Origin of the sequence: Chryseobacterium ginsenosidimutans, assembly GCF_024807225.1 — a bacterium.
Lineage (GTDB): Bacteria > Bacteroidota > Bacteroidia > Flavobacteriales > Weeksellaceae > Chryseobacterium > Chryseobacterium ginsenosidimutans.
Window position 1 is genome coordinate 3,690,980 of record NZ_JANUCO010000001.1, and the last position, 115,343, is coordinate 3,806,322.

Sequence of the window (115,343 nt, forward strand, 5' to 3'; positions counted from 1 at the left end):
TCATACTGGCTTGTAAAAATTTGTTTTTGATTTTCAGGCAATGTAAATTTCACTACTGTCTCGTTTTATTGGGCACAAAGCAAAATTTTAATAATTGGATTTAGAGCATACCCTCCATTTTGGTTTTTGAAGAGAAACAACTTGCCAATTGTTCAGTCATTAGACATTCCGTAATAGGAGTTCTTCTTCAGCTGCAAATCAGCTCCCTAATAATGAAATAATTAACAAATAAAAAAACGTTTATATTCGATAAGTATTTGCTTTCCTAATAAATCAATTATTTTAGGGCGTTTATTAAGCATATGCAATAGCATGTTAAATAGTATCAATTTTTCTTGATAGTTTTCTATCTTTGTACCGTTCAGGATAAAAACCCGACATGATATGCAAAAAGACATCGAAATTACGTTGCTCCCCCATGAGGTAGAGCAAACCGAGTTAATCAATCAAAAACTAGCTGAAGCCTTAAAATTACCTGAATCTAGGATCAAAGGCTTTGAGATTCTTAAAAGATCTATTGATGCCCGTTCACGAAAAGTCATTTTCCGTCTTCAGGTAAAGGTTTTTGTGGATGAAGAAGCCATTCCTGAAGTGTATACCATCAACTATCCAAATGTAAGTACGGCTAAGCCCGTGATTATTATCGGGGCTGGTCCGGCTGGTTTATTTGCGGCTCTTCAGTGTATCGAAAACGGATTAAAACCCATTATTATCGAACGTGGTAAAGATGTAAAGCAACGCCGTAGAGATCTGGCTGCCATTAATAAACAAGGTTTGGTAAATACCGAATCCAATTATTGTTATGGAGAAGGGGGTGCAGGTACTTATTCCGATGGTAAATTATATACACGGTCTAATAAACGCGGCGACATTAACAAGGTGCTTCAGGTTTTTGTAAACCATGGCGCAAATCCTGATATCGCAATCGATGCCCGTCCACACATTGGTACCAACAAACTTCCACATATTATTACTTCCATAAAAGACACCATCTTAAATGCTGGAGGTGAAGTAATGTTCGATAGTCAAATGACCGATATTTTAATCGAATTTGACAAAGTAAAAGGAATAGAAATTAATTTTCAGGACAAGTTGTTTGCCGATGATATTATCCTGGCAACAGGTCATTCGGCAAGAGACGTTTACGAATTATTAAACAAAAAGAACATTCTGATTGAGGCCAAACCTTTTGCTTTAGGGGTAAGGATAGAACATCCTCAGGAAATTATTGATTCGGCACAATACCATTGCGATATCCGTTCAGAATTTTTACCACCTGCTTATTATAGTTTGGTAGAGCAGGTTGGTCCCCGCGGTGTATTTTCTTTTTGCATGTGTCCTGGAGGTATTATTGCTCCATGTGCTACTGGTGAAAATGAAATTGTGGTTAACGGTTGGTCGCCATCTAAGCGGAACAACCCTTATGCCAACTCCGGAACAGTGGTTCAGGTTACCTTAGATGATGTTCAGGGTTACGATCCGCTAAGGATGTTGAATTTTCAATCAGAAATAGAAAAAAGAGCCTTTGAAGCTGGCGGTGGCAATTTGGTAGCTCCTGCACAACGCATGGTGGATTTTGTGAATAATAAATTATCGATCGATCTGCCAAAGAATTCTTATCTCCCAGGTACCAAAAGTTCGATGCTCGATAACATTCTGCCCGATTTTGTATCTGATAGTTTGCGTGCAGCATTGCCTTTGTTTGGAAAAAAAATTAGAGGTTATTATACCAATGAAGCTATTTTGGTTGGTGTTGAAAGTAGAACATCATCGCCGGTTAGGATTCCAAGGGATAAAGAAACCTATCAGCATCCTCAGGTAAAAGGTTTATATCCCTGTGCAGAAGGTGCCGGTTATGCAGGCGGAATTGTATCTGCCGCAATAGATGGAATTAACTGTGCGAATGCAATAGTAAGCGCATCATAACAAAATTTATATTATACCAATTGTTGTATCCGGGAAATATATATTCTAACGTAAGAGCGCAGTCTAACAGTGAATTTAATATACTTAAAAAGAATTTTATAAAAATATTTCAGCCAGAAGTTGATGCCTGAAATTTAAGCATTGGTTATATTACCATAAAACCTAAAACAAATCACACCTTATAGACCAAAATAATTATTTTTAGGGATTTAGAGGGATTTTAGTTACTATACTATCTTCTAAAACTTTGTAGCCTTTAGATTCCAATTCCATTATATAATTATCACAACCTAAAATTGTTGCATTATATTTATTATGAAAAGATTTAATAATCTCCTCGTATTTATTAGATTTTGTATACCTATAAATTGCCCGATTATTTTTATTGAGACTTATTGCATGATGTATGGTCTGAAATGGTTGTAAAATAATCAAGTCCTCACGGCATAATGCATCGTTTCTCGTATAATATCCATTTTTAAAATATAAATATGGTTCTAATACTTTTCCATTTTCCAACACATAAGATTTTCCGTAAAAGCCAAAAGGATCAATAATATAAGTATTATTAGTATTATTTTTTATAATTTCCTCTGTAACCTTTTCAGTTGATTGGGTATCAATATATTTGGATGGAAATATAATATCAACATCTTTTCCCTTATTCAATTTCATTTGATTTGAACAAAAAATAAATAAAAAACAAAAAGACAATAAAATAATTTTCTTCATAATTTTAATTTAATGTTTAGACATTTTTAAAAAGTATTCAGTAACATTTTTTAAATGCAAAAGTCTTCTTTTCTCCATAAATCCTGTCCAATTAAAAGTTTCTAAGTAAGCAGATAATTTATCTTATTGATTATTAATATAGCTATTGCCTTGATATATTCCGGCTTTAAAATTAAAAAAATGCTTTCGTTCATGTAAAACGGTCGAGGCGGCAGTAGAATTAACTTCTATTTCATCAATAAAACGTGGGGTTAAAATTATTTTCCCATTTATACGATTTGTAACTCCCAAAGCTATATCTTCTTACCATTTACATACAATTCCATTAATTGATTTGTAGAACCAGTGGTATAATTTAAATATCCTTTGGAAAAATCAGCTAAAGTACTTAAAGCACGATAAGGGTATTAAAGCGCGCTTATTTTTAAGAAAAAATCACTGTAATTTTATCGGGGACAAATGAGGAACAAAAACGTCCACAAATCAAGTATAAATCATCAAAATAAAAAAAAAAAAACAAAACATTGATAATCAACAGAATACAAATTAATTGATTTTTAATAACTAAATTGTAAATTATTTATAATCAGTTAATTGAAATTATTATTTCCCGATACAGTATCTAAATATTCCTTTATTTATGGTACTTTAAAGACATAACGGTGTACAAAAGTGGTACATGATTAAGGTGCTGCAACATCTTTTTTTTCTACATTTTCGCACGAATCTCATCATGTTAAACACTTGCAAACCAATACTTTACAATATTTGACAATGAATTTAAAAATACATTTGTACTACTTTTGTCACCTCCAACCTTATAAATTGCTGTAAATTAGACAATTAACATTTCCCGAATGCGACAGTGATAATTGATACATTTCGCCTGTACACCTCAAATTTTATCTAATTTTAAGGACGAAAATAATGTAAAATTCTAGTAAGTATAGCTCAAATTTTATATTAAATGGTTTAATTAATGACGAATTGTCAAACATGCTTGAGGTTAAATTCCATAACCAAAATTCACTCCTATAATTATTTCTCTGCTTCCTATTTTCATTTTATGCTTCCTCGTTTTTTAATGGGTTTTTCCTCTGATTTTAGTACATCATTAATTGATTTAAAACTCTGTTCCTTCGGTTTTAAAATATCAACCATTTCTTCTAAACCACCAACAACTGAAAGCAATTTTAGAAATGAATCCAAAGAGATCAAGCCTTTTTGCTCAAATTTCCTGAGAGTTGGTAAAGGAACACCTGATCTGTCAGCCAAACCTTCCTGTGTTAGATTCATTTGTAATCGTCTTTCACGGATATTATCAACTATTTTCCTTTGAGTTTTTGCTAAAGAAATAAATAACATTATAGTAGTATTTAGAACAGTTATTTAAGAATAAATAACATTATTATATTATAAATATACGGTATTTTTAGGTGATTACATTGTAAGACATTTACTAAAAGCAATCTATAAAATATCTGATTTCTAGTATAAATACTGTTTCCCGTAATTGTGAAAATAGTTTTTTTGATTATATTTGAAGAAAACTGAATATCATTGACTAACCTTAACCAAAATCCAGAGCAAAAAGCCCGCGACCAAATTGATGATATGCTTCGACAAGCTGGCTGGCACGTGCAATCTAAAAATAATATCGATTTCAGTGTAGGATTGGGTGTTGCTATTCGTGAATACCAAACCAGTGTTGGTCCCGCAGATTATTTACTTTTTGTCAATCAAAAACCTTTGGGTTTAATTGAAGCCAAAAAAGAGGATGAAGGACATCGGCTTTCGGTTGTTGAAGAACAGTCAAAAGAGTACGCAACAGCGGCACTTAAATTTTTCAAGAATACAGAAGGATTAAAATATATCTACGAAAGCACGGGCGTTCTTACCCGATTTACCGATTATACCGACCCAAAACCAAGAGGGAGAAATGTTTTTAGTTTCCATAAGCCGGAGACTTTGTTGGAATGGTCAAAAAGAGAAAAAAGTTTACGAGGGCGGTTTTCAGATTATCCTACATTGGATGAAACAGGTTTGCGTCCGGCACAGATTATTGCCATAAATAATTTAGAAAAATCTTTTAAAGGCAACCGACCAAAAGCGCTGATTCAAATGGCGACGGGTGCGGGTAAAACTTTTACTGCAGCTACTTTTATTTACCGCTTATTGAAATTTGCAAAAGCTAAACGCATTTTGTTTTTAGTAGATACCAAAAACTTAGGCGAACAAGCTGAGCAGGAATTTAGGGCGTATCAACCACAGGATGATAACCGAAAGTTTACAGAGCTGTACAATGTGCAACGATTGACCTCGAGTTATATCGCTGATGAAAGTCAGGTGTGTATTTCTACCATTCAGCGGATGTATTCTATTCTGAAGGGCGAGGAAATGGATGAGGATGAAGATGTCGTTAATCCTAATGAAAATTCTTCCTGGATAGAAAAACAGTTGGCAAAAAAAGATGCCATTCCGGTTACTTACAATTCAAAAGTTCCTATTGAGCAATTTGATTTTATTATTATTGATGAATGCCACCGTTCTATTTATAATCTTTGGAAACAGGTGTTGGATTATTACGATGCTTTTTTGGTGGGCTTAACCGCAACGCCTGACAAAAGAACCTTTGGTTTTTTTAATGAAAATGTAGTGAGCCAATATACTTACGAAGAATCTGTTATTGATGGCGTGAACGTTCCTTATGATGTTTACTTAATCGAAACCGATATTTCCACCAAAGGAGCTTTGATAGAAAAAGGCTGGTTTGTAGATAGAAGAGATAAACTGTCGAGAGCTAAACGCTGGCAACAGGAAGATGAAGACACTGCTTATTTGTGCAACGATTTAGATAAAAAAGTAGTCAACATCAGCCAAATCAGAACGATTATTACGACTTACAAAGACGCTTTAAGAAAAGACATTTTCCCTAATCGTTTTGATGAAAATGGCGAGTATGAAGTGCCTAAAACTTTGGTATTTGCCAAAACCGACAGCCACGCAGATGATATCATCAACATCATCAGAGAAGTGTTTGACGAAGGCAATGATTTCTGCAAAAAAGTAACCTATAAAATAGAAGAAGACCCAAAATCGGTATTGAACCGTTTTAGAAACGACTATTATCCGCGTATTGCCGTTACGGTAGATATGATTGCGACCGGAAACCGATGTAAAACCTTTGGAGGTGTTGCTGTTTATGCGTGATGTAAGAAGCATCAATTATTTTGAACAAATGAAAGGACGTGGTACCCGTACCATTTCTGCTGATAAATTAAAACTGGTGACCAAAACTGCCGATGCTAAAACACATTTTGTGATTGTAGACGCAGTGGGTGCCACAAAATCTAAAAAGACCGACAGCCGTCCGCTGGAACGTGCGCCAACCATTCCCTTAAAAGATTTGTTGCAGGCCGTTACAATGGGTGTGCAGGAAGAAGATGTGTATCTTTCTTTGGCTAACCGACTCATCCGTTTGGAAAAACAACTGACCGATGCCGAAAAAGAGAAAATACAAGAACTGGCAAAAGGCAAAAGCTTAAAGCAGATGACCCGCGAACTGATTGAGGCTTTTGATGCTGATGTAATTGCCGATAAAGCAAATGCTATTATTGCACAAATCCCAGTGGATGAACGTACGCCTGCAAAAGAAGAGCAAGCCAGAGCCGAAGCTCAGGAAGCTTTGCTAAAAACAGCTTCACTAACCTTTAATGGAAAATTGAACGACCATATTGATAATGTGCGCAAACAGCACGACCAGATTATTGACCATATCAATCTGGATGAAGTAATTAAAGCAGAATGGGACACTGAATCTGTGGACAAAGCCAAAGCAATGATTAGCGATTTCAGCGAATACCTGAAAGCCAATAAAGATGAGATACAGGCACTGAGTATTTTCTACGACCAACCTTATAACCGCCGCAACATTACTTTTAAAATGATAAAAGAAGTAATGGATAAACTGAAACTGGAAAAACCGCTCTTGGCTCCGGCTCATGTTTGGAGTGCTTATGCCGGTATAGAAGAAGTGAAAAGCGATTGCCCGAAAGATGAACTGACGGCATTGGTTTCTTTGATTAGAAAAGTGTGTGGTATAGATGAAGAACTGAAACCTTTTGATAAAACCATTGACGAGAATTTTAAGCGTTGGATTTTTGCACAAAATGCCGGACAGCACAACCGCTTTAGCACCGAGCAAATGAAATGGTTGCGAATGATAAAAGACCACATTGTAAGTTCGTACCACATTGAGCTCGATGATTTAGATTATAACCCGTTTGACAGCAAAGGCGGAAGAGGAAAGATGTACCAATTATTTGGTAATGAAATGGACAGTATTATTAATGAATTAAATGAAGCGTTAGCTGCATAAAAACTATAAATTATGACAACACAAGAAATTATAAGCGCAATTATTGGAGCAATAGTAGGGGCAGGAATATCTATCCCAATTACATTAAAGATTTCAAAATCAAATTCTAATAACGTAACTCAAAGTAATATTAAAAGTAATGGAGACGTTGTGGGTCGAGATAAAAAATGATTTCTATGGATTTAAGTAGAATAAAGCAGGAACATATAGAAGCAGGAGGAGATGTAGTTGCAGGCAATAAATATGATCATAGTGTTAATTTAAACAATGTGCTAAATCCTGCTACGGATTATATGCTGGAATTAGTTAAAAAATTTAAAGATGAAGCACTTACTAATAATAAGTTTAATGATATAGTAGACAACTTAAATCATTACAGCACTAATTTAGATGAAGATACTGTTTATGACTTAGAGTATAAACTGAAAGCAGGTAAACGTGATTCTGAATATAAAAGAGCAGCATTACTAAAAGAAAGAATAGCAAAGAAAATTAAACTTAATGAAAATAGTGAAGCAGCTCAAGAAATTTATGCCTATCTATTGTCTCAAGTTTGCTCAGATTTCAATATGCACGTGTATCCGTTGATAAAGACGTCTTCTATAATTCAAATCAATTTATTACTTGATGAAAGGGTTATAAAGCCTGCTCAAGCAATTTTAGGAGAGAATGTATTAAGACTTCTTAAAGAAGACGTTAACGGAATGATATATTTTTTAACAGGTAATTGCCACATAAAATGGGAATAATATATGCTAATTTATAATCCAGCCTACGACATTTATCACACAATGTATAGAATACTTTTGTTGAGTTCTCGAATTGTAAACTCAATAGAAATAGACAAGCTAAAAATTCTTGATTTCTATTATGTATATCCTACCGAATTATTAGATATCAAAAAGCCAGTTGGTTTTAAAAAGTATGAAAAATTCTTAAAACCAGAAAAAAACAAGTATGATAGGGTAAATAATCCTAAAAGGATATTTTATAAGATGAATAGCATACAGTATCAGGCAATGAAAATTTTGGTGGCGTATGGATATTTAGATTCAGAAAGTTTTGAAAATGGAATGGTAAAAATTACCAAAAAATCCTTAGAAAAAGAATTTCAGGAGACTTTAGAAAAATCAATCGAATTAAATATAAACTTGATTACTTTGTTAACTGGACCTTTTGCTGTTATTAATTTGTACGGACATCTTGGCTTGAAAGAAAGAACAGGATTAATTGAATTTAGATATGACACAATATAACCCTTTTTTAAAATTAAATAGATTGATAATATTTTCTCACGAAGGAAAAACTGCATATGATCAAAATTTTCATAGCGGGGTAAATATTATAAGAGGGCATAACAGTTTCTGGAAAATCAACTATAGCAAATTTTATTTTTTATATACTGGGAGGAGACTTTAATAAATGGACTTCACAAGCTCTCAAGTGTAAGGATATTATTGCCGAAGTTGAAATAAATGATGCAAAAATCACATTGAAAAGAAATGTCTCCGAAAAAGCTATGCAGCCAATGTCTATTTTTTGGGGAAGCTATGAAGATTCAAAAAAATCTGGTAGTGAGAATTGGGAAATATTTCCATACAAAAGATCAGACAATAAAAAAAGCTTCTCTAATGCTTTGTTTTTAGCCTTAGGATTTCCTGAATTAAGAGGTGATGTTGATAGTAATATTACGATGCATCAAATTCTTAGACTTATATATATAGATCAAAAAAGTTCTACACAAGATTTAATGATGTCTGATAACTTTGATTCTTCTATAACAAGAACAACTGTAGCAGATTTATTATTTGGTGTTTATGATGATACCTTATATACTGATAAATTAGAATTAAGAGAGAGCGAGAAGGAACAAGAAATATTTAAAAAGCAGTTTGAAGGAATAGAATCAATCTACAAATCGACTGGTGCAGAAACAAAAATTGATACTATTGATGCACTCATCAAAGAAAATCTAGAGCAATTAAAAAAAATTGATGAAGTATTATCCAATAGCGATAATGTTGCTAATTCTGATATAGATGATGAAACTCAAGAGATTATCGCAAAGTTAAATGATTTGTTTTTGGGTCACAAAAGAGAATATGCAGATACTCTTAAAGAAATTGAGTATTATGAATATGAGATTTTAGATTCTAATGAATTCATTGCTAGCTTAACTAAACGAAGTTTGTCAATTAACGAATCTTTAGTGACAAAAGAACTTTTCGGAAACATAGATTTTACCCATTGTCCACATTGTTTAAGTGAGTTAACAGCAACACATCCAGAGCATAGTTGTAGTTTATGTAAACAAGTATTACCAGAGGAGCAAATAAAATCTCATCATAAAAAAATGCAACAAGAAATAGACAATCAAATACGAGAGTCGAAAATGTTGCTTAAGGATAAGCAATTAAAATTACAAGAGTTAAAATCACTTATTCCGTCTCTAAACAATGAGATAAGAAATACTCAAAGTGAAATTGAATCTATATTAAATAAATTTAAAACAAACAGGAACACTAACTACGACTCTCTACTAATAAAAAAAGGAGAGTTGACTTCTAAAAATAATTTTTTAATACAGCAACAAAAAGCGATATCTAGAATTGATGCCCTAAGAAAAGAATTGAAAAGATTAGATTTTAAAATTAAAGAACTTAAATCTTCAATAATAGCTAAAGAAACAGATAAAAATTTAAAATTATTTAGTGCTCGTTCTTTTATTCAAACTAAAACTTTAGAAATATTAAAAAGTGATTTAGGAAGACAAAAGGAATTTGCGAATGCGAAGAAAGTAGAATTAGATTTCTCTAAAAATACTTTTTTATTAGATGGACAAAATAATTTTTCTGAAAGCTCGAATGTATATCTTAAAAATAGTATTCGATTTGCAATATTTTTTGCGTCTTTACAATTTGGTTTTTTTAGATTTCCTAGATTTATCTTATGTGATAATATTGAAGATAAAGGGATGCAACCCGATAGAAGTAAAAGTTTTCAGAGAAAAATAGTTGAGCTTTCAAATAGTTCAAATGTTGAACATCAAATTATTTTAACTACGTCAATGGTAGATGAAGATCTAAATGGTACCGAACTTTGCGTTGGGGAATTTTATGATGAAAACAACAAAACTTTGAAGAATATTTAATGAACTGGAAACAAAAAAGACTCAGCGAAGTCTGTGATAAAATTTCTTTAAATAAAATTAAAATAAAGCAAAAGGATTATTTATTTGAGGGAAAATATCCAGTTATTGACCAAGGTCAAGAATTAATTGGAGGATATTATAATAACGAAGATTTACTTGTGCCAAATGACCCACCATATATTATTTTTGGTGATCACACTAAAGTCAAAAAATTTATTCCCTTTCGGTTTATAGCAGGTGCAGATGGTGTTAAAGTTTTAAAAGCAAAAAATAATATTTTACCTAAATTCCTATATTATCTTTTACATACTATAAAAATTGAGAATAAGGGCTATGCTCGTCATTTTCAATTATTGGAGAAAGAGACGTTCTTATTTCCCGAAAATCTTCCCGAACAACGAGCCATTGTTAAAAAATTAGAAAGTTTATTTAGCAGTTTAGATGCTGGCGTTGCCGATTTAAAAAAAGCACAACAGCAATTAAAAATTTATAGGCAAGCGGTTCTGAGAAAATCCTTGGATGCTAAAGAAAGAATTTCAATTTCTGAATTAATACAGAATTTAAGTCAAGGTTGGAGCCCAAAATGTTTGAGTGAAAATGTAGAAAATAATGAAGAGTGGGCTGTAATCAAAACAACGGCAGTTCAACACGGAGAATTTCTTCCTTACGAAAACAAAAAACTACCAACAGATTTAGAGCCAAGAGAACAGCATCAAATAGAAATCGGGGATATATTAATAACTCGAGCTGGACCAAGAATTAGAGTTGGGGTTTGTTGTTTAGTAAGAAAAACTAAGCTTAAGCTTATAAATTGTGATAAAGTTTATAGAATAAAATTGAAAGAAACTTTTGTTTTGCCAGAGTACTTCGAACTTGTATTGAATAGTCCAGATTATCTTAAATTAATAAATGATATTAAAACTGGTAGTAGTGATAGTGGATTAAATTTAACTCAAGATAGATTTTTAAAATTAGAAATTCCTCTGCCTTCAATTAAAGAGCAAATTGAAATAATCAAGCAAATCGAATCACGTTTATCTGTTTGTGATTCCATAGAACAAAACATCAAAGAAAGTTTAGAAAAAGCAGAAGCCTTGCGCCAAAGTATTCTTAAAAAAGCATTTGAAGGTAATTTGTTAACTGCACAGGAATTGGCAGAATGTAAATTGGCGGAGGATTATGAACCTGCGGGTGTGTTGCTGGAGAAAATAAAGGCCAAAAAAATAAAAAAATAGATTATGCTCCAATTTGATCGTATAGAAAGACAGGACATACTGAAAGCAATAAAATGGTATAGTAATAACAAATTTATTGACGATAATTCATCACTTTATAGTTTTGTATATGAAAATGAAATTTATCCTCTTCGGACTATCGCATTGCAAGCTATTAGCAAAGAATATAATGATGTGGATTTTTTATATGATTTAATGGATGTGCTTTCACTTTTCGAAAGGCTTGAGTTTATTGTAGAGCGACGGAACGACATATGGAAATTGTCCTGTACTGTACCATATACTAATAAAAGTTCTTACGATTTATTGAAGAAAAAAAATATTGTTTACGGTTATAAAAAAGATGGTCAATATAAAAAAAATGATTTGATTTTAATTGTTGAAGGTTTTGTTGTACGAGCGATAGTGCAAATAAAGAGTGAACAGCTAATCACTGCCGCAAATGGAGACAATCAAATTAGGGATTTAATGCTTGAGCATGCTTTGTTAAAAACCGACTTTTATATGATGGAAGTTGAGTTTTATGAACTAAATTCTGCACAAACCTTTACTTATGAAGTAGCACAACAAATTATGAAAATACAAAGTTTTCCTATTCAAATAAAATCGGAGAATTTTTGGCATAATCGAAATGTTGTAATAAACGAAATCCACTTTAGCGCTGCCCCAAGAGGATTTGATAGATTAACTTATTCTACAAAATATCCAGTTATAATTTACCGTAAAAGTAATTGGAATGATTACGGCTACTCAACCACATTTAATTTTGATCTCTATTACAGTCCAAATTTTAAAATTGATATTGGTACCATAAAAATTGGAAACGATATAGACAAAAATATTGATCTTCCAGTTAACTTCGAAATGTTAGAAGGTAATCACTTTTCTTTAGGTGCTGACATTGATTATTATGAGAAATTAACTGAGATCTTCCCAGTAATATTTCGAGATATTTTAAAAGCACTTAACGATGTTGCTAATGATAGGTCGATTCTAAATAAATATTATGAGTTAGAAATTTTTCAGAAATCTTTATTAAGAAGCTCGGAGTCAGAATACATTCTTGAAAATTTATCAAAAATTTTAACTGATAGAATTAGAGATATTAGTTATGATTTTACATTTAAATGTAGAGTGGGAAATGCATTTAATGACCACGAAGTCAAATTTATAATCGAAGATTCTAAATCAACCAGCAGCAGATTTTATTGTATCGTTGGAAAAAATGCGACAGGGAAAACAAAATATTTGTCTAATCTAGCAAATAAATTAGCGGACAATAATGAAGTTGGAGAATTTATTCCTAACCGACCAAATTTCGTAAAGGTTATTGCAGCATCATTTAGTTATTTTGATAAATTTAAACTTCCAGGAAAGCAGGATACGAATTACGAATTTATTGGGATTAAAGATGATAATGGTACAATTAATCAAGATTTTAATTCGTCAAAAATTTGGCAATCATATAAGCGAATCGCAAAAGATCCGATTAAAAGTGAATTGTGGTATAAGTGTATTAAAAGTTCTTTAGAAACAGATTATTTAGATTTTTCACTAAGTGAACTGCGAAATGTAAGTCAACGTAAAAAATTTATTGCCCTGACTGAGAATATATTCAGTTCAGGTCAAAATATCATTTTCCAGTTTATTACGAGATTTATTGAGTGTATTGAAGAAAATTCAATTCTAATATTTGATGAACCAGAAACGCATCTACATCCTAATATTACTGGTCGACTGATTCGGACAATTGATTTTATTTTAAAACATTATAAATCCTACTGTATACTTGCTACTCATTCGCCAATAGTTGTCCAAGAAATACAATCTAAATATATTAGAATATTTGATCGTATTGAAAATAGTCCACTAATCTACCAGCCAGTAATAGAATGTTTTGGTGAAAATCTATCTGAAATAAGCAATAGTATTTTCAAAGTTGATGAAGAAAAAGAACTGTATAAAACGCAATTAGATGAATTAGTTAATCAAAATAAATCATTTAATGAGATTAATGATTTATTTGAGCATGGTTTAAGTTTAAACGCTCGAATTTACCTTTTGTCAAAAATCAAAAACTAATTATGCTGAGATGTTACTACATAGGAGGAGATGAATTTTTAGAATTTGAAAATATCATTAGTGAGAAGAACAATCCTGGAAAAAATATCTTGACAAATATTAAATCTCGTGTAAATATATCATATAGGCAATACCTTGATCGATTTGACGAGCTAGAATCTAAAGTGTCATCAGATTTTGAATTAATTGAATCAGAAGAAAGAAGGCATCTGCAAGGATGCTATTCAAGTTTAACTAGTATTTCGAGAAAAAGAAAAGCCTTGATTTACAGCGAGCAACCAGATGTTCTCAAAACTTTTTGCCCTTTTTGTCTGCTTGATAAGCCCAGAACTTTAGATCATTATATAGGCCAGGACGAGTTTCCAGAATATTCCTTTCTCGCAAAAAATTTGATTCCATGTTGTTATGATTGTAATCAAAAAAAAAATACGACGTGGCGAAGAAATGATAAAAGAAGATTTATTCATTTTTATAATGATGATTTTTTTGGTGAACAATTTTTATTTGCTGATTTAATTCTAGTGAGTAATACTCCAGCTCTCCGATTTTCATTGAAACAATCTCCTACTTTAAATGACACTAATTTTCAAATCATTCAATGGCATTTCGAAGATTTAGAATTGTTAGAACAATATGGTCTAAGATGTAATTCTCTTTTATCAACAGAGGTTAAGATTATGACACAACAAATAGCTAGTGGTTTGTCAATCCAACAATTAAGTGAGCAACTTTCAATAAGTGAAAATAATTTCGCAAATGACTTTGGGGTTAATTACTGGCATTCAGTGATGTATCAATGTATGTCTCAAAATGTAAATGAACTACTTAGTATAATGTAATATTCTTAAAAATAAAACAATGACAGAAGCAGCAATCGTATCAAAAATATGGAATCTGGCGAATGTGATGCGCCACGATGGAGTTGGGTATGGAGATTATCTGGAGCAGATAACATATTTACTATTCCTTAAAATGGTGGATGAATTAAACAAACCACCTTATAACAGAAACTTGCAATTGCCAAGACTGAAAGATGTAGAGGGCAAAGAAGTGGAAGGTGCAGAAGTTTGTTCGTGGGAGAATTTAACTTCAAAAAACGGTGCAGAAACTGGAGTCGTTTTACATTCAGGCTTTGCGTTCATTAGGTACAGAAAAAGGGATGCTGGGGCAAATCTACGTGAAGAGCCAAAACAAAATACAAGACCCATCTAACTTGCAACGTATCATCACAATGATTGGCAAAGAAGACTGGAGTATGATGGGAGCCGATGTGAAAGGAACCATCTACGAAGGTTTGCTCGAAAAGAATGCAGAAGATACCAAATCGGGAGCAGGACAATATTTTACACCTCGTGCTTTAATAAGAACTATGGTAGCGTGTGTACAGCCCAAACCAATGAAAACTGTAATAGACCCTGCTTGTGGTTCTGGCGGTTTCTTTTTGGCAGCATACGACTGGCTCACCGAAAACAATAAGCTGGATAAAGATGAAAAGATGTTCTTAAAGAACAATACTTTTCACGGAAATGAGATTGTAGCAAGTACACGCAGAATGTGTCTGATGAATTTGTACTTACACGGTATCGGTGAAATAGATGCAGAACCATTGGTAAAATCAAACGACGCACTAATAGCAGCAGAAAGCCAGACTTATGATTACATTTTAGCCAACCCACCTTTCGGTAAAAAAAGCGGGATGACGGTTACTAATGAAGATGGAGATATTGAGAAAGAAGATATTAGCTACAACCGTCAGGACTTTTGGGAAACGACCAGCAATAAACAGTTGAACTTTTTGCAGCACATCAAATCCTTGATGAAGATTGATGGAGAAGCAGCAGTTGTTTTGCCAGACAATGTTTTGTTTGAAGGTGGAGCCGGAGAGGAGATCAGAAAGCAATTATTAAAAACGACTGAGCTTCATACTATCCTGCGTTTGCCAACTGGTATTTTCTATGCTAATGGTGTAAAGGCGAATGTGTTATTCTTCAATAACAGACCCGCCAACAAAGATGCCTGGACTAAAGAAGTTTGGTTTTATGATTACAGAACCAATGTTCATCACACCCTAAAGAAAAAGCCTTTAGCAGAATCTGACTTATCAGATTTTGTAGAATGCTATAATTCTTCTAACATCAATAAACGTAAAGAAACGTGGAGTGAAGAAAATCCAAACGGTCGCTGGAGAAAGTACAGTTATGATCAAATCATTGCAAGAGATAAAACTAGTCTGGATATCTTTTGGGTGAAAGACCAAAGCTTAACTGATTTGGATAACCTACCAGACCCTGATGTTTTGGCATTGGAGATTATTGATAATATTGAAGCGGGCTTGGCGAGTTTCAGAGAGATTGTGAGTGAGCTGGAGAAGAGTGAGGAAATAAAATAAATAAACAATTATGAAAGCATTTATATCTTACAGTCATAAAGACTCAAATTATTTGGAGCGATTAAAAGTTCATCTAGCTCAGATGAAAAGAGATGGATTAATCACAGAATGGACAGATGAAGAAATACATGCAGGAGGTAGCTTAAATAATACAATAAGTGATGCGCTTAATTCTTCTGAATTATTTTTGGCTTTATTAAGTCCAGACTACATAGCTTCTAATTATTGCTACAACAAAGAGTTTGAAACGGCTCAAAGGATGCAGGAAGTAGGAGAAATTATAATAGTTCCGATAATTATAGAACCATGTGATTGGAAGAGAACACCATTTGGTAATTTAAAAGCGCTCCCAAAAGATGGAAAAGCTGTAAGTGAATGGACAAATGCAAATAACGCTTTTTTAAATGTAATAGACGAATTACGTCGTTTGACAACGTTGTCAAAATCAACTGTCTCTCTTCAAAATCTTCCCAAATCAACAGCTCCTGAGAAGATGGTCAGAAACTATAAAGTGAAAAAGTACTTTAGTGAAGTTGATAATTATAATTTTAAAGAAACAAGTTATCAGGAAATCAAAAATTATTTTCAGTCTTCAATTTCAGAATTGGATTCTGTGGAAAATTTACAAGCACGTTTTACTAATGATGGCAAAGGTTTTTTTACTTGCTTGGTCTCTAACAGAGCAAATAATCAAAGTAGTTTCTTGACAGTTCAAGCTGGAAGTGATGGTCAACGCCATTTTGGTGATTTGAGTTATTCATTTTCAGAACAGGTTAGTACAAATTCGATTCAAATGGGTAAGGTTTTCAAAATTGATAATGATGATTACGAGCAATTCTGGACAAAAAGCTCACAGGGATTTGGCTTCTCAAGTCAATCTAGTAGTCGATTAGCAGCTCATCAAGTTGCAGAAGAAATCTGGAATGAATTTATATCGGAAGTGGGTATTTCTGTTAATTAATATTTACAAAAATTTCCTATCAAAATTAGAAAGGATTTAAGAATATTATAATTATGGAGTTAAAACAATTATCTAATCAAATCTACTATAATTTGAAACTTTCTCAATATGGTAAGGAAAAAGAATTTATAACAAAGTGCTTTCAAAATCATTTAGAAAATCAATTTTACACGGTTAAGCTGCGACTGCATGTAATTGATTCTTTATATTCAACACAAATGAACAAACGATACTACGGTATTGAGGAATTAGCAGAATCAATTGCGCAATATAGTGACGAGATATTGATTGAAGAAGCTCAAAAAGTATTGATTGGTAAATATTCTGAGATTCTAGAGGCTTTGTTTAGTAATAAATATGGATATAATTCCATAGCACAAAAACAAAAGAAAGCAGTTTCTCTTATTTCAAAGTATTTATATTTTCTTACTGATTATCAGTTTCCTATTTATGATAGTCTGGTAAAAATTGCTTATCCAAAAGTAATTTTACAATATAATTTGAAAACAGAATACCTCAAAATTACAGATGCTAATTTTTTGAAAGCACTATCGCACCTTAATGAAGTTTCAGGTATAAATAATTTTGAAAAATTAGACAATTATCTTTGGTATTCTCAAAAAGTTGCGAATAAAAGTTATTCACTGATTTACAGTAAAGAGGATCACTTGAGTATGATAAGAATAAAAAACTAAAAAGTCAAATAAGGAATTTTATAATAATTTTAAAACTATAATACGTGGAGACAAACAGAATATGGATGGTTAGAGCCGGAACCGGAGGTTATCTAATAGATGAATTTTTGCAAAATAACATTATTGCAATTGGGTGGAATTATCTGGAAAATATACCTAGAGATATTTCTTATTCCGAATTGCGAAGGCAGTATGTGGAGACATATCCTCAAGATTCTGATGGCAGGACAAATCAAAGTGCAGGGCAATTATACCGTTTTGTAGTTGACTTTCAAATTGGTGATAAGGTTGTAACTTATGATTCCGGCAGTAGAAATTATTATTTGGGTGAAATTATTTCAGAATATGAATATAATGATAGTTACGAATTTTTTCATACACGTCGTGTTAAATGGATGGAGCATCCAACAAGCCGTGATGTATTATCAACAGATTCTAAAAATAGATTGGGCTCAGTCTTAACTATTTTTGAGATTTCTAGAAATGTTTGGAACGAAGTTCTTAGCCATAATCCTGCTGAAATGAGTGAAGAACAAATAGTAATTGAGGAGAAGAAAGAAAAAGAAGAAGAGCCAAAAGAACTCGAAGAAATTAGGGAGGATGTCGAATCTAAATCTACAGAATTTATAAAAGATATTATTGCAAACTTATCATGGGAAGATACAGAGCGATTAGTGGCAGGAATCTTAAGAGCAATTGGGTATAAGACGAAAATGACAAGGAGGGGATCCGACTTAGGTAGTGATATTTCTGCCTCTCCAGATGAGCTTGGTTTGGAAGAACCGAGAGTTAAAGTGGAGGTTAAGAAAAGGACAAAAGATAGAGTCACATCGCAGGAAATAAGAAGTTTTATTGGTGGATTGAGAGATTTTAATAAAGGTATTTATGTGACAACTTCTGGTTTTTCCAAGGATGCAAGGTACGATGCAGAGAGAGCTAATTTCCCTATTACCTTAGTGGATTTGGACTGGCTAGTAGAATTATTAGTAAATAATTATGAAAAATTAGATGTTGAAACAAAATCGCTTGTTCCATTAAAAAGAATATATTGGCCTCTTTAATAATTTAACATTGGTACATATTTAATGAATATAAAAATCCTGAGAATAATCTCAGGATTTTTATATTATTGCAAAGGTATTAACCTTTCTAGCATTCAATTATTTTACAACTAAAAAAATCCCAACTTTCGTTAGGATTTTCTCTTATTTTGATTTTTGAATTTTTCTTCCAAAAGCATAATCTCGCTTATTATTGTATCAAGTTCGCTCTGATTTAATTTAGAAACAACTTGAATTATATCAATGGCTAAAAAATTACAGATACTGATAATAATTTCAATTGTTGGATTGGTTTTTCCTCTTTCTATTCTACCAATGTAATCTTTAGATAGGTCTACCTCGTTTGCTAGTTGAAATTGTGATAATCCCTTTCTTAATCGGTATAGTTTAAAAATAATTCCGATTTGACTTTTTATTTCTTCAGAGCTCCATTTATACATTTAGTAAATTTTGTGAATAATTATATTTTTCATAGAGACTTATAAGACGTTTTTATTATTTTTTATTATATTTGCTAAATAAGTTACTGTAAAGTAACTTTGCGATAGTTCAAAGAAATAAAGAAGCTATTGCTTAGATTCTCGATTGGAAAACTGGCACTTTTCACAAAGCAACGAGTTGATAAGTAAATGTGCCCACGACTTCGGCGTGGGCTCTCTTATCGTTGCTCGGTATGCCAGTACCTCCAGTCGGTAAGTTGAGTTCCACGCTTTTTCTTTTGTGCTAAACTAAAAGAAATAAGGGTCAAAATTTAAGTAGAATTCTCTTAGCAGATATAAGCAGTTCCTTCTCGCAATAGTTTTGCAAAATACGCTGCTTATGAAAAGAACAAACACTTTGCCCCGGAAGTTGACTGATAATCAGTTATACAAACTGCTGAAAGAAGGTAATCCCACTGCTCTAAATCATATTCATTTACGCTACAAAAGACTTCTTTTCTGGGTTGGATGGCAAGTGCTGAAGGATGATTTTGTAGTAGACACTATTGTCCAGGATACCTTCCTCAAATTGTGGCTGCACCGTGACACCATTGAGACACCTGATCATATTACAGGCTTTTTACGGTTTGTGATGAAAAGGGATTGTATAGCGTATGTCACTGCTCCCCGGAATAAATTCAGCCGCTTAATGGCTTCTCTTGACAGTTTTGAGAATTATCAGGAGTATCTTGCAGGTTACGACCCCTTGAAAGATAAAGAGTATTTGCTTAGCCAGGAATCCGATCAAAACAAATTCGATGAAGTTAAAAAGGTGTTACCCGTTCTGAACCCCAAAAGGAAACACCTGATAGAACTCTGCCTTAAATATGGCTTTCAGTACAAACCCATCGCAGAGGCTATGGGAAGCAGTGTGACAGGCATCAGCACGGAGGTGAGCAAAGCCATAGATGAGCTTCGGAAAATTCTAAAAGTCACTTCTTTTGAGCAGCCGGAGGAAAAAGCTTTTGATAAAGAAGAGCGGTCAGAAAACCTTAGTAGTCAACAGCTCGAGATTATCAAAAGACGGTTTGAGCATAAATCTTCTTTTGCGGTAATTGCAAAAGAACTCATGTTACCTGAAAAGGAAGTCCATCGGGAATTTCTGTATGCCTATCAGCATCTTCAAAATCAAAATATTTCTCAAATACCGCTTTGATATGGAAAAGTCCACGATAACCCTGACCCGAAAAATTCAGCTGGTGATAGATGTCCCATCTGAAGATAAAAGCCAAATGTGGGGAAAGCTCTACCGGTATCAGAACCGATGCTTCCGGGCGGCTAATCTGATCGTTTCCCATCTGTATGTACAGGAAATGATCAAGGATTTCTTTTACCTCACCGAAGACATCAAATATAAGTTAGCTGATACAAGCAAAGATGAAATGGGAATCTTCGACCGTTCAAAAACGAACACCACGGCACGCCTGGTCTTTGACCGTTTCAAGGGAGAAATTCCCACAGACATTCTCGGATGCCTGAACAATACAATTCAATCCACCTTTTCCAAAAACAAAGCCGACTACTGGCAGGGCTCAAAATCCTTAATGAACTTTAAAAAAGACATTCCCATACCGCTTCCGGTCAAGTGTATCAGCAAAATGAAGTATGATTCTGAAAAAAAAGCGTTTAGCTTCAATATGTTTGCGATTCCGGTTAAAACATACTTAGGGAGAGATTTCTCTGATAAACACTTGGTACTGGAACGCCTCTTAAGGGAAGAGATCAAGCTATGCAACTCACAGGTCCAGCTCAAAGACGGTAAAATCTTTTGGCTGGCCGTCTTTGAATTTGAAAAGGAAGACCACCGTTTAAAACCCGAGATCATTGCTGAAGCATCCCTGTCATTAGAACATCCGATCGTGGTAAAAGCCAACAATGTGCGAATGAATATTGGCTCGAAAGAGGAATTCCTCTATCGAAGGTTGGCGATCCAGGCCAGTAACAAAAGGATTCGAGCCGGAGTCGCATATTCCCGTTCCGGAAATGGAACCAAACGGAAACAGAAGGCACTGCACAAAACAGAGGATCTGGAAAACCGTTTTGTCAGTCATCATCTTCATCTGTACAGCCGTAAGCTGATTGATTTCTGCATCCGGCAACAGGCGGGCACACTGATCCTTAAAGATCAAGAAGACAAAATCGGGATTGCAAAAGAACAGGAATTTGTGCTGCGAAACTGGAGCTATTATGAATTGCAGACCAAAATAAAATACAAAGCAGAAAAAGCCGGTATCGAATTGATCATCGGATAGCTAAAAAACGAGGGTGCTTGTAAACCCGTAGGGTGAGGTTTGAACACTCACTAAATACCGAACTAAATACTTTTTCTGGTGTATACAACGGCGTGGGTTTCTTTTTTTTCAAAAATGAAGAAAGCATAACCAAAAAAGCAAAGTATTGCAATAAGAATCCTACACTAAAAGGTATCATCAATCAATCTAGCGAGATTGCTTGCCTGATTGGTTTCTTCCCTGCTTTCTTGGAATCTTGAATTCTTGCTTTCTTGAAATCCTGACTTCTTGCTTCCTTGATTGCTATCAAGCAAAAGAGATTACCCTGCAATACGTGGTGGTGGTCAGAGTTTTTTTCTCTTTCTTTTATTTTGAATTGGAATATCCTCTGCCTCATAATTTGTATTGCTATTACCGAATTGCAACAGAGAGAAAAGCTGATTTGTCATCTCAGTATCTTTAAAAATCTCATTGAAGGCTGAAAATGGAACCGTATTTTCTTGTGAAATTTTCTGTGCTATTTTTTCCATTTCTGATATCAAATTTTGCTTATCTGTTCTCTCTAGGTATGGATTTCTAAATCTTGAAAATTTGATTTCCCTCTCAACAACATTAATAACAGAATCCAAATATTTTTTCTTTTCTGAAGCAAAAACTGTCGGGTTGGACAATAGAACAGCGTTTTTGCTTTTGAATAGATGTACTTGTTTTTGTAAATCAATAACCTTTGTATTAAGCTCAGTAATTTGTTTTGATTTGGATTCTAATTCGGTTTTATTTTTTAGAATTGTGCTTTTGTAAGTTCGAAATGCTTTTTCATAATTCTCAATGGTTTTATCAGTCTTAATTTTTTTAAAACCTAAAAAATCATTTTCCTTTACAACCAGCTCCTCCGATTTCTTCGAACCCATTTCAGATTTCATTATGTCATATCTTTCTTCCAAAACTTTTAGATCCTCTTCTTTCTGCTGAATTTTAAACTCAATAGCTTCTAATCTTCCTTTGGAACCAGAGATCCCTCTTTCCATATTTAGGCATTCAGCTGTCAGATCCTGCATTTTTGAATAATGGAAGGATTGGTGTTTAAGTGTTTTGCCAGTATTCAGATCCTGCCAGTCAGCTACCAGATGAGCGTGGTAATTTGGTTTCCATTCTTTCGTGTTTTTATCAGTGTGTCCTTCATCTTTGTGAATGGCGATCTGAAAAACACGGATATCCAATTCTTCTTCCAGTCTCTTGGCTAAGTTTTGAAGTTCCAGCATCGTTGTATCTTCTTTGATAACAACAACCGCTTCCCGAACAGGCATTGCATTCTTCTGTAATTTCCTCCCGGACTTTTCTTTGCAATACGCTTCGATCTTTTGGATCCTGTCAGCTATTTTCTGTTCCATCCAGTATTCATTTTTTGGTGTAAGGTCTTTCCGGATGTAATCGAAAGTTTTCTTCCTGAAATTATGGGTTTCAGAATCGGACTTAACAACTTTGAAATTAATAGAGGTCTTCATTGCTTTTACATCTTTAAAGTTTTACACTTCTATTGTTTTATCATTTTAAATTTTTGCTGAAGATTGCTGTAGTTATATTACGCAGCATTACTTTTTACCTGTGTTTATTTTACACACCTTCGATAAAAATAGCCTGGTGTTTTTTACACAGGTTCAATAAGCTAACCTGATATTATTTTACCCAGGTTAAAAGCCTCGCAGAGCGTATTAGAAACTTTGTTGGGAGGCACGACCTTCAAAGTTGCGAATGCGCTCCTAACTTCTGCGGGTAGTTGGTAAAAAATACAGCACGCCTTATCAGCGTTTCCTTTTAAAACCATTTGAATTTTTGATTTTCAGCTCCTGATTTCTGAACTGATGTTTATCCTGATCTGGAAATTTTTCAGATTGTTTTTCTGCCTTATTTGATATATTGTTTTTCATTCTTTGGATCAAAAATTCGTTGAAATCTTTATGGTTAGAATATATTCCGGAATGATCTTTTGCTTCCGGAAAGAATTTTATGATCTCAGATCTGCATTTGATTCCTGCATTATCATTGTCTAGAAAAAGATTGATATCACGATAATTTTTCAGATGTTCTAAGGATTTATTTAAAAGAGCAATGGAATTCATCACAAGAATATCTCCTGCAAAAGACTTTTGCAATTCTATAAAAGACAGGGCATCTATAAAACCTTCAAAAACGACTACACCTTGGACAGCTCTATCTTGAATATTTGATTTACCCTGATCATTGCTGCTGAGATCTATTATGGAAACATCCTTTTTAAATAATGAACCTTTGTAAAAAGCATTACGCAATTCAAAACCGCCAGACAAGTTCTCGAAACCAATGGCATATAGTTTCTTATTGCCGATGGTAAATCGTACTTCTTTTATATATTCATAGATTTTAGGACTTAATCCACGTCCCTGCAAATACTGTTTCAGGTTAGGATTCTGGAGATCCAATATCTCATCGATTCTGTAATTTGGTTCCGATTTTTTAATCTGTTGTTGCTGATGAAAAGAAGAAAAATTTTGTTTTTGCGCCCAGCCCAGAACTTCATTGACCGAAGTGTTCAAATATTTTTTCATAAAGTCGGTATTGTTCCCGCCGACACCTTCTGAATGAAGATACCAGGCATTAATTCTTTTATCCAATTTGAAAGAGGCTTGGGATTCGCTGGCAAAGGGGTTGAGATACCAAGCTTCTTTTTCATTTTGTTTCGTGGGAAGGTGTCCGAGAGAAAGGAGGACTTCTTCCAGCGATATGCTGTTAAATTGTTTACAATTCATTTTTGCTATGTTTTTTATTAAAATACTTACCTAGTTACCGATCTGTTGATCATCAAATCAATGATCCTCTTTTTAAAGACTACCTGGATCTACCTACTTACCCAATGTTATTATAGAGGTAACTTAGGTAGGTTTGGATTTATCTACTTACCTAAATAAAACATTCACATTGTGTCACTTAAAGCTCTTAGGTAGGTTGGTAGAATAATTCTGTCTAATTATTTTATGGTCTTCAATCGAATGAGATAACCGTAGATCTGTCTTTGGGGATGTTTAACCCTTGGAAATTTAAAAGAAGATAAAGCTCTTCCGATCTTTAAATGATTTAACCGGACACCGTGAGAATTCAGATCGATCATCACTTCTGTCGCGGTCATAAATTCTTCCAGATGATCGGAAGGTTCGTAGAACTTGTTCACGATCTCCTGTTCCAGGGTCATTTGCGTAAATCTTTCATTGCGTTTTTCATTCTCCAGAATATCTGTTACAGACAGTTCCGGATTATAATTTTTCCTATTAAAAGCATTGTAGTAGGCCTGCGCCCAAACCTTATCAATATTGATCTCTAACGAATAATTGAAGTTGATCTTCTCGGTCACTTCGAAAATGATCCACCTTACACTTCCAGAATCATCGGTTAAAAAATCTGTTTTATTGGTAGAACCCACAAAGCTGCAGATCCGCTCCAGGTATTCTGATTTCCTTGCGTAAGGCAATCTCTCGTTAATATGCGTTTTGGAGATATAGGCCTTCAATGAATTAATGTCTGCTTTGGCCAGAACTGACAATTCATCCAGATTGATGATCAGATTCTTGCACAATTTGATCCTGCTATCCTTATCCAGACCGATATCTTCAGAAATATAATTCATCAGTTTTTCAGGAATAAAAAACCTTAAAAATGTGGATTTCCCGCTATTCTGGATGGCATTTGCTAGAACCAGACAATGTTTGTTTATCTTTTCTTTTTCCAAAGCACATAATACCGCTCTTGTAAACCATTTTTCGGTATGGTAGAAAAATGAACCGTCATCATTGGTCTTCACATAAGAACAAAGCTTTTTGATATAATCTTCACCATCCCAATCTTCCAGACTTTTAAAATATTCTGAAATAGGATTATACTGTTCTATCAAATGACTTCTGACCAGGATCTCCAATTTATTGATCGGAATGTCAATTCCTGACTGAATAAGTTCGATAAATAATGAGTTCAAATTTAGATCTGACCATTTTTTATCTGACCTCAATTTGATCTCAAACTCCAGAGATATGGTATTAAATCGAATGGAATATTTAGAATTGAGATATTTCAATGCCCGGTCAAAGATCGTTTTAGTTTCTGTACCCGTTTGATACAGCGTTTTATTCTCTTCCATAAATATTTGGGATTGTGGAACCGGTACAAATAATTATTATATCTGAACTCTACTTCCAAGTAAACAAACATCTAAAACCTGACTGCTGCCATAGTCAGGTTTTATTTTTTGCGTAAAGAAAATTCTATGGCTTCCTGTTGAATTTCATCATTTGATTTATGGCTGTTTTTCAACAACCATTCATCGACTTTTTTGCGTTCAAAGAATAGAACTTTCCCATTAGGTTTAGAAAAAGGAAGACTGTTGGTATGAACTAATTTATAGATATAGGATTTTTTAAATCCTGTATAATCTGAAAGTTCTTCAACATTAAGAATAGATTTGAGACCTACAATATGCTTTTCAATTCGGTTCAGCTTGTGAAGGATGATTTCGTTTTCCATTGCTTTACTATTTTAAAATTTGTGTGGCAAAGGAAAACAAATGACGATGTCATTAAAATACTCGGATAGTCAAAACACCTATTAATAAAGGGTTTTAAAGTATAAAATTTGAATATGATTGATTTTACAAGATAAAATTGGTGTAAGCACTATTCAGGCTGCCGTATGGAATTTGAGAAATTTCTCCTTTTTCATACTTTACAAAGTTTACTATAATGAAATTCATTAAGCTTTTTCTCTTCGCTCTTTCGAATTTGATGTCGCCTCCCTCTAGAATTGAATGTAACAAGGAAAATAATTCGGTGTAGGTAATTACATTTTTACCAGATGTCCCGATCCATTTAATTTTATTCTCGACTTCTCTTCCTTTCAATAGATCTTCAAGATCACCCAATGAACTCTCCTCAATATTTTTAGTATTTGATCTGATGACCTCGGTAATTTCGGATAATGTCATTTTTCGGATTGAGATGCTTTGATTGACAAAATTCTTGATCTCAGGCAGAAGAGCAGATTCAAATTTTTTGGTCCAAATCAATCTTCCAAGCATAACGGCACCAACCACTAAATAAAACAGGATGGACAGACGATAGAAGAACAGTACATATTGATTCGAGATCGAAATATCTTTCAACATCATCAGTAAAATACCAAAATAAATAATGTAGATGAAAATCCTCGGCCTTTCGATCCGCGCGATCCACCAATCACGATCGAGGCAGAAAAAATAATAAAGGATCCATTTTACATTTACTCTACAAAATGGATAAAGAATAAAAATGATTGAAATAAGAAAGATGCTTTTTAAGAAATAAACTCTGAAGCTTTCAGGTAATAAATAAACTCCCAGCAACATCATCACTGAGATAATAAATGAAACCAGAATTAGTAGGGATGGTCTACTTTCTATATTTTTTTTCATCATAACTCAATATTTAATTCCGGAATAATCTCTGCCACCTTTTCTATTTTGCTATCCACAATTTTTGCATAAATCTGCGTGGTTGTAAATCTATATATCCCAACCTTTGAAACTGTGCAAATGTCTGCACCAATTTCCAACAACATAAATTAACTAATTTCTCTAATAAATCCTTTATTCTTAATCTATAAATGATTAATATATACGTAACTTTTACACTATTCTTTTATTTTTAGCAATATAACCAGATCTAATAAATACTGTTTAGACCAATTATCCGATACTTTTGGATTATGGATGAATCTTTCTACATCTTTCTTAGCGATTTCAAAATTCAGGTTTTCGATTCGCTCTGTTAACAACACTATCAATTCTGCTTAGGAAATAGTCTCTTTTACCCAATTGGAACTAACACTCAAAATAAAAATGTAAAAATAAAAACAGATAATCGGAAATAAATCGATTATCTATCGAATATTTCACATTCCAGGCCTCATTTGTCTCTTACTTACTCTGTAAAAGTAACAAGTATTATTAGAGGTAAAATTTGACAGATTATGCGTATAATTATATGCTTTAACATCGATTATTACCTATATATCTGATATTATACGCATATACATATAAAAAATATGTTGCATTTAAAAAGCATACGGTTGCACTTCCCAGTATCATACTATTGAAAAAGAAATTGACAGTAAATTTGTTTCTTAGCGATTAATTATTTCACAACTCAATATTTAGTTCCGGGATAATCTCAGCGGCTTCTTTCATTTTGCTATCTACTATTTTTGCATAAATCTGCGTAGTTCTCAATTCTCGATGCCCCAATCTTTTGGAAACCGTGTAAATATCTGCACCATTTTCCAGAAGTAGGACAGCATTTGTATGTCGAGCTGAATGAAAAGTAATATGCTTGGGAAACCGCAGCACGATTGCACCAGCGGATAATTTCAGTATTGTAGGTCATTCCATATTTCAAACCTTTGAAAACTCTTTCATGGGGATCTTGTCTTTCGCCCAACAATTCTCTGGCTTGTTTTGAAATATAAAGGTATTCTACACCCTCTGTTTTTTCTTGTCGGAAATTTACTCTAGAAACATCACCTTCATCACGGACTTCTTTCCAAATCAAAGTATTGATATCCGACCAACGTAACCCTGATAAGCAAGAGAAAAGAAAAGCCTTCTTCAAAACCGGATATTTACATTCTGCTTTTGCTAATCGTTGTAGTTCATCAAAAATCAGATATTCTCTTTGGCTTTCGGCTTGCTCAAACGATTTTATCTTTGAAGCATAATTTACTGTCAAATAGCCATTATCGAAAGCATTACGCAGTGCAGCTTTAAACTTGTTGAAATAAGAATACTTTGAGTTTTGAGAAAGAGGTAAATCACTTTTACTAATTGCATCCTTTTCAAAGTATTTCCGAACTTTTTTAATAAAATATTCATCAATTTCCTCAAAAGTTAAGTTCTTTGGAACTACCTTTTTTAGATGCTGGTAGGTAGAGAACCAATTACCATAATTATTTGACGAATCGAGCGTCCGTTTTTCCTCCGCAAGATCAGCGAAGAAGTTTAAAAATACCCGTTTAGCTTTCGCAGTATTTTTTAACTCAAATCTTCCTTGCGCATATTCAGCTTTTCGAATTGAAATTACATTTTCTGCAAATTCCAAAGCTTCTTTATTTTCTTTCTTTTCTTTGGCAGTTTTTGGATCAACAATCAGATAGGTATCTAAATTCTCAAAATTTCTCAGATGCTTTCTTTTTCCTTCATTAGTAATTTCAGAACCACGGTAAAACTCGATTGACAAACTAATCCTTCCGTCCTTTAATTTTCTTTGAATAAGTGATATTTTCATAGATTCGCTTTTGTACTACTTTGTACTACTTTTGACTATTTTCAAGGTCCTAAGTAGTACAAAAGTGGTACAAATATACAAATATAGTCCAATAAGAGAAAATAAACCTTTGCTAAATGTCTGATAATCAACTAAAAGAAAGAAAAAGAAATCAAAGAAAAGCTAATTTATTTCCCGATACAAAACTTAGAAAAAATATTCCCTAGAATCTCATCATTCGTTACTTCTCCGGAAATCTCACCAAGATGTTCTAACGCGTTACGAAGCTCATAAGCTAATAATTCGGTTGAAATTTGAAAACTGATAGCTTCTTTGACCTTATTCACAGCATCTAAAGATTTTCCTAAAGCTTCAAAATGACGCTGATTTGTGATAACGACATTATTTTCTGCAGATTTTAATTGTTCAACATAAGAAGATAGCTCATTTTTAAGATCCTGAATATTCTGATTCTCAACGGCTGAAATTTTAATAAAATCAAACTCTTGAGAAATGGCATTTCTAAAAATATTTTCCGCCTTTTCATATTGAGTAGGTATAACTTCATCAATTTTCGTCGCGCAAATAATCAATTTCAGATCATCTCTCAACAAAGATTTTATCATATCGATATCTTCGGAGAAATCCTCTGTTGCGGCATCTGCAAGATAAACGAGAATATTGGCGTTCTCCACTTTTTCTTTTGCTTTTTTCACGCCAATTGCCTCAATTTCGTCAACCGTTTCACGCAATCCGGCTGTGTCGATCAAACGAAAAGCATGACCTTTAATATGCAGAATTTCTTCAATTGTATCTCTCGTCGTTCCTGCAATATTGCTTACAATGGCTCTTTCTTCTTTCAATAAAGCATTTAATAAAGTCGATTTTCCAGCATTGGGTTTTCCGATGATCGCAACGGCAGTTTCCGTTTTTGATGGCATTTCCGTATTGGAAACTTTCGATAAGCGAATTTAATTTTAATTCAATTTTATCAAGTAATTGATTCAGAGCAGATCTGTCTGCAAATTCCACATCTTCTTCTGCAAAATCAAGTTCTAACTCAATTAATGAAACAAAATTTAATAAGTCGGTTCTCAAAAACGAAATTTCATTGGTAATTCCACCTTTCAGCTGATTGATAGCTACTTTTCTTGAAGCCTCATTTTCAGAAGCAATGACGTCGGCAATTGCTTCAGCCTGAGAAAGATCAATTCTTCCATTAATAAAAGCGCGAAGTGTAAATTCTCCGGCTTTTGCCATTCTCGCTCCATTTTTAATCAGCGTTTCAAGAATACGTTTTCCAATGTGCGGAGAACCGTGAAAAGCAATTTCTACCGAATTTTCGGTAGTGAAACTTTTTGGTGCCAGAAAAATCGAAAGCATTACCTCATCGATCGCCTCTTCTCCATCCACAAAATATCCGTAATGAATCGTATGAGACTTTTGTTTTTCCAGTTTTTTGGCAGGAAAAGATTTCTGAACGACAGATAAAGCTTCGTTACCCGAAACTCTGATAATTCCTAAAGCTCCTATTCCATTGGCTGTAGCCAACGCACAAATGGTATCGTTATTCATGGCGCAAATTTACGATTTTTACTATTAATTTAGTTATATACATTCTCTATTGCTTTCATTCTATTGAGGTCATAAATAAAAATCACCTCAAGAATTGAGGTGATTGCTGCTTTGAATTTACTAAGTGATATGAAGAATGAATGATGTTTCTTTTTGTTGATACAAAGATAGATCGGGTTGTGCTTCCAAAACTCAGGATAAACCCTACAATTATATCCGTGAAAATACGGGTTGCGCAAATAAAAAAGCCTTGTAAGTAAGATTACAAGGCTTTTATTTATTATTTAAAGTTATAAACTTTTAAATTTATTGATTATTTAATGTTTTAAAGCGGACTTACCAATTCCAAAAACCACTCTTTCACCTCTCCTTCCAAAAGCGGAGCGATTTTTTCTTCGCAAGTTTTGTGATAACTGTTCAGCCATGCGATTTCTTTTTCAGAAAGGATTTCTTTAACGATTGTATTTTTAAAAAACGGACAGAACGTTAAGGTTTCAAATTCGTAAAAAGTACCATGAATTGTTGTTTCCGATTCTTTTACGGCAATTAAATTTTCGTGGCGAATCCCGTAATCTCCTTCCAGATAATATCCCGGTTCGTTTGAGCAGACCATTCCTACCAAAAGTTCCTGCGGATTCAGATCTTTTCTGATGTTTTGCGGGCCTTCATGCACATTCATGAAACTTCCTACACCATGACCTGTTCCGTGGTTGTAGTCCTTCCCCTCCATCCACAAAGGAAGTCTCGCAATGGCATCCAACTGCACTCCTTTCGTTCCTTTCGGGAATTTCACCATTGATAAACGAATTAATCCCTGTAAAACCAATGTTGAGTTTCTTTTAAACTCGTCAGAAACCGCTCCCAAAGCCAACGTTCTGGTAATATCCGTAGTTCCTTCAAGATATTGACCTCCTGAATCCACTAAAATACTTGCATCGTTTGTAACGTCCTTACTTCCTTCACTTTTCGCCGAATAATGCATGATGGCGCCATTATCTTTATATCCGACAATACTGCCGAAACTTTCGCCTACAAAATTTTCACCTTCTTCACGGAAACCTCTTAGTTTTTGACCGATAGAATATTCGTTCATGGCTTTTTTTCCTGCGTTGTGAGTCAACCAGTATAAGAATTTCACCATTGCAACACCATCTCTTACCATTACTTTTCGGAAACCTTCCAACTCAGTTTCATTTTTCTGAGCTTTCATTAAATTTCCAGGAACCGGAGCTTTGATGAATTGATTATCTGATTGTAAAGCTTCAAAAATTGACTGATTACTTGTGGAAGAAACTAAAACTTTTTCGTTTTTGAATACTTTTAAATGATTGTAAAACTCTTCGTAAGGCATCATTTTTACGAAAGATTCATCCATCGATCTTCTGGATTCAACTTCTAATTTTTCAAGACCGGTAAACAAAATCGCATCATTTTTTGTAATAATGATATATCCCAAAAATACAGGATTGCTTTCTACATCACTTCCTCTTAAATTCAATGTCCATGCAACATCATCCAAACTTGAAATAATATGAACCGTCGCTTCCTGATCTTCCATTTTCTGGCGGATCGCAGCCACTTTATCCACAACAGATTTCCCTGCTCTCTCAACCGGATGTACAAAAATCGGATTTTCTGATGGCGTTCCTCTGTCTTTCCAGATTTCCTTTAAAAGTGGAGAATCAACCAGTGTTATATTTTTTGAATTTAATTTTTGAGTTAAAAGTTCCCAGTTTGCATGAGAAGTGGCCACAGCATTTACGGCTACTTTTCCGTTTTGGGGAATTTCAGAAATAATCCAGTCGATATAATTGGGAGTTCCTTCCATTCCGTCTTTGAAAAGATCAATTCCTGATCCCGCCAATTCGATAGGAGCTTGAGTAAAATATCTTCCGTCTGTCCAAAGTCCTGCTTTATCTTTTGTAACTACTACAAAACCCGCAGAACCTAAAAATCCGGACAACCAAGACCTTTCCTGCCATTCCTGAGGCAGATATTCGCTCATATGAGGATCTGCAGAATATACTATAAATGCATCAACATTATTTTTCTGCATTTCTTCACGAAGCGCAGCTACTTTTTCCTTTGAAGTCATTTTTTATAATTTTTTAAAGATGGAAAGTTACAAATTTTTTGAAGGTTGGAAGGGAAAATATATTGTCTATTTTTTGAATTTGTAATGTTTTTCTAATGTAAAGACTACGAAGTTTTGTTGATAAGTTTTAATTTTTAAATTCGCAAATACGTTTCACTTAGCAAAGGTTTTTACAATGTATTTGTTGTCCTTAAAGGATCTAACCTCTGTTTTTGAACAAGTTATTAAGATTTCTTCAGAATGACCCTTGTCAAGGTTCAAATCTTGACAAGGCTTTGACTCCTACAAAAAATGATTCATTCTCAAAACAATAAATAATACCGTTATTTAACTAAAACAACTCATTTTATATACCACAAAAACCAATTATTATTAAAAATATACAGTTTTGGAAAGATTCTTGCTTACATACAAATTATGGAAAGCCAGAATTATAAAAATCACAGGAAATTTTATCCACCGCATCATTTTATTTATCTTCCATTATTACTTCTTCTGGAAGTTTTCGGAATCTGGAAAATTTTTAATGATGAGCTTAATCAACTGATTTGGATTTTATTTTCAATTATAATTTTTCTAATTTTCTATTTGGCAATTATGCTGCGACAACATTACGCGTTGGGACTTCAAAACCGATTGGTAAGATTGGAATTCAAACAAAGATATTTTGAGATTTTCAATCTAAGATCCGATGAAGTTGAAGAAAAACTGAAGTTCAGTCAAATGGCAGCCTTGAGATTTGCTTATGATGACGAATTTAAAATTCTTCTGGAAAAAGCTTTGAAAGAAAACATTTCAGGAGAGCAGATCAAAAAATCCATCAAAAAATGGAAAGCTGATCTTCACAGAATTTAAAATAATAAACACCAAAAATAAATTATCATGAAAAAATGGACATTATACAGTATGACATTAATTTGTCTACTGACACTGACGAGTTGTGAAGCGGTAGAAACAATCTTCAAAGCAGGAATGTGGTGGGGAATCATATTAGTAGTTGGCGTAGTAGCCATTATAGCATGGCTATTTTCAAGGGGTAAGAACTCTTAACCAAATCATCTCATGGAAAATTCAGACTTAGACCTCATTTCCCATCTGAAACCCGCGAAGATTGTAAAAATTATGAAGGATCCGGAGGCTTCTGCAAAGGCGGTACATCTTATTTATACCACCGATGCAGAAACGACCGGTATCACTCGCAAAAAGACCGGAAAAAAGTATTCTTACTACAAAGACGGTGAAAAAATCAAAGACAAAGACGAAATTACAAGAATCAACAAGCTGGTTATACCTCCGGCTTGGGAAAACGTGTGGATTTGTGCTTTGGATAACGGTCATCTTCAGGCAACCGGCTTTGATGTTAAAAAGAGAAAGCAATACCGCTATCATCCTTTATGGAGCGCGCTGAGAAACCATACAAAATTTTACAGAATGCTTCAGTTTGGGTATGTTTTACCTGAAATTCGGCTTCATGTAGAAAAAGATTTAGCCTTAAGAAATTTTGAGAAAAGAAAAATCTTAGCTCTGATTGTCAGTTTGATGCAAAGAACAAATATCCGAATTGGAAATAATGCTTATGAAAAACTATACGGTTCTTTTGGTTTAACAACTTTAAAGGATAAACACGTTAAAATTCAGGGGCAGAAAATTACTTTTCATTTTAAAGGTAAAAAAGGAGTCATGCACAATATTGATCTTAAAAGCAGAAAATTAGCTCGTTTGGTGCAAAAATGTAAAGATATTCCAGGGAAGGAACTTTTCCAGTTTTTGGATGATGAAGGACACCGCCATACGATTGATTCCGGAATGGTAAATGATTATATTAAAGAAATCAGCGGTGAAGATTTTACGGCTAAAGATTTCAGAACATGGTCTGGAACGGTAAGTGCTTTGATTGCTTTTAAAGAAATCGGATATGCCGAAAATGATTCTCAATACAAAAAAAAAGTAAAAGAAGCGCTGGAAATCGTTGCCGAACATCTCGGAAATACAAGTACGGTTTGCAGAAAATATTACGTCCATCCTTTAGTTATCAATCTTTACGAAAATAATTCGATTAAAAAATATCTCGATGAATTGGAACAAATTGAAGAAAATGATGGCAAAGCTGATTTAACGCATGAAGAAAAGCTTGTGTTGAAAATTCTTGAAAATGAGAAAATGTAGTTTACAGAAATTGTAAATAATCATTCGTTTTGAGGTTGACATTTTCGTTGATTTAAATAGAATTTCAGGTTTTGGCTAAAGCCAATTTATTATTGTACAAAATAAAGCGGACTAAAGTCCGCTCCTATTGATGCTTACAATTGATTTTAAATTAGAAAATAGTTTGGAAAGATTCGCGCCCTAATTTATTTTGACTACGTTGAACCTAAATATTTCAGGATGACAGATATTGTGGATTTAAACCTTCAAGGTTTTAAAAACCTTGAAGGTTTGGGTTGATTTGATTGTAACAGTCGCAAATTCATAGCCCCAATAGAAACGACATCCTTTTTTGTTGCGGCTGGAGCGAAGCGGAAGCCGTAACAAAAAAGATACAGTGGATAGCGGGAAAAAGCTTCAAATAAAAAGGGTAAACAAGTTTAGATAAATAATAAAATGCAAATAGTCTGTATCGATTTTTAGTCCAAATTAATTGTTGTAAATTTGTATCATTAGCAAATTAAAAAATAATACAACGTAATATGTCTAAAGCAATTTCGCAAGTACCATTTGCAGTAAACGAACCGGTAAATTCTTATGCACCGGGAACTCCAGAAGTAAAAAGCCTTATCGCCCAATACAAAAAAATGTGGGCTGAAAAGATAGAAATCCCAATGGTAATCGATGGTAAAGAAGTAAAAACTGGTGATACAGTTCAGCTTCAGTCGCCTCAGGATCATGCGCATGATTTCGGTTTTTATCACAGAGGAACAATGCAACACGTAGATGACGCCATCAACGCTGCATTGGCTGCAAAAAAAGAATGGAATGAGCTAGGTTGGGAACACCGTGCCGCTATTTTCTTAAAAGCTGCTGATCTTTTGGCAGGACCTTACAGAGATGTAATCAACGCTGCGACGATGATCGGACAGTCTAAAAATGTTCATCAGGCTGAAATTGATGCAGCTTGTGAGTTTATCGATTTCTTGAGATTCAACGTAGAATTCATGACGGAAATGTATTCTGAACAGCCGGTTTCTGATGCAGGAATCTGGAATCGTGTAGAATATAGACCATTAGAAGGGTTTGTTTTTGCAGTAACTCCATTCAACTTTACAGCAATTTCAGGAAACTTGCCGACTTGTATGGCAATGCTTGGAAATGTAGTGGTTTGGAAGCCTTCTGACAAGCAAGTTTATTCTGCAAAAGTAATTATGGATGTTTTAACAGAAGCTGGTCTTCCAAAAGGAGTAATCAACATGATTTTCACGGACGGAAAAGAAACGGCTGAGAAAGTTTTGGCACACAGAGATTTTGCAGGACTTCACTTTACAGGTTCTACGAAAGTTTTCCAGGGAATGTGGAAAATGATCGGTGACAATATTCATAACTACAGAACGTACCCAAGAATCGTTGGAGAAACTGGTGGAAAAGATTTTGTTATCGCTCACCCTTCTGCAAATGTAGAAGCTGTTGCCACTGGTTTGGTAAGAGGTTCATTCGAATATCAAGGGCAGAAATGTTCTGCGGCTTCAAGAGCTTATATTCCTAGATCTCTTTGGGCTGATGTGAAAAAAGTAATGGAAACTCAACTTGCTTCTATTAAAATCGGTTCTCCTGAAGATCCTTCAAACTTTGTAAATGCTGTAATCGATAAAAATTCTTTCGAAAAATGTAAAGGATATATCGACAGAGCAAACGCATCAAGCGAAGCCAACGTAATCATCGGTGGAAATGTAGATGATTCTAAAGGATGGTTTGTACATCCAACCGTAATCGAAACTACAAATCCTCAGTACGAAAGTATGGTGGAAGAAATCTTCGGTCCTATCCTATCTGTTTTCGTTTATGAAGATGAGAATTGGGCAGAAACGTTGAAAATTGTTGATTCTTCCTCTCCATATTCATTAACGGGTTCTGTGTTCGCACAAGATCGTTATGCGGTAAATGAGGCATTCAAAGCATTGGAAAATGCATCAGGAAACTTCTATATCAACGACAAACCGACTGGCGCTGTTGTTGGTCAACAACCTTTCGGTGGAGGTAGAGCTTCAGGAACGAACGATAAAGCTGGTTCTAAAATGAACTTACTAAGATGGACGTCTGTAAGATCTATCAAAGAAACTTTTGTTTCTCCTAAAGATTACAAATATCCTTACCTAGGATAATATGAGTAATAAGTAATGGGCAATGAGTAATTGTTGTTCATTGATAAATATAGCCTCGAAATTTTGGTTTCGGGGCTTTTTTTATTATCTTGTTTTAAGTCGTCACTTTGTGACTCTATATTTCGTTTAATTCTGATAAATTTCTCTAATGTGTTGAATTTTAACATATTTTAAATCACTTTATAAATACTTTAATATTTAATTATTTAATTCGGAATAATTCTTGAAATATGATTAATACACACTAATCCAAAATATTATGAAAAAATTATTGTTAATAGCAACAGTCGGAATATTCGCGGTAAGTTGCGGAACAAAGGAATCCTCGATGTCGACAAGTAGCACAGATTCAGCGGCGGTAGACAATTCAAGAACAATGTCACCTTCCACCACGGATACCATGACTACAAAGACAGCCAATCCTGACAGTATCAAGATGAAGATGGATTCAGCAACTACTGTTAAATAATAAACGTTTAACTTAAAATGGAAAATCCTCAGATGAAAGTTCTGGGGATTTTTTGGTTTGTTGATCGGTTGATAGTTTTTGGTTTATGGTTGATAGGATTTTATCCTATTCTGAATTAAGTCGCCCTTTCAAGGCTCCCTTAAAAATTTAAATTTGCTCAGAAAATCTTATAAATTCTAGCATTCTGTTTCCTACAATTTCTATAGAATTTTAAGTTAACTATTTTAATTAAATCACTATATTTGATATAATACTAAACATTAAAAAAGAAATTACTATGAAAAAATTATGGATAGGTGCTGTTTTAGGCTTATTATTTTTAGGAAGCTGTGCTGATAAAAAAGAAAACAGAGAAGCATTTAAAGAAGATCACAATAAAGATTCTCTAAGAAACAAAATGGGAGATTCTGCTGTTGCCAATTCAGAAACCACTCAGGTAACTCCTACGGATACAGCAAAAGTACCTGCCGATTCTACAAAAATAAAATAGAATAAAAAACAAAACCGCAGAAAATCCTGCGGTTTTGCACTTAAAAAAACTTGACTGAAAAAACCGGGTAATCACATCCCGATCATATTTTTAGAAAATTCTATCTATCAATTATTCTCCCAAATAGATAAATGTATTCAGTGAAAAAATGTTTCCACACTTTTTCCCTCTAAAAAGAATTATAACGTCTCTAGTATTCTTATTAATGTTTAATGTTTAGGTGAGTAATACAGGATTTTGTTTTTTCTAGAAAAATGTAATAAAACTGCAGTATTGGTTTGTCCTGTAAAACTGCCGCAAATATATGAAAGTGCTTATTCCACAGGAAATAAATAGTTATCCGTTTTCCTGAAAATGAAAAGAACAGTGTATAAAAAAGAGTATTAAGCTTAACTGTTTTCCCGAAAACGGCTAATCTTATCTGATTGGTTTTCAGACTCAAGAAGCTTTATATAAGCCGAAGGAGAATAATCTGTTACGATTTTAAAAACGGAAGCAAACTTACTGTGAGAAGAAAACCCGCACTCATCTGCAAGAATACTGATCTTGTATTGGCGGTATTTGTCATCATTAATAAGTTTATCTACAATATAATTTATCCTCAAACGGTTGATATAGGTTTTAAAGTCTGCACTTTTATGCTGATTGATCACGTAAGAAAGATACTTTGTATTCGTGTTTAATTCTCCTGCAAGAAAAGGCAGAGACATATTTTTATTATTGTATAAAACACCTTTTTCAAAATCATTAAGAAATTCCAGTAATTTTGATTCGGTTTCGGAAGTCATCAACGATTCGTTTCGTTTTTTATTGATGTCACTGTTTTTCTCGGAAATTTCTTCTACAGAAATATGAGAAAAATCTGGTTCATCATCTTCTACAGGAATTTCTGTATTCTGAATAATTAATTTCTGCTGATTCCTGATAATATCCCTGAATTTTGCCCGCTGTCTTTTCTGTTTTGCCCTAAAAGAAACAAACAAACCAATTAAAGCAGAACACAAAACCAGAATCGTGACATTTTTAGCTACACTTATCGTGCTTCCTTTTTTATTAATTTCAGGTTCTGTTTCTTCGTTAAAAACTTCATTATTTTTAGCATTAAATTCACTGAAAGCTTTCAGATATTTTCTGGCATACATTTCTGCGTGATCTTCATCGTTAATGCCTTCATAATAATCATTAATAGTGGCATAGACAGATTTTTTCAAACCAAGATGGCTTGATGTATCCGCAATTTCTTCTGCTTTTTTCAGATAAACATCAGCTTCCTTCCAATTTTTCTCTTTAATTCTGATTGCTCCTAAACCGCTGTAAACAAAACCTAAAAGATAAGTCGGCTCAATCAGCATTTTTTCGGAAATCCTATAATTAATTTCCGAATTCTTTAGATCATTAATTTTAAAATAAATCTCACCCAATAATTCATAAGAATTTGCAGTGATGAATGCTACATCGCTGTTTTTAGTTTGTTTAAAATAAATTAAAGAGTGTTCGATAAAACCGATCGCCTTCTTAAAATTGCCATGATCAAGCTCATAATACCCCATTTCCTGATGCAATAATCCCAACGTTTTATTATATTGATTCGAATCCTGAATTTTTTTCGCTGTTTCTAAGCTTTTCGAGGTGTATTTCTTCGATTTTTCATAAAGTCCGACGGTTCTGTATTGCGTGGCAAGAAACCCCGTCACCTGAGACTGCCAATCTGCATTATCTATTGTATTAATAAGAGAATTGGCTTTTTCGGCATAGAAAATTGAATTTTTGAAATTCCCGATCTGCTGATACAAATTGGCAGAAAGCATCAGTGTTTTTACCTTATCTAAAGGATCTTTGGAAGATGTATACAGAGAATCTGCTACCTTCAATGCTTGAGGCATATTTTTCTGTGAAGTTACATCGAAAGTTTTTTGGTAGATTTTTTCGAAATTACTCTTTTCCTGAGCTGATATTTGATTAGCAGTAATCAAAAAAAACACAAGCCTATGAAAATTCTTAGACATAGATGAACAAATTATTATGGTTATTATAATAATTCATCATTTCCGGGGGTGTCTTTTTGTTATTCACAAAAATAAGAATAATTTAGTTTTTAATAAAATTTAATATTACCAATTAATTCTATATTAAAGAATTAAACAACATCTATCTTATGAATGATCAAATTCCTTCACGTAAAATCTGAAAAACTAATCAAAATGTAGTGGTAACTGTTTATATTTTAATAAAGACTCATTCTTAACATAATTATTACATCTGCAATCAATAAAAAGTATTATGAAAATATTAATAATTATAATCATCACTTCATTTTCATTTCAAGAGCTTTTACTTGTTGTCTTAGAAGTTCAATCTCTTTTTGCTGTTCTTGAATTGCTTTGGTAAGAACCACAGTCATTTCTGCATAATTTACTCCTAATGTTTTCATTTCATCATTAGCAGTAGTTACCAGTTCAGGAATTGCGGCTTTTACCTCTTGCGCAATAAATCCTACTTTTCTATCCCTACCTAATTCTTCATTTTTATATTTATAGTTGATGGTGCGAAGCTTTAAAATTTCTTTCAAGCCATAAGGATTATCTGTAATATCTTTTTTAATTCTTATATCAGAAGGTGTTATTGTACCCGAAGCAAGAATATTCCCAATAACATGAAGCTTTTCTGTAGGAGTAGTTGTTCCTATTCCCAGACTTCCTGAGCGTGTAAGAGCCATTATATTTACGTAAGCTGTACCGGCATCATCAGATACCGTTTGAAAATTTAAGAATGGTTCAGTACCATTTAGAGAATAGTTAATCTTTAAGAGTCTGCTTCCAACTGGCGCACTAATATTTTCAAGATAAAAACCAGGTCCGGAAAATCCATTAGATGTACCGGTACCTGTAATGGCTATTCCCGAAATAAAGCTGTTTGCTATCCCGCTTATTGTATTAAATTCACTTACATGCAGCTGTTGTTTGGGTGATAAAGTACCTACTCCCACATAGCCGTTATTAAGTAAAATAAAGTCATTTGACTCCTGGGTTGCATTTGGGATTCCGGTGATAGGATTGTCTTTCGCTCCATCTATATGAAAAGCACCCCGCGGATTTTGGGTATTAATACCCACTTGTGAAAAAGCAAAACCAGAAAATAGCATTGCAGATAAGAAAATTACATTTTTTTTCATCGTTTTTTATTTTTGAGATTAAACATTTGTGTATTTAGAACCATTTCTAAACTCTAGCAAATGTATAAAATTTTCATTAAGTGGTTATTAAGTCACTATTGTCAACTCAAAATTAAAGAATTAAACAGTATCTATCTTACTACTAATCAACCTGATTTAACTTAAATCTGAAAAAATAATCAGGATCTGGTTGTAACTATTTGTATTTTATAAAGACTCATTATTAACATAATTATTACATTTGCAATCAATAAAAAGTATTATGAAAAAAATATCAATATTCTCAGCTCTTTTCATCGGAGCATTTGCTTTTGCACAAGGGATAAAATTTGAGGACACCAACTTCAAAGCTGTTCTTGCCAAAGCAAAAAAAGAAAACAAACTTGTATTTATAGATGCCTATGCTTCTTGGTGTGGACCTTGTAAACTAATGGTAAAAAATGTTTTCCCACAAAAACCTGTCGGAGATTATTACAATGCTCACTTTGTGAATGCAAAAATCGACATGGAAAAAGGTGAAGGCGTTGATCTTGCTAAAAAATATAACGTAAAAGCCTTCCCTACTTATCTTTTCGTAGACGGAAACGGTGAAGTGGTACACAGAAACTTTAGGATATGTGGAAGAAAGCGACTTCATCCAGTTTGCTAAAGATGCGGGAGATCCAAGCAAAAGAATAGGAACATTGAAGCAGAAATTCGAAGATGGCGAAAAAGATCCTGAGTTTTTGAAAAATCTTGCAGAACTTACCCTGTATAATGATACTGAATTTTCCGGAAGAGTAATGGAGCGTTATTTCAACGCAAAAACAGAATTGGACAAAGATGATATTCAAATGTTGTTTACCGGACTTCAAAGCACAGACAGCCCTTTATATAAAACTTTTCTGGCGAAAAAAACAGATATCCTAAAAATAGTTCCTGAGAAAAATTATAATTTCTTTGACAAGAATATTAAGGTTAATACAATCCTTAAAAAATCTTACAATACAGATACAAAAACATGGAATGACAGTTATTTCATGACAGAAGCTCAGAAATTCTTAGCAAAAGATGAGGCTGACAAAATCTTAAAAAGAGCAAAAGCTGCAAAAGCTTTAAAAAACAAAGACATCGCAACGTACGAAAAATTAAGCCTTGAGCTTTACAAAGATACTTCTGCAGTAAAATCGGAAGAACTGAATTCACTGGCTTGGAATTTCTTTGAAAATGTAACGACAAAAGCGTCTTTAGAAAAAGCGGTTGCATGGGCTCAGGAATCTGTAAAGAAAGATGAGAACTACGCCAATACAGATACTTTGGCCAATCTTTACAACAAAGTTGGTGATAAGAAAAATGCTAAACTTTGGGCAGAAAAATCAATCAGTCTGGCAAAAAGCACAGGACAGGATTCCGGTGATACCGAAAAATTACTGAAGAGTTTAAACATTCAATAAAAATAAAAAAGCTGTCTCATTTGAGATAACTTTTTTTGATTTAAAAAAATAAAATCCGCAGAATGTTCTGCGGATTTTATTTTTATTTGTTATTTATTCTTAACTATTAAACACTAAAACCTGCATCTTGGTAAGCATAGCTTCTGTGTCTCCATTATATCCGCCGTAATTTGATGGAACATAATTTAAAGTAGTACTTCCATACCAAGCACTATATTGGACTTTAAAAGTATAGGTTCCTTCCGTAAGAGTAACCGATTTCAAAAAAGTTACTGGAATCGGCATATTGGCCAGCAATATTCCTCCAGTTACCCCAGGGAAACTCCCTGCCTTAGAAACATATGCTGACGATATTTTCGTCCCATTTTGCAATAGATTCAAAGTTCCTTGAGTCGAACTACCATTAGTTAATGTTGTATACCCTAAAATAGTAAATAAAAACGTCTGAGTTTTTGTTGGAGGAACCGTGAGAGTTATCGTAACACCGGGAACATCAATAGTTTGCCCTACGTAAGCCGTAGCTTCAGTTGTTCCCTGCACATAATAGATACTATTAATACTTCCGCCTACCGTATTGAGGGTCTGCCACGAGGGAGCGGCTGCAGCTCCGTTAGAAGTTAAAATCTGTCCTGCGGTTCCCGCCGATCCGGCCGTACTCGCATTTCCGCCAACATTTAATTCATTAACTACCTGTAATGATCCGTTAACATGTAAGCTTTTCTGAGGAGTCGGTGTGTTAATCCCTACCTGTTGTGCATTGTAAATTAAAGGGAAAAGTAAAACCGCTGATAATAAATTAATTTTCATTTTTTTCATTTTTGTGTTAATTTTTTAATTAATAAATTTTATTTTTTCATAAAAAAAATACTTTTTTAGCGACAAAATTATAATAAAAAAAACTTAAATATGTGAACTCATTCTATCACTCCACCCGAATTTAGAACCCGGAAACTGGGTACACAATTCGTCTGCATATTTACCTTCAGAGTGCATATTTACTGCTAAATATCTCCTGCATTTTCATCTTCTGTAGCAGAAAGTACAATTGCTCCTACTCCATAATCACGGAAACCCCTCTTCTTTCATCAGAAAAATCCAGTCCGAAAGAATGGATTTCTGCTCCTACCACCAAAATATTTTTATACGTTCCTGATTTAATAAAAGCATTTGCCACACTCGTCGCATACACAAAACCGGAACACTGATTTCTCACGTCTAAAGCTCCGATCGTATCGCAACCCAACATATCCTGCAATAAAACCCCGCAACCCGGAAAATAAGTCTATCAAACTTGGTTGCAAATGTAGAGTCTAAATACGAGAAATATGTTACTGCAACTCCACCTCAAATCAATAAAATATTAAAAATCAAATCGTTAAAAAATTAAAAAAGTATGATTGAAGTAGAAAAAGTGGTTGCGTGAGCTCAGGAATCTGTAAAGAAAGATGAGAACTACGCCAATACAGATACTTTAGCCAATCTTTATAACAAAAGTTGGTGATAAGAAAAATGCTAAACTTTGGGCAGAAAAATCAATCAGTCTTGCAAAAAGGACAGGACAGGATTCTAGTGATATTGAAAAGTTTAAATATCAATAATAAAAACAAAAAAGACTGTTTCACTTGAGACACGTCTTTTTTTTGATTTGAAAAAATAAAATCCGCAGAACATTCTGCGGATTTGTTATTTTGATTTCTTTATTATCCTTAATTATTATAGACTAAAACCTGCATCTTGGTAAGCATAGCTTCATTATCTCCATTATATCCAGTGTAAGCTGATGGAACAAAATTGACAGTAGCACTTCCAAGCCACGCACTGTACTGAACTTTAAAAGTATAGATCCCCGCTGTAAGAGTAACCGATTTCAAAAAAGTTACCGGAACAGGCATGTTGGTTAACGCCACTGTTCCTCCAGTTGCTGCACTAAATTCTCCTGCCTTAGAAATATATGCTGAAGATATTTTCGTCCCATTTTGCAAGAGATTCAAAGTTCCCTGAGTCGAATTATTACTAATAAATGTTGTATACCCTAAAATAGTAAATAAAAAAGTCTGAGTTTTTCCTGCAGGAACGATGAGAGTTATTGTGACACCGGGAACATCAATAGTTTGTCCTACTGTAGCAGTAGCAGCAGTTGTTCCCTGTACATAATAAGCATTGTTAATCGTTCCGCTTACCGTATTTAAGGTTTGCCATGAAGGAGCGACTGCAGCCCCATTGGAGGTTAAAATCTGTCCTGCGGTTCCTGCGGATCCGGCTGTATTTGCATTTCCGCCAACGTTTAATTCATTAACTACCTGTAATGATCCGTTAACATGTAAGCTTTTCTGAGGAGTCGGAGTATTTATACCTACTTGCGCACTACAAAATAAAGGGAAAAGTAAAACCGCCGATAATAAATTAATTTTCATTTTTTTCATTTTTGTTAATTTTTTAATTAATACATTTTATTTTTTCATTAAAAATACTTTTGCACTACTAAATTACAAAAAAAAACATTCATTTGTATGAAAATAAAAAAACTTAAAAATAAATTTATATATGTGAATAATGTACATATATAGCAAGTTTTCTGATGTTATTATAATTTTAAGTTCAAAAATTAATATTGAAACAAGACACTTCCCCAGGTAAATCCACTCCCAAAAGCGGAAAGAAGAACCAGATCTCCTCTATTAATTTTGCCTAATTCAATCGCTTCACTCAAAGCAATCGGTATAGAAGCTGCTGTTGTATTGCCGTATTTTTGGATGTTATTATGAATCTTTTCATCCGGTAATCCAAATTTTTGCTGTACAAACTGTGCAATTCTCAAATTCGCCTGATGCGGAATAAACATATCCAGATCTTCAATGGTTTTCCCCGCTTTATCCAGTGCTTCCTGCATGGTTTCAGGGAATCTTGTTACCGCATGCTTGAATACGAAATTACCATTCATAATTGGATATACTTCCTTATTTGTCACATTCTCAGGATCTTTCCTCATTCTATCACTCCACCCGAATTTAGAACCCGGAAACTGAGTACACAATTCGTCTGCATATTTACCTTCAGAGTGCATATTTACGGCTAAAATATCTCCTGCATTTTCATCTTCCGTTGCAGAAAGTATGATTGCTCCTGCCCCATCTCCGAAAATCACGGAAACACCTCTTCCTTCATCAGAAAAATCCAGTCCGAAAGAATGAATTTCAGCACCTACCACCAAAATATTTTTATACGTTCCAGATTTAATAAAAGCATTTGCTACGCTCATCGCATACACAAACCCGGAACACTGATTTCTGACATCTAAAGCTCCGATCGTATCGCAACCCAACATATCCTGCAACAAAACCCCGCAACCCGGAAAATAATAATCAGGAGAAAGCGTGGCAAAAACAATATATTCGATATCTTTAGCCGTCATACCCGCTTTTTCCAACGCTTTTTCTGAAGCTTTAAAAGCTAAATAAGCCGTCGTTTCCTGAGAATCGTTTCTGTCTTTTCGGTGTCTTCTTTCTTTTATCCCCGTTCTTTCCGTAATCCATTCGTCATTGGTGGTCATTAATTTAGCTAGATCATCATTCGTAACAATGTTATCCGGAACATGGAATCCGATTCCTTTTATTGTACTTTTAATCATATAGTTTTTTTAATTTTGGTAAAGATAAAACTTATTTAACACATACTTTTTCAAAATATTACTATTTTTACTCTATGCCAATTGATACAATTTACAGAGATTCCCAATGCGAATGGGTAGATGTTGAGGCTCCGACTGCGGAAGACCTGAAATTTTTACACGAAAGATATGAGATCAATAATCTTCTTCTGGAAGACACCTTAGACCCGAATCACTTACCGAAATATGAGGAAGATGGAGATGTGAAATTTTTTCTTCTTCGAGAAAGCACCGAACTGGAGCGTAAAAACCTCAACACCATAAGCGATATCAGTACCAAAATCGGAATTTTTCTTTTGGGGAAAACGATTATCACGATTCACAGGATGAAAACCAAAAGCATCATTGAAACAAAGAAACAGGTTTCCTGTCTTCAAAAGGAGACGACGGCTGAGAAAATTGCCCTGAAAATCGCCTTATTAATTATGAAAAGTTTTGATGATGAGTCCGTAAGTCTATTAGAAACAATGGATAACATTGAAAACGAGATTTTCCTGAAAAACACCAATCAAACCAATCAGATTCAAAGATTATATAAATTAAAACGCAAATCCGGCTTGAATTCCAGGGTTTTGTCGATTTCTACTGATGCCGTTGATAAATTTAAATTATTAGGATTACAGGATTCTGAAGTGGTCGATTTGAAAGATAAACATAAAGATGTTGTTGCCGATTTTGATCATTTGAATATTCAGGTTACCAACTTAATCGGGATGTTTTTGGCACTTTCGGATCAAAAGGCAAATCAGGTGATGAAAGTATTGGCGATTTATTCGGTTTACTTTTTACCCATCACCTTTATTGCAGGACTTTACGGAATGAATTTCGACAATATGCCGGAAACTGCGCACTCCACACGGTTATTTTTATACGTTAGGTTTAATGGGGATTGTTGTGATCTGTACATTTATTTATGCAAGGAGAAAACAATGGTAATTTCACTGGTAAAGTATCGTGAAAATACTGTATGTGAATATTTTAAATAGAATTAATTTTAAATAGTAAAGATCAATACTCAAATCGTTGTATTTTTATGATGTTAAATACATCAAGGCACGACGTTCATTAAATCAATTTTATAAACATTCAGTTTGTTATTCTGTAGGAATCCGGGCGTAATTTTTTAGAATCATTTTTAATTAATTGCTTAGATTCCTACGGAACGACAAACCGGATGGCAAATTGAGATAATTAAGAATGAAAATCTTGTGTCACACTGACCTTGTCGAAGTGTTCTTGCGCCTTAAAAAACAGCAAAAAATAAAAATTGCGCCTTTGCGATTAACCAACTTACAATAACCAAAACCAACCAAACCATGAAACCCGAAATCCTAAACAAAATTCTTGAAGAAGATGTTCTTTCAAAAGATTCTAAAGACAAGCTTGCTGCTTTGCATGACAATATTTCGTCCAAAGAATTTTCTGATCTTTTGGATAAAGAAGGCAATCAATATGTGGAATTTGTGCAGGAAGGAGGCGGCGTTTGGGGAAGTGCATTAGTCGGTTATCTGTATGGTCTGGAAATTTTCGGAATCCGTTTTCTGAAGGTTGCAGGAACAAGCGCAGGTGCGATTAATACCATGCTTATCGCAGCATGCAAAACAAAAGAAGAAGCAAAAAGTGAAGTGATTAAAGACATTTTGTTCAACTGGAATTTTGCAGATTTTATGGATGGAAAAACGTATGTAAAAACCACCATTCACGCGATGCTGAACAATAAAAATTTCCTGAAAATCAATCTTTATATCGCCATCGGAATTCTTCTGTTTTTTGGAATTATGGCGTTTGTTTTTCCGACGAAAGCAATTTGGGAAACCAAAATTCTCTTTTCTATTCCATTATTACTTGTGATTATCGGGGCTTTGTTTATGTGGAAATTATATTCTGATCTAAAGAAAAAAAATTCAGGACTGAATCCCGGAAACACCTTTTTGAATCAAATGACAACCGTTTTGGAAGGTTTCGGGATTAAAACTGTTGCAGGACTTAATGATAAATTTGTGCAGTCGGGAAAAGACCTCAACCTCAATTACCGCTACGGAAACGGCATGGAATATTATGCGATTGCGCTGAACAGTATTGAAGAAATAAAAGTCAATAATAAAGAACATATCGACGAAATCCGTTATAAAATTTTCTACGAAAGTGCGGTAAACAATGATTATTATAAAGCAAATCCTTTTTATTCATTAAAATCAGAATACATCGTCATTACCACTGATATTAATGCTAAAATTAAGGTCGAGCTTCCGACAATGGCGAATCTTTACTGGTCTGAAGAAGAAATGAAACGCATCAGTCCGGCTGAATTTGTGCGTGCATCGATGTCTGTTCCGTTCTTTTTCGAACCGATGCAGAAAAGAATCGACAAAGATGATGACTCGGTAAAATATGCATGGAAATTCTGGATGAACACGAAACAGGAAGACATCAATCCTGTCGGAGTTTTCATTGACGGCGGAAGTATTTCTAATTTCCCGATCGACCTCTTCCACTCTGCCGATATTTTTTATCCAAGAATGCCTTTGTTCGGAGTGCAATTGACCAGCGATTCTGATATACTTTCTGAAAAAGGAAAAACGAGTGAACAGATTTTGAAATCGCCCCTGTCATTTGCCGGAAATATCATCAGTACGCTGAAAGGTTTTAATGATAAAACATTCCTTACAAAACATACTTTCTATCATCTTTTCAGCATTCAGACCGTGAATTGCGGAACCAGCAACTGGCTGAATTTCTTTATGAAAAAAGAGGAAAAAGAAGAACTTTTTAATAGAGGATTTGTAGCTGCCTTAGATTTTCTCAATAATTTCGACTGGGAAAAATATAAGTGCGAGAGAATGATGCTTTCTATGAAGGAAAAAAAGATTTTGAAGGAAGAGGATACGAAGACGGTGGGATAATAATTTCCAATTAATCAACAAAAAGAATGATCAACAAATTAGATTTAAGAGAAACTTTACCAATTCCGGTATTGGAAACAAGCACAGCGGAAGAAACCTTTCAAAACCAAACTCTGCGCCCTATTTTAAAATTACAAAATGAACTGTATTTGTCTTTGTTTATCAACTATGCAATTCGTCAAAATGCAGATTTTAATTCTTTATCTACAGCCAAAAAAAGCAACTTTATAGAACAAAGCTTACAAAAAGATAACGTATTGAAAAGTATTTTTATCGGAATAACCATTGGTATGTTTACTTTGCAGGAATTGGAAGTTTACAATTTTGACAGCAAAGTCTTTAATAAAAGGATTGTTGCGATGCTGACGGAAAGGTTGAAGAAACAGATTAAATAATTTTCGAAATCAAAATAATCAATTTTACAAAAAAATTATAGGGATTTTGAGAAAAACAAATCATCTCAAATCAAACTGAAATACAAAAATAGACTATGTTCATACAAGAAGTTTCAATAGAGATAAATTCAAACTGTAGTAAAGATGAGGTTTATCAGGAATTTAATCTGCTTATGTCATTTTACAGAGACAACGGTCAAACCCAAGGCAGAATAGAAAGCCAATATATTGATAAAAACAAAATTACAGCACTCCCTTACTCACTAGAAAATAACTCTTTAGCGGAAGAAAACAATAATGTTTATGTCAATAAGTGGATAGAAAAAATTCAAACATTGAGCAATGCATTAATTTCAATTAAAACAATTGGGAAAACAATGGAAGATTATAATGGATGCTGCACATGTGAAAAATCCGATTTTTATATTTTAATCACAAATTATGTTTCAATTGAGTCACCTGTTACTTGTGGTAATTGTAATAGTAACGTTGCTCTCTATAATCTGCCAACTTATTATGATTTTGGATATATGCCTATTTTAAATTGGGAAACCAATTATCAATCCTGTGATCGATTACAAATGAATTGTCAAGTGGGCGAAAGATGGGCTCTCAATCAAATGCAGAAAACAGATTCAGCCTTATCAAAACAAGGAATACAGATATGCAAAAGAATAGAAGAGCTGACAAAAGTACCTACGTATTATTTTTTATATAATTATAGAAAACATAAAAGCAGCGACGATAACCGACCATGTCCCATTTGTAACAAAAAATGGAATCTGAAAAATAGAATGCATTTTTACGATTTTAAATGTGATGACTGTAGAATAATTTCAACAATTTCCGCCAATTCGTAATCAATCACTAACCATCCAATATCCGATAATAAAATTCAGAAAACTCTCGTTGATAAAATTTCACAAAAAAAAATAAATTCAATCACATCCATTCTTTTCGTAATTTTATTACATCAAAAAACAATATCCTATGAAAAAATCTTTTTTCTTACTCATACTTTTTTGCATTTTAGGATTTGACAATCACTTAAACGCTCAAAAAATCTCCGACGGACAACCCATTGATCTCAACGGAATGAGTGTAAGTTTCAATATTACAAACAAAGAAAGTATTCAGGTGGGCGGAAAACCGTTTGATCGGTATAAAGTTTCGGCGTCTGTAAAAAACACATCGGATAAATCTTACAATATCAGATTAAGCTCTTCACCGCAGATTGTGACCGATACCGGAATCGTAGAAACTGGACTGCATCAATGCAACAGGCGCAAAACTGACCTCAAAAAAGATCCAGCTGAAAATGAAAACACAGATTATCAATGCAACCTATTCTGCTTATGATAAATCCGGAAAGTTCACCACCAATATACTTCCGGTCATAGGAAGTTATTACTTTGATTCCGGAGATACCATTAAAGATGATGCGATTTTTATTGTTCCGCAGGGTGAAAAGCCGGATGTTTCGGTAAGAAGTTTAAAGTAACTGAATTTTAAAACTGAAGATTTCTGCTTTCGTTTTTGTCATTCAGAATGAAGAATCTATTTTAGACCAATTCGATTCTTATTAATACAGATGCTTCGAGAACCTCCTTTGTCGAAATAACGAATCGGGGAATACACTACCCTTTATTCCACATCGGATCATGCTTCAAAACCTCATCGAATATGGGGCAACTTTCTGTGTGACAACCTTTCAGATAACCGGTACTCATTAGAAATTCATTTACAATTTCGCCGCCTGTGAATTTGAAGGTTTTCTTGAATAATTTCATCCATTCCTCTAAGGTTTTCGGGTGATGATGTTCCAGCCATTTTTCGAAAGAACCGAATTCTTTTTGTAATCCGACAATGGTTTTTGCGTTTTCGATGGCTGCATTTACTTTTAATTTATTTCTGATAATTCCGGGATCGGCTAATAATCTTTCGCGGTCTGTTTCCGAATAAACCGCTACTTTTTGAATATCAAAATTATCATACGCCAATCTGAAACTTTTTTCTTTCTTTAAAATCGTCTCCCAGCTCAATCCCGCCTGATTAATTTCCATCACCAGTCTTCCAAACAATTCATTATCATTATGAATCGGGAAACCGTAATGATGGTCGTGGTAATTTTTATGAAGTTCTCTCCTGCTTTCAGGCTGCATGTTGTCTATGGCTGCACAATAACTCATTTTAGTATATTTTCTGTTTTCGTTAAAAATTTATCTAAAGCTTCTTTAATATCAATTCCTGTACGGTCTGCCAACACAATCAGCCACCATATATTTTCACTTAATTTATGCTCAAGTTCTTCTTCAGAATTGGATTTTGACCATGTTTTCTGGTGCGACATGATATTTCTTCCTGCCAAACCCGCATCCGTCAGAAAAGCCAGCGCATCCTGCTCTATTGTCCATTCTTCACCGTTCTGCTGAATTTCCAAATCATGGTATTTATCTCTGATTTCTAGAGAACGTTCTATGATTTTATCTAAATTGTTCTGATCCATTTAATTTTATTTTTGAAATGATTGTTTGAATTCGTTTGGGGTCAATTCGGTTTTCTTTTTAAATAATTTGCTGAAAGACTGAGGATGCTCAAAACCCAGTTGATAAGCCGTTTCCGAGACAGAAAACTGTTCGTTTGATAAATATTCTTTCGCCTTTTCAATCAATTTGTCGTGAATGTGATGTTGCGCATTTTGTCCAGTATGCTGCCGAAGCATATCGCTTAAATATCTTGCGGTAAGATTCAGTTTGGAAGCCAGATATTCTACTGTAGGAAGACCTTCCACACTTTTTTCTTCATTAAAATAATCATCCAGCAGCTTTTCCATTTTTGATACCAAATCATTATTCACCGCTTTTCTGGTGATAAATTGCCGGTTGTAAAAACGATTGCTGTAAGTAAGTAACAATTCAATCTGCGAAATAATCACATCCTGACTGAACTGGTCGATTCTCTCATTCAATTCACCCTGAATATTGTCGAAAACCGTTGAAACCGTTTTCTTTTCTTTTTCCGAAAGATAAAGCGCTTCCGCCGCCGAATAGGAAAAGAATCCGTTTTTTTTTATTTTCTGAATTAAAGAATAAGGCTGCAGAAAATCTGGGTGAATATGAAGAGACATTCCGCTGTAATCGGCTTCTTCATCATTCATTTTGAGAATCTGACCGGGAGAAACAAAAGACATTCCGCCTTCCTCAAAATCGTAATATCCTTGTCCGTATCTTATTTTTCCGTTGAATTTTGTCTTGAATGAAATTTTATAAAAATCGAGCTTAATTCCGTTTTCAAAATCTTTAGGATCAAAAACCGCTTCACCATAATTAATCACACTAATCAACGGATGCAACGGCGCAGATTGTCCCATCGCATCGTGCAACGCAGACAAAGATCTGAAATGAACCGGAGATTTTACTGTTTTCATACGGCAAATATAAAGTGGTTTTGTGACAACTGTTTGGCAGGAGGAAATTAATTAAGGAGGTATAAGTTATGAATTATGGGCCAGAAAACGGATATTTAATTTCTGTTTCTACAACCCAAAACCGGCTTTCACTTTTTGCACATAATTTTCAACCCCGATTTCATTTCTTTCATCATATAAAGCATGGGCATCTTTTCCCGCAACATATCTTAATTGTGTCTTTCCATCGGTTGCAGCTTCAAAAATAACCTCGGCAATATCTTCCGGTTTTGAGTAATTCGCGATCTGTTCCGGACTGTACCCTTCCTGAACTTTTGAAATTAATTTTCCATAAGATTCATGAAAAGCGCCATCCAGAGAACGTCCCGCAAAATCAGTCTGAATTCCGCCCGGAGCGACGACTTTCACTTTTATTCCGAATTGTGCTAATTCGTATCCCAAACTTTCTGAAAATCCATCAACCGCAAATTTTGTAGCGCTGTAAATCGAGCAAGTCGGGAAACCCATCAATCCGAAAGTGGAAGTAATATTAATCAAAACACCGTCTTTTTTCTCTCTGAAATAAGGCGTAAAAGCTTTGGTAACGCGAATCACTCCCATCAAATTTGTTTCGATCTGTTTCTGGATTTGTTCGTCTGTAAAAGCTTCCAACGGTCCGATCAATCCGTAGCCTGCATTATTTAAAACGACATCAATAGTATGGTTTTCCAACACCTCAGCGATTATTTTCTCTAATTCTTCGTTCTTTGAAACATCCAGTTTTACAACAGTTATATTTTCCAATTGGGTAAGTTTCCGTTTCGTTTTTGGGGTTTCTCATCGTTGCAATGACATTCCAGCCTTTTGACTGAAATAATTTTGCCGTTGTTTTTCCTAAACCTGATGATGCTCCTGTGATAAAAATTGTTTTTTGCATTGTAATTTTGTTTAAAATTGATACTGCAAATGTCTTTAGAAACAGGAATTTCTAAGTAACCATATTGAGTTTGTTTGTAGCTGTTTTGACGGATTCTTTTATTTTAAAATTAAATACAGAAAGATTAGAATACTTAGAGAACATCATCAGGACATTTTTCTAATATTATTTGTTTTTAAGCATTACATTTTCATAGTGATGTCATTCTACGTTTTTAGAAAACAATATCTAAGCTTTTATCAGTTGATGAAAAGTCTCTTTATAACCTTCACCCCAGCTTTTCATGGCATATAAAACCTGTAAAATACTTTCTCCGCCGTCCGTTAATGAATATTCAACTTTTGGAGGTAAGACATTGAAGATTTTTTTGGTGACAATACCGTGAAATTCCAGTTCGGCTAATTGCTGGTTTAGCACTCTTGCAGAAGCCTGCGGAATAGATTTGTGTAATTCTGACGGGCGTTTCATTCCTTTGCTGATGTTGGCTAATAAATTGGCTTTCCATTTTCCGCCGATCACTTCTATGGCGATATTTAAGCCGCAACTTAAGTCTTTGGGTATTTTTTTCTCGTACATTTTTCAATCATTTTAAGATACAAATATAGTTGTAAATACATTTAATTCCATACTGCGAAAATTATCAGTATAGGACAATTTTACCCGTGGTTGTAATTTATCATTTATTAATCAATCTTTATGATCTAAATTTTTTAATCATGAATGAAACTTTCAACCGCTTTACGAAAGCATTGGTCATTTTTGTAGTTATCGATTTCTTTATGTTTTTTATTCTGGAAGCCATCTTCTGGATGCAGCCTTTTGTGTATACTATTTTACTCGAAATGTTTAATAATCCGCCAAAAAGCTTAGATTTTTCTATGCATGCATTGGTTCTGAAAAAACTGTTTATCAATCAGGGATTTTATAATCTGTTTTTTGCTTTGGGAGGTCTTGCAGGATTGTATTACGTGAATAAAAATAAAGCGGTAGGTTATGCTTTGATTTCATTGGTTTGTTTTTCAGCAACAGGAGCAGGAATTGTTCTGGCTGTGACTTCAAAGGCATATATTCTGGCATTTTTTCAGGCGGTTCCGGCTGTAATAGCTCTTTTTAAAGTATATCCTTTGTTTAGGAAAGAATTAAATAGGTAAAATTATTAAACTTGGATTTCTACTATTTAGGAATAATTAAATGTTTCGACTGCTTCGCGCTCAACATGACACCGCTAAAAAATAACAAATATTAATACTGTTAAGCTTACCATGATAAAAAACACAAACAGATTCCTCCTCTCGTCGGAATGACAAAAAATAACGACATTGATTTTAGTCATAAAAAAACCTCCACAATTGCGGAGGTTTTTTCTATTCATTTAAATTTAGTGTACACCACTTAAATCTATTTTTTCTTTGCTTTTTCGTTCTTTTACTAATAAGATAAACGGAATACAAATTAAGAAAGCAATTCCTAAGTAAAGGAAAACATCCATATAAGATAATACCGTCGCCTGTTTTGTTACTGACAGATCAAGCATTTTATAAGCGGCACTCGTAGCGGCATCGGGAGTCATTCCTTTTGCCGTAAAGCTGGCTTTTAAAGCATTCAGTCGTTGCTGAACATTAAAATCTGTTGAATCGAGATGCGAAATCAAACTCAGTCTGTATTTCTGACCTGCATTGGCAATAAATGTAGTAATTGCTGCAATACCGAAAGAACCTCCAAGCTGTCTCATCATCCCTGTAAAAGCTGCTCCCTGTCCGATTTCCTGACCTTTCAATGTACTTAATGATAATGAAGTAATCGGGATAAATAATAATCCCAGACCTGCTCCTCTTACCATTAACATCCAGAAAAAGGCTTCTTTACTCGTATCGGGTGTCAAAATTTTATATCCCCAGAAACTGTATATAAAGAATACTAATAATCCTAAAGATACCAAAATCTGCTGTTTTGCCCCTTTTGAAAGCAATCGTCCGATAATCGGCATCATGAAAGCGGTCGTTAATGCTGCAGGAATCATTAAAGCTCCGGACTGAAAAGCCGTCCATCCCAAAATACTCTGCGTATACAGCGGAACGATAAAGGTAGAACCGTACAACCCGAATCCTAATACAAAGGACATCACCGTACCAACCCTTAAGTTACTGTTTTTCAACACCCTTAATTCTACAATCGGATATTTGAAGGTGAGCTCTCTCCAGAGGAATAATATAAATCCTAAAAGTGCTGATGCTGTAAACAGTACAATCCATCCACTTGCAAACCAGTCTTCTTCATGACCTCTTTCTAAAATATATTGTAATGAACCCACCGTAATTGCCAATAAAGCAATACCGATCCAGTCGACATCCGAAGCTTTACGCTTTTCTGCATATTTCGGACTTTTCACGAACTGAAGCGTCATTAAAGTTGCAGCAATCCCGATAGGAATGTTAATATAGAAAATATACGGCCAGCTGAAATTATCAACAATATAACCTCCAAGAGGCGGACCTAAAGTGGGACCAATAATAACTCCCAACCCATAAATCGCCTGAGCCATACTTCTTTTTTCCACCGGATAAGATTCCGTAATGATCGTTTGCGAAGTTACCAATAGCGCTCCCCCACCAATTCCCTGACATAATCGGAAAAATACCAATTCCCAAATATTATCCGCATTCCCGCATAAGAATGAAAATATGGTAAAAATTACAATGGAGGCAGCAAAATAGTTTCTTCGTCCGAACTGTTGCGACAGCCAGCTCGTCATCGGTACCACAATTACGTTACCGATGGCATACGCTGTAATCACCCAGCCTACTTCAGAAAGTGTAGCTCCAAGGTTCCCCTTCATCTCGTTCAGGGCAACGTTTACAATCGTGGAATCTACAATTTCTAGCAGAGCACAAAGAATTGCCGTAATCGTGATGATTACTCTTCGGGCTCCATATTCTACTAATGAATCTTGCATAGTTTTTAATAGGTATTAAAAAATTAAGAGATTATGAGATTCGGAAATTTTAGAAATAAGAACAAGTTTTTTACGAACTAACTTTATTCTTTATTAATCATTAAATTTCTGTATTAATGATTTAAGCAATTTCCAAATCCCTTAACTCCTTAATATTTTTAATTATTTTTTTAAAAGTGAATTGTCAATGATCAATCAACATTGTTGTCAATTTTACTACTTCATTTTCCAACCTTGTTATTGATTTTCATCTGCACACCGACGCCAACTGCATTCTTAGTTTTACTGCTTCATTTCCCGATCATCATCGACTTTCATCCGCAAAACGGCATCAACTTCATTATCAATTGTACTCCTTCATTTTACATCCACAATTTGACTTGCCTCTGCAAAATTGACAATTCACTTATTTCAATATTATTTCAAAGAAACTTCTGCTTTCACGTTCATCCCTGTTCTTAATCTTTTTGCGATATTCTTATCAAGATTCACAAAATCGATTTTTACAGGAAGTCTCTGAACCACTTTTACGAAGTTTCCACTTGCGTTGTCCGGAGGAAGAATAGAGAAAGTAGCGCCTGTTGCAGGAGAGAATGAGCTTACCACACCTTCAAATTCCTGATCAGGGAAAGCATCGATTTCAATTTTCACTTTTTGTCCTTCAACCATTCTATCAACCTGAGTTTCTTTAAAGTTGGCTACAACCCATTTTTGGTCGTTTTTAACTAAAGCAAATAACTGAGAACCTGCCTGTAAATATTGTCCTGCCTGAATTGGAACTTTCCCAACATATCCGTCTTCAGGAGCAAGAATTACCGTGTATGATAAGTTTAATCTTGCATTTTCAACATCCACTTCTCTTTGTTTAGCCACAGAACCTGCAACACCGATTTGTTGAGAACTAGCCGCTGTTTGAGATGATGCGATACCCGTTTGCTGAGCAATTTGATTTCTTTGGTCAACCAAAACCTGCAACTGTCTGTCAGCCGTTTGTTTTGCTGCTAAAGCCTGCTCATATTGCTGTTCTGTAATCGAATGATCTTTTACCAAAACTGAATATCTTTTTAAATCCTGAGCTGTTTTCCAAACGTTTACTTTTGCCGCTTCGATTTGTGCATTTGCTGTTGTTACTGCTGCTTCAGAAGAACCGATATTTTTTGAAGTTGCTGTTGTAGAAGCTTCTGCATTAGAGATATTGCTTTTTGCTGTCGTTAACGCAGCCTGAGCTTGGTTGAGAGCCATTTTCTGATCTCTGCTATCCAAAATAACCAATGTATCTCCTTTTTTTACGAACTCATTGTCTTTTACTTTCACCTGAGTTACATATCCTGAGATTTTAGAAATCACAGGAGACAGGTTTGAAGCAATTTGAGCATCGTCAGTTTCTTCGTGAATCTGTCCATAAGAATAAGTTCTGTAACCGTAGATTCCTCCACCGATTAAAACAACCGCTAAAATTATCGGGAAAACTAAACTTTTTTTCTTTTTAGGTTCAGTCGTTTGTGTAGTATTATTTTCCATTGTTGGTATAGTTCTTAATTTTATTTAAATGTTAAAGTTCCTGTAGTCTGTAATAGTTTTCTGTAAGCCAACGCTGCGTCTGCTTTTGCATTAATTACTCCAACGTTTGCCGAGATCTGAGCTGCATCTGCATCCAATAATTCTGTCATGGTTGCAAGACCGTTATCATATTTATTTTTTGTGATTCTGTAATTTTCATTAGCCTGTTCTGCAGATTTTTCAAAAACCATGATTCTCTTTTTAGAGTAATCTGTGTTTTGATATTCTCTGTTCACGTCTAATTTAATATTGTCATTTAATAATTCATTCGTTGCCGACAATTGCATTTCTCTTGCTTTAGACTGCTTTAACGCCGAATTTTCTTTCCAAATGTTTGATAAATTGTAAGAAACTCCAATCCCGACATTTACAGCATTGTAAACTGTTAAGAATTTCGGAATATCTGCTGCAACATAACCCCCTGTAAACGCCACTGAAGGAAGGTTTTCTGCTTTCGCAGATCTTGTTCCCAGCTCAGCCGCTTTTCTTTGTTGGTCTAAAGACTGAAGATCTTTACGGTTTTCTCTAGCTTCATTCAGATAAAAATCAACTGTCTTTACTTCTGATGCTTCTTCGATATAGTTTTGATCTACTTCAATTTCTGTAGTTTCAGGAATTCCCAGTAACAAATCCATATTGATGTTGGCAATATTGTAGTTGTTTTTTGCTTCCAATAATTGAAGTTCAAGATCCGAAGTCTGAAGATTTGCCTTCAATCTGTCGTTTCTGGCAATCACTCCATTGTTTTCAAGCTTAAGGAAAGTTTCATCTCTTTTTTGAGAAGCCGTAAGGTTTTCTTCCAATACTTTAATGGATTGATTGGCTTTAAATAAATTATTATAAGCCTGAGCAACGTTGTAAGCAATCGCTACCTTATCATTTTCCGTGTTTAATTTTGATGCTTCCACCAAATATTTTGCCGACTGAATACCATATTTTATTCTCCCACCATTGTAAATCGGAACACTAAGATTCACTGATCCGTAAGCAACCTGATGTACTTCAGGTCCTCCTGCTCCTGAAACACCAGGAAGTTTAATATCTACAGTTGGTTTTATCGGAAGATACATGTAGCTCCCAGAAACTTTAAGCTCCGGAAGTTGTCTGTTTTTAGCTTCTAAAAGATCTGCAGTAGCTTCTTCGATCTTGGCTGCATCGATCTTCAGATTTTTGCTGTTTTGGATACCCAACTGCACAGCTTCATCAAGAGTAAGTGTCTTTTTCTCCTGAGCATTTGTGTTTGCAATCCCTACGAAAAGGGCCAGTGCAAGAACTGAGTTATTAATTTTCTTCATAACCTAAAAGGTCTTTAAGTAAGTATTTTATATGTATATTAAGTTCTGTGTAATATTTTTCGTCAAAAATGTCTTCATCTTCCGTATCGTTCAGGAATTCTTTATACATTTCTTTGGCATTCGATGCGTAGAATAAAGTTCCGCTTACTGTAGAATGAAGCAGGTAAATAGGAGGATTTTTAGTAAAAATACCCTTCTCTAATCCGCTTTCCAATATCTTTGAGTACATGGCGATGAATCCCATTTTTGTTTCCTTCAAAAACTCTACAATCTGAGGATTCTCTGCGTGAAGCTGCTCTCTCTGCATGATTCTGTAAAAACATTTGTTGTGTCTTACTTTATCTGCAAATTCATCTACAATCTTCTGAATCTTTTCCCATTCATTGATGTCTGTTCTTTCTATAATGTCTTTCGAAAAAAACTGTCCTGCACTCATCCTATATTCCACCAACTTCTCGTACAACTTTTCTTTTGAACCAAAATAGTAAGAAATCATAGAAATGTTCACATTTGCCGCTTTGGCGATCTCCCTTGTGGAAGTTCCTTCGAATCCTTTTTCAGCAAAAAGAATTTCGGCAGCAAATAATATATTTTCTTCTTTTGAAATCATTTTAATACTCTCATTTTTTCAAGGAGCAAATTTACAACGGATTTTTCATAAATCAAACGATTGATTGAATTTTTAATTTATTTTTAATATTGATTAAATTAAAACCCTGAAAATGAAACAAATAAAGATATTAAAAAAATCAATAATTAGTAAATATTTTATCTATTTTGAATGATTAAACACAAAAATTAACACCTAATTCATATAGTAAAAGGCTAATTTTTAAAGATTAAAAAAGAAAAAAGAAACTTGGTGGAAAATTATAACGTAAAATAATAATTCTTGGATTAGACCTATTTCAAACGGAATTCATTATTTTTTTTAACGCAAAGATTTTATTTACATCCCACATTATTTTTTAGAAAGAAAATGCAAATAAAATTTGCTTCACGAAGCATAAAAACAATGCTTCATCAAATCAACTTGTTGATTCATCTTTGCTCACTTCATAGTAAGTCGTATTAATTTAAATCTTTGCGTCAAAAAATTAACAGTGATTTTTTAACGCAAAGATTTAAACCAAACTTAAACAGACTCTACTATTCAACAAAAAACTCCGACAAATTGCCGAAGTTTCTTTTATGTATTTTTATGAATGTATCTTGATAATTTTATTCCTAAATCTGTCCATACGATTTTAGGATTTCCGTTTCTGGTTAAATGCAGATCGGCGGTACTTATTTCCTCCAGAATGCTTTCAATATTGGCACCACTGATGAATTTTGAGAAGCCAACCCAGTTGAAACCATTGGCATCGATTTTTTTATACACCAAACTCTCCGACTGATAATTCTGAAGCAAAGCCAACCTGAAAATCTCAGAACAATAGTTTAAAAAATTCTTTTGTTTCTCACGATTCCAGCCTGCAATTTCTCGTGCCCAAAGAATAATATTTTTCAGAAAACCGGGTTTCTTTTTTACCATAAAAGCATCACGAACCCATTGTACAAAAAGTTTTTCAAACTCTTCATTTTTGTTTCCGGATTGTAAAAGCTTAATCGCGTCATTTAAATCTCCCTGCGCTTCATGCACAATTTCTCTTACTTTCTCGTCGGAAACAGTGAAGTTTTTTCTTAAATAATTCTCAACATCAATATCATTAATTCTGGGAATTTCCACAATCTGAGTTCTCGAAAGAATCGTGGGAAGAATATCATTGGAAGATTCTGCGGTCAGCAAAATAATGGTTTTTGCGGGAGGTTCTTCTAAAAACTTCAGGAATTTATTGGAAGCTGCGATATTCATTTTATCGGCTCTCCAGACAATGAGAATCTTTGTTCCCCCTTCAAAACTTTTTAGTGAAAATTTTTGATTCTGGTCATCCACTTCATCGGCAGAAATGAAAAGCTGTTTGTTTTCAGACTCCAAAAAAGCAGTCCAGTCATCATAACTTGCATAAGGAGAAGCCATGATCATCTCCCGGAATTCTTCAAATTTATTTTTACTTAAAGAATTTTTATTATCCGTAAAAACCGGGAAGCTCAAATGCAGATCCAAATGATTCAAATGCTCCACTTTTGAGGCAGCGTGCTCATTTTCCTGGCTCAGAAACTTCTTTTGCGTACGCTAAAACCATTGGCAACGTACCATAACCTTCTTTTCCTACAAAAAGTTGGGCGTGGCTTACTCTGTTTTCGGCGATACTGTCTCTCAGAAGTTTTTTCAGATTTTCCTGTCCGGCAATGTTCTCCCAATTCATGGCTCAAAGATAAAGAATTTTTGGAACGCATGATTTGTCTATTGTGAATTTTGCGTTGCAAATGAACTGTGAATTTCTAGATTATCTTTATACTCAACCTCACTTCCGGATAAGAAACCTCATTTATCTTTATAAACGCTATGATCGCGAAGCTTTTTTAATTAAACTTGAAAACATTTCCGTTCGCAAAGGCGTTTCACTCAGCTAAAATCGCAATCCGCCTTTGCTGAACAGAGTGCCTTTGCTACCGAAAAAATAAAAATTAATGATTAATAGAGCTTTGTGGTCATTGCGTTTAGAATAATATCTGTTAAGAAAATGTTTTCAACCCAACTTATCTTATATTTAATAAGAAGAATAATCGACAATTCATCAATATAAATTTTTATAAAAAATTTTAAAAGATTGACAGCAAAGGTAATTGACTATTGATAAATCGCTATATTTCCCCCTTAACAAACTTTAACCTCTTATAATTTTTACAATTCATTAATATTTAAGATATTTGCGCATTGTTTTAAAAATAAAGAATGAAAAAAATCTTTGTACTATCATTCATATCGGTTGGATATTTCTTAAATGCGCAAAACTTGAGTAACTCACCTTACGCAACTTACGGAATTGGAGATGTAAAATATGATAATACGATTGAAACTGCCTCTATGGGAGGTATATCAACAGCATTTATAAGTGATTTTACCAGTAATTTTAACTTCGCAAACCCTGCGAATAACGCAAATTTCGAGCTTACAAGTATAAAATTGGAAGCTACAAATGAGAACAATTACTTCAAAACTGATTATAATAATACGAAGTCTACCAAGCATTCTACGTATCTATCGAATATTGCATTAGCATTTCCTTTGTCTCCAAAGTTGAAAATGGGAATTTCTTATCAGCCTTACAGCTCAAAAAGTTATGAAATCGTCAATTTAATAAAAGCAGAGGATCAAACAACGGTAATTGGAGCCAATAGATTTAAAGGAAGCGGAACGTTGAACACTGCTCAGATTGCTTTAGGATATAAAGTGAATGATAAATTTGCAGTGGGAGCAAGAGCTAACTACTATTTCGGAAATCTTTACGATCTTAACGAATTAGCGTACAATGATGCAGAATTGATTAACGGTTATGAAACTAAAAACAGTATTCATAATTTCAATTTTACATTAGGCGCAAGTTATCAGAATTTAAATACAAGTACAGACAGAAAGTTAACAATCGGTGCTACCACTACTTTTGGGAACACAAGTAATATGGCAACTGATTATGTAAACAGTACGTATTTCTACTCTGATGCAGGAGCAACTGTAAAAAGTAATGAAAGTATTATCGAGCAGAAAAATACCAGTTCTAAAAACCTTTTACCATTACAGGCATCAGTGGGTGTAGGTTATGGTGAAGAGAACAAATGGTTCTTGTCTGTTCAGGGAGATTATAAAAAAGGCGAAAGTATTGCTTACTTCGGAAATACTTTAGATCTTCAGGATTCTTACAGAATTTCTGCCGGAGGTTGGTATTTGCCGAATTACAATAACTTCAGAAGCTATTTCTCAAGAATTGTTTACCGATACGGAGCTTTCTATGAAAAAGGAAACTTGCAGATTGCAGGACAGGACATCAATAAAATGGGAGTTTCTGCAGGGGTATTACTTCCGTTCAAAACAAGTAGTATCACAAGAATGAGCGGTCTTGAACTTGGTATTGAAGTTGGAAAAAGAGGAACACTTAAAAACAATCTGATCAATCAAAATTTTGTTAACCTGAGAGTTGGTTTCAATTTTGCCGACAGATGGTTCAGAAAGACTTTATATAATTAGAATAATGTTTATCAGAAACATATCATATAAAAAAAATATAGCATACCTTTTTAGTTGTGCTATATTTTTTATAATAACATCCTGTGAAGAAGACCTTACTAAGAACAATGCTAAACAAAGTAAGAATTTCCCTTCAACCATCATTAATAACGCGAATATTATCCAGCGAGATTCAGGGTTTGTAACGATGAGAGCGAAAGCTCCGATCATTGAAAAATATGAGTTGATCGACAGTCCTTATACTGTTGCAAAAAGAGGAATTGATATTCAGTTTTTTGATAAGAAAAAGCCCAAAGTTCCCGGAACGATCAAAGCAAAATATGCAAAGTTCTACGACTACAAGAAATTTTATGAAGCAAAAGGTAACGTAAGAATCACGACCAATGAAGGGGATAAATTTGCCATGCAAAGTGTATATTGGGATCAGATAAAGAAAAATATTTACACCCACGATACCGTTTATGTAACGAGAAAAGATGGCAGTACTTTAATCGGAGCTCACGGAATGCGCGCTAAAGACGATTTTTCAGAATACGTTTTCTTTCAAAATTCCGGAGATTTTGCCACCGGTAATATATCTGAAGCTAAAAAATAATTCTATGATTTTTCATGCAATTGGATTGATGTCCGGAACAAGTCTGGACGGTTTGGATATTTGTTTTGCAAAATTTCAAAAACAGGATTCTTGGAATTTTGAAATTTTAAAAGCAGAAACTATTCCTTATCCTAAAGTTTGGGAAGAACAGCTTAGAAATTCAATTCACCTTTCGGCAGCAGAATTATTAGAATTAAATGCTGAATACGGTTTTTACTTAGGAAAATCAGTTAAAAACTTCATCGAAAAGCACCAACTTGAGAATATAGATTTAATCGCTTCTCATGGTCATACGGTTTTTCATCAACCTCAAAAAAAATTCACGCTTCAAATTGGTGACGGAAGAGCAATTAAGCTTGAAACAAAATTACCTGTAATCTATGATTTCCGAACTCAGGATGTTTTGATGGGCGGAAACGGCGCTCCCCTTGTTCCGATTGGTGATGAATTGTTATTTTCTCAATACGATGCCTGTCTTAATTTAGGTGGATTTTCTAATATTTCTTTGAAAATTAATGATAAAAGAATCGCTTTTGATATTGCTCCGGTGAATATCGTTTTAAATAAACTGGTTCAAAAATTTAATAAAAACTTTGACGAAAACGGTGATTTGGCTAAAAAAGGAGGAATTAATGATGAATTATTATCTCAATTAAATTCACTGGATTTTTACCAGCAATCTCATCCAAAATCATTGGGAATAGAATGGTGCAACGAAAATATTTTTCCGTTGTTTAAAAATATCGAAACTATTGATGTATTGGCAACGTTTACAGAACATGCAGCTCATCAAATTTCAAAAACATTCAATGAAAATCAATTAAAAAATGTTCTTATTACAGGTGGCGGAACTTATAATCAATATTTAATTGAAAAAATTAAAGCCAAAACAACTGCTGAAATCATCATTCCCGAAAAAGAAATTATCGAATATAAAGAAGCATTAATCTTCGCATTCATGGGTGTTTTAAGGCTTAATAACGAAATTAATGTACTTTCTTCCGCAACGGGAAGTTCGCAGGATCATAGTTCCGGAATTATTGCGTAAATAATTATTCTTAATCAACTACTTTTTCATATTAGAAGCAGAAATAATTAAGTCAGCAACTTCTTTAGGATGAGTTATAAATACACAATGGCTTGCTCCTTCCACTTCTATCACAGTACTTTTTGCTCTTTTCGCGTACATTCTTTCAAGATCAGGATTAATAATTCTATCTGATTTTGCGACTACATACCAACTTGGCTTTGTCTTCCATGCAGGATTTTTAATGATCGCATGAAAAGCAACATCTGCTGTCGGAGCCTGAGAAACAGCCATAAATTTAGCTTTTTCCATAGGTACTCCTCCCGCAAAATCATCAGGAAATTTTTCAGGATTGATATAATCCAGTCCGTCGTCCCCTTTTATCAGAGATTTATAAGCTGCAGGATATGTTTTCCCGTTATCTGCTTCAGATTCGCCATCATCCGGTGCATGTGCCGCCACATAAACTAAACCGACAACCTTCGGATTGTTACCCGCGATCGTGATAATTGCGCCGCCATAGCTGTGTCCCACCAAAATACAAGGTCCATCCTGTTGATCTATAATACGGTTTACCGATTTTACATCCTCATCAAAAGACATCAAATTGTGCTGTGTTACAGATACATGATATCCTTTTTTAACCAAAATACTATAAACTCCTTCCCAGCCGGAACCATCCACAAAAGCTCCGTGTACAAGCACAACGTTTTTAATCGGTTTTGCATTTTGCGAATAAAAATTGACGGAAATAAACAGAGCCAAGATCAGCAATATAAAATTCTGTTGCTTACGTATTAATTTCGTTTTCATATTATTAGTTTTAAAGGTGAAAATTCTATAATAAAATTAATGAAATTTTTAATCCTAAAATAAACAATATCAGAAAATTAATTTAATATATCTGCATAAAAAAACCGCTTAAAAAAGCGGCTTTCTTTATCTTATTTATAAGCTTCGATCTTATCTGTCAAAGTATTAATGAAGTTTTGAAGAGGTTTTTCTACCATCATTTTGATAAACGGGTTGAATTTTCCTTCAAATAACATCTGCACTTCTGTCTGATTTTCGTTGAGAGGGCTTAAAGTTGCTGTTAATGAAAAGTCTAAACTTGAACTTGCAGATTTCAAAACAGCTTTTTGGTCGTTCACTTCATCTATTTTTAAAGCAATTTCCGGCATCCCCTGCAACCCGAATTTAAATCCATCTTCTCTTGTTTCAAACTTTTGAAGACCATCCGGCATAAAATCTTTGTAATTTTCCGGAGATTTTAGCACTTCTGCCAACTCTTTAGATGATTTATTGACAATAATCTTTCGTCCTTCTAAATTCATTTTTTATTTTTGTATTTAAATTCTTAATTATTACAAATGTATAAAGTTTTTGTGAACGAAAAAAAATTATTACTGTCTAAGCAATCTGAAAACTTAGAAAAAACGCTTGGATATGAAGGTGCCACATCCTTGGAGATTGCATTGGATCTTCTTGAAAACACATCTGTAACGGAATTGAATGTATTCGGGGAGAATATTGATGAGATCTGGGCAAAGTTTCAAAGCCTTTTCAGGATCATTGAAGCGGCTGGAGGTATTGTAAATAATCCTGATGGAGATGTTCTTTTCATCAAAAGATTAGGAAAATGGGATCTTCCGAAGGGTAAAATGGAGAAAGGAGAATCTCGTGAAGAGTCTGCCGTAAGAGAAATTGAGGAAGAAACCGGACTTCGAGATGTGGAACTGGTACGATTTATCAATACAACTTACCACATTTATGTTGAAAGAAATGGTGATAAGGTATTAAAATGTACGCATTGGTTTGAAATGAATTTTGATGGTGAAGATACTTCGAAACCTCAGATTGAAGAAGGAATAACAGAAGTTGCCTGGAAAAACACCGCCCAAATAGAGAATGAAGTTTTCCCAAGCACGTTCAAAAATATAAAACTGATCGTAAAAGAATTTTGGGATACGAAGACTAAATAAAGTCTAACGATTTTTCCAGCGCAATCCCTCTAGACCCTTTTAATAGAATATTTTCTGACTGAATTTTATTGATTTTTAAATATTCTATTAATTCCGGTGTATTTTCAAAAGCTTTTGCTGAAGAATGTACATTTTTAAAATGTTTCCCAACCGTGATAATTTCATTAAAACCTAATTCCAAAGCCAGTTTCAGGATATTTTGGTGCTCTTTTTCGCTTTCTTCTCCCAATTCAAGCATGTCACCAATAATAATGGTTTTTGAGCCTTCAAAAGTGATAAAATTATGCAATGAAGCGTTCATCGAACTCGGATTTGCATTGTAAGTATCTAAAACCAACGTTCTATTTTCTTTTTTTACCACCTGAGAACGCATATTTGTCGGCGTATAGTTCTCAATGGCATGCTTTATTTTCTCAAAATCGATCCCAAAATGAAGTCCAAGACTTGCCGCGGCGCAAAGATTGGTGAAATTATACTCTCCGGTAAGTTTGGAAACGGCTTTTTTATCATTAAAAATTAAGCCTACAAAATGTTCTTCTGAAAATAATTCAAACTGATAATCTGAATTTTCTTTTCCAAAGGTAATTTTTGGGGAATAATTTTCTGTCTTTTCAACCTGAATAGGATCATTTTCATTCACAACAATCGTCTGATTGTTGTTTTTAAGATAATCATACAACTCAGATTTACCTTTAATCACTCCTTCAAATCCTCCGAAACCTTCTAAATGTGCCTTCCCGAAATTGGTAATATACCCAAAATTCGGTTCGCAAATTGAGCTCAATAATTCGATTTCCTTTTGATGATTGGCTCCCATTTCAATGACTGCCATTTCATGTTCAGGTTTAATGGAAAGAATCGTTAAAGGAACTCCGATATGATTATTAAGATTTCCAAAAGTATACTGCACATTAAATTTCTCGGAAAGTACCGCATGAATGATCTCTTTCGTCGTCGTTTTTCCGTTGCTTCCGGTAAGTCCGATAATAGGAATCTGAAGCTGTTTTCTGTGATAAACCGCCAATTCCTGTAGAAATTCTAATGTTGAGTGAACATAGAAAATGTTTTTAGCTTCATTTTCAAAATCCTGCTGTTCTACAATAACAGCCAAAGCTCCACTGTCAATTGCCTGTTCTGCTAAACTTGCTGCATTGAAATTTTCTCCTGAAAATGCGAAGAAAATATCATTCCTGCCGATTTTCCTGCTGTCGATCGTTACCTTTTCAGATTGTAAAAATAAAGGGTAAAACTGTTCTATATTCATAGTTCAAAAATAAAAAAACCTTCCAAAATTTTGGAAGGTTTTTGAAAATTATTTTGATAAATGTTATCTTCTTGTTCTAGATTTTTCATTAGCTCTAGCATCCTGAACAACACGGAATCCAATCCATCCGTAAGCTCTATCCTCGCTCTTGTATCTTCTTTGTCCCGGATCCAGCCAATACGCTGTATCTTGCCAAGAACCACCTTTAATTACTCTAACATCGTTAGAAATACCAGAAGTTCTTTCTTTTTTATCTTTTTGTAATACTACTTTACCAGCAGCATCTACGATAAATCTTGTTTTAGGAGCATTGTACATATCGTACGAAGCAACCGAATCAGATGCACTTCTATAATCTAAAGACGATTGTCTGTCACCATCTTTATAGTTTCTGTAATCAGCAATAGTTTCTCTTTCAAACTGACCTGGAAGGTTTTTGTAAACCAATCTTCCGTCTGCTAAAGTATCATACTTAATGCTTCCTTCGTCTACCATTTTGTAAGTTCCGTCTCCGTTTCTTACGATAGCTTGAGGCATGTTTCCTCTATAGTAGTTGAAATCACTGAAATCTTCGTCGATAAGAGGTCTGTAAACATCAGCTGTCCATTCTGCAACGTTTCCGTACATTCCATAGATCCCAAGATCATTAGAAGGATACTGTCTTACGTCAGAAGTTCTTGCTGCACCGTCGTTTTTCCAACCTGCGATACCAGAGTAGTCACCAGTTCCCATTTTGAAGTTTTCAAGGAACATCCCTTTGTCTCTACCTTTAGTACCTCTTAGTTTTTCAATTTCAGGTTTTTTACCTTTGTATTGATTGTACTCTCTGTTTTTAGCCATACCTAAAGCTGCATATTCCCATTCAACTTCCGTCGGAAGTCTGAATTTCGAAACCATTGCAGAATTCGGAGCTCTGTTAGCAGATAATAATCTTTGGTTTGTAGTTTTCAAACCCGATTTTTGCTGCATTCTCTTTTCATTGATATACCCTTGCATTTCAGGATCATTCGATTTGAATTTATCCATGTTAAATGCTGTTCCTCCTTGGTTATTGGATTCGTTGATATACAAATCTTTAGCGATGATACCAGCTTGCATTAAAGCTTTTTCGTTTGCTCTGTCAGACAACCACTCGCAGTATCTGTTTGCCTGAGTCCAAGACACACCTACTACAGGATAGTAATCGAATTCAGGAGAACGGAAATACGTCTCGTTGTAATCATTTCTAGAGAGTTTGTTATCCCATAATAAGGTATCCGGCAAAGCGCCACTGTAGATTTCCTTAAAACTAGGATCACTTGGAGGGAATACGTACTTCAACCATGTCAGGTATTCGCGGTATTCGTAGTTAGTAATTTCAGTTTCCCCGATAAAGAACGAACTTACCTGCATTCTGCGCGGCGAGTTATTCCAATCGTGCATAACATCATCTTTCACTAATCCCATTGTAAAAGTTCCACCTTCTACATATACCATTCCCGGCCAACCTTTCTGCTTTTGTTGCTTTCCTGCAAAAAACCAACCTTGTTTCTCGTTTGGTTTCCAACCTGTTTTGCTGACAAATTTTTTAGTACCGCCGCCATTATTAGATCCTCCGCAACTGGTTAATGCAAGTGTAGAACTTAATGCTATTAATGAAAACAACTTTAGTTTTTTCATAGTCGATATAAATATTTTCAAGAGTACAAAGAAAAAATAAATTATTCAATAAATCAAGTAAAGAGTTGATTTTTTTGAAAAACGTTAACAAATTAATTTTATTGTATCACAATTTAATTATAAAATTTTCATTTATTTTGTAATTCAGAAATTTCAAAAATAAACATGAAACAAAAAATCTTACTTTTATTTTTACTAAGCTTTGCATCATCGCTCTGGTCTCAAAGAATAGCCATCGAATGGGACGGCTCTGTAATTAAAGACTTCGGTGAAACAAAACTAAATCTTCCTAATTTTAAAAATCAGGGATTTTCGTTCAGCCAAAATAACATTTTTATAACAACGAAACAAAAAGTTGGCGAAAAACAGCTGAAAGTTTCTAATCCTGTCTGGGAAAATGTTTCAAGTAGAGATTTATTTTCGTTGAGTAAAGAGCTTCTTCCGGACTATGAAGTAAAAGACATTGTCTATTACGATTCTGAAGGAGAAAGGTATGCCAGTTCTACTGTGTCACTTTTTAAAAAAGTAAAAGGACAGGTGCAAAGATTGTCTTCATTTGAAATTTCGGAGACCAATCTTTCTAATAGTATCGGTAATACTTTAAAGGTGGGAACGACAAACAATCCTCTATCAACAGGAAATTTTTATAAAATAAAAGTTGATAAATCCGGTATTTTTAAAGTAACAAAACAGTTTTTACAAGACAATGGTATTAATCCTTCGTCTGTAAATCCCAAAAATTTCAGAATTTACGGAAACGGAGGAATTCTTCTTCCGGAATATAACCAAGATGTAAAATACAGTGCCCTTCAGGAAAATGCAATTCAGGTGGTAGGGGAAGATGACGGCGTTTGGAATGACAATGATTATGCATTGTTTTATGCCCAAGGTCCAAATGGCTATAATCTTTATAACACAGCAAACGGAAATGGTTTTAAGAGAGTAGACACAAGAAGTGACCCATCTGAAGGTGTAAAAAATATTTATGAAGATTTTTCTTATTATTATATAAATTTTGACAAAGGTCCGGGCAAAAGAGTTCAGCCTGTGGATCTCAACTTACCTGCTACTCCACTTATTACTCGATTTGATAATTACCAAGTAGTAAATAATGACCAAAAAAACCTAATGAAAGTGGGTAGAACGTGGGTAGAGGATGCGCCTTTTATTACAGATAAAACAGTTACCTTTACAACAGCAACGCCCATTCAGGGAGGTGATGTGATACGATACAGAGCCCAGGTGGTAGCTTATAAATCGCAAAAAAATACAATTGGAATTGATATTAATACTCAAAATCCTTTTTCCCAACTTGTTCCACAGCCAGACCAAGGCTCAACATATGAATTTTATCCAGTAAACTATTCCGGCACCATTACAGGATTGAGCGGAACTCAGATTACGTTTAATCTTAAACCTGATATTACCGTAAACCCTAATGGAACATTTTATCCTGATTATTTTGAAGTACAATATAAAGATAATTTAAGCTTTAATGGGACTCAAATGAGTTTTCGAGATTATTCATTAGTAAGCGGAAGCAATACTGCTTATGGTTTCAGTTTATCTAATGCCTCTGCGGCAGAACAAATCTGGGATGTTACAGACATTACGAACGCTAACAGAAGAGTGAATAAGGCAGCAGGAAATACTACTTTCAACTTTGGGTATGCAGCTGCCGATCAAAATTTTAATAATGAATTTGTGGCTTTTAGAGCTGATGCAGCCTTCAGTCCTCAGTTTGTAGGAAGAATTAACAATCAAAACCTTTCGGGATTACAAAATGTAGATTATCTGATCATTACAGTTCCTGAAATGATGGGACAGGCTCAAAGATTAGCAAGTTATCATCAGACAAAAAACAATTACAACGTACAGATTATAGATACAGATAAGATCTATAATGAATTCGGAAGTGGAAGCAGAGATCTTACGGCAATCCGTGATTTTGTGACTAAACTAAATACACCTTTGGGTACTTTGAAGTATGTATTTATTTTGGGAGATACTTCTTATGATTTCAAAAACAGACTTCCTAATAATTCGAACGTCGTTACGAGTTACCAAAGTGCAAATTCTCTGGATGTAGTAAGATCTTTTGTTACTGATGATTATATTGTCATGACAAAACCGCAAACTACTCAGTATATCGAGTCTAATTTGCCAGATCTTCCCGTTGGCAGACTTCCGGCAGGAAATGTAACTGAAGCGGCAAATATGATCGATAAAACATTGGCATATTACAACAGCTTATCAGGACAATCTACTCCTTTCGGGGAATGGAAAATGAAACTGGATTTCGTAGCAGATGATGATAATGACGGAGGTACTCCTTTCCACACGGTAATGAACAACGCTTTAGTTACAGTTTTCGAACAACCTGCTTCTACAAATCTTAGAGAATATAACGTAAGAAAGCTTTATCTAGACGCTTTTCAGGGACAAAGTACAGCAGGTGGACAAAGATATCCTCAGGTAAATCAAGCCATTTCCAATGATATTGGTAACAGCTTATATCTTTTCTATTTCGGACATGGAGGTATTAACGGATGGGCTCAGGAAAGAGTTTTAACATTAACTGAAGTTCAAAATGCCAATAATTTCTCCAATGTTTATAGCAGATTCCCATTTGTATCAACCATTACTTGTGAATTTACCCTTTGGGACGACCCGGATACGTCTTCTGCAGGAGAGCAGTTCCTTAAGCTTAAACAAGGAGGTCCTGCTACAATGATTACATCAAGCCGTGCCATCGATGTAGGGTATGGTGTTGCTTTTACAAATACATTTACTCAGAACATTTTTAAGCTTACAAGCGATGATTTTGACACTTTAGGATATGCCCATTTAAATGCAAAAAAAGCACATGGTCCTTCAAGCGAACATTTAAAAGTGAATCTTTTGGGTGATCCTGCCATGAAACTGAGCAGACCTAAAAGATTATTAGTGATAGACGCTATAGACAGTCCTGTTCCTGGATTGATCAGAGGGTTGGATTTTGTTAAAGTTAAAGGTCACATCAACAATCCGAACGGAACGGTAAATACGACTTTCAACGGAAGAGTTGTAATTAACATTTTCGATAAAAGATTAAATAAAACAACTTTAAATAACGACGGCGGACTAACGCCGGTTCTATCTTACACAGAAGAAGGAAGTGCGATCGTAAAAGCTTCCGGAATGGCTGTAAACGGTGTTTTCACAGTAGAATTCTATGTTCCTAAAGATATTAATTATGCAGTGGGCGAAGGAAGAATTTTAGGATATGCGGATAATAAAACGAGTGATGTATTCAACAATCAGGCGGTGCAGGTTGGTGATATTAACCCGAACGGAATCAACGATAATGAACCACCAAAAGTAAAATTATACATGAACAACACCAACTTCGCAGATGGCGGTATTACAGACCAAAATCCGATGTTATTGGCGTGTGTTACAGATGATACAGGAATTAATTCAACAGGTTCTGGTATTGGTCACGATATTACAGTATATTTGGACGGTCAAATTATTAATACCGTTGTATTGAATGATTTCTATGCATCAGGTGAAGGAAACGGATGTTTAAGCCCAAGTTTGGCAGATTATCAAAAAGGAAATGTAACCTATCCTTTTAGAAATCTGGCGATAGGACAACATCAATTAACGTTTAAAGTTTGGGATATAAACAATAATTCGACGACAAGTACGTTAAATTTTGAGGTTAAGGATGAAGCCGATCAACATTTGATTATCAACAGACCGTTGAACTGGCCAAACCCTTTTACCAACAAAACGTACATTCAGTTTGAGCATAATTGTGACGATATTCTGGATGTGAACGTGCAAATTTATACAATTACAGGAAAATTAGTGAGAACTTTATCTACACCTGTGGTTGCAGAACCGTTCCTACAGGGCTTTAGAACGCCACGTCAGGCAATAGAATGGGACGGAAGAGACGATTTTGGGTCTACAGTAGCAAAAGGTACGTATATTTTTAAGATATTTGCAAAAAGCCAAAATCAAGAAAAATGCAAAGGAAGTGCTACAGCTGTAGAAAAAATGGTACTTTTGAAATAATTTTAAAACGATAACAGTAATAATATTAACAAAAAACTGATAATATATAAAAGACAACATATGAATTTAACTACTAAACTGCTTTTAGGAATTGGGTTAAGTGCTGGTTTTTTAGGCTATTCTCAAGATTTAAGTCTTGTAAGACCAGTATTGACGGGAGCTCCTTTTCTAAGAATTGCTCCGGATGCAAGAGCCGGAGGTATGGGAGATCAAGGGGTGGTAACCTCTCCTGATGCATTTTCTCAATTCTGGAATGCTGCGAAATATCCTTTTAGCAGAACAAGTTCTTCCGTAGGGTTAAGCTACACACCTTACATGTCGAAACTTACCAATGATGTGTTTTTATTGTATGGAGCGTTCCATAAATTCTTAGGGCAGGAAGAAAGATCTACCATCTCTGCGAGTATCTATTACTTCAATATGGGTGAAGTAGATTTAACTCAATTAGTAGGAAACGATGTCACTTCATTAGGGACATCAAAGCCAAACGAATTCTCTATTGACGTTGCTTATGGTCTTAAACTTTCAGATTCTTACTCAATGGCTGTTACGGGTAGATTTATCCGTTCAGATTTAGCCGGAGGTTTCAACACCGATACTACCTTGAAGCCTGCAAACTCTTTTGCAGTAGACGTTTCAGGTTACTATACTTCTCCTAAATTCTCTGGTTTCGGAGGTATGGATGGTAAGTTGAACGCTGGTTTTGCTGTTCAGAACTTAGGTCCGAAATTAGATTACACAGGAAACGAAGAATCTAGATCTTATCTTCCGACAATGGCAAGATTAGGACTTGGTTACGACTTATTTCTTGATGATATGAACAAAGTGGGAATCAGCTTTGAAGGTTCTAAAATCTTAGTTCCGGGTTCAGAATATGTAGGAATGGATCCTAATACAAGACAACCGATCTACGAAATACCAAACGTAGGACCAATTGCAGGTATCGGAAAATCTTTTAAAAACAAAAACTCTATCATGATGAGTGGGGCTTTAGAATATTCTTATGACAATGCATTTGCTGTAAGAACAGGATATTTCCACGAAAGTGAAGAGCAGGGAGCAAGACAGTTTGCTACCGCAGGTATCGGATTAAAGTACCGTTCTTTCGGACTTGATATTTCTTATCTGATTAATATGTCTAAAATTAATACGGCATTGGATAACACCCTTCGTTTTGGTCTTACTTGGAACATTGGTGATGAAACATCTAACGTAGATTATTAAAAAACATATCTTTTATAAATACAAAGCTCCATTTTATGGGGCTTTTTTTTGTGTTTACCCATTATTAAATAATTAAAAACAAATCACATCAAAATACTAATAATCAACTCATTAAATTAATAAAGTAGTAATGCAGTAGATTTCTTTTTATCGAGTTTATATAAGTTTGCAAAAAAATTATAGCCTATCAGTTTTTCATTTCTGAATATGTTATAATTGGTTATTCGTGCTTAAATAAGAACTTAAGAACGAACAGCCTTTGTATTAATCTAAACACATAAAATGATAAAAAAACTATTTACTTATCTTACTATATTTTTGTGTACATATAGTAATTTTCTTTCCCAAACGCATCAGCTTGTAGGTAACCCGGTAAACACAACGGGATGGAGTATTGTTCCGTCTGCAACTGTGAATGGTGATTTTATACAACTTACATCAGATAATTATTTACAGGTAGGAGGTATTCAATTAGATGAGCCTATCAATCTTAGATATTGCAAAAAATGGAAAATAGAATTTGATTTTAGAATTGATGGAAGTGGTAAAGCTGACGGCTTAGCATTTTGGTATTTGGAAAATCCCCCATCTTCTTATGTAAATGGAGCAGGATTGGGTATTCCTTATAATGCCGCAGGATTGATGATTGGCTTTGATGTCTTCAACAATTCAACCGAAAATTCTATGAGCAAGGTTCATATTTTATACGGGGTTAATAATGGCAATCCAGCAAATATCGAATTTAATAATACTCCAGGGAGTTCATACCATTCATCTAATCTTAGCGCAACAATACCTTTTGTAGGATCAACTTATAAACATGTAGAAGTAAATGGCCAAGAAGATCCGGCTAATCCGGCTAATTGGATTATAAACATGAAAATAAATGGAAACCTCATTGTAAACCAATCATTTACTCCTTCAGGCAGTGCAATAGGGCTTACTCAGGGATATTTCGGATTCTCTGCTTCCACCGGTGCATTTAGCGCAAGACATTCTATTAAAAATGTTAAAATATATACCGATAAAGTTGCTATTTTAACACAAACGGCATCTCAATCTTTTTGTCAGGGATCATCTACAGTAGATCTTACTTCTTATAATTCTCAATTCGTCAGTAACCCTGGAAATTACACTTTTACTTATTTTGAACAAGGCAGCACTGTTCCCATATCAAATCCCACAAATTATCAATTCACTACAAGTAAAACAATTTCAGTAGTTGTAAAAGATAATTCCGGTCTCATTTGTGATAATGACGAAGCAAAAATACTGCTTACGGTCTCCGCTTGCTTAGACAGTGATAACGACGGTCTTATCGACGATATAGATCTGGATGATGATAATGATGGTATTCCGGATAATGTTGAATGCCCTACCCAATTCTATTGGACGGGACCCATTAGTTTCTCCCCAGATAAAACCCAAGCTCAGGGAGTAATAAACGGAATAGACTATACTTTTACGTCAAGTAAACCTATGATTGCTTCAACATCTGTGTATAATCATTCATTCTTTCCGGCTTCATATGCTGTTCCTAATAATAATCCCACAATAGGTAATACTCAAGCTTCAACCAATACATTAACATTTGCCCAGCCAATGGTGGATCCTATATTAGTATTCTCATCTATTGGAAGTACTTCCATAACGGTTCCTATTATATTTAATAAGCCTGTTCAAGTTTTATGGTCTTATTCTCAGTCTGGATATTTTGTCATTAATTCTCCAACTCAAATTACGGCATTAGAAGGTTATACTATCATTAAAGTACCTGGTACTCATAATTCTATTTCTTTCGATTATACGGTCTCAGAAAATTGGAGTAATTTTACCTTTGGCGCCAATCCAGCACCTCTTTGTGACACAGATAATGATGGTATTCCCAATCATTTAGATCTGGATTCTGATGGAGATGGATGTTTTGATTCTATAGAAGGTGATGAAAACGTCACAACATCTCAAATCAATGCCAATGGATCTATAGCAGGAGCTGTAGATGCTCAAGGAGTTCCGGTTTTAGCTAATACCGGCGGAGCTGCAGATATTGGAGGAGATCAGGGACAAGGTATTGGTTCTTCTCAAGATTCATCTATTAATCCTTGTGATTGTGATCCTCCCGTAATCACAAGCTCTTCTTCAACCATTTGTTTTGGAGGCAGCGTAACGCTTACCTCTGATCATGCAACAGGAAATGTTTGGTCTACTGGTGAAACCACTCAAACCATTACCGTAACTACACCAGGAATCTATACAGTACTCTATTCGGATAATGTGTGTACAAGCGCAGCGGCTTCTGTTACTATCGCAGCCGAGCCGGATCCCAATGTTCAAATCACAGGAAACTTAGTTTTATGTCAAGGAGCAAATCAATTGACAGCATCTTCCACCGGAACTGGGAATACCTATACTTGGTCAACAGGTGACACGGGAAATACAATCTCTGTATCAACAGCAGGATCTTATACCGTAACGGTTACTACACCTTCGGGTTGTGAGTATCAAACATCAGTTACCGTTACACAAGGTGTGGTACCGGTTGTTCAAGATGCAAGTTTAAGCTTATGTTCAAACTCGGCAACGGGAACTTTTGATCTTACTACAGCGACTGCTGATATTAGTACAACTCCTGGTGTCATTTTTACCTATTACATCAATCAGGCAGACGCTATTGCAGGAAACGGAAATACCATCCCAACTCCCACAGCTTTTACTTCTGCCAATACTATAATATATGTAAGAGTTACATCCGCTCAAGGATGTTTCAAGGTTGCCGAACTACAATTAACTGTAAATATAGAAGTTGTGCCGGTAATTACAGCCTCAGCCAATGTTATTTGTAACAATACTCCCATTACCTTAACTTCTAGTTTTGCTACTGGTAATATTTGGTCTACAGGAGAAACTACCCAAACGATTACAGTTTCTAATGGTGGAACTTATACTCTGACCAACAATAACGGAACTTGTGTAAGTAATACTGTTTCTATCACAATTGCTCAGGATATGGATCCTAATGTTCAAATTACAGGAAACCTAATTTTATGTCAGGGAGCAAATCAATTGACAGCATCTTCCACCGGAACTGGGAATACCTATACTTGGTCAACAGGTGACACGGGAAATACAATTTCTGTATCGACAGCAGGATCTTATACCGTAACGGTTACTACGCCTGCGGGTTGTGAGTATCAAGCATCAGCTACCGTTACACAAGGTGTGGTACCGGTTGTTCAAAATGCAAGTTTAAGCTTATGTTCAAACTCGGCAACAGGAACTTTCGATCTTACTACAGCAACGGCTGATATTAGTACAACTCCTGGTGTCATTTTTACCTATTACATCAATCAGGCAGACGCTATTGCAGGAAACGGAAATACCATCCCAACTCCCACAGCTTTTACTTCTGCCAATACTATAATATATGTAAGAGTTACATCCGCTCAAGGATGTTTCAAGGTTGCCGAACTACAATTAACTGTAAATATAGAAGTTGTGCCGGTAATTACAGCCTCAGCCAATGTTATTTGTAACAATACTCCCATTACCTTAACTTCTAGTTTTGCTACTGGTAATATTTGGTCTACAGGAGAAACTACCCAAACGATTACAGTTTCTAATGGTGGAACTTATACTCTGACCAACAATAACGGAACTTGTGTAAGTAATACTGTTTCTATCACAATTGCTCAGGATATGGATCCTAATGTTCAAATTACAGGAAACCTAATTTTATGTCAGGGAGCAAATCAATTGACAGCATCTTCCACCGGAACTGGGAATACCTATACTTGGTCAACAGGTGACACGGGAAATACAATCTCTGTATCAACAGCAGGATCTTATACCGTAACGGTTACTACACCTTCGGGTTGTGAGTATCAAACATCAGTTACCGTTACACAAGGTGTGGTACCGGTTGTTCAAAATGCAAGTTTAAGCTTATGTTCAAACTCGGCAACAGGAACTTTCGATCTTACTACAGCGACTGCTGATATTAGTACAACTCCTGGTGTCATTTTTACCTATTACATCAATCAGGCAGACGCTATTGCAGGAAACGGAAATACCATCCCAACTCCCACAGCTTTTACTTCTGCCAATACTACAATATATGTAAGAGTTACATCCACTCAAGGATGTTTCAAGATTGCCGAACTACAATTAACTGTAAATATAAAACCCGTTCCGGTAATTACAGCCTCAGCCAATGTTATTTGTAATAACACCTCTATTACTTTAACTTCTAGTTTTGCTACCGGTAATATTTGGTCTACAGGAGAAACTACCCAAACGATCACAGTTTCCAATGGTGGAACTTATACTTTGACCAATAATAACGGAACTTGTACAAGCAATCCGGTTTCTATTACAATTGCTCAGGATATGGATCCTAATGTTCAAATCACAGGAAACTTAGTTTTATGTGAAGGAGCAAATCAATTAACTGCATCTTCCACCGGAACTGGGAATACCTATACTTGGTCAACAGGTGACACAGGAAATACAATCTCTGTATCAACAGCAGGATCTTATACCGTAACGGTTACTACACCTTCGGGTTGTGAGTATCAAGCATCAGCTACCGTTACACAAGGTGTGGTACCGGTTGTTCAAAATGCAAGTTTAAGCTTATGTTCAGACTCGGCAACAGGAACTTTCGATCTTACTACAGCGACTGCTGATATTAGTACAACTCCTGGTGTCATTTTTACCTATTACATCAATCAGGCAGACGCTATTGCAGGAAACGGAAATACCATCCCAACTCCCACAGCTTTTACTTCTGCCAATACTACAATATATGTAAGAGTTACATCCACTCAAGGATGTTTCAAGATTGCCGAACTACAATTAACTGTAAATATAAAACCCGTTCCGGTAATTACAGCTTCAGCTAATGTTATTTGTAATAACACCCCCATTACTTTAACTTCTAGTTTTGCTACCGGTAATATTTGGTCTACAGGAGAAACTACCCAAACGATCACAGTTTCCAATGGTGGAACTTATACCCTCACCAATAATAACGGAACTTGTATAAGCAATCCTGTTTCTATCACAATTGCTCAGGGAATCGATCCTGATCTTCAAATTACAGGAAATTTAATATTTTGCGAAGGAGATTCTACTACACTTACAGCCAATACTAACGGAACCGGAAATACCTATATTTGGTCTACAGGAGATACAGGTAATACCATTACTGTAACAACTCCGGGAGTTTATACCGTAACGGTTACTACAGCTTTGGGATGCCAGTATCAAGAATCGGTAACTGTAAATATGGATCCTCTAATTATTGTAGACATAGTCGCTCCTTCACAATCAATTACTTGTATTGTTCAAGAGATTACATTAGATGCGACAGCTTCTGTGTATGGGTCCGGAGCTACTTTTTCATGGGTAGCAACGGCGGGTGGAAATATTGTTTCGGGAGCAAATACATTAAATCCTGTAGTAGATGCCGGAGGAATTTATACTCTTACAATTACCAGTGCAACTCCATCAGGATGTGTAAAACAAAGCTCAGTAACGGTGATACAAGATACTACACCACCCCCTATTTCCCTTACTGCACCTGCTCTTGCAATATGTAAAGGAGAATCTATAATACTTACTGTATCAGGAGCGTTGACTTATACTTGGACAGGACTACCGGGAAATGGAAATACCCAAACAGTTTCCCCAACATCTACAACCAGCTATACCGTATCCGGAGTAGGAGCCAATGGCTGTACTGCTGAGACAACAATTACGATTACTGTTGTTCCGGCGATTATTTCTTCATTATCAGATATCCAGATTTGTGAAGGTAACGAAGGCTTATTAGATGCCGGATCTGGTCCCAATTATACATATAGCTGGAATACCGGAGAAACATCCCAGACAATAAGCCCGACTCAGGAAGGAAACCTATATAGTAACTATAAACAACGGAGTTTGTTCAAAAGAATTTTCGGCGACAGTTTCATATTCCAAGGTTCCGGAAATTCTGGAAATTATATATGAGAATGATGCCTTAACAATTAAAGCAAAGAATAATGAAACTTCACCACTGGAATATTCTATCGACAACGGAATTGTATGGCAAAGTTCCAATATATTCAATAATGTTCATAGAAATACGGAATATACCATCAGAGTAAGAAATGTAAGAACTCTATGTGACACTACTGTAGTATATTACACATTTTTCATTCCCAATACCATTACCCCGAATGGTGACGGTCATAATGATGTCATAGATTTCTCAGGAATTAAAAAATTTAAGAATTTTTCGGCCGTTATATTCGATCGTTATGGGAAACAGATTTTCAAAGCCAACGAACAAAACCCGATATGGGACGGAAAGTATCTAGGAAGAGTGATTCCTACAGCAACCTATTGGTGCATCGTATCATGGGAAGACCGAATAAGCAGAAAACAATTTAAAATTTCTACGTGGATATTGCTCAAAAACAGAAGGAATAATGAGTAAAAACATATAAATCTATAAAAGTCTCATATTTATGAGGCTTTTTTGTTTTCATTAATTATTTTTGTACTATGAACTATTCCGCGGAACTTAAAAAATTCGTTACCAGTCAATATGTATACTCTGCGATCAGAATTACATTGGCTACTGTTTTGCCATGTTTGGTTCTCGCCCACTTTGGGATTTTGAAAGAATATTTTCTTTTTCCGCTCGGCACGAGTTTCGTAGCACTTACTGATCAGCCGGGACCGTTTATCCGAAGAAGAAATGCACTTACTTTTGCCATTATCTGTTTTGTATTGGTTTCGTTGATCGCCAGTTTAGTCATGAATTTTAAAATTCTGGTGTTTGCAGAAATTATCGTCTTTGGAATGTTCTTCTCTTTAATCGGAGTTTACGGACAGAGATTAGCCGCAGTTGGTTCGTTATCATTGGTTGTTCTCGCGATCTTTATTGACGGGCATTTAACAGGAACTAATATTTTTAAAAGTTTATTGATTTTCGCATCGGGTTGTGCTTGGTTTTTATTGATATTTTTAATTGTAACCACCATTCAGCCGTATAAACTGGCAAGTCAGATGATTGGAGAAAATTATCTTCAGCTCGCCGAATTTTTAAAAATTAAAGCCAATTATTACCAAAAAAATCCTGATTTCGATAAACTGACAACACAAGTTATCGCCAAACAAATCGGAATAAAAAACCTTCAGGAAGAAACCAGAGAAACCGTTTTCAAAACAAGAACCATCGTTAATGAATCGACGACAACAAGCCGTTTGCTAATGTTGATGTTTTTGAATTCGATGGATCTTCATGAAAAACTGATGACTTCAGAAAGTGATTATCAGAAATTACAGCAAAGTTTTGATGATACGCCAATTTTAGTCAATATCCACGATTATCTGAATTTGCTTGCCGAAGAAATTACCAACATCGGAATTTCGCTTCAGATCGGAACAAGAGCAAAGCCGATGGTTGACCTTGATACTGAATTAAGAAATTTAAGTCAGAATTATTTCGATCTCAGAAATAAGCAAATTTCTCCTGATAATTTTGAAAATTTCATGGTTTTGCGCCAGATTTTAATGCGTATCAACGAAATCACGAAAGAAATCAACGAGATCTATAAAGTGTTTTCACAAAATGTAAAACTGGCAAAAAGTCTTTCCACAGGATTAGATTTAAAAAAATTCATGCCGAATGAAGAGAAACTTAATTTTAAAGTTTTAAAAAATAATATTTCATTTTCGTCTTCTCATTTTCGTCATGCCTTGAGAATTACGATTGCTTTATTACTGGGATATTTGTTTTCATTATTTCAGTTTTTGGGAATCGGACATACGTATTGGATATTAATTACCATTGTCGCGATTTTAAAACCCGCCTACTCCATCACCAAACAAAGAAATCTCCTGAGATTGTACGGAACGATTGCCGGAGCTTCGATTGCCTACGGAATTCTTCATTTTCTTAAAATTAATGAGCTTTTGTTCGGTATTCTTTTATTAAGCATGATTATGTGTTTCAGCTTTTTGAAGGGACGATATTTTTGGGCGGTTTTGTTTATGACGATTTATGTATTCCTGAGTTTTAATTTTTTAAGTCCGGGAAAAGTAGATATTATTTTCAGAGACAGAATTGTAGATACGATCGTTGCGGGAGTTATCACTTCACTGGTGGCTTATATTGTGCTTCCGGTTTGGGAACATACCCAGAATTTAGATTTAATGAAAAAATCTGCGGAATCTAATTTAATGTATTTTCAAAGTGTGATTTCTAAATTTCTGGAAGAAGATTTTGATGTTGAAGATTATAAAGTAAAGCGTAAAAATGCCATCATTTCTTTAGCCAATCTTTCCGATAACTTTCAGAGAATGATTTCTGATCCTAAAAATCAGCAGAAAAAACTGGAAGTTGTGCATCAGTTTGTGGCGACTTCACATTTGATCACCGCTTATACCGCTTCCCTTTCTCAATACGTAAAAGACGACGAAAAATATCCCGAAATAGATGCAGAAGGCTGGAGCAGAAAAATCGAAGCCGAAATGCAAAAGGTTACCAATCTTTTAAACGGAGATATCATCACGGAAACCTTAAAAAAAGAAAGCCGCATCGAGCCGGAAGATTCTTCTCTTGATGATCTTATTTTGAAAAGAAGAACGGAACTCATTGAAAATGAAGGCTACGATTTAAGAGATCCCGATAAAATATCACATTTAACGGAGCTAAAAAATATTCATGATGTGTTGGAACTGATTTTTGATGTTGCCAAAGAACAGAGAAAAGTAATCGAAAAATACAAAAACGAGTCTAAAGATATAGAAACGATCGAAACGGCTATTCCTCAACAATCGTAAAACAGTAATCGTCGAAAAATTCTACTCTCGCTTTAAATTCATCGGAAATCTGCTCGTCATAAACCCTGCATTTAATAAGATGAAGATGTTTCAGCTCAAAAGGTCTTACTTCGTAATGTTTTTTCAGAGACCAATGCTTGGAATGATGAATTTTGTACATGCTTTCCTTTACGCTCCAAATAATGGTATAATATGTCACTTCATTATCAAAAGGAATGAAACCTCTTTCAGTTTCAAACGTAAACTTATCGATTACCCTTAAAATTTTAGGATTAAACTTCTCAATATCGATCCCGATTTTATTTTTAGAAATAGCAATCGCAGCAAAAGGAAAAGAGTGTGTAATCGAAATTTCTGCATCTTTTGGAGACAAAAAAGGTTCTCTTTCTTTATATAATATTTTCGAATGCGGTTTTAATCCTTTCAATAATTTACGAACCATCAAAACCTCCAGTAATTTCTTGGGATGATAATCCTTTACTTTTTCGGCATTTTCGGGCTCTAAAAGTTGATGAATATCCAAATCTTCGGTTTCATCGTATTTCCATACGAGAATCGTGGCATTGTCATCAGAAAAATCGCGGTAAAGAGGCATGAATTTGTTTATTGGGTAAAAGTAGTAATTTTTTTTTTGGCTGGAAGTGAGATGTGGGATGTTGGAAGTTTTTACTACTAACCGCCTCATTTAAAATTTTTAACGCAAAGTTTTATTTATATTAAGCTAAATTTTAGGGAGCAAAGAGAAATCAATTGTGTTGATTTGATGAAGCAATTGTTTTAACATTGTACGTTAAAGTATTGCTTAGATCCTTCCAGGATGACAAACTAAACGTAAAAATTTAAATTGAAACAAAAAAAACCACTCAAATCCAAGACCTAAGTGATTTTTTATATTATTTTAAAAAGCTAAAAGCAATAAAGCAGTTAGTAGTAAAACTTCCCGCTTCCCTCTTCCAGCTTCCTTCTTAAAAAACTATTTCGATTGGTGGTTCACATCATTTCTATGCTCCATAATTTCAAGATTTGCATCTACGAAATAAGCGCTTCCGAATCCGTTCACATAAGAACCTTTTACAGGATGAAGACCGATTAAGATGAAATCTTTCATTTCAGAAATTACATCTACTACTTTTCCGTGAGTTTCTTTTAATTGAGAAACAACTGTGTTCCAGGTTTCAGAATCTCTTTCAACCTGAGAAGTTGATGCTTCGATTGTTAATCTCTCACGAGCATAGATTTGCTTTGATGCAGATTCGTCCTCAATGAACATTACTGAAGTTTTTCTTCCGTCGGCAAGGTTTTTAGTATGTTTTGCCATGAAAGAAACCAAGATATAAAACGTATTTTCTACCTGTACAAATGGTGCATAGCTCGAATTGGGCGTTCCTTCTGCATCTACAGTTGCCAAGATTACACTTTTCGTTCTTCCGATTAATTCTTTAACTTTTGGTGTAAGTGGTTTCGCTGTTTTCTGAGCGTCCTCCTGAGTAGGTGTATGGTTCATAATTTGATAATATTTTTAATCCTGCAAAAATAGTTTATTTAGACTAAAAAAAAATAATTTTCACAATATATAATTTCATATAATTGATCTGAAAGTTCGGTTTTTATATCTTAATTATTAATCGTAATTTTGCATCTCATTTTAATTCGAATTAAAACTTATTCATACATATGAGTACTACAACACAATACGTTCCTTATAAAGTTAAGGATATTTCTCTAGCAGAATGGGGAAGAAAAGAAATTACTCTTGCAGAAGCAGAAATGCCAGGTTTGATGTCTATCCGTGAAGAATACGGACCGTCTCAACCGCTTAAAGGAGCAAGAATCGCAGGATGTCTTCACATGACAATCCAAACCGCTGTACTTATCGAGACATTGGTAGCTTTAGGAGCTGAAGTTACTTGGTCTTCTTGTAATATTTTCTCTACTCAAGATCATGCTGCTGCTGCAATTGCTGCTGCAGGAATCCCTGTTTACGCTTGGAAAGGCTTAAATGAGGAGGATTTTGACTGGTGTATCGAGCAGACTTTATTCTTCGGTGAAGACAGAAAGCCATTAAACATGATCTTGGATGATGGTGGAGATTTAACAAACATGGTTTTTGATAAATACCCTGAATTCACGAAAGATATCAAAGGACTTTCTGAGGAAACGACTACAGGAGTTCACAGATTGTACGAAAGAATGAAGAACGGAACTTTGGTAATGCCTGCAATCAACGTAAATGATTCGGTTACTAAATCTAAATTCGACAACAAATACGGATGTAAAGAATCTGCAGTAGATGCTGTAAGAAGAGCTACAGACCTTATGCTTGCTGGGAAAAGAGTGGTAGTTTGCGGATACGGAGACGTAGGTAAAGGTACTGCTGCATCTTTCAGAGGAGCGGGTTTCTATCGTTACGGTTACTGAAATCGACCCAATTTGTGCGCTTCAGGCTGCAATGGACGGTTTCGAAGTAAAAAGATTAGATACTGTAGTTGATAACGCAGATATCATCATCACAACTACAGGTAACTTCAACATCGTAAGAGGAGAGCATTTCCTTAAAATGAAAGATAAAGCTGTTGTTTGTAACATCGGTCACTTCGATAACGAAATCGATATGGCTTGGTTGAACACCAACTACGGTTCTACAAAATCTGAAGTAAAACCTCAAGTAGATATCTATACATTAGAAGGTGGTAAAGAAGTTATCATCCTTGCTGAAGGTAGATTGGTAAACCTTGGTTGTGCAACAGGACACCCAAGTTTTGTAATGTCGAACTCTTTCTCTAACCAGACTTTGGCTCAGATCGAGCTTTGGAACAACTCTGCAGCTTACGGAAATGAAGTGTATATGTTGCCTAAACATTTGGATGAGAAAGTAGCAGCTCTTCACCTTAAAAAATTAAGCGTTGAGCTAGAAGTTCTTTCTACTGAACAAGCTGAATATATCGGTGTTGATGTAAAAGGACCTTACAAACCTGAGTATTACAGATACTAAAAAACGTTATCCTTTTATAGTGCGCTTGTCGAACTATCGAAGGATCTCAAAATATACAAACTCTCCAATTTTTTGGGGAGTTTTTTTGTTTTTTAGGAGCTATTTCCAGCTTTCCGCTGTATCTTTTTGGTTACGGGCTCCGCTGCGCTCCGCCCGCAACCAAAAAGGATGTCGCTACAATCTGGGCTAGGAAAGTTGTTTGTCTCAAATGAAGATATTTGTTAGTTAGAAATCTTTCTATCTGTTATCTTTCTTTGTAAACATCTAGGCAAAAATTCTTTCGAATTTTCGCAACTCCTTCAAAGGAGAGGAATTTCTGTGGGTATATTTTGTAAGGATTTTGTATAGATTATTTACACAATAAAATTTTTGTATTTCTGTTGTTGGAGACAATCAAATAAAAATGATATATTTGAAGCCTTAATAAAAACATTAACATGAAAAAGCAAAATGTATCAACTGCATTCATAGCGGCATCTTGGGTTGCCTTAGGAGCTGGAATGATCGGTTTTATCGTAGGTCTTGCAAGAGCTGAAATGCTGCTTAACGAAAAAGGCTATTATTTCACTATTCTATTATACGGTTTATTTGCCGTAGTTTCTTTACAGAAAGCCGTTCGTGACCGATTAGAAAATATTAAAGTAACAGATATTTATTACGGGATCTGTTGGTTTGCTACCCTTTCTTCCATCGTTTTACTGGCTATCGGATTATGGAATGCCACGATCCTGCCAAGTGAAAAAGGATTTTACGGATTCGCATTTTTGCTGGCACTTTTCGGAGCGATAGCCGTTCAGAAAAACACCCGAGACAATATGCTTCAGGAATAAAAAATCAACTCTCCCAATTCGGAGAGTTTTTTTATGTAAAATTGTCTTTTCAATCATCATTTTTGTTATTTTTTTTCATTTATATCTATATTTTAATTAATATTTTAAAGAATTTATTATTTTTACAATAATTAATTCACAGATATGTGCAAAAAACTAATAACCCTATTTCTTTTTATTTCTTTAATTCAAATCACTTACGCCCAAAACGAGTTTATTACTGTTTGGAAACCCGGAACAGCTCAGCAGATAAAATTTCCGGGAAGAGGGACTAATTTTACGGTATCGTGGGAAGAAGTCGGATATCCTGTTCATAATGGAACGATAAACAATATTACATCTGATAAAGAATTTACCATCAACTTCGGATCGCCCACAAATCCTATTCCTGCAAATGCGACTTATCGTGTCAAAATCAGTAACGGAAGTGGAATTTTTAATCAGGTAAAATCTTTTGATAACACACTTCTTCCGGCTTATACTTGTCAGGATCACTCAAAACTTCTGAAAATAGAACAATGGGGAAATATTAACTGGATAACTTTTGACAGCGCTTTCGTTTTCTGCGAAAATATGGATGTTACCGCAACAGATTCTCCTAATCTATCTTCTGTAACCAGTCTTAGACAAATGTTTAATCTGTGTCTGTCAATGGTTGGAAATTCTTCATTCAATAATTGGAATACCTCAACAGTGACTGATATGTATTATATGTTTGGAGACAATTCTAATTTTAATCAGCCTTTAGGAAATTGGAATGTTTCGAATGTTACTGATTTCGGCTATATGTTTGACGCGGCAAACAGTTTCAACCAACCTATCGGAAATTGGAATACATCAAGCGGAAACTTCAATGGAGCATATGTTTCATGAGGCATATGCTTTCAATCAGGATCTGAGAAATTGGATCACTAATAATGTAACCAATATGAATGAAATGTTCCGTGAGACAAGTTTTAACCAAAATTTAGGAACTTGGAATCTGAATTCTCTCACCGCAGCAACGATGATGTTCTTTGATTCACAGATGAGCTGCCAAAATTATGACAGCACACTTTACGGATGGAGTCTGAATCCTGCAACTCCTGATAATATTAATATTTCTAGTGCTGCTCCTCTAAAATACTCGCATCCTTTCGCTGTAAATGCAAGAAATCATTTAATAACCAATAAAGGATGGACGATTATGGGAGATGTATTTAATGGTGGATGTAATTCTCTTCTTGCAACTTCTGAAACTTTTCCTGAAAATAATATGACAATCTATCCGAATCCTGCAACAGATTTTATCTATGTTAAAAATATAAAAGGATCAAACAGTTATAAAATCTCAGATGCAAGCGGAAGAATTATTCTTCAAAACATTTTAAATGAAGAAAAAGTAGATGTAAGTTCTTTAATGAAAGGAAATTATATTTTACAGATTATCGCAAAAGATAAAACACAGAATTTTAAATTTATAAAGAAATAAAACTACAACTTACAAAATATTCGATATGTTAAAAAAACTTTTACTCCTTTTTTTATTTATTTCAATCTACCAGATTACGAAAGCGCAAAACGAATTTATCACCACTTGGAAGCCCAGTAACATTCAAAACCCTGTTCCTCCCAATCCTCCTTTCCCATCATCGGATACTCAGGTGTGGATGCCGGTTCGAGGTACTAATTTCACCATATATTGGGAAGAAAGTGGATATCCTGCTCACAACGCCACTCTGAATAATGTAAATTCTTTCTATCAAGTTCTGTTGGATTTTGGAACTCCTTTCAATCCAAATCCTGCAAACGCTACCTATATCGTAAAAGTAAGTAGCGGAAGCGGTAATTTTCATAGAATTCTCTTCAGAGATCCTGATACGTTACCTTCAACTAGTTATATTACGGGAGACACTTCAAAAATCACAGAAATAAACCAATGGGGAGATACCGCATGGTCTTCTATGAAATACGCCTTTACAGGTTGTGGTAACTTGAATATGACCGCTACCGACCTTCCCAATCTTTCTTTGGTTTCGGATATGTCTTTTATGTTTATGGGCTGTCCTTCTCTGGTCGGAAATCAGTCAATCAATAACTGGAAGACTTCTTCTGTTACTCTGTTTACCGCACTTTTTAACAGCTGTGCCAACTTCAACCAGCCCATCGGAAACTGGGATACCCATAATGTAACAAGCATGGCAATAATGTTCTTAATGGCACAAAACTTTAACCAGCCTATCGGAAACTGGGATACCTCTAACGTGACAGAAATGACTGCCATGTTTCACAACGCAAAAGCATTTAATCAGTCAATAAATAACTGGGATGTTTCTCACGTATTGGATATGGAATTTATGTTTATTGATGCCTGGACTTATAATCAGGAAATGGGAAACTGGAATACATCTGAGGTTATTGAAATGAATAATATGTTCATGAATGCAAAAACTTTCAACCAAAACATCGGCAACTGGAATACTTCGAAAGCGCTATATATGCACGGAATGTTTGGCGGCGCCATCGCATTTAACCAAAATATCGGCAATTGGGATACATCAAAGGTAATTAATATGGGCGGAATGTTTAACGGGGCAACTGCGTTTAACCAGGACATCGGTAATTGGGACACATCAAATGTCGTATCAATGAATAATATGTTTACCAATGCCACCCAATTTAATCAAGATCTGGGTAAGTGGAATCTGAGTGATCTGACTGTTGCCTCGGGAATGCTTCAAAACTCAGGGCTGAATTGCCAGAATTACGACAAAACACTTTACGGATGGAGACTAAACCCCGCAACACCAAATAATATCAATATGACCAGTGCTTTTTCTATGGTCTACTCTCATCCTGCTGCGGTAGCCGCAAGAAATTACCTTGTCAGTACAAAAGGTTGGACAATCTTAGGAGATTCATACAATAGCAATTGCGCTTCTTTCCTTTCTACCAAAGAAGCAGATTTAGAAAATAATCTAAGTATTTATCCGAATCCTGCAACGGATTTCATTTATGTTAAAAATTTAAAAGGATCGAACAGCTATAAAATCTCAGATGCAAGCGGAAGAATTATTCTTCAAAACGTTTTAAATGAAGAAAAAATAGATGTAAGTTCTTTAATGAAAGGAAATTATATTTTACAGATTATCGCAAAAGATAAAACACAGAATTTTAAATTCATTAAAAAATAAACCCTGAAAATAGTAAATATGTTAAAAAAACTTCTCGCTCTTGCTTTATTCTTTGTTTTACAGATAACACAAGCGCAAAACGACTTTATCACCACTTGGCAACCCGGTCTTATCACTACAACTACCGTAGATGCGCCATATGCTGCAACATCAGATCAAATCTGGTTTCCGGGAATTGGTGAGAACTATTCTATTAATTGGGAAGAAGTAGGATTTCCTGCTCATAGCGGTACAATGAATAATGTGACTTCCACCAAACAGGTTCTGATAGATTTCGGAACACCACTGAATCCCGGAGGTTCGGCTTCGGCAACCTACAAAATAAAGGTAGGAAACGGAAGCGGAACTTTTAAACAAATAAGATTCGGGGAAGCGCAATTAGTTAATTTAGGAGAAATGATTCTACCGATTTGGCAGACGTTCGGAAGCTCAGACAAAATCCTGGAAATAGAACAATGGGGAGATATTTCGTGGTTTTCTATGAACGGAGCTTTTGCAACCTGCAGACTTTTAAAACTTACAGCAACAGATATTCCTAACCTGAATAATGTAACAGACGCTTCGTTTATGTTTAGCAATACTCCGAGTTTTAACGGGGCTCCTTCTATGCAGAATTGGGATACATCGCATATCGTAAATTTCGGTTCTATGTTTTCACGTCTCGGCGATACTACATTGCTTACAGATATTTTTAATCCGCCTTATTTCAATTCATGGGATATGTCTTCAGCGCAGGATATCAGTTATATGTTTGCAGGAAGAGGTCTTTTTAATCAGGATTTAAATGCATGGAATACCTCGAATATAAAAAATATGGCATGGACGTTCGGCAATACCCGCTTTAATGAAAGAATAAACAATTGGGACACTTCAAATGTTACCAATATGGAAGGGATGTTTCATTACAATACCTATTTTGATCAGCCTATCGGTACTTGGAATACCTCAAAAGTAACACGTATGGGACACATGCTTCACGGATGCACAAGCTTCAACAAGCCCATCGAATCATGGAATGTGAGTAAAGTTACGAGTATGGGATTAATGCTTTCGGGAGCTCTTACTTTTAATCAATCTCTTGGAAATTGGAATTTAGCAGCTTTAACCAATGGTGGCAATATGTTATTCCAAACCGTATTAAATTGCGAAAATTACAGCAAAACTCTTTCCGGATGGGCAGATAATCCAAACACAGCCAATAATATTGCTCTTGGATCATTAAGTTCTTTACAATATGCTTCAAATGCCGTTATTAAAAGAAATATGTTATTTAGTAAAGGATGGCTTTTCAGTGGTGATATTCAAGGAAGCTGTTTTCTTTCAACATCAGACAATTCGTTGAAAAAAACTGGTGGAATATATCCTAATCCTGCAACAGAAAACATCCACACCGATCTTATTCATGATGCAACAGACTATAAAATCTTAGACGAAAGCGGAAGAATCGTCATGAGCGGAAAACTGAATCAGGATACGATAACGATCAGTTCTCTCTTAAAAGGAAATTATATTTTACAGATTATTTCTAAAGATAAAATCCAAAACTTTAAGTTTATTAAAAAATAGAAAAAGCCTCACGAAATGTGAGGCTTTTTTGTGAATTACAAACGTGAACCGTCATTCATATTATTTATCAAAATGGTTTGGATGCTGAGCTTTAATATCATCAACCGTTCCCAATACTTTATCTTTCAAAGAATCCTGATATTTCTGGATATTTTCGGCAACCTTTTCGTCTGCACTTCCAATAATTTTTGCGGCTAAAATTCCTGCATTCAAAGCACCGTTCAGAGCCATTGTCGCAACCGGAATTCCTCCCGGCATTTGAAGAATAGAAAGAACAGAATCCCAACCGTCAATAGAATTGCTCGACAAAATAGGAACACCAATCACGGGTAGCGTTGTACAACTTGCCACCATTCCGGGAAGATGTGCGGCTCCTCCTGCTCCTGCAACAATTACTTTCAGACCTCTCTCTTTTGCTGTTTTTGCATATTCAAACATTCTTTCAGGAGTTCTGTGTGCAGAAACCACCGTTAATTCATACGGAATATCCAAAGATTTCAAAAAATTTGCTGCCTGTTCCATGATCGGCAAGTCGCTCTGACTTCCCATTATAATTCCTACCATTCTTCAATTTATTAGATCGTCAAAGATAAAAAAATTATGGCGAATATAAATTCCCCTCTTTTAGTGGAATTTACTTCGAGTATGTTTATTTGATTCAAACATACTGTTCATTTTTTAACGCAAAGATTTAATTCAATAGTACTTATTATTAAGTGAGCAAAGATGAATCAACAAGTTGATTTGATGAAGCCCTGTTTCACGCTTCGCAAAGCAAATTTTATTTGCCTTTGCTTTCTAAAGATAATACGGAATGTAATAAAATGTTTGCTTTAAAAAATAATGGAAAATATAAGTAGATTTTTCAAGAATTATCATTCCGAAAAACAGAAGGCGAAACACCATGAATCCTTTTAAAGAAACGATTCAGATGGCTTTTATCGGTGAAACCAAATTCGTCTGCGATTTCATTGATCCTCATTTCGCTGTATTTTAAACGGTTTTCAATCAATTTCGTTTTATATTCTGTACTATATTCGTTCAATGTTTTTCCGGTTTTATTTTTGAAATAACGACCGACATATGTTTTAGAAACGCCAAATAATTCACTTATTTTTTCACCCGTCAGATTTTCAGGATGATAAATATTCCCGTGAACATAATGAATCATATTGGTTGCTTTATCCTCCGTTTTTTCATTGATAATTAATGATATTTTCTGAGTTAAATTTCTCGCAACAAGCGTAAGAATCGACTGTACCAAAAGATAAATCACTTCATGCGAATAGAGTTTGTCTTTGTCCATTTCAAGAAATAAACTTTTCATTAAATATTCAATCGCCGTTTTATCTTCATCATCGTTAATAATACAGCTCTGAAAGCCATTAATACTCGAAAAAGCCTGTTCAAGACGTTTTAAAAAAGCATTTTCAATCGTATTATTCTGGAAAAAAACTCGGTTAAACCTAATGAAAAATAATTGCGTCGTTGTTTCAAAATTAAAGCTGTGAGAATCTTCGGGTTTCAGTAAAAAAACATTTCCTTTTTTATATTCAAATTCATTTCCGTTAATCTCCTGAAAACCACTTCCCGCGACAATATAAACGAGTTCAAAAAAGCTGACACTGTGCTCTCCGCGCGGACAAACATCCATCGGTTCTTTTAAAACCAATTCAAAAGGCTGTTGCAGATAATCTTTTTTCATAACAATTATATACTCTTTTATGGTGTAAAAATACAACTTTCTCAACATTAAAAATATCGAAATTTGTATCATAATTAATTCAATATCAAAATGAAAGCAATCGTATTAGAACAATTCGGAAAACCATTAGAAATAAGAGAAATGGAAAAACCTCAGCCAAAAGCGCATGAAGTTTTAGTAAAAATAAAAGCAAGCGGACTGAATCCTTTAGATATAAAGATAAAAGAAGGACAAGCCGCTCATGCCGAAGTGACACTACCCATGATTTTAGGAATCGATATGGCAGGAATTGTAGAAGAAATCGGGAAAGACGTGAAAAATTTCAAAATAGGAGATGAGGTTTTCGGAATGGTCGGAGGTGTCGGAAATAATCCCGGAACATTGGCTGAATATATTGCCGCAGACGCAGATCTTCTCGCTTTAAAACCTAAAAACGTTACATTTAAAGAAGCTGCAGCTACTCCCTTGATTTTTATTACATCTTGGGAAGGTTTGGTCGGTAAAATGAATATCAAAAAAGATGAAGATGTCTTAATTCATGCCGGAAACGGAGGTGTTGGTCATGTTGCTTTACAAATCGCTTTGGCAAAAGGCGCAAAAGTTTTCACCACTGTAAAATCTGAAAATATGGAAGCCATAAAACAATATCCTGTCGAAATTATCAACACAGACAAATTATCTGTAGAAAAATATGTCCAGCAATTCACCAACGGAAATGGTTTTGATGCGATCCTCGATACAATTGGTCTTTTAGATGATTCTTTTAAAGCCGTGAAACAATATTCAGGTCATGTTGCCAGTATTTTGGGTTGGGGAACGTACAGCATCGCGTCTTTATCTTTCAGAAATGCCACCTATTCCGGAGTTTTCACTTTGTATCCTTTGTTATCGGGGAAAAACAGAAAACGTTTCGGCGAAATTTTAAAAGAAGCAGCCCACTTATTTGAAACCGGAAAATTAAAAATCATGGTTGATGAAAAATCGTATTCACTGGAACAAACCAATGAAGCGTTTGCAGACATGGAAAATAGAATTTCCAAAGGGAAAACCGTTGTAGAAATCGATTAACAGTAAAACACAGAAATTTTCTGTTACCTAAATAACTTTAGAAACTGTACCCCTCAATATTTTATTAAATTAAATACATTTGTTGCTTAATAATTTAAATGAAGGATTACAAACTGACTCTTGCCATTTTCACCGTAGCCATTGTTTGGGGCACTACTTTTTTGTCGATTCGGGTGGCGGTTGAAACCATTCCGGCTTGGTTTGTGGCAGGAATCAGGCAGTTTCTGGCTTCGATTATCATGCTTTGCATTCTTCTTTACCGTGGACAATTTCAGTGGATCGGCTGGAAAAATCTAGGGTATCAACTTATTTTTTCTTCATTAATGCTGATTATCGCCAACGGATTGACAACCGTAGCAGAAGAAACTTTGACGAGCAGTCTGACTTCATTAATGAGCGCCACCTCTCCTATTGTTGTATTTTTGGGAAGTCTCGCTCTTGGTTTACAAAAATTTACTTTCCGAGCGTTGATCGGTCTTTTGATGTGTTTCGGAGGAGTTCTTTTTATTTTCTGGGACGGCATAAAAGATTTCGCCAATCCCGATTATCGATTCGGAATTTTGCTTTTATTATTTGCCATTTCAGGTTGGGCTTCGGGAACGATTTTTACTAAAAAACTCAATATTCAGAGTAAAAATATTTCTTTAAATCTGTTTTATCAATTTGCTTTTGCGGGAATTGTACAGATTATCTTCGCCTTCTCATTTTCAGAAAATTACAATTTCGAAAACTGGACGCTGAAAAGTATTTCCGCCATGATTTATCTATCGGTTTTTGGTTCTGTGGCTGCATTTTTTGCGTATCATTACGCGCTCACAAAAGTTTCTCCGGTTCAGGTTTCTATTTTGGCTTATTTCAATACCATTATTTCTATATTTTTGAGCTGGCTGATTTTGGATGAAGAAATTTCCCTGAAATTTGTCCTTGCCGCAGTTTTGATTATTTTTGGAGTGTTTGTGATTAATTATAATCCGCAGATGTTTAAAAAACAGAGAATTTAATAAAATGAAATGATTTAATGGAGAAAATTAATTTATTCATAATCAAATAAAGGTCATTAATTGCGTGATCAAATATTTCTGCATAATTTTAGTTCTACTAAAAACTAAAATTTTTTAAGCAATAACTATGAAACAAATTTCATTAATTTTTATTTTCATCTCATCATTATTTTTAGCTCAGGAAGTTAAATACACAGATTTCGAAATTCAAAAAAAATTAGATTCTATAAAAACAGAAGGCAACCTCCTCTTCTCTCTCGAAAATTCTTCTTGGCAAGCTACAGATCTTGCAAGGGAAAATAAAAAAATTGGTGAAAATTTAGGCGGTTATCTTACCTACAAAAGTAATGACACTGTAAAAACCGCAATTTTAAACAAAGGTCAAAATCTTATCATTGCAGAATATTCTTTTAAAAATAATTCGAAAAAGCCTGTAAAAGAGAACCTTTCTCAAAGAAATCTAAATCCTGTTGAAAGTGCATTAAAAAACATTCGTGCAAAAGTAATCTCACAATTATCGGATCCAAAATACGAAGTTGGAGTTCCTGAAGGATATAATTTAAATATAATTACGATTCCATTTAATGGAAATTATAAAAACTATATTATCGCTGGATCTTCTGATTCTAATGTAATCCCGTTTGGAAATGATTATCTGTTTGTTTCTGATAAAGAAGGAAATATAATTTCAAATAAGAAATTTCATTCAAGATTAATTCCGACAGCGACATCAATGCAGGACGGAAGTACAGTAACCATGTCTTCACACAGCCATTTGAGAACAAATCCTTTTATTTCTGCCACTGATATTTGCACTTTTAGATTGTATGCGCCATTTTCAAAATTGGAAGAATTTTCTGTTTATTCTCCCGCATTAGGAGGCTATATGATCTATAATTATAAGAAAGACAGTCTTGTGAAAGCTAAAGATCCTAAGTAATGAGAATTTTTTTTGATTAAACCATGAATAAAATCATTTCATTATTTCTCACTATATTTCCTCTATTCTATTTTTCACAAAAAGAAAATGTAACAACTTCACAGGCTTCTTATCCCGTCACAGAAACAAAAGAATATAAAAAAGGATCGAAAAAAAATAATAACACAATTTTTTTTGAAGTTCATCCTGAACAAAAAATTTCCAAGCTTTTTAATGAGCGTTGCTATCTGGAAAAAAATGAAGATTATTTTACGGCTTATATTATTAATGACAATGACTTTTGTTTTGAATTGACCTTACAGGATGGTGATTTATTTATTATTCAAGAAGCTCAAAACCGAAACGGAGAATGGATTCCTATTGAACATTGGATATATAGTGATTGTGGAAATAGCTATGATAACTCGTTAATTTTAGCTCCAAAAACTTCTGCTTCTTTTCCTGTTAAAATCCAAAAAGGTGATTTCAAAACCAAGATTAGACTTAAAATGAAAGATCTAAGATCTAAAAATATCTATTACTCAAAATCATTTGAAGGAATGATTAATCAATCTGCTTTTAAAAATCCGGATTGGAAGAAGCCTGATCACGGATATTCTCATTTGAGTTATTTTGATGAGAAATAAAAACTAGATTCTCTATATTTGCACCTCAAAATTAATACCTCTTCAATTTAAAATGAAAAAATTATTTGCAATATTTTCAATTCTATTTTTACTTTCATGTAATAACGACGATGATTCAGCTCAGGAGCAGAAATGTTACATAACAAAATTTAACAAGGTAACAATATCTGTTACTGGGCAACAGTTATATACTTCCGAATACGTATACGACGGGAATAAAATCATAAAAAAATTGGATTATTCGCTGATACAAAATAATACATCCGGACCTCCAACTTATGAACCTCAGTTAAAAAGCACTATCAATGTTGAGTATAATTCTATTGGTCAACCTATAAAAATCATTGAACCTATAGATTCTTCTAATAATCAATACATCGAATATCTTTCTTATGATAATCAAGGAAAATTATCTGAAAAGAATAGAGTTTTAAGTAATTATAATGACGGCAGCAGCTACACCAAAAATTTTAAGTATTCTTATGATTCTAATAACAAAATAATTTTTATTTCTGAAAAATCGACCAACAGTTGGGGAGATATTTATGATGAAAATACTAAAACACTTACTTACGATGCAGATGGAAATCTTAGAGTAATTGAACAAATAAACACTAACACATCCGGATATAAAATTGTCACCAAATATGATAATTATGACACTTATAAAAATCCATATGCGAATGTAAATGTTCCTTTTGAAGATATTTTCTTCTTGAGACTTTCTAAAAACAATTACAGGAAATATAGTAAAACAACTTACATAAATGGTAATCCGACTTCTCCGTATGAAAGCAGCGAAATAAGTGGCTACGAATATAACGAAAATGGATATCCTCGATTCGCAGAATATAAATGTAACTAAAAATAAAAAAGACTGCCCTCAAAAGCAGTCTTTTTCAATATAATAAAAGTTCAATTATTCCGCAATCACTCTCACCATTTCCTTCACCATTACCAATTTCTCCATCAATTCTTCTTTAGAATCTGCCAGAACATTGATGTGTCCCATCTTTCTTCCCGGCTTGGTTTCTGTTTTTCCGTACAGGTGAATGTAGGTTTCCGGTAGTCTCAAAACGTCTTCCATTCCTTCATAAATTACTTTTCCTGAATAACCTTCTGCCCCTACCAAATTCAACATTCCGCTGTAAATGATGGCATCCGTATCAGCCAAAGGTAGATTTTTCACCACACGATACATTTGCTCAAATTGTGAATTGGCATTTCCTTCTTGACTTTGATGTCCTGAATTATGCAATCTCGGAGCCGTTTCGTTGACCCACACTTTCCCTTCTTTATCTAAAAATAATTCGATGGCAAAAAGTCCCGGAGAATTGATGGCATTTAAGAATTTTTCTGTAATAACATTAATTTGTTCTTCAATATTTTCTTCTAAGAAAACCGGACAAATATTAAAATCCAGTAAATTCAGTTTCGGATCGGCAACCATTTCTGTCACTGGGAAAATTTTCGTTTCTCCGCTTTCATTTCTAGCAACGATAACAGAAAGTTCTTTGTCGATATCAACCAGCTTTTCGATGACAGAAGCTTCTGTCCAAAAATCCTGTAATTCCAGTTCATTTTTAATGACCTGAACCCCTTTTCCGTCGTATCCTCCTGTATTCATTTTTTGAACAAAAGGCAAAGGCATCGTAATTTCTTCATCACTGTTCCAAATCACCTGAAATTCCGGACTTGGAATATCGTGAGCTTTATAAAATTCTTTCTGAAGGATTTTTTGCTGAATCGTTTTAATAATATTAGAATTCGGAACGACTTTTATTCCCTGATTTTCCAGTTCAGCGAGAGCATCTGCATTTACATGTTCGATCTCGATCGTTACCACATCTTTATCTTTACCGAAATTGAGAACGGTTTCATAATCATTAAAACTTCCTTGCGTAAAGTAAGAAATATTGTGACAAGGCGCATCAGAAGCCGGATCTAATGTATAAAATTCATCATCGTATTTCAAAGCTTCCTGAATCAGCATTCTTCCAAGCTGTCCTCCTCCTAAAATTCCTATTTTCATTTTTTTACTTTTATTTTTTCTGTTAGATTTAAAATTTACTTTAAAAATGATTAAAACTTTTAAACGCAAAGTCCGCTACTATTTTTTGAAAAATTTACTGCTAATTTTTCGTTCGCAAAGGCGTTTCACTCAGCAAAGAACAATTTGGTTTTATTAAATTTTATCAATTTTTAAATATCCAAGTCCCATCGGATTTTTCTGATTTTCTGCATCAGATTTTTTTAGGACAATTGAATATTTTTCCTTCATTTTTTCAGGCAGAATATCACTTACATTAAAAATATCATCGATGTCGACGCCATGTTTATCGTCAATATGACTTATCGCGCCTTCAAATCCCATCGTTTTATAAAATTCGGTTGCTTTTGCTTTTTTCACAATATCTCCCATCGAATTTCCTACCATCAAATGCTGCTCGTGAAATTCTTCAAAAAAACCTTTTTTATACCCTCCAAGATTGATAAAATACAGTTGCTCTTCGGAAGTTTTTTCTCCTTTTTCAACAATTTCCACTTCATATCCATCAGCAAATTTTACTTCCTGATAACAATCCACATGAATCTTTCCGTCTGCTTCTTTCCAGAATTCTTTTATCTCAGGAACAAGATCTTTCAGATTTTCTGCAATTCCGAAAAATACATCATGCTGCTCAATATTCCTTCCCTTCGGTGTTGCACCAAGGATGATATAAAATAATTTCATTTAAAATTCCGTTTGTGCAAAAATACGTCAAATTTATCTTTTTCAAACGTTTGGCAGACTACGACAATAGTTTTATATTTGTAGCATGTCAGAAATTATCATTCTCTTCCTTGGAGCAATTTCGGCGGGACTTCTGGGTTCACTGACCGGTTTAGGAGGAGGAGTTATCATTATTCCTTTATTAACGCTGGGTTTCGGCGTTCCTATGCATTACGCGATTGGCGCTTCTCTTATTTCCGTGATCGGGACTTCTTCCGGTGCGGCGGTAGCTTTTGTAAAAGAAGGTTTTACCAATATGAGGATCGGAATGTTTTTGGAGATCGGCACTACAGCCGGAGCAATTATGGGGGCTTTGGTCTCGGGAATGCTTAATCCAAATACCATCGGAATTATTTTCGCCAGCATTCTTCTTTTGACGGTTGTTTTAAATTTAAAAGGAAAACCAGACCATCAAGCTCCTCTTATTAAAGGAAGTTTGGAGGAAAAACTCAAGCTATACGGAACTTTTCCTGATAAAGGAGTCCTGAAAAGTTATTCTGCAAGAAATACGGTTCCCGGATTTTTAATGATGATGTTTGCAGGTGCGATGTCTGGATTATTGGGAATCGGTTCAGGTGCTTTGAAAGTTTTGGCGATGGATAATATGATGAGATTGCCTTTCAAAGTTTCTACTACAACGAGTAACTTTATGATCGGTGTAACGGCTGTTGCAAGTGCTTTGATCTATTTCCAGAGAGGTGAAATTATTCCTGTAATTGTAGCTCCCGTTTTAATCGGAGTTGTGGTCGGAAGTTTCATCGGATCGAAAACTTTAATGGTTTCTAAAACAAAAAAATTAAAAATATTCTTTGCTGTTGTCATCACGATTTTATCGGTTTATATGATGTATAACGGTATCAATAAAAGTTTCAGATAATGAAAAAGAACTTCACAGACGTAGATCTGAACCGTTCCGTAGGAAATCTTCTGAGATTGGGAGTTATTCTTTCTGTTATAACTTCGCTGATTGGTTTTGTAAAACTTTTCATCGAAGGCTTCAAAATGCCAAAAAAATACGCTTCTCTAGATCTGGGAACTTCTTCCGAAAAAGTTTGGGGACATTTCTGGCATTCTCTGTGCGCAGGAGAAGGAATGGCAATTATTCAACTGGGAATCCTTATTCTGATCGTTACTCCTTTAATGAGAATTGTATTTGCTTTGATAGGGTACCTAAAAGAAAAAGACTACGTTTATGTAGTCATTTCTTCGATTGTTTTAGTAATTATGGCCATCAGTTTCTTTACGGGATATGCCCATTAATTAGCCTATTTTTGTTCGCTTAATTTTTTATTATAATCTTTTTCTAAGGAATCAATTTCGTCGGTATATTCTTTTTTGTTCATGAAAACATCAGGATTATATTGATCTTTTGGTTTATGTTTTTCGTGCAGATCAAACTGACTTGCGTGTGAAGCCACCCAAATATCAAAATCAAGCTTTTTCATTTCTTTTAACGTATATTCATAATCTTTCTGAATCGTGGGATAAGCGGCAACTTCAGAAAATTTCTTATCAATAATAATCGTAGGCATATTGGCGATTAACACCTTATATTTTCTCTTGCTATCTTTGGTTTCAAACAAAAAGCTGCAAGAAACCTTTCGTATGTCCCGGATGATGCAACATTATTAATTTGGTATCTCCAAGTGTTATAAGATCTTTATCGTTTAAAACATAATCGGGATTAATCGGCTTAAATGTAACCCCGTATTTTCCCAATTCATAATCAGATTTTCCACCAGTTTTCAGCACATCTGCATCAGCTTTATCGACATACAGTTTTGCTCCGGTTTCTTTTTTTATCGCAGCCATTGCTCCTAAATGATCATAATGAGCCTGTGTAAGCAATAATATTTTGGTATCATTATACTTAAAGCCGAGTTTCTTTATATTATTTTTAATCACCGGAAGCGAATCTGCTAAACCCGTATTAATCAAAACATTTCCTTTTTTGGTAACTATTAAATACGAAGCCAGATCATACGTTCCCACGTAATACAAATTTCCGGCAACTCGGAAAGGTTCATAAGGTTGCGACCATTTTTCCGGGTGATCTTTTGGCTCATTTACAGTTTGAGCATGGAATTGAGAACTCATCAACGCAAGAGCGAGAACAACAATATATTTCTTCATCATTACAATTAATTTATCTTTAAAATTAGATTATTTTTTACATTTCATAAAATTCCAACGGCAATTGATCGGGATCTTGGGTGAAGAAAAATTCCTTTCCTGTGAATTCATCTATCCTTATTTCTTCGCAGTTTAATCCTTTCTGAATTAATTCTTCCCGTTTTTTATTCACATTCTCTACCGAAAAAGCCAAATGTCTTAAGCCACAAGATTCGGGACGGGAAGGTCTTTCCGGAGGATTGGGAAAGGAAAACAATTCGATCACATAATGATCTCCAATGGCTAAATCGAGTTTGTAAGACTGTCTTTCTTCACGATAAACTTCACGGATGATATGTAATCCCAATACTTCGGTATAGAATTTTTTGGAAACTTCGTAATTTGAGCAAATGATTGCGATATGATGGATTTTCATTTAATTTTATTTTAAATCTTTACAATTATCTTTTCTTCTTGTATCGATGATATATTGAATTTTCCATTCACCGTTTTGTTGTTTTACCAACTGAAAACTGTTCGCTCCGCAATGAGAAAATTTACCCTTAAAATAAAACGAATACGGCGTAAAAACACTCGCCAGATTTCCGTCTACATGAATGGCTTCCACAGTAATTCTTTCATCAAGATCATCTTTCGCCATTTTCGAAATGGAAGCAATAAATTCTTTAATATCTTCACTTTTCACACCATCTTTGGTAATCGTCTGAAGAATTGCAGTATCTGAAAAAGTGGTTTTTAATAATTCGGGATCAGCGTTTTTCATGGCAAGAAATAAATTGCGGATCGGTTTTTCTACTTCCTGATTATTGGTTTGCTGCCCGAAGCAAAAACTGCCGAAAAATAAGGCAATAACGAATATTTTATTCATAACATTTGTTTTATCGTGTGATGAAATAAAAATAGGAAAAATAAATTTCAAATTCCGTATCAATTCATAAATTTTAAACGTCAATTTGGGCGAAAAGTTATAAAATTGAGTTACATTTATCCGTTTATTTTGATTGATATGTGGATATTTTACCTGGTTCTGACCTTTTTGTTTTTAATTTTAACGATACTTCCGAAAATTCAGCATTCGCACTGGGTTTTCCGTGTTCCTGAATTTGGTAAAATACAGCTTACTTATTTTATATTTTTCACCTTTGTTTTGGGTTTTCTGATTCATTCTTCGGAGAATTTCTGGTATTATCAAAGCCTTTTGATGGTGATGTTTGTTCATCATGGTTTTACGCTCGTAAAATATACGCCGCTTTATCCGATTAAAAAATATTCTCAACAGCAGCAGTCTTCTGAAAAACAGCATTTTATTTCTGCCAATGTGTATCAATTTAATAAAGAATATGACCGATTTATTCAGTTAATAAAAAAACATCAACCCGAAATGTTTCTCACCATGGAAAGCAATGGGGATTGGGAAAAAGCACTTCGACCCCTCGAAAAAGACTATCCTTATCAACATAAAGTGACGCTGGAAAACACCTACGGAATGCATTTTTATTCTAAAATCGAAATCAAAGATTCTAAAACGCATTATTTTGTAGCCGACGATATTCCGAGTATTGAAGCGCATCTGAAAACCAAAGACGGATTTTCATTTGTCTTTTTTGGCGTTCATCCGCCACCGCCAAGTCCGACGGAAGAAGAGACTTCAAAAGAAAGAGACGGTGATTTACTAAGTGCCGCAAAACGGGTAAGAGAAATTAAAGAACCCGTAATTGTTGTTGGTGATTTTAATAATGTTGCATGGTCGAAATCCTCTATTTTATTCAGAAAAACAAGTCATTTGATCGATCCGAGAATCGGCAGATCTTTTGTCTCAACTTTTCACGCTAAATACCGTTTGTTGAGATTCCCGATCGATCTGATGTTTCACAGTGAAGATATTTTTATTAAAGACTTAAAAACACTTGAAAATTTCGGTTCGGATCATCTTCCCGTTTATTGTGAATTTTTCATTGATCATAAAAATGACGGTCAGGAAGAACGAATTGATTATGCCACGCAAGAGGAAAAAGCGCAGGCTGAGGAAATGATTCAGGAAGGAAAAAAAGAGGATGGAAATCGGGAGACTGTGGTGACGGAGGATTGATTTGAGAAACCTTAAGTATATTTTTTATAATTAATTATAGATTTTATCCTCTATTTTTAATCACCAGTTTTGTCATTCCGTAGGAATCTAAGCAGCTATTTTGAATATTATATTTTGCAGTAAAACTGTTGCTATTTTGTTTCGCCAAATACTGATACATACGTTGGTAAAGATTATTTGTCAATATTAAAATTATAAAAGCTGCTTAGATTCCTACGGAATGACAAAGTTTGTGTTATATTTTTCTTATTTTTAAACGTGAGCTTTGTCATTCCTTAGGAATCTAAACAACTATTTTGAATATTATATTTTGCAGTAAAACTGTTGCTATTTTGTTTCGCCAAATACTGATACATACGTTGGTAAAGATTATTTGTGTGTTATGTTTTAATATTAAAATTATAAAGGCTGCTTAGATTCCTACGGAATGACAAAGTTTGTGTTATATTTTTCTTATTTTTAAACGTGAACTTTGTCATTCCGTAGGAATCTAAGCAATCATTTTAAATTATTAATTTTCAAATAGATGATTCCAAAACTCCAAATTAGGATTTACAGATCTTATTAATTCTAATTTTTTATTTCTTGGAAAATCTTTAATCTCTTTTTCTCGTTCAATAGCTTGTTGAATCCATCCAAATTTTTCGTAATAAATTAGAAATTCAACATTATATTTTGCAGTAAAGCTGTTGCTATTTTGTTTCGTCGAATGTTGAAACAATCGCTGATGAAGATTGTTCGTTACACCTGTATATAAAACAGTTTTCCTTTTATTTGTAAGAATATATACGTAAAATTTATAAATTCCTTCTGAGAATTCTATCATTTGTGGGTTGTGTTTTTAATTAATGTTGCCTAGATGACTACGGAATGACAAACTTTATGTTTAAAAAAAATTAATCTATTTTAATAAGAATATTTCACAAAATTTGTCATTCCGTAGGAATCTAAGCTAACAAATTTAAAAATAAAAAAACGGACTAAAAAAGCCCGTTCAATATTTAAATTTATGATAGTTTAAAGCTAAAACCTCATCACATCCTTCACTACTCCATTATTCTGAGTATGTTGAAGTAATTCTGTTTCAATAAAAGATTTTATTTTTTCTTCAGAACCGTCGTTCGGGAATAGAAGATGTACGTTTGCACCGGCATCCAAAGTAAAGAATAAAGGGAGATTGGTCTCTCTTCTGAAATCCCAAACCTTATTGATAACTTCTAACGTTCCGGTTTTCATTAAAATAAATGCAGGATCACTCATCATCATCATGGCGTGAAGCGTTAAAGCTTCATGTTCAACCAATTTGATAAAGCTCTGTAAATCTCCGTCGGCTAAAATTTCTTTCATCGGACCGAAATTTTCTCGCGCTTCCTGAAATCTTCTGTCTGCATAAGGATTGGTGTTCATCAAGCCGTGTCCGACTGTTGAAGAAACCGTTTTCTGACCTTCATGAATCAATAAAACCCAATCGTTAAAGTTCTTGAAAATCTCATGAATCTCATCATTCGGATATTGTACCGCAAAAAGATCTGAACTGTCTTTTATTTGAGACTGTCCCCAAACAACTAAGCCATTGTATAAGCTTCTGCAAGCGCTTCCGCTTCCTAATCTTGCTAAAAATGATGCTTTTCTCAATGATTCTTCCTCCGACATTTTTCCGGAAAAAGTTTCATCCAAATTCATTAAACATTTTGCAATCGCTCCAAAACCTGAAGCCGAACTTGCAATTCCTGAACTGTGAGGAAACGTATTTTCTGTTCTGATTATATATTTTCCATTTAAAATCCATGGAAGATATTGTTCGATATTTCTGAAATATTTTTCAATTTTTTCGGCGAATTTTACTTCTTCATTTCCTGCTAAAAATGTCTGCACAGAAAATGGTTCGTCAGCCAAAAATTCCATTGTGGTATTGGTTTTACAATGGTTTAATGTGTAACTGATGCTCGGATTTGCAGGAATCTGATTGTCATATTTTCCCCAATATTTAATCAGAGCAATATTTGACGGACAGCTTTCTGAAACCGTTTGGTTATTTATCGTAAAATCTTCTTTTCCTAAAAATTCTTGTGTTGTTGTCATAGTGTTAGTTTAAAAATCAATTTTAACCACAAATCGCACAAATATGTTTACGAATAAATCTTCGATTTTCACAATTTGAACGTATGAGTAAAAAATTATATTTAATACATCTTCTCAATAAGATCTGCATATTTCTTAAGAACTACATTTCTTTTCACCTTCAAAGTCGGAGTGATTTCACCTGAATTAATATCAAAATCTGCAGGCATCAAAGTAAATTTTTTCACCTTCTCAAAATCCGATAAATGGCTTTGTAGTTCTTTTAATTTTTCTTTATAATAATCGTTTACCTTTTCGTTTTTCACGATTTCTTCCCAATTGGTAAACGTGATATTATTTTTCTTAAGAAAATCCTGCAAAAACTCAAAATTCGGAACGATCAACGCTGAAACAAACTGTCTTCCTTCCGCAATTAATACAATCTGATTGATAAAATTATTATTGGTTAAAATATTCTCAATTTGTTGCGGAGCGATATATTTTCCGTTGGAAGTTTTTAGTAAATCTTTTATTCTGTCTGTAATAATCAGGTTTCCTTTTTCGTCAAATTTCCCTGCATCACCGGTTTTAAACCAGCCATCTTCCGTGAAAACTTTCTGCGTTTCTTCAGGTTTGTTGTAATATCCTTTCATGATACCGTCTCCTTTTGCCTGAATTTCATCATTTTCACCGATACGAATTTCAACGCTTGGTAAAGGAAGTCCGCAAGTTCCGTGCTCAAAATGAGTCAGAGGAAATGCTGTTAAAGTTGCTGTAGTTTCCGTCAAACCATAACCAACCGTGATATGAAGTCCCATTGCTTCAAACAATTGCGTTACATCGGGGGAAACCGAAGCTCCTCCACAAGGCATAAACCAAAGTCTTCCGCCCATTTTTTCCTTTACTTTATTAAAAACCAAAGCATCGGCAACCGAATGCTTCATCATCAATCCAAAAGGAACTGACTGCTCTTTTCTTTTTAATTCCGAAACCTGTTTTCCTACTTCTATTGCCCAGTCGAATATTTTTTTCTTTACTGATGAACCTTCTTCTGCTTTTTCCAATACTCCGGCGTAGACTTTCTGGAAAAATCTCGGAACAGCACACATCATCGTCGGTTTTACTTCCTCTAATGCTTTTGCGATATTTTTAGGATCTTCAAGGAAATAAACTCTTGCGCCACCGTACAGACAAAGCAAACTCCAGCTTCTTTCAAAAACGTGAGTTAACGGTAAAAACGCTAGTGAAAGCTCTTCCTCAAAATTTTTAAACTTAAAAAATTCAAAGTGCGCATCGAAAGCTTTGATGAAATTTCCGTGAGTTAATATCACTCCTTTCGGTGTTCCTGTTGTTCCGGAAGTATAAATTAATGTGGCGATATCGTCATATTCTTTCTTGCAAAATTCAGACTTAACGGAAGATTTTGCAATGAAATCCTCTAAATAAAAACTACTGAATTCTTTCTTGATCCAGACCGCTTTTTTAGAAATAATAATGGTTTCAAGACTATTTTCTTCCTTTTTTAAAATATCTAAAGAAGCATCATATTGAGCCTGATCTCCGACCAAAATAATTTTTGCCCCGGAATCTTTGACGATATATTCTGCCTGTTCAGCATTGTTCGTTGAATAAATCGGAACCGTAACTGCACCGATTGAAAGTGCCGCCAAATCAAAAATCATCCATTCGGAGGAATTTTCTGCATAAATGGCAACTTTATCATTTTCCTGAATTCCTGCATTGATCAATGCATTGGCTGTTTTAGAAATAATTTCACTGAATTTTTGCCAGCTCAATTCCTTCCAACCTGCATCTTTCTTTTTAAATCCAATTGCAGATTTTATAGCATGTTTTTCTACATTTTTTTTGATAATTGCCTCTGCAAGATTCATTTCTTCAACTTTTTATCGTTAATATAATTATTCAAATGAAAATCAACACTTTCTGAAACAGAAATAAATTGAAAATTCAATTTATCTTTAATTTTTTGATTTGAAATCACATTGAGCCCGGAAATAGCCTCAATATTCGTTTTCGTAATCATTCTCAATTTAGGAATCAGCCATCCGAACAAAATATTTGCCCATCTTCCCAAATTCAACAGAAATTTTGACAATATTTTAGCTTCTTTTAACCCTAATTTTGATCTGATCTGCTTTCCTAATTCTGCATACCCTTTATTTTCAGAAACGATGATAAAACGCTCTCCGAAAATATTCTTCTCCATTAATTCTATTGAAATCTTGGCAACATCTCTTACGTCAACATAACTCGTTCCGCCGGAAAATGTAAAGCCATTCTTTTCAAAAGTCGGACAAATATCTCCGCTGCTGTTTCCCCAGTTTCCGCTTCCGATAATCATTCCGGGATTGATGATAACGACATTCAAACCTTCTGCAGAAGCTCTCCACGCTTCCATTTCAGAAAGATGTTTTGATAAAGAATAGGCTGAATGTTCTAATTTTGGATTAAAATCAGATTCTTCGTCCAATTCTCCTTTTTCATTAAAATTATCAAGCACAGCAATCGAACTTACGTGAAGAAATTTTTTAACACCTGAATTTTCGCAGGTATACAAAAGATTTTCTGTCCCTTTTATGTTGGTGTGATATATTTCTTTTTCATCTTTGGGATGAAAACTCACTTTTGCAGCGCAATGATAGACCTCATCGACATCTTTTAACATGTTTTGCAGCGCATTGACATCATTAAAATCTACATCAACCCATTCAATTTTATTGAAAAAATCGTCGGGATTCTCCGTATAAAATGTATAGGAATGCCTTACTTCGTTTAAATTGCTTGTCGGTCTTTTTGCTGCACGCACGTTTTTTCCCTTTTTTAAAAGTTCCAAAACGATTACTCTGCCCAAAATTCCGGTCGCCCCCGTTACAAAAACCATCAATTATTTTTACTTGGTTGACTAAATTATGATAATATTCTACGTTATGCAAATTTGCGATTTTTAAAGGAGAATTCAATTTTTTAAAATGATAAAAACGGCAAAAGTCACAAAAGTTTTTTAAATATTTAAGTTATTTTAAGTTTTGGCTAAAGCCTTTATTCGCCCTTAAAAAGAAAACGGGCCAAAGCCCGTTCCTATCGATGAAAATATTTCGTTTTAAAGCAATATTTTAATTTAAATTTAAGACAAAACCATGTTATTTCTTCTTGGTGCTTTATCACACAAAAGATCTGCGATGCTTTTAGAAATTTGGTTTTCTTCAGTAAGATTATCCAGCCAGAAAAATTCTCCGGCAGCGTTGATCTCGATGAAATAATATTCATCTTTAGGAGAAACGATAACGTCGATCGCTCCATAATCTACGTGATAGACATCTAAAAGTTCCAGCAATTTTGCCTCAATATCTGTTGGAAGATCTGTTGGAATCCATTTATCGATAAGGTTTACGCCATCTTTTCTCCAGTCGATTTTTGCTTTTTCAGATTGTTGAGAATCGATTTCAAAAGCATACACATCACGACCTACAATGGTTACACGAAGTTCTTTTTTCTTCTCAATTTTCTTTTGAAACTGCATCGGACAATACAAAAGCGTATCTAATTCTTCTAACTTCTCTTCATTGATAACATTAGTGAAAACCACACTTTCAACACCTTCTTCGTAAATAGCAAAACCGGTCTGCATTTTTGCCACAACATCTTTATGCTTTAAAACGAACTGCCTTGCTTCTTCAGGACTGTTGGTAATCGTAGTTTCAGGAATTTTTAACCCTATTTTATCAGCTATTTTTAACTGTTCTTCTTTGCTGTCGAGTCTTCTGTACACACTTGGTTTCCCCAGAGAATACACATCTATCGATTCTAAAAACCCAAAAAGTGTATTGCGGACTTCTCCCATTGCAGCACCGTAAAATTTAGGATCTAATTCTTCTCTCAAACCATTTCCCATATTGTAAGCCCTTCTGTACCAAACTGCTGCAATATCATCTAAACGATGTTTTTTTTCAGGAGTTTCAAGGATGGTGACCCATTCTCCGTCCTGAAAACTGGTTGATAATTTATTTTTAATCGGATAATCATCTACGTCGAAACGAATGACTTCACAGTTGTTTTTATCGATATATTCAGTTACTTTTTCAATTGAAAAATTATCTCCTGTATGGGTAATTATTAAAATTTTATTCATTGGTTTTCATTCTTTTTATAAGGTTATCGGCAATTCTTTCTGCAATTGGGAAATTTAATTCTTTTTGGAGCATTCCCCATTCTCCCTGCGGATTTACTTCAAGGAAATAATAATTTCCGTCTTTTCCTTTGATCATATCGATGGCTCCGATGTACAGTCCCATTTCTTTCATCATTAATGTAAGATTTTCTTTAATCTTTTCAGGCAAATCATAATCTGACCAGAAATAATCTCCGTGAGCAAACCGCCAGTCGACATTTTCGCTGTTATTGATTTTTCCTGTAAAAAATTCTCCATCCATATAGACAATTCTTAGTTCATATTCTTTGTCGATATAAGGCTGGAAAATCATCGGACAATACGCAATATCAGCAATATCTTCTAAAGAGTTTTCATCAATAATATTCGTTGAAAGCATATTCTCTCCACTCATTGATTTTGAAATCGCTCCGTGAAGTTTTGCCACCATTTTTCCGTTACAATTTTCATGGAAAAAAATGGTGATTTTCTCCGAATCATTGGAAAAAATCGTTTTGGGAATCGTTAAATTATTCTTTTGAGCAATCTTCAATTGAAACATTTTATTGCCATCAATTTTATTTTCATTTTCTAAAGGATTGATCCATGGAACATCCTGTAAAATAGTGAAAAGATTGTATCTGAGACTCGAATATTCTTTCAAAAAAATCTTTGTATAGCTTTCATCTAATTCTTCAGGAACACTTATTCCCCACGATTTTCTATGCCAAACTGCTTTTATTTCTTTGGAATTAACGGTATTTCCGGATTCATCTGTCAGTTCAAAAAAATCTTCATTCATACTGATTTTCTGAAGATGATTCAAACGATCAGAATTTAATCTGAAAAACGGAATATTTTTCGTTTTTAAATAGTCAAAAAAGATATCGATGTTGTAAAAATCCCGGGAATGCGTAATACAGAGAATCATTTGCTGATTTTTTATTAAAAAAGGAAACTTAGAGTGTAAGTTTCCTTTAATGTTTTACTATGTAAATTTGTCGTTTTTAATAACAAATTACTTTTTATACAGTTGGAACATCATCGTCACCATCTGAAGGATATTTCATGGTATGTGCCATATCCAAAGTTGGTTTAGTTGGCTGATCTGTGATTTTTGCAGTGATTACACCGTCTTGTGTTGCAATAGTCACATCCGTTCCTCCTTTAATTTTTTCAGGATCCTGAAGTTGTTTTTCTAAAAATGAAGCGAAAAACGGCTTCTTTTTTGAATCTTTGTTTTTCATAATGTCTGTATGTTATTGGGTAGTTTTTAAGGATGATAAGGCTCTAATCCAGGACCTCCAGGATTGAAACCACCTTCATCATTATCAGACGGATACTTCAACGTTACCGGAGTATCAGCTGCAGGAGTCGTTGTAGGGTTGTCTGAAGTTTTAAGCGTAAACACGGTATCCATAGTTGGAAGTGTTACAACGTCACCAGTTGGGCTCGAAGATAAACCTCCTCCTTGAATTTCTTCTGGATTTTGAATTTGCTTCTCTAAAAATGAAGCGAAAAACGGCTTTTTTTTGTCGTTGTTTTTCATAATGTTTTGTAATTTGAATTTGTTAGTATATGGTCAAGTTTTTTTAGATTTCATTTCCACCTTCGTCTCCGTCTGATGGGTATTTCATGGTCTGAGCCGTATCCAAAGTAGGCTTTGTCGGGCTATCCTGAAGAGAAGTAGTTACTGAATCCTTAAGTGGTGCCGTAGAATTATCCTGCAAAGCAGTAGTAATCGTTCCCGATCCACCTTTGATTTTCTCAGGATCTTCAACTTGTCTTTCTAAAAATGAAGCGAAGAACGGCTTTTTCGTTTTTTTGTTTTCCATAGTATTAATATTTAGTTATTTAGAGAAAACTAAAGTATTAAAAAAAATTCACACAAGGAAGAATAAAATCCCACTTTAAGAAAACTTTAACAAATTCAAACCAATAACGACATTATATTAATTAATATTCAAAAACTCTTTAACAACATTAGCAAAATCAACAGGATTCTCTGCCTGAACCCAATGTCCTGCATTTTTCACCGTTACAATTTTAGCTTTTGGAAACTGCTGTTTTATAGCAAATTCGTCTTGTGGAAGAATATAGTTTGATTTTTGTCCTGCAATGAATAAAGTTTCGCCTTCAAAAACGCCAAATTTTATAGCATTTGAAACGAATTGATTGTATTTTTCGGACAACGTTTTAAGATTAAATCTCCACTCAAGTTTCTTATTATCGTCCCAATATAGATTTTTCGTTAAAAACTGAATCGTAGATTTTTCCGGAATGTATTGACTTAAAACCGCTTCCACTTCATTTCTGGAATTAACCGTATCAAAATCAACTGTTTCCAACGCTTTAATAATCCCTTGATGATGTGGAGGATACGCTTTCGGAGAAATATCGACAACAATCAATTTTTCAACTTTTTCGGGATATTTTATGGCAAATTGCATCACTGCTTTTCCGCCCAGAGAATGTCCCAAAATGTGCGCTTTTTCCATTCCGTAATGATCCATATAGCGAAGAATATCGTCCGCAAGATCATCATGTGACATCTCTTCCGAATGAAAACTTCTTCCGTGATTTCGAAGATCAATTAAATGAGTAGGCAAAAATTCTCCAAAATCTTTACCGAAAGTTCCCCAATTATCAAGCATTCCAAACAATCCGTGGAATACCAAAAGCGGTGTCGACGAAAGATTTTCGCCAAATATTTTTGAATTTAAAATTTCCATTTTTTAGATATTAGATGTTAGATTTCAGATCCTAGATTACAAATTGACCGTTACATTTTCAGTCTGATATCTGGAATCTATTATCTGCTGTCTATAATTTACCATTTTGCTAATCTTTTCAAATACGCCTGAACCGTGTTTTCCAATCCCATGTACAGCGCTTCGGAAACCAAAGCATGACCGATGGAAACCTCCAGTAAATTCGGGATATTATCTGCAAAATATTTTAAATTGTCTAAGCTTAAATCGTGACCTGCATTTACTCCTAACCCAAATTCAGCAGCGATAACTGCGGTGTCATAATAAGGTTTTATTGCAGATTCTTTATTTACAGTATAGTTTTTTGCGTAAGCTTCCGTATATAATTCAATTCTGTCTGCACCACTTTTTGCGGCATATTCTACCAATTCCGGAGTCGGATCTAGGAAAATAGAAGAACGGATTCCTGCATTTTTAAACTCAGCAATGATTTCTGTAAGAAAATCCAGGTGCTTTTTCGTATCCCAACCGGCGTTTGAAGTGATCGCATCATCTGCATCGGGAACCAATGTTACCTGCTCCGGCTTTACTTCCAAAACCATGTCAATAAATGAACGGTGAGGATTTCCTTCGATATTAAATTCCGTGGTAACCAACGGTTTCAGGTCATAAACATCTTTTCTTGTAATGTGTCTTTCATCGGGTCTCGGATGGATCGTAATTCCCTGTCCGCCAAACTCCTGAATTTTAATTGCAGCTTCCGTTACACTTGGCGTTTCGCCTCCTCTTGCATTTCTTATCGTTGCAATTTTATTAATGTTTACACTTAGTTTTGTCATTTTTTAGTCTGTTTTTAAGCGGGAAGATGGATGTACGGAGATGGAAGTCTCTCGTAACTCTGCATATTCCTGTTATGCTTACTTTTACCTATTTACAAATGGAAGATCGCGGAATGCAGAAAAACTTCCAGCATCCATCTTCCAACTTTTTTAAACTTTTATATTTATCTGCATCACCTGCAGTTCAAATTCTTTTGAAGCAACCAGCAAATGGTCAAAAATATCTGCCTGAATCCGTTCAAAATGCTCCCATTCCGAATCATTGGCAAAACAGTAGATTTCCAATGGTAAACCTTGCGGAGTAATGTCTAACTGACGAACCATCCTCATTTCCTCATGATCTACATCGGGATCATTTTCGATATATCTCTGAGCATAATGTCTAAAGACACCGATATTGGTAAGTTGCCTTCCATTAACGATTTTATCGTTGTGTTTCAGATTTTCTTTTTCTTTTCTTAATTCATTATTTTTCCCTTCAAGGTACTCTGAAATAAGATTAATTTCTTTTAACCTCTCAATATCTTCTTCCGTTAAAAATTTAAAAGAATTAATATTAAAATAAATTGATTTCTTAATCCTTCTTGTT

The 115,343-nt window shown here is 34.5% G+C and carries 100 protein-coding genes and 7 pseudogenes (1 of these 107 cut by a window edge); 54 read left to right on the plus strand and 53 right to left on the minus strand.

The features are described 5' to 3' along the window. Positions 1–384 precede the first annotated feature (384 nt). Positions 385–1,926, plus strand: a complete 1,542-nt coding sequence (locus J3D55_RS17235; RefSeq protein WP_259132722.1) for an NAD(P)/FAD-dependent oxidoreductase — start codon at positions 385–387, stop codon at positions 1,924–1,926. A gap of 201 nt (positions 1,927–2,127) precedes the next feature. On the opposite strand, the gene J3D55_RS17240 is transcribed toward J3D55_RS17235, so the two are convergent. Both J3D55_RS17240 and J3D55_RS17245 read right to left on the minus strand, forming a co-directional pair. Then, a complete protein-coding gene (locus tag J3D55_RS17240; RefSeq protein WP_259132723.1) occupies positions 2,128–2,658 on the minus strand; it encodes a hypothetical protein in 531 nt (176 codons plus the stop codon). Positions 2,659–3,717: 1,059 nt separating this feature from the next. Further along, complete coding sequence (locus tag J3D55_RS17245; RefSeq protein ID WP_259132724.1) at positions 3,718–4,023, minus strand: helix-turn-helix domain-containing protein; 306 nt, start codon at positions 4,021–4,023, stop codon at positions 3,718–3,720. Positions 4,024–4,218: 195 nt separating this feature from the next. On the opposite strand from J3D55_RS17245, the gene J3D55_RS17250 reads away from it, so the two are divergent. From J3D55_RS17250 to J3D55_RS17315, 14 genes are all read left to right on the plus strand, one after another. Further along, positions 4,219–5,868: a DEAD/DEAH box helicase family protein gene (locus J3D55_RS17250; RefSeq protein WP_259132725.1), complete on the plus strand. Its 1,650-nt coding sequence runs from the start codon at positions 4,219–4,221 to the stop codon at positions 5,866–5,868. Then, positions 5,849–7,036 carry a type I restriction-modification enzyme R subunit C-terminal domain-containing protein gene (locus J3D55_RS17255; protein ID WP_259135128.1) on the plus strand — a complete coding sequence of 396 codons (1,188 nt, stop codon included), beginning with the start codon at positions 5,849–5,851 and terminating at the stop codon, positions 7,034–7,036. Before J3D55_RS17250 ends, J3D55_RS17255 begins: the two co-directional genes overlap by 20 nt. 12 nt (positions 7,037–7,048) lie before the next feature. Further along, positions 7,049–7,207, plus strand: a complete 159-nt coding sequence (locus J3D55_RS17260) for a hypothetical protein (RefSeq protein WP_162989984.1) — start codon at positions 7,049–7,051, stop codon at positions 7,205–7,207. Positions 7,208–7,212: 5 nt separating this feature from the next. Continuing rightward, positions 7,213–7,785 carry an ABC-three component system protein gene (locus J3D55_RS17265; RefSeq protein WP_259132726.1) on the plus strand — a complete coding sequence of 191 codons (573 nt, stop codon included), beginning with the start codon at positions 7,213–7,215 and terminating at the stop codon, positions 7,783–7,785. Between the two features lie 3 nt (positions 7,786–7,788). After that, on the plus strand, positions 7,789–8,292 hold the full coding sequence (locus tag J3D55_RS17270) for an ABC-three component system middle component 5 (RefSeq protein ID WP_310467218.1): 504 nt from the start codon (positions 7,789–7,791) through the stop codon (positions 8,290–8,292). A 236-nt stretch (positions 8,293–8,528) separates the two neighbouring features. Next, a complete protein-coding gene (locus J3D55_RS17275) occupies positions 8,529–10,187 on the plus strand; it encodes a coiled-coil domain-containing protein (protein WP_374759507.1) in 1,659 nt (552 codons plus the stop codon). Then, positions 10,187–11,422 carry a restriction endonuclease subunit S gene (locus J3D55_RS17280; protein ID WP_259132728.1) on the plus strand — a complete coding sequence of 412 codons (1,236 nt, stop codon included), beginning with the start codon at positions 10,187–10,189 and terminating at the stop codon, positions 11,420–11,422. Before J3D55_RS17275 ends, J3D55_RS17280 begins: the two co-directional genes overlap by 1 nt. Before the next feature lie 3 nt (positions 11,423–11,425). Next, positions 11,426–13,504 (plus strand): AAA family ATPase, encoded by a 2,079-nt coding sequence (locus J3D55_RS17285; protein WP_259132729.1) that lies wholly within the window; start codon positions 11,426–11,428, stop codon positions 13,502–13,504. Positions 13,505–13,506: 2 nt separating this feature from the next. Next, a complete protein-coding gene (locus J3D55_RS17290) occupies positions 13,507–14,343 on the plus strand; it encodes an HNH endonuclease (RefSeq protein ID WP_259132730.1) in 837 nt (278 codons plus the stop codon). Positions 14,344–14,362: 19 nt separating this feature from the next. After that, complete coding sequence (locus tag J3D55_RS17295; RefSeq protein WP_259132731.1) at positions 14,363–14,716, plus strand: type I restriction-modification system subunit M N-terminal domain-containing protein; 354 nt, start codon at positions 14,363–14,365, stop codon at positions 14,714–14,716. 19 nt (positions 14,717–14,735) lie between these two features. After that, positions 14,736–15,893: an HsdM family class I SAM-dependent methyltransferase gene (locus tag J3D55_RS17300; RefSeq protein WP_259132732.1), complete on the plus strand. Its 1,158-nt coding sequence runs from the start codon at positions 14,736–14,738 to the stop codon at positions 15,891–15,893. Between the two features lie 10 nt (positions 15,894–15,903). Continuing rightward, the gene (locus J3D55_RS17305; RefSeq protein ID WP_259132733.1) at positions 15,904–16,854 is read left to right on the plus strand and encodes a toll/interleukin-1 receptor domain-containing protein; all 951 of its coding nucleotides are present in this window, start codon (positions 15,904–15,906) and stop codon (positions 16,852–16,854) included. Positions 16,855–16,907: 53 nt separating this feature from the next. Then, positions 16,908–17,549, plus strand: coding sequence for a hypothetical protein (locus J3D55_RS17310; RefSeq protein WP_259132734.1), 642 nt, complete (start codon positions 16,908–16,910; stop codon positions 17,547–17,549). 44 nt (positions 17,550–17,593) lie between these two features. Continuing rightward, positions 17,594–18,610 carry a restriction endonuclease gene (locus J3D55_RS17315; RefSeq protein ID WP_259132735.1) on the plus strand — a complete coding sequence of 339 codons (1,017 nt, stop codon included), beginning with the start codon at positions 17,594–17,596 and terminating at the stop codon, positions 18,608–18,610. 131 nt (positions 18,611–18,741) lie between these two features. Here the strand turns inward: J3D55_RS17315 and J3D55_RS17320 are convergent, their stop codons facing one another. Next, positions 18,742–19,050, minus strand: coding sequence for a helix-turn-helix domain-containing protein (locus tag J3D55_RS17320; protein WP_259132736.1), 309 nt, complete (start codon positions 19,048–19,050; stop codon positions 18,742–18,744). Positions 19,051–19,429: 379 nt separating this feature from the next. Between J3D55_RS17320 and J3D55_RS17325 the strand changes: the two genes are divergently transcribed. Beyond that, positions 19,430–20,245: an RNA polymerase sigma factor gene (locus J3D55_RS17325; protein WP_259132737.1), complete on the plus strand. Its 816-nt coding sequence runs from the start codon at positions 19,430–19,432 to the stop codon at positions 20,243–20,245. 1 nt (position 20,246) lies between these two features. Then, positions 20,247–21,341, plus strand: a complete 1,095-nt coding sequence (locus J3D55_RS17330) for a hypothetical protein (protein ID WP_259132738.1) — start codon at positions 20,247–20,249, stop codon at positions 21,339–21,341. A gap of 323 nt (positions 21,342–21,664) precedes the next feature. Here the strand turns inward: J3D55_RS17330 and J3D55_RS17335 are convergent, their stop codons facing one another. From J3D55_RS17335 to J3D55_RS17370, 9 genes and pseudogenes are all read right to left on the minus strand, one after another. Beyond that, positions 21,665–22,711, minus strand: coding sequence for a hypothetical protein (locus J3D55_RS17335; RefSeq protein WP_259132739.1), 1,047 nt, complete (start codon positions 22,709–22,711; stop codon positions 21,665–21,667). Positions 22,712–23,122: 411 nt separating this feature from the next. Next, positions 23,123–24,106, minus strand: coding sequence for a DUF8464 domain-containing protein (locus tag J3D55_RS17340; RefSeq protein ID WP_259132740.1), 984 nt, complete (start codon positions 24,104–24,106; stop codon positions 23,123–23,125). A gap of 218 nt (positions 24,107–24,324) precedes the next feature. Next, positions 24,325–25,485: a VapE domain-containing protein gene (locus tag J3D55_RS17345; protein WP_259132741.1), complete on the minus strand. Its 1,161-nt coding sequence runs from the start codon at positions 25,483–25,485 to the stop codon at positions 24,325–24,327. 101 nt (positions 25,486–25,586) lie between these two features. Further along, positions 25,587–25,868 carry an excisionase family DNA-binding protein gene (locus tag J3D55_RS17350; protein ID WP_191180910.1) on the minus strand — a complete coding sequence of 94 codons (282 nt, stop codon included), beginning with the start codon at positions 25,866–25,868 and terminating at the stop codon, positions 25,587–25,589. 124 nt (positions 25,869–25,992) lie between these two features. Next, positions 25,993–26,793: a hypothetical protein gene (locus J3D55_RS17355; RefSeq protein ID WP_259132742.1), complete on the minus strand. Its 801-nt coding sequence runs from the start codon at positions 26,791–26,793 to the stop codon at positions 25,993–25,995. A 723-nt stretch (positions 26,794–27,516) separates the two neighbouring features. Next, on the minus strand, positions 27,517–27,723 hold the full coding sequence (locus tag J3D55_RS22390) for a tyrosine-type recombinase/integrase (protein ID WP_310467225.1): 207 nt from the start codon (positions 27,721–27,723) through the stop codon (positions 27,517–27,519). A 415-nt stretch (positions 27,724–28,138) separates the two neighbouring features. After that, a pseudogene (locus J3D55_RS22395) lies at positions 28,139–28,657 on the minus strand (phage integrase SAM-like domain-containing protein); the annotation flags it as partial. A 167-nt stretch (positions 28,658–28,824) separates the two neighbouring features. Further along, positions 28,825–30,211: pseudogene (mnmE, locus tag J3D55_RS17365) on the minus strand (tRNA uridine-5-carboxymethylaminomethyl(34) synthesis GTPase MnmE). Between the two features lie 325 nt (positions 30,212–30,536). Beyond that, positions 30,537–32,306 (minus strand): aminopeptidase P family protein, encoded by a 1,770-nt coding sequence (locus J3D55_RS17370; protein ID WP_259132743.1) that lies wholly within the window; start codon positions 32,304–32,306, stop codon positions 30,537–30,539. A 417-nt stretch (positions 32,307–32,723) separates the two neighbouring features. Here J3D55_RS17370 and J3D55_RS17375 point away from each other — a divergent pair, with 417 nt between their 5' ends. The 5 genes from J3D55_RS17375 (at position 32,724) to J3D55_RS17395 (ending at position 37,578) form a co-directional block, all read left to right on the plus strand. Further along, positions 32,724–33,161, plus strand: coding sequence for a DUF6526 family protein (locus J3D55_RS17375; protein WP_259132744.1), 438 nt, complete (start codon positions 32,724–32,726; stop codon positions 33,159–33,161). 207 nt (positions 33,162–33,368) lie between these two features. Beyond that, entirely contained in the window at positions 33,369–34,472 is a 1,104-nt protein-coding gene (locus J3D55_RS17380) for a DNA topoisomerase IB (protein ID WP_259132745.1), read from the plus strand. Positions 34,473–34,993: 521 nt separating this feature from the next. Next, a complete protein-coding gene (gene pruA / locus J3D55_RS17385) occupies positions 34,994–36,619 on the plus strand; it encodes an L-glutamate gamma-semialdehyde dehydrogenase (RefSeq protein WP_259132746.1) in 1,626 nt (541 codons plus the stop codon). Between the two features lie 328 nt (positions 36,620–36,947). Then, positions 36,948–37,088 carry a hypothetical protein gene (locus J3D55_RS17390; RefSeq protein ID WP_259132747.1) on the plus strand — a complete coding sequence of 47 codons (141 nt, stop codon included), beginning with the start codon at positions 36,948–36,950 and terminating at the stop codon, positions 37,086–37,088. 277 nt (positions 37,089–37,365) lie between these two features. Beyond that, positions 37,366–37,578, plus strand: coding sequence for a hypothetical protein (locus tag J3D55_RS17395; protein WP_259132748.1), 213 nt, complete (start codon positions 37,366–37,368; stop codon positions 37,576–37,578). Positions 37,579–37,967: 389 nt separating this feature from the next. On the opposite strand, the gene J3D55_RS17400 is transcribed toward J3D55_RS17395, so the two are convergent. Continuing rightward, entirely contained in the window at positions 37,968–39,584 is a 1,617-nt protein-coding gene (locus tag J3D55_RS17400; RefSeq protein ID WP_259132749.1) for a helix-turn-helix domain-containing protein, read from the minus strand. A 299-nt stretch (positions 39,585–39,883) separates the two neighbouring features. Then, positions 39,884–40,750, minus strand: coding sequence for a tail fiber domain-containing protein (locus J3D55_RS17405; protein ID WP_259132750.1), 867 nt, complete (start codon positions 40,748–40,750; stop codon positions 39,884–39,886). Positions 40,751–41,012: 262 nt separating this feature from the next. On the opposite strand from J3D55_RS17405, the gene J3D55_RS17410 reads away from it, so the two are divergent. Next, positions 41,013–41,399, plus strand: coding sequence for a thioredoxin family protein (locus J3D55_RS17410; RefSeq protein ID WP_259132751.1), 387 nt, complete (start codon positions 41,013–41,015; stop codon positions 41,397–41,399). After that, positions 41,338–42,183: a thiol:disulfide interchange protein gene (locus J3D55_RS17415; protein WP_259132752.1), complete on the plus strand. Its 846-nt coding sequence runs from the start codon at positions 41,338–41,340 to the stop codon at positions 42,181–42,183. Before J3D55_RS17410 ends, J3D55_RS17415 begins: the two co-directional genes overlap by 62 nt. A gap of 99 nt (positions 42,184–42,282) precedes the next feature. Here J3D55_RS17415 and J3D55_RS17420 read toward each other — a convergent pair whose 3' ends face one another. From J3D55_RS17420 to J3D55_RS17435, 4 genes and pseudogenes are all read right to left on the minus strand, one after another. Further along, complete coding sequence (locus J3D55_RS17420; RefSeq protein ID WP_259132753.1) at positions 42,283–42,990, minus strand: hypothetical protein; 708 nt, start codon at positions 42,988–42,990, stop codon at positions 42,283–42,285. Between the two features lie 108 nt (positions 42,991–43,098). Further along, positions 43,099–43,462 (minus strand): annotated as a pseudogene (locus tag J3D55_RS17425) (3-oxoacyl-ACP synthase); the annotation flags it as partial. A 427-nt stretch (positions 43,463–43,889) separates the two neighbouring features. Next, positions 43,890–44,597, minus strand: coding sequence for a hypothetical protein (locus J3D55_RS17430; RefSeq protein WP_259132754.1), 708 nt, complete (start codon positions 44,595–44,597; stop codon positions 43,890–43,892). 191 nt (positions 44,598–44,788) lie between these two features. Further along, a complete protein-coding gene (locus J3D55_RS17435) occupies positions 44,789–45,811 on the minus strand; it encodes a 3-oxoacyl-ACP synthase III family protein (protein WP_259132755.1) in 1,023 nt (340 codons plus the stop codon). Positions 45,812–45,885: 74 nt separating this feature from the next. Between J3D55_RS17435 and J3D55_RS17440 the strand changes: the two genes are divergently transcribed. From J3D55_RS17440 to J3D55_RS17465, 6 genes are all read left to right on the plus strand, one after another. Then, positions 45,886–46,836: a CorA family divalent cation transporter gene (locus J3D55_RS17440; protein WP_259132756.1), complete on the plus strand. Its 951-nt coding sequence runs from the start codon at positions 45,886–45,888 to the stop codon at positions 46,834–46,836. Positions 46,837–47,166: 330 nt separating this feature from the next. Next, a complete protein-coding gene (locus J3D55_RS17445) occupies positions 47,167–48,753 on the plus strand; it encodes a patatin-like phospholipase family protein (RefSeq protein ID WP_259132757.1) in 1,587 nt (528 codons plus the stop codon). 26 nt (positions 48,754–48,779) lie between these two features. Further along, on the plus strand, positions 48,780–49,148 hold the full coding sequence (locus tag J3D55_RS17450) for a glyoxalase (RefSeq protein ID WP_259132758.1): 369 nt from the start codon (positions 48,780–48,782) through the stop codon (positions 49,146–49,148). Positions 49,149–49,243: 95 nt separating this feature from the next. Further along, positions 49,244–50,008 (plus strand): DUF2310 family Zn-ribbon-containing protein, encoded by a 765-nt coding sequence (locus J3D55_RS17455; RefSeq protein ID WP_259132759.1) that lies wholly within the window; start codon positions 49,244–49,246, stop codon positions 50,006–50,008. A 130-nt stretch (positions 50,009–50,138) separates the two neighbouring features. After that, on the plus strand, positions 50,139–50,507 hold the full coding sequence (locus J3D55_RS17460) for a hypothetical protein (RefSeq protein ID WP_259132760.1): 369 nt from the start codon (positions 50,139–50,141) through the stop codon (positions 50,505–50,507). Beyond that, complete coding sequence (locus J3D55_RS17465; protein WP_259132761.1) at positions 50,467–50,649, plus strand: hypothetical protein; 183 nt, start codon at positions 50,467–50,469, stop codon at positions 50,647–50,649. The genes J3D55_RS17460 and J3D55_RS17465 overlap by 41 nt, the downstream gene beginning before the upstream one ends. 136 nt (positions 50,650–50,785) lie before the next feature. Here the strand turns inward: J3D55_RS17465 and J3D55_RS17470 are convergent, their stop codons facing one another. The 5 genes and pseudogenes from J3D55_RS17470 to J3D55_RS17490 all read right to left on the minus strand — a co-directional run bounded on the left by J3D55_RS17470 (position 50,786) and on the right by J3D55_RS17490 (position 54,067). Next, positions 50,786–51,337 (minus strand): DNA-3-methyladenine glycosylase I, encoded by a 552-nt coding sequence (locus tag J3D55_RS17470; protein WP_259132762.1) that lies wholly within the window; start codon positions 51,335–51,337, stop codon positions 50,786–50,788. Further along, complete coding sequence (locus tag J3D55_RS17475; RefSeq protein WP_259132763.1) at positions 51,334–51,654, minus strand: nucleoside triphosphate pyrophosphohydrolase family protein; 321 nt, start codon at positions 51,652–51,654, stop codon at positions 51,334–51,336. The genes J3D55_RS17470 and J3D55_RS17475 overlap by 4 nt, the downstream gene beginning before the upstream one ends. A 6-nt stretch (positions 51,655–51,660) precedes the next feature. After that, positions 51,661–52,575, minus strand: a complete 915-nt coding sequence (locus J3D55_RS17480; protein ID WP_259132764.1) for a helix-turn-helix domain-containing protein — start codon at positions 52,573–52,575, stop codon at positions 51,661–51,663. A 108-nt stretch (positions 52,576–52,683) separates the two neighbouring features. Beyond that, positions 52,684–53,491 (minus strand): annotated as a pseudogene (locus J3D55_RS17485) (SDR family oxidoreductase). Between the two features lie 228 nt (positions 53,492–53,719). Next, entirely contained in the window at positions 53,720–54,067 is a 348-nt protein-coding gene (locus J3D55_RS17490; RefSeq protein WP_259132765.1) for a winged helix-turn-helix transcriptional regulator, read from the minus strand. A gap of 140 nt (positions 54,068–54,207) precedes the next feature. Between J3D55_RS17490 and J3D55_RS17495 the strand changes: the two genes are divergently transcribed. Beyond that, a complete protein-coding gene (locus J3D55_RS17495; protein ID WP_259132766.1) occupies positions 54,208–54,642 on the plus strand; it encodes a DUF1304 family protein in 435 nt (144 codons plus the stop codon). Between the two features lie 227 nt (positions 54,643–54,869). On the opposite strand, the gene J3D55_RS17500 is transcribed toward J3D55_RS17495, so the two are convergent. The 5 genes and pseudogenes from J3D55_RS17500 to J3D55_RS17520 all read right to left on the minus strand — a co-directional run bounded on the left by J3D55_RS17500 (position 54,870) and on the right by J3D55_RS17520 (position 61,608). Beyond that, a complete protein-coding gene (locus J3D55_RS17500) occupies positions 54,870–56,444 on the minus strand; it encodes a DHA2 family efflux MFS transporter permease subunit (RefSeq protein ID WP_259132767.1) in 1,575 nt (524 codons plus the stop codon). 417 nt (positions 56,445–56,861) lie between these two features. Further along, positions 56,862–57,965 (minus strand): HlyD family secretion protein, encoded by a 1,104-nt coding sequence (locus J3D55_RS17505; RefSeq protein ID WP_259132768.1) that lies wholly within the window; start codon positions 57,963–57,965, stop codon positions 56,862–56,864. A 20-nt stretch (positions 57,966–57,985) separates the two neighbouring features. Continuing rightward, a complete protein-coding gene (locus J3D55_RS17510) occupies positions 57,986–59,299 on the minus strand; it encodes a TolC family protein (RefSeq protein WP_259132769.1) in 1,314 nt (437 codons plus the stop codon). After that, positions 59,286–59,909 (minus strand): TetR/AcrR family transcriptional regulator, encoded by a 624-nt coding sequence (locus J3D55_RS17515; RefSeq protein ID WP_259132770.1) that lies wholly within the window; start codon positions 59,907–59,909, stop codon positions 59,286–59,288. The genes J3D55_RS17510 and J3D55_RS17515 overlap by 14 nt, the downstream gene beginning before the upstream one ends. 579 nt (positions 59,910–60,488) lie before the next feature. After that, positions 60,489–61,608 (minus strand): annotated as a pseudogene (locus J3D55_RS17520) (DNA polymerase III subunit). Between the two features lie 530 nt (positions 61,609–62,138). On the opposite strand from J3D55_RS17520, the gene bamG reads away from it, so the two are divergent. Genes bamG through J3D55_RS17535 form a run of 3 tightly spaced genes read left to right on the plus strand, consistent with a single transcriptional unit; the run spans position 62,139 to position 65,071 of the window. After that, positions 62,139–63,428: a BamG family beta-barrel-assembly machinery protein gene (gene bamG, locus J3D55_RS17525; protein ID WP_259132771.1), complete on the plus strand. Its 1,290-nt coding sequence runs from the start codon at positions 62,139–62,141 to the stop codon at positions 63,426–63,428. 4 nt (positions 63,429–63,432) lie between these two features. Further along, entirely contained in the window at positions 63,433–64,023 is a 591-nt protein-coding gene (gene lptC / locus J3D55_RS17530) for an LPS export ABC transporter periplasmic protein LptC (RefSeq protein ID WP_259132772.1), read from the plus strand. Positions 64,024–64,027: 4 nt separating this feature from the next. Then, the gene (locus tag J3D55_RS17535) at positions 64,028–65,071 is read left to right on the plus strand and encodes an anhydro-N-acetylmuramic acid kinase (protein ID WP_259132773.1); all 1,044 of its coding nucleotides are present in this window, start codon (positions 64,028–64,030) and stop codon (positions 65,069–65,071) included. 18 nt (positions 65,072–65,089) lie between these two features. Here J3D55_RS17535 and J3D55_RS17540 read toward each other — a convergent pair whose 3' ends face one another. Together J3D55_RS17540 and J3D55_RS17545 are read right to left on the minus strand one after the other, a co-directional pair. Next, positions 65,090–65,863, minus strand: a complete 774-nt coding sequence (locus J3D55_RS17540) for an alpha/beta hydrolase (RefSeq protein ID WP_259132774.1) — start codon at positions 65,861–65,863, stop codon at positions 65,090–65,092. 131 nt (positions 65,864–65,994) lie between these two features. After that, positions 65,995–66,384, minus strand: coding sequence for an SRPBCC family protein (locus tag J3D55_RS17545; protein ID WP_259132775.1), 390 nt, complete (start codon positions 66,382–66,384; stop codon positions 65,995–65,997). A 36-nt stretch (positions 66,385–66,420) separates the two neighbouring features. Between J3D55_RS17545 and J3D55_RS17550 the strand changes: the two genes are divergently transcribed. Next, entirely contained in the window at positions 66,421–67,032 is a 612-nt protein-coding gene (locus tag J3D55_RS17550) for an NUDIX hydrolase (RefSeq protein ID WP_259132776.1), read from the plus strand. On the opposite strand, the gene J3D55_RS17555 is transcribed toward J3D55_RS17550, so the two are convergent. Continuing rightward, the gene (locus J3D55_RS17555) at positions 67,025–68,296 is read right to left on the minus strand and encodes a UDP-N-acetylmuramoyl-tripeptide--D-alanyl-D-alanine ligase (RefSeq protein WP_259132777.1); all 1,272 of its coding nucleotides are present in this window, start codon (positions 68,294–68,296) and stop codon (positions 67,025–67,027) included. The genes J3D55_RS17550 and J3D55_RS17555 overlap by 8 nt on opposite strands. 63 nt (positions 68,297–68,359) lie before the next feature. Continuing rightward, complete coding sequence (gene gldJ / locus J3D55_RS17560; protein WP_259132778.1) at positions 68,360–69,955, minus strand: gliding motility lipoprotein GldJ; 1,596 nt, start codon at positions 69,953–69,955, stop codon at positions 68,360–68,362. Between the two features lie 165 nt (positions 69,956–70,120). Between gldJ and porU the strand changes: the two genes are divergently transcribed. The 5 genes from porU to J3D55_RS17580 all read left to right on the plus strand — a co-directional run bounded on the left by porU (position 70,121) and on the right by J3D55_RS17580 (position 84,079). After that, complete coding sequence (gene porU, locus J3D55_RS17565) at positions 70,121–74,020, plus strand: type IX secretion system sortase PorU (RefSeq protein ID WP_259132779.1); 3,900 nt, start codon at positions 70,121–70,123, stop codon at positions 74,018–74,020. Positions 74,021–74,080: 60 nt separating this feature from the next. Continuing rightward, complete coding sequence (gene porV / locus J3D55_RS17570) at positions 74,081–75,244, plus strand: type IX secretion system outer membrane channel protein PorV (RefSeq protein WP_259132780.1); 1,164 nt, start codon at positions 74,081–74,083, stop codon at positions 75,242–75,244. A 282-nt stretch (positions 75,245–75,526) separates the two neighbouring features. Further along, entirely contained in the window at positions 75,527–81,256 is a 5,730-nt protein-coding gene (locus J3D55_RS17575; RefSeq protein WP_259132781.1) for an FIDD domain-containing protein, read from the plus strand. Positions 81,257–81,455: 199 nt separating this feature from the next. Continuing rightward, positions 81,456–81,725, plus strand: coding sequence for a T9SS type B sorting domain-containing protein (locus J3D55_RS22590; RefSeq protein ID WP_374759524.1), 270 nt, complete (start codon positions 81,456–81,458; stop codon positions 81,723–81,725). A gap of 68 nt (positions 81,726–81,793) precedes the next feature. Continuing rightward, a complete protein-coding gene (locus J3D55_RS17580; protein WP_259132782.1) occupies positions 81,794–84,079 on the plus strand; it encodes an FUSC family protein in 2,286 nt (761 codons plus the stop codon). On the opposite strand, the gene J3D55_RS17585 is transcribed toward J3D55_RS17580, so the two are convergent. Both J3D55_RS17585 and J3D55_RS17590 read right to left on the minus strand, forming a co-directional pair. Then, on the minus strand, positions 84,060–84,674 hold the full coding sequence (locus J3D55_RS17585) for a 4'-phosphopantetheinyl transferase family protein (RefSeq protein WP_259132783.1): 615 nt from the start codon (positions 84,672–84,674) through the stop codon (positions 84,060–84,062). The genes J3D55_RS17580 and J3D55_RS17585 overlap by 20 nt on opposite strands. 378 nt (positions 84,675–85,052) lie before the next feature. After that, on the minus strand, positions 85,053–85,583 hold the full coding sequence (locus tag J3D55_RS17590; protein WP_259132784.1) for a HugZ family pyridoxamine 5'-phosphate oxidase: 531 nt from the start codon (positions 85,581–85,583) through the stop codon (positions 85,053–85,055). 170 nt (positions 85,584–85,753) lie between these two features. Here J3D55_RS17590 and ahcY point away from each other — a divergent pair. From ahcY to J3D55_RS17620, 6 genes and pseudogenes are all read left to right on the plus strand, one after another. Continuing rightward, positions 85,754–87,071 (plus strand): annotated as a pseudogene (gene ahcY, locus J3D55_RS17595) (adenosylhomocysteinase). 437 nt (positions 87,072–87,508) lie between these two features. Continuing rightward, complete coding sequence (gene yiaA / locus J3D55_RS17600; protein WP_259132785.1) at positions 87,509–87,901, plus strand: inner membrane protein YiaA; 393 nt, start codon at positions 87,509–87,511, stop codon at positions 87,899–87,901. Between the two features lie 144 nt (positions 87,902–88,045). Beyond that, positions 88,046–88,774 (plus strand): BspA family leucine-rich repeat surface protein, encoded by a 729-nt coding sequence (locus tag J3D55_RS17605; RefSeq protein WP_259132786.1) that lies wholly within the window; start codon positions 88,046–88,048, stop codon positions 88,772–88,774. Further along, positions 88,764–89,372: a BspA family leucine-rich repeat surface protein gene (locus J3D55_RS17610; protein WP_259132787.1), complete on the plus strand. Its 609-nt coding sequence runs from the start codon at positions 88,764–88,766 to the stop codon at positions 89,370–89,372. Before J3D55_RS17605 ends, J3D55_RS17610 begins: the two co-directional genes overlap by 11 nt. Positions 89,373–89,397: 25 nt before the next feature. Next, positions 89,398–91,074 (plus strand): BspA family leucine-rich repeat surface protein, encoded by a 1,677-nt coding sequence (locus J3D55_RS17615; RefSeq protein WP_259132788.1) that lies wholly within the window; start codon positions 89,398–89,400, stop codon positions 91,072–91,074. A gap of 18 nt (positions 91,075–91,092) precedes the next feature. Then, the gene (locus J3D55_RS17620; protein ID WP_259132789.1) at positions 91,093–92,640 is read left to right on the plus strand and encodes a BspA family leucine-rich repeat surface protein; all 1,548 of its coding nucleotides are present in this window, start codon (positions 91,093–91,095) and stop codon (positions 92,638–92,640) included. A gap of 60 nt (positions 92,641–92,700) precedes the next feature. Here the strand turns inward: J3D55_RS17620 and purE are convergent, their stop codons facing one another. Beyond that, on the minus strand, positions 92,701–93,204 hold the full coding sequence (purE, locus tag J3D55_RS17625) for a 5-(carboxyamino)imidazole ribonucleotide mutase (protein WP_259132790.1): 504 nt from the start codon (positions 93,202–93,204) through the stop codon (positions 92,701–92,703). Positions 93,205–93,505: 301 nt separating this feature from the next. Continuing rightward, positions 93,506–94,345, minus strand: coding sequence for an AraC family transcriptional regulator (locus J3D55_RS17630; protein ID WP_259132791.1), 840 nt, complete (start codon positions 94,343–94,345; stop codon positions 93,506–93,508). Between the two features lie 90 nt (positions 94,346–94,435). On the opposite strand from J3D55_RS17630, the gene J3D55_RS17635 reads away from it, so the two are divergent. From J3D55_RS17635 to J3D55_RS17655, 5 genes are all read left to right on the plus strand, one after another. After that, positions 94,436–95,413: a zinc-dependent alcohol dehydrogenase family protein gene (locus tag J3D55_RS17635; RefSeq protein ID WP_259132792.1), complete on the plus strand. Its 978-nt coding sequence runs from the start codon at positions 94,436–94,438 to the stop codon at positions 95,411–95,413. Positions 95,414–95,511: 98 nt separating this feature from the next. After that, positions 95,512–96,414, plus strand: coding sequence for a DMT family transporter (locus tag J3D55_RS17640; RefSeq protein ID WP_259132793.1), 903 nt, complete (start codon positions 95,512–95,514; stop codon positions 96,412–96,414). A 127-nt stretch (positions 96,415–96,541) separates the two neighbouring features. After that, entirely contained in the window at positions 96,542–97,354 is an 813-nt protein-coding gene (locus J3D55_RS17645) for a hypothetical protein (protein WP_259132794.1), read from the plus strand. Positions 97,355–97,377: 23 nt separating this feature from the next. Continuing rightward, positions 97,378–97,980 carry a hypothetical protein gene (locus J3D55_RS17650; RefSeq protein ID WP_259132795.1) on the plus strand — a complete coding sequence of 201 codons (603 nt, stop codon included), beginning with the start codon at positions 97,378–97,380 and terminating at the stop codon, positions 97,978–97,980. Positions 97,981–98,032: 52 nt separating this feature from the next. After that, complete coding sequence (locus tag J3D55_RS17655) at positions 98,033–98,845, plus strand: hypothetical protein (RefSeq protein WP_259132796.1); 813 nt, start codon at positions 98,033–98,035, stop codon at positions 98,843–98,845. A 54-nt stretch (positions 98,846–98,899) separates the two neighbouring features. Here the strand turns inward: J3D55_RS17655 and J3D55_RS17660 are convergent, their stop codons facing one another. Together J3D55_RS17660 and J3D55_RS17665 are read right to left on the minus strand one after the other, a co-directional pair. Further along, the gene (locus J3D55_RS17660; RefSeq protein WP_259132797.1) at positions 98,900–100,012 is read right to left on the minus strand and encodes a 5-(carboxyamino)imidazole ribonucleotide synthase; all 1,113 of its coding nucleotides are present in this window, start codon (positions 100,010–100,012) and stop codon (positions 98,900–98,902) included. A 153-nt stretch (positions 100,013–100,165) separates the two neighbouring features. Then, positions 100,166–100,714: a DUF1543 domain-containing protein gene (locus tag J3D55_RS17665; RefSeq protein WP_259132798.1), complete on the minus strand. Its 549-nt coding sequence runs from the start codon at positions 100,712–100,714 to the stop codon at positions 100,166–100,168. An 85-nt stretch (positions 100,715–100,799) separates the two neighbouring features. Here J3D55_RS17665 and J3D55_RS17670 point away from each other — a divergent pair, with 85 nt between their 5' ends. Further along, on the plus strand, positions 100,800–101,630 hold the full coding sequence (locus J3D55_RS17670; protein ID WP_259132799.1) for a sulfite exporter TauE/SafE family protein: 831 nt from the start codon (positions 100,800–100,802) through the stop codon (positions 101,628–101,630). Continuing rightward, positions 101,630–102,013, plus strand: coding sequence for a DUF1634 domain-containing protein (locus J3D55_RS17675; protein ID WP_259132800.1), 384 nt, complete (start codon positions 101,630–101,632; stop codon positions 102,011–102,013). The genes J3D55_RS17670 and J3D55_RS17675 overlap by 1 nt, the downstream gene beginning before the upstream one ends. A gap of 5 nt (positions 102,014–102,018) precedes the next feature. Here J3D55_RS17675 and bla read toward each other — a convergent pair. The 3 genes and pseudogenes from bla to J3D55_RS17690 all read right to left on the minus strand — a co-directional run bounded on the left by bla (position 102,019) and on the right by J3D55_RS17690 (position 103,754). Beyond that, positions 102,019–102,886, minus strand: a pseudogene (gene bla / locus J3D55_RS17680) (subclass B3 metallo-beta-lactamase). Between the two features lie 37 nt (positions 102,887–102,923). Next, positions 102,924–103,301, minus strand: a complete 378-nt coding sequence (gloA2, locus tag J3D55_RS17685) for an SMU1112c/YaeR family gloxylase I-like metalloprotein (protein WP_259132801.1) — start codon at positions 103,299–103,301, stop codon at positions 102,924–102,926. A 6-nt stretch (positions 103,302–103,307) separates the two neighbouring features. Then, the gene (locus tag J3D55_RS17690; RefSeq protein ID WP_259132802.1) at positions 103,308–103,754 is read right to left on the minus strand and encodes a nuclear transport factor 2 family protein; all 447 of its coding nucleotides are present in this window, start codon (positions 103,752–103,754) and stop codon (positions 103,308–103,310) included. Positions 103,755–103,859: 105 nt separating this feature from the next. Between J3D55_RS17690 and J3D55_RS17695 the strand changes: the two genes are divergently transcribed. Further along, positions 103,860–104,975, plus strand: coding sequence for an endonuclease/exonuclease/phosphatase family protein (locus J3D55_RS17695; RefSeq protein ID WP_259132803.1), 1,116 nt, complete (start codon positions 103,860–103,862; stop codon positions 104,973–104,975). Between the two features lie 511 nt (positions 104,976–105,486). On the opposite strand, the gene J3D55_RS17700 is transcribed toward J3D55_RS17695, so the two are convergent. The 12 genes from J3D55_RS17700 to J3D55_RS17755 form a co-directional block, all read right to left on the minus strand. Next, a complete protein-coding gene (locus tag J3D55_RS17700; protein ID WP_259132804.1) occupies positions 105,487–105,801 on the minus strand; it encodes a GIY-YIG nuclease family protein in 315 nt (104 codons plus the stop codon). Between the two features lie 197 nt (positions 105,802–105,998). After that, positions 105,999–107,057 carry a diphosphomevalonate decarboxylase gene (locus tag J3D55_RS17705; RefSeq protein ID WP_259132805.1) on the minus strand — a complete coding sequence of 353 codons (1,059 nt, stop codon included), beginning with the start codon at positions 107,055–107,057 and terminating at the stop codon, positions 105,999–106,001. Positions 107,058–107,158: 101 nt separating this feature from the next. Beyond that, positions 107,159–108,928: an AMP-dependent synthetase/ligase gene (locus tag J3D55_RS17710; RefSeq protein ID WP_259132806.1), complete on the minus strand. Its 1,770-nt coding sequence runs from the start codon at positions 108,926–108,928 to the stop codon at positions 107,159–107,161. Next, positions 108,925–109,938, minus strand: a complete 1,014-nt coding sequence (locus J3D55_RS17715) for an NAD-dependent epimerase/dehydratase family protein (RefSeq protein ID WP_259132807.1) — start codon at positions 109,936–109,938, stop codon at positions 108,925–108,927. Before J3D55_RS17715 ends, J3D55_RS17710 begins: the two co-directional genes overlap by 4 nt. Before the next feature lie 243 nt (positions 109,939–110,181). Continuing rightward, the gene (locus tag J3D55_RS17720; RefSeq protein ID WP_259132808.1) at positions 110,182–111,186 is read right to left on the minus strand and encodes an MvdC/MvdD family ATP grasp protein; all 1,005 of its coding nucleotides are present in this window, start codon (positions 111,184–111,186) and stop codon (positions 110,182–110,184) included. Further along, positions 111,179–112,135 carry an MvdC/MvdD family ATP grasp protein gene (locus tag J3D55_RS17725; protein WP_259132809.1) on the minus strand — a complete coding sequence of 319 codons (957 nt, stop codon included), beginning with the start codon at positions 112,133–112,135 and terminating at the stop codon, positions 111,179–111,181. Before J3D55_RS17725 ends, J3D55_RS17720 begins: the two co-directional genes overlap by 8 nt. Positions 112,136–112,229: 94 nt before the next feature. Beyond that, positions 112,230–112,451, minus strand: coding sequence for a microviridin/marinostatin family tricyclic proteinase inhibitor (locus J3D55_RS17730; protein ID WP_047397875.1), 222 nt, complete (start codon positions 112,449–112,451; stop codon positions 112,230–112,232). A gap of 26 nt (positions 112,452–112,477) precedes the next feature. Next, positions 112,478–112,753 (minus strand): microviridin/marinostatin family tricyclic proteinase inhibitor, encoded by a 276-nt coding sequence (locus J3D55_RS17735; RefSeq protein WP_259132810.1) that lies wholly within the window; start codon positions 112,751–112,753, stop codon positions 112,478–112,480. A gap of 43 nt (positions 112,754–112,796) precedes the next feature. Continuing rightward, positions 112,797–113,039: a microviridin/marinostatin family tricyclic proteinase inhibitor gene (locus J3D55_RS17740; RefSeq protein WP_259132811.1), complete on the minus strand. Its 243-nt coding sequence runs from the start codon at positions 113,037–113,039 to the stop codon at positions 112,797–112,799. Between the two features lie 117 nt (positions 113,040–113,156). Then, positions 113,157–113,936 carry an alpha/beta fold hydrolase gene (locus J3D55_RS17745; protein ID WP_259132812.1) on the minus strand — a complete coding sequence of 260 codons (780 nt, stop codon included), beginning with the start codon at positions 113,934–113,936 and terminating at the stop codon, positions 113,157–113,159. A 98-nt stretch (positions 113,937–114,034) separates the two neighbouring features. Further along, the gene (locus J3D55_RS17750; RefSeq protein WP_259132813.1) at positions 114,035–114,754 is read right to left on the minus strand and encodes a pyridoxine 5'-phosphate synthase; all 720 of its coding nucleotides are present in this window, start codon (positions 114,752–114,754) and stop codon (positions 114,035–114,037) included. A 150-nt stretch (positions 114,755–114,904) separates the two neighbouring features. Further along, positions 114,905–115,343: the 3' end of a mechanosensitive ion channel family protein gene (locus tag J3D55_RS17755; RefSeq protein ID WP_310467246.1), read on the minus strand. It continues 605 nt past the right edge of the window; the window shows 439 of its 1,044 coding nt (coding positions 606–1,044); its start codon lies off the right edge, out of view; it ends in the stop codon at positions 114,905–114,907.

Coding starts and splice junctions, on each gene's coding strand:
- J3D55_RS17235 (WP_259132722.1), top strand. CDS start 385: ATGCAAAAAGACATCGAAATTACGTTGCTCCCCCATGAGGTAGAGCAA.
- J3D55_RS17240 (WP_259132723.1), bottom strand. CDS start 2,658: ATGAAGAAAATTATTTTATTGTCTTTTTGTTTTTTATTTATTTTTTGT.
- J3D55_RS17245 (WP_259132724.1), bottom strand. CDS start 4,023: ATGTTATTTATTTCTTTAGCAAAAACTCAAAGGAAAATAGTTGATAAT.
- J3D55_RS17260 (WP_162989984.1), top strand. CDS start 7,049: ATGACAACACAAGAAATTATAAGCGCAATTATTGGAGCAATAGTAGGG.
- J3D55_RS17265 (WP_259132726.1), top strand. CDS start 7,213: ATGGATTTAAGTAGAATAAAGCAGGAACATATAGAAGCAGGAGGAGAT.
- J3D55_RS17270 (WP_310467218.1), top strand. CDS start 7,789: ATGCTAATTTATAATCCAGCCTACGACATTTATCACACAATGTATAGA.
- J3D55_RS17280 (WP_259132728.1), top strand. CDS start 10,187: ATGAACTGGAAACAAAAAAGACTCAGCGAAGTCTGTGATAAAATTTCT.
- J3D55_RS17285 (WP_259132729.1), top strand. CDS start 11,426: ATGCTCCAATTTGATCGTATAGAAAGACAGGACATACTGAAAGCAATA.
- J3D55_RS17290 (WP_259132730.1), top strand. CDS start 13,507: ATGCTGAGATGTTACTACATAGGAGGAGATGAATTTTTAGAATTTGAA.
- J3D55_RS17295 (WP_259132731.1), top strand. CDS start 14,363: ATGACAGAAGCAGCAATCGTATCAAAAATATGGAATCTGGCGAATGTG.
- J3D55_RS17300 (WP_259132732.1), top strand. CDS start 14,736: ATGATTGGCAAAGAAGACTGGAGTATGATGGGAGCCGATGTGAAAGGA.
- J3D55_RS17305 (WP_259132733.1), top strand. CDS start 15,904: ATGAAAGCATTTATATCTTACAGTCATAAAGACTCAAATTATTTGGAG.
- J3D55_RS17310 (WP_259132734.1), top strand. CDS start 16,908: ATGGAGTTAAAACAATTATCTAATCAAATCTACTATAATTTGAAACTT.
- J3D55_RS17320 (WP_259132736.1), bottom strand. CDS start 19,050: ATGTATAAATGGAGCTCTGAAGAAATAAAAAGTCAAATCGGAATTATT.
- J3D55_RS17325 (WP_259132737.1), top strand. CDS start 19,430: ATGAAAAGAACAAACACTTTGCCCCGGAAGTTGACTGATAATCAGTTA.
- J3D55_RS17330 (WP_259132738.1), top strand. CDS start 20,247: ATGGAAAAGTCCACGATAACCCTGACCCGAAAAATTCAGCTGGTGATA.
- J3D55_RS17335 (WP_259132739.1), bottom strand. CDS start 22,711: ATGGAACAGAAAATAGCTGACAGGATCCAAAAGATCGAAGCGTATTGC.
- J3D55_RS17340 (WP_259132740.1), bottom strand. CDS start 24,106: ATGAATTGTAAACAATTTAACAGCATATCGCTGGAAGAAGTCCTCCTT.
- J3D55_RS17345 (WP_259132741.1), bottom strand. CDS start 25,485: ATGGAAGAGAATAAAACGCTGTATCAAACGGGTACAGAAACTAAAACG.
- J3D55_RS17350 (WP_191180910.1), bottom strand. CDS start 25,868: ATGGAAAACGAAATCATCCTTCACAAGCTGAACCGAATTGAAAAGCAT.
- J3D55_RS17355 (WP_259132742.1), bottom strand. CDS start 26,793: ATGATGAAAAAAAATATAGAAAGTAGACCATCCCTACTAATTCTGGTT.
- J3D55_RS17370 (WP_259132743.1), bottom strand. CDS start 32,306: ATGACTTCAAAGGAAAAAGTAGCTGCGCTTCGTGAAGAAATGCAGAAA.
- J3D55_RS17375 (WP_259132744.1), top strand. CDS start 32,724: ATGGAAAGCCAGAATTATAAAAATCACAGGAAATTTTATCCACCGCAT.
- J3D55_RS17380 (WP_259132745.1), top strand. CDS start 33,369: ATGGAAAATTCAGACTTAGACCTCATTTCCCATCTGAAACCCGCGAAG.
- pruA (WP_259132746.1), top strand. CDS start 34,994: ATGTCTAAAGCAATTTCGCAAGTACCATTTGCAGTAAACGAACCGGTA.
- J3D55_RS17390 (WP_259132747.1), top strand. CDS start 36,948: ATGTCGACAAGTAGCACAGATTCAGCGGCGGTAGACAATTCAAGAACA.
- J3D55_RS17395 (WP_259132748.1), top strand. CDS start 37,366: ATGAAAAAATTATGGATAGGTGCTGTTTTAGGCTTATTATTTTTAGGA.
- J3D55_RS17400 (WP_259132749.1), bottom strand. CDS start 39,584: ATGTCTAAGAATTTTCATAGGCTTGTGTTTTTTTTGATTACTGCTAAT.
- J3D55_RS17405 (WP_259132750.1), bottom strand. CDS start 40,750: ATGAAAAAAAATGTAATTTTCTTATCTGCAATGCTATTTTCTGGTTTT.
- J3D55_RS17410 (WP_259132751.1), top strand. CDS start 41,013: ATGAAAAAAATATCAATATTCTCAGCTCTTTTCATCGGAGCATTTGCT.
- J3D55_RS17420 (WP_259132753.1), bottom strand. CDS start 42,990: ATGAAAATTAATTTATTATCAGCGGTTTTACTTTTCCCTTTAATTTAC.
- J3D55_RS17430 (WP_259132754.1), bottom strand. CDS start 44,597: ATGAAAATTAATTTATTATCGGCGGTTTTACTTTTCCCTTTATTTTGT.
- J3D55_RS17435 (WP_259132755.1), bottom strand. CDS start 45,811: ATGATTAAAAGTACAATAAAAGGAATCGGATTCCATGTTCCGGATAAC.
- J3D55_RS17440 (WP_259132756.1), top strand. CDS start 45,886: ATGCCAATTGATACAATTTACAGAGATTCCCAATGCGAATGGGTAGAT.
- J3D55_RS17445 (WP_259132757.1), top strand. CDS start 47,167: ATGAAACCCGAAATCCTAAACAAAATTCTTGAAGAAGATGTTCTTTCA.
- J3D55_RS17450 (WP_259132758.1), top strand. CDS start 48,780: ATGATCAACAAATTAGATTTAAGAGAAACTTTACCAATTCCGGTATTG.
- J3D55_RS17455 (WP_259132759.1), top strand. CDS start 49,244: ATGTTCATACAAGAAGTTTCAATAGAGATAAATTCAAACTGTAGTAAA.
- J3D55_RS17460 (WP_259132760.1), top strand. CDS start 50,139: ATGAAAAAATCTTTTTTCTTACTCATACTTTTTTGCATTTTAGGATTT.
- J3D55_RS17465 (WP_259132761.1), top strand. CDS start 50,467: ATGAAAACACAGATTATCAATGCAACCTATTCTGCTTATGATAAATCC.
- J3D55_RS17470 (WP_259132762.1), bottom strand. CDS start 51,337: ATGAGTTATTGTGCAGCCATAGACAACATGCAGCCTGAAAGCAGGAGA.
- J3D55_RS17475 (WP_259132763.1), bottom strand. CDS start 51,654: ATGGATCAGAACAATTTAGATAAAATCATAGAACGTTCTCTAGAAATC.
- J3D55_RS17480 (WP_259132764.1), bottom strand. CDS start 52,575: ATGAAAACAGTAAAATCTCCGGTTCATTTCAGATCTTTGTCTGCGTTG.
- J3D55_RS17490 (WP_259132765.1), bottom strand. CDS start 54,067: ATGTACGAGAAAAAAATACCCAAAGACTTAAGTTGCGGCTTAAATATC.
- J3D55_RS17495 (WP_259132766.1), top strand. CDS start 54,208: ATGAATGAAACTTTCAACCGCTTTACGAAAGCATTGGTCATTTTTGTA.
- J3D55_RS17500 (WP_259132767.1), bottom strand. CDS start 56,444: ATGCAAGATTCATTAGTAGAATATGGAGCCCGAAGAGTAATCATCACG.
- J3D55_RS17505 (WP_259132768.1), bottom strand. CDS start 57,965: ATGGAAAATAATACTACACAAACGACTGAACCTAAAAAGAAAAAAAGT.
- J3D55_RS17510 (WP_259132769.1), bottom strand. CDS start 59,299: ATGAAGAAAATTAATAACTCAGTTCTTGCACTGGCCCTTTTCGTAGGG.
- J3D55_RS17515 (WP_259132770.1), bottom strand. CDS start 59,909: ATGATTTCAAAAGAAGAAAATATATTATTTGCTGCCGAAATTCTTTTT.
- bamG (WP_259132771.1), top strand. CDS start 62,139: ATGAAAAAAATCTTTGTACTATCATTCATATCGGTTGGATATTTCTTA.
- lptC (WP_259132772.1), top strand. CDS start 63,433: ATGTTTATCAGAAACATATCATATAAAAAAAATATAGCATACCTTTTT.
- J3D55_RS17535 (WP_259132773.1), top strand. CDS start 64,028: ATGATTTTTCATGCAATTGGATTGATGTCCGGAACAAGTCTGGACGGT.
- J3D55_RS17540 (WP_259132774.1), bottom strand. CDS start 65,863: ATGAAAACGAAATTAATACGTAAGCAACAGAATTTTATATTGCTGATC.
- J3D55_RS17545 (WP_259132775.1), bottom strand. CDS start 66,384: ATGAATTTAGAAGGACGAAAGATTATTGTCAATAAATCATCTAAAGAG.
- J3D55_RS17550 (WP_259132776.1), top strand. CDS start 66,421: ATGTATAAAGTTTTTGTGAACGAAAAAAAATTATTACTGTCTAAGCAA.
- J3D55_RS17555 (WP_259132777.1), bottom strand. CDS start 68,296: ATGAATATAGAACAGTTTTACCCTTTATTTTTACAATCTGAAAAGGTA.
- gldJ (WP_259132778.1), bottom strand. CDS start 69,955: ATGAAAAAACTAAAGTTGTTTTCATTAATAGCATTAAGTTCTACACTT.
- porU (WP_259132779.1), top strand. CDS start 70,121: ATGAAACAAAAAATCTTACTTTTATTTTTACTAAGCTTTGCATCATCG.
- porV (WP_259132780.1), top strand. CDS start 74,081: ATGAATTTAACTACTAAACTGCTTTTAGGAATTGGGTTAAGTGCTGGT.
- J3D55_RS17575 (WP_259132781.1), top strand. CDS start 75,527: ATGATAAAAAAACTATTTACTTATCTTACTATATTTTTGTGTACATAT.
- J3D55_RS17580 (WP_259132782.1), top strand. CDS start 81,794: ATGAACTATTCCGCGGAACTTAAAAAATTCGTTACCAGTCAATATGTA.
- J3D55_RS17585 (WP_259132783.1), bottom strand. CDS start 84,674: ATGCCTCTTTACCGCGATTTTTCTGATGACAATGCCACGATTCTCGTA.
- J3D55_RS17590 (WP_259132784.1), bottom strand. CDS start 85,583: ATGAACCATACACCTACTCAGGAGGACGCTCAGAAAACAGCGAAACCA.
- yiaA (WP_259132785.1), top strand. CDS start 87,509: ATGAAAAAGCAAAATGTATCAACTGCATTCATAGCGGCATCTTGGGTT.
- J3D55_RS17605 (WP_259132786.1), top strand. CDS start 88,046: ATGTGCAAAAAACTAATAACCCTATTTCTTTTTATTTCTTTAATTCAA.
- J3D55_RS17610 (WP_259132787.1), top strand. CDS start 88,764: ATGTTTCATGAGGCATATGCTTTCAATCAGGATCTGAGAAATTGGATC.
- J3D55_RS17615 (WP_259132788.1), top strand. CDS start 89,398: ATGTTAAAAAAACTTTTACTCCTTTTTTTATTTATTTCAATCTACCAG.
- J3D55_RS17620 (WP_259132789.1), top strand. CDS start 91,093: ATGTTAAAAAAACTTCTCGCTCTTGCTTTATTCTTTGTTTTACAGATA.
- purE (WP_259132790.1), bottom strand. CDS start 93,204: ATGGTAGGAATTATAATGGGAAGTCAGAGCGACTTGCCGATCATGGAA.
- J3D55_RS17630 (WP_259132791.1), bottom strand. CDS start 94,345: ATGAAAAAAGATTATCTGCAACAGCCTTTTGAATTGGTTTTAAAAGAA.
- J3D55_RS17635 (WP_259132792.1), top strand. CDS start 94,436: ATGAAAGCAATCGTATTAGAACAATTCGGAAAACCATTAGAAATAAGA.
- J3D55_RS17640 (WP_259132793.1), top strand. CDS start 95,512: ATGAAGGATTACAAACTGACTCTTGCCATTTTCACCGTAGCCATTGTT.
- J3D55_RS17645 (WP_259132794.1), top strand. CDS start 96,542: ATGAAACAAATTTCATTAATTTTTATTTTCATCTCATCATTATTTTTA.
- J3D55_RS17650 (WP_259132795.1), top strand. CDS start 97,378: ATGAATAAAATCATTTCATTATTTCTCACTATATTTCCTCTATTCTAT.
- J3D55_RS17655 (WP_259132796.1), top strand. CDS start 98,033: ATGAAAAAATTATTTGCAATATTTTCAATTCTATTTTTACTTTCATGT.
- J3D55_RS17660 (WP_259132797.1), bottom strand. CDS start 100,012: ATGAAAATAGGAATTTTAGGAGGAGGACAGCTTGGAAGAATGCTGATT.
- J3D55_RS17665 (WP_259132798.1), bottom strand. CDS start 100,714: ATGAAATTATTTTATATCATCCTTGGTGCAACACCGAAGGGAAGGAAT.
- J3D55_RS17670 (WP_259132799.1), top strand. CDS start 100,800: ATGTCAGAAATTATCATTCTCTTCCTTGGAGCAATTTCGGCGGGACTT.
- J3D55_RS17675 (WP_259132800.1), top strand. CDS start 101,630: ATGAAAAAGAACTTCACAGACGTAGATCTGAACCGTTCCGTAGGAAAT.
- gloA2 (WP_259132801.1), bottom strand. CDS start 103,301: ATGAAAATCCATCATATCGCAATCATTTGCTCAAATTACGAAGTTTCC.
- J3D55_RS17690 (WP_259132802.1), bottom strand. CDS start 103,754: ATGAATAAAATATTCGTTATTGCCTTATTTTTCGGCAGTTTTTGCTTC.
- J3D55_RS17700 (WP_259132804.1), bottom strand. CDS start 105,801: ATGATAGAATTCTCAGAAGGAATTTATAAATTTTACGTATATATTCTT.
- J3D55_RS17705 (WP_259132805.1), bottom strand. CDS start 107,057: ATGACAACAACACAAGAATTTTTAGGAAAAGAAGATTTTACGATAAAT.
- J3D55_RS17710 (WP_259132806.1), bottom strand. CDS start 108,928: ATGAATCTTGCAGAGGCAATTATCAAAAAAAATGTAGAAAAACATGCT.
- J3D55_RS17715 (WP_259132807.1), bottom strand. CDS start 109,938: ATGGTTTTTGTAACGGGGGCGACCGGAATTTTGGGCAGAGTAATCGTT.
- J3D55_RS17720 (WP_259132808.1), bottom strand. CDS start 111,186: ATGAATAAAATTTTAATAATTACCCATACAGGAGATAATTTTTCAATT.
- J3D55_RS17725 (WP_259132809.1), bottom strand. CDS start 112,135: ATGATTCTCTGTATTACGCATTCCCGGGATTTTTACAACATCGATATC.
- J3D55_RS17730 (WP_047397875.1), bottom strand. CDS start 112,451: ATGAAAAACAAAGATTCAAAAAAGAAGCCGTTTTTCGCTTCATTTTTA.
- J3D55_RS17735 (WP_259132810.1), bottom strand. CDS start 112,753: ATGAAAAACAACGACAAAAAAAAGCCGTTTTTCGCTTCATTTTTAGAG.
- J3D55_RS17740 (WP_259132811.1), bottom strand. CDS start 113,039: ATGGAAAACAAAAAAACGAAAAAGCCGTTCTTCGCTTCATTTTTAGAA.
- J3D55_RS17745 (WP_259132812.1), bottom strand. CDS start 113,936: ATGGAAATTTTAAATTCAAAAATATTTGGCGAAAATCTTTCGTCGACA.
- J3D55_RS17750 (WP_259132813.1), bottom strand. CDS start 114,754: ATGACAAAACTAAGTGTAAACATTAATAAAATTGCAACGATAAGAAAT.